Origin of the sequence: Halomonas pelophila, from assembly GCF_040196315.1 — a bacterium.
Taxonomy (GTDB): Bacteria; Pseudomonadota; Gammaproteobacteria; order Pseudomonadales; family Halomonadaceae; genus Halomonas; species Halomonas pelophila.
The window spans coordinates 1-111,666 of record NZ_JBEGCI010000005.1 but is presented as its reverse complement, the minus strand read 5'-3'; the positions used below and the strand labels follow the sequence as shown (position 1 = coordinate 111,666).

Sequence of the window (111,666 nt, the reverse complement as noted above, 5' to 3'; positions counted from 1 at the left end):
ACCACCGCGGGCATGCCCTGGGCCCGGAAGAAGGCGAGCCAGCGACGCTGGTTGTCCTGCAGCCGATCGCCCGGGCCCTTCACCTCGATCAGCCGATAGCGCGGCTCGCCCGCCGGGGCCTCGGGGCGAAACTGGATCAGGTCCGGCAGGCCGGCGCGGTTGGCCTTGAGGTCGCCGAGCAGGCGCTCGAAGCAGGCGCGCAGGTCGGCCGGCGGGAGGCAGGCCAGGGCCCGCTCGAGCAGCGCCTCGTCGAGCGCGCCCCAGTGCACGAAAGGCGAGGCCAGCCCCTGCTTCGCCCGCCAGGTGGCGAGGATCGCCTCGCGATGGCGGCCGTCGTCGAGCCGGGCCAGGCAAGCATCGAAGCGCGCCCGACGGCGGCTGACGAAGTCCTCGCGATAGAGATCCGCCGGCCCGCTATGGAAGGGGTGAAAGAAGGCGCCGGGCAGCGGCGCGAAGAGCGCCTCCCAGCAGAGCAGGCCGAAGAGCCCGGTGAGCAGGGCGTTCTCCACGTAGTGCACCGGAGCCGCCTCGTCGTGCAGGTGATCGCGCACCGCCGCCTCCACCGGGCCGGGCGGCAGGGTCAGCGACCAGCGCGCATGGGCGGGCTCGCGCCGTGGCGTCGGCGGGGCGAGCCCCAGCCGACGGCGTAGCCGCGGCACGAGCCGCGCCAGCGCCTGAGCCTCCTCCTCGCTGGCCGGGGCGGCGGCGAGCGGCTCGGCCAGGGCCAGGGCCGCGGCGTGCTCGCCGCGACGCTCCTGCAGGCGCAGGTGGCGGATACGCGCCTCGACGCTGCCGGCTTGTTCTTTCTCCGACCCTGTCTCCGGCGCCGCCTCAAGCCCCGTCTCCGGCCAGCCGGCCCGGTGGTAGAGCGCAAGCGCCGACGCCCCCTGCCCTTCGCGCTCCGCCTGGCGCCCCAGCGCCACGCAAAGGCGGCGATGCCGCGAGGCCAGCCAGGCGTTGTCGGAAAGCGGCTCGGGCAGCTCGGCATGCAGCGCCTCGACCGGCTCGCCGGCCGCCAGGCGCTCGCGCAGCCGGTGCAGCGCCAGGTAGGCGTCGAGTTCCTCGCGGCGCTGGAAGGCGCGAGAGTAGGCGGTGATCTCCACCCGCTCGTATTGACGCAGGCCGAGCTCGGCGAGCACGAAGGCCGACCAGTCCTGGCGCAGGTTGCCGAAGAACATCAGCCGCAGCCGGTCACAGGTCGCCATCACGGTGAGGCGCACGAGGCGATCCGGCGTCTCGGGCCACCATTCGACGAGCCGGCGGGGCTCTGTAGTAAGCCGCGGTGCCAGCGCCTCGCCAAGCGCGGCCTTGCCGGTGGTGGGAGGCAGCCCGGCCGCGGCGATCTCGGAGACCAGGGCGCGACGCAGCTCGGGCAGGCGCAGCTGCTGGAAGAGCGTCTCGAGGTCGAGGGCCGGGTCGTCCTCGACCAGTCCCGCCTCGACCAGCGGGGCGAGGGCCGCCTCGGCATCGCCGATCTCGGGATAGTCAAGGCGCGCGGTGCGAAAGTGCTCGCCCTTGCGCATCACCATGCGCACCAGCAGCGCCTGGGAGGCCTCGGGCAGGGCCAGGATGCGCGATACGACCTCGTGCTCGGCCGCGTCCAGCAGGTCGCCGTGACGCTCGACCACCCAGTCCAGCACGAAGCGGAAGTTCGCCAGGTAGTAGCGCGGGTCGTCCAGGGGGGCGGTGACCGCCGAGGCGGCAGGCAGGCTGTTCATGCATCCATGGTATCAGGGCCCATTGGGCGGCGTCAGCGCTCCACGCCCCGGGCCAGCTCACGCACCACCTCGGCCGCCGGCACCGCGCGGCAGCGGCTGGCGTTCTGCCCGGCCCACAGCGGCGAGGCGTCACCCAGCCCCCGCGCTTCGGCGGCGGCGCGCAGCGGGGCGATGGCCGCGCCGGCCAGCGGAAAGGCCGGCACCGCCTCGCTGATCGGCCCCAGCTCGCGCACCAGCCGGGTGACGATGCCCCGGGCCGGCCGGCCGCTGTAGAGGTTGGTCAGCGCCGTGTGGCGCGCCCCCTCGCTCATCAGCGCCTCGCGATGGAGGGTCGAGGCGCGGGATTCCGGGCAGCAGAGGAAGGCGGTGCCGACCTGGACCGCGTCGGCCCCCAGGGCCAGCGCCGCCGCCACGCCGCGGGCATCGGCGATGCCGCCGGCGGCGATCACCGGCAGGTTCACCGCCTGCCGGATCTGGGGCAGCAGCGCCAGGGTGCCCATCTGGCGTGTCAGGTCGTCGCTCAGGAAGTGGCCGCGGTGGCCGCCGGCCTCGAGCCCCTGGGCGATCACCGCATCCGCGCCGTGGGCCTCGAGCCAGCGCGCCTCCGCCACCGTGGTGGCGGACGAGAGCACCGTCGCCCCCCAGGCCTTGATCCGCGCCAGCAGGTCGGGCGCCGGCAGTCCGAAGTGGAAGCTGACCACCTCCGGGCGATAGGGCTTGATGGCATCGCAGGCCGCATGATCGAAGGGGCGCCGCCCGGCGCCCTCCGGCACCGTCTCGAGGTCGAGGCCGAACTCGGCGTACCAGGGCGCCAGCGCCGCCTGCCAGCGCGCCTGGCGCTCGGGGTCGGGCGCAGGCTCGCTATGGCAGAAGGCGTTGACGTTGATCGGCCCCGCCCCCGCCGCCCGGATGGCCTCGAGTTCCGCCGCCAGGCCCTCGGGGGAGAGCATCGCGCCGGGCAGCGCCCCGAGGCCGCCGGCCCGGGAGACCGCGATGGCCAGGGCGCTGTCCTGGGCGCCCGCCATCGGGGCCTGGAGGATCGGCCAGCGCAGGCCGAGGGTAGTCGTCCATGTCATGTTGTTCTCCTGATCTGGGCGTGATCGATGGCTCAGCCGCCGAGCGGGCCGTGATTGATCGCGGTCAGGCCCTCGTTGACCGCGAGGATCTGCGCCTGGATGCCTTCGACGCCCATGTCGGCGAGCCGCGCACTGTGCTTGTCGAGGTAGGCCTCGGCGCTCTCGGCATCGTCGAACAGGTAGACGCCGCCGGCCAGGTGGCGCTCCGGCGACTCGGTCCAGACCTTCCAGCGCAGGCCGGGCTCGTCGTTGATGCCCTGGGCCAGCGGCGTCAGGGCCTCGACCATCGCTTCGCCGAAGGGGCCCGGGAAGGGGAAGTGGATCTGCAGGATCACGGCCATGACACGGACTCCAGGCTCGGAAATGGGCTCCCAGCATAGCGTCTCGACGGCCGCCTGCCAGCCTCCGCGCCCATTCTCAGCGCGAGGCCGAGCGCAGCACCATCTGCTCGCCGCGGATCTCGATGTCGAAGCGCTCGAGGAAGCTCATGCCGAGTAGCGCCGCCTCGCCGCCGAGCCCGGAGCTGATCGAGCCGCGCACGTCGTGGGCCACATGGCCACCCAGGCTCACCGTCTCGAGGGACGTCAGGCCGCCGCGCACGCGCCCGTTGGCAGTGTTGAACCAGGCGCTGCCGGTGCGCTCGAGCCCCAGCCGCTCGGCCAGCGCCTCCGGCACCGCCACGTAAGTGGCGCCGGTATCGAGCAGGAACTCCACCGGCTCGCCGTTGATCCGCCCGGTGGCCACGAAGTGACCGGCACGATTGCGCTCCAGCACCACCGGCTCGCCCTCGCCCACCGAGACCTCGGCGAGGTGGGCGTTGGGGTTACGCTGGGCGTCGAGATAGCCCTGGAACCACCAGGCGCCCCCCGCCAGGAAGAGCACCCAGAACAGCAGCATCATGCCGAGCCCGGCCCGGCGTGTAGCTCGCTCATCGCTCATGCGCGCTCCTCTCTGGTGCGAGTCTCCCCTCGGCATGATGACACCGGGCGCCCGATGCTGCCCACCAGAAAACGCCGCCTGCCTCGCCCTGCGGTGATCGGGATGCCCTTCACGAAAGGGGGTGATCCCCGCCAGGGTGGATACGCCGATATTCAGGGCGTATCCATCCGTTGCAGGGCCCAGTAGCCGCCATCATCATCGGAGCCCTTGCGTCCCCAGCGGCCATGCAGGCGTCTCCCTTCGTCATCGGCCTCCATCACGCCAAGGCCCCGATCCAGTCCCAGCGTCCAGACATAGTGCAGGCGACCCTGCTGCACCTCGCCCTGAAGTTGCCCCAACCCGAGGCCATAGGTGAACACACCCCATACGCGATCCCCCTGGCGCTCGAGCACCACCCTCACCGGCAGTTCGCCGCTATGGTCGCCAAGCCGCCCCTCGAAGGTGCCGGCAAAGGAGGTCGTCCCGGTCGGCGACGCCCGGTCGATGACCAGCTCACCGCTGCGACGCGGCCGCAGGATGGCCGGATCCGCAGCGTGCCCCAGGCGCGCGATGCCCTCCTGGATCTCCTCATCCTCCATGAACTCGGCCAGCCTCTCGATCTCCCCCGCCACCTCGACGATGCCCTCCCGCGCCAGGAGCGCATCGGGCTCGGCCCGGGCGAAGGCGTCGCTGCGTCCGACCAGGGCCGAGGCCAGCCCACGCAACCGATCCGAGGTCAGCGGGTGGGTGGCCTCGGCCAGGTGCGCCCGGTAGGCCGCCTCGTCGGCAAAGTGCCAGCGATTGGGCTCCCAGTGGGCCAGCAGGGTGAAGTACAGGCTCATGCCAAGCGGCGGATAGGCCAGCCGGGCCATGACGTCCAGGGCGAAGGCATCGGCCTCACCCTCGTTGCCGCGAGCCGCCTGGCGGGACACGTCGGGCCCATAGCCCGGATGGCGATACAGGGCATGACCCAGTTCGTGGAGCAGCACGAAGACCATGGAGGAGGTGAAGATCTTGCCGTACAGCGCCATGACCTCCTCGCGGTCGCGCACATCCTCCGGCACTCCCAGCGCCGCCAGGGGCAGCGGGTAGCGTCCACCGGGGAAGGACGCGGCCGGGCGATGGCGCAGCATGGCGACATAGCGAGAGGGCGTCTCGATGGACAGTCCCTCGAGCTGGAGCCAGGCCGTGGCCAGGGCAAGATCACCGAACAGCCGCAGCGAGGCCACCGACATCACCACCTGGCGCCTACCATCGGCGAGTGTCTGCTGGTAGTAGCAGAAGGGCTCGGCGGCGGGCATCGGGCAGCGCAGCGGAAACACCAGCTCGACCCCCGCCAGTCGCGCTCGCTCCTCGACCTCCAGGGCCGGCAGCAGGTCCTCGGCATGCACGCGGCGGATATCCTGCGGCGTGATCCGCGACCAGTACGCCAGGGTCGCCTCGTCGTAGAGGGTCACCGTCCCCCACACCGGCATGGCCAGCAGGCACAGCCACAGTGCAATGAGACGCCGTAGCTCGCTCATGATGGCCGCTACCCTTGCGACCCGAGTTCAGGAGCGGCGGCTCCCTCGGGGGCCTGGCCCTGGTGATAGAGCAGCGCCGGCTCGGTCAGTCGCGGGTCCGGCGGCTCACCACGGGCGTCGGTACGGTTGGCCCAGTCGGTGAAGGTGGCATAGTCGCCCCAGGCCTCCTGCCAGGCCGGACGCAGCAGCAGCAGTTTCACCTGGCGCAGGTCACCGCGTTCTGCCACGGCCTGGCTGCCCTCGCTGGCCGAGGATTCAGCCAGCGCGTTGAGGGTGTAGAAGAGCCGACGCAGCCGGGCGAGGACTAGCGTCGGGTCGACGTCGGCCTGAGGAACGGCCCCGCTGTAGCCGATCACCCCGGGGGGCGACGGGGAGGACTGAGCCACCGGCCATGGCTGCGTGGTTGTCTGGGGTGCCTCGACCGGTGTCGAGGTGGCCTGGATGGCGCTATGCAACGAGAGGGCCAGGGCGACGCTGCCGAAGAGGGCGAAGAAGAGCCCGGGGGCGGCCCGGTTGAGCACCACCTGGGCCCCGCCGGGCAGGGTCAGCTTGCCGTCGCTGTCGCGGTGGGTGGGCACCGCCAGGAACAGCCGGTAGCCCAGATAGATCGCCATGCCGGCGAACAGCACGACCAGGATGCGCTCGACGGCGCGCAGCGTGATGGGATCCATGACGGCAACCTCCGGAAGCCGCGGGAATACCCTCAGTCTAGTGGCTTTACCGGCCGTTGCGGGCCTCCCAGTCGCGAGCCGCCTGCTGGCCGCGGGCCTGGTCGACGAACAGGCAGACCAGGATGGCGACGATGAACAGCGCCGCGCAGAGCAGGATCGAGGCCTTGAGCCCCACCAGCGACTGCAAGAGGCCGAGGCCGATGATGCCGATCACCCCGGCGAGCTTGTTGGCCAGGCCCCAGAAGCCGAAGAACTCGGCGGCCTTGCGCTGCGGCGAGAAGAGCCCCACCAGGGCGCGGCTGGCCGACTGGCTGGAGCCCAGGGAGAGGCCCGCCAGGCAGCCCACCACCAAAAAGAGGTGCTGCGCCTCCCAGGCGAGGCCGAAGTGGCCGTTCAGGAAGGCGGTGACCTCCGGCGTCGCCCAGATGGCCAGTATCGCCGCCACCCAGAGCGCCAGGGTGAAGAGGTAGGTGATGCGGGTGCCGATGCGGTCCTGGATGAACCCAAAGCCGAGCGCCCCTACCGCGGCGGTGATCTGCACGATGATGAACATCAGGTTGCGGATCGCCTCGTCCCAGCCGATCACCTGGGCGCCGTAGATGAAGGCGAAGGCGATGACGATGTAGACGCCGGCCATGGAGAAGAGCAGCGAGACCAGGAAGATGCCCAGGTCGCGGAAGCGCTTCAGCTCGTGCAGCGTGGTCGCGACCCGCGCCACGGCGATCTCGCGGTAGGTCTTGCCCGGCGGCTGGGGGGTGCCGCGCTCCCGCACCCACAGGAAGGTCGGCACCGCGGCGACCAGGAAGAAGCCCGCGGCGAAGGGCCCCACCCAGCGGACGCGCTCGAAGTTCTCCGCCGTGGCCTCGCCCAGCATGGCCAGCGAGAAGCCCGCGGCGAGCAGCCCCCCGACGTAGCCCAGCGCCCAGCCGAAGCCGGAGATCTTGCCCAGGTCCTCCGGCGGACCGAGGTCGGGCAGGAAGGCGGCGATGAACGACTCGCCCATGGAGAAGGCGTAGTTGGCGATCACGATCAGCACCACGCCCAGCAGCACCGCCCCCGGCACCACGAAGTAGAGCATCGCCGAGGCGGCCACGGTGGCCAGGTAGCTGACGAACAGGAAGCGCTTCTTCGACGCCTGATAGTCCATCACCGCCCCGCACAGCGGGCCGGTGAGCACCACCAGCAGGAAGCTCGTGGCCAGCGCCAGGCTCCACAGGAAGTTGGCCAGGCGATAGCCGTCGCCGCGGTCGCCGACGATCACCGTGGTGAAGAGCTCGCCGAACACTACGGTGATGATCAGCAGGGTATAGGCCTGGCCGGCGAAGTCGAACATCGCCCAGCCGAGGATTTCCTTGCGCGTGGCGCGCGGCGTCGCGGCCACGGCGGCGGGGGTGAGGCTCATCGGCGCGTCCCGGTATGAATCAGGCCGTCACGATAGCAGCCTCCCCCGCCCTAGACGAGGTCCCGGGGGATCGTCTCGTCCCAGGTCTTGGCGAAGATGCGGGTCTCGCCCTCCCAGGCGTCGAGGGTCGCGCGGATGCGAAAGTTGTCGGCATCAGAGGTCAACAGGGTGCGGGTCAGGGTACTGACCTCCCAGGCTCCGCGCCGGAAGCTGCGCTGCCACTCGGTCCAGCCGCTGGCGCTGTCGTAGCTGCCGAAGGCGTAGGCGTAGCGCTCGGTGACCCGGGCGGCGATCTCCAGGTCGATGTCGTCGATCCGGTAGCGCCCCTCATCGTGGACCACCTCCAGGGTGGTGCGGTCCTGTGCCAGGTCGCGGATCACCCGCCAGCTCTCCTGGCTGGGCTGGATCAGCGTCTTGGCCAGCGCCGGCGCGCCCTCGGGCTCGGCGAAGGCGGGCAGCGCCGCCTCCTCCGTGGGGCGCGGGTCGCGGCGCGGCAGCACCAGCCGACTGGCGCCGGGCCAGAGGGTGATCCGCACCGGCTCGGGCGACGGCCAGGCCAGCGGCCAGTAGCTGGTAGAAAGCGACAGTCGAATGGCGTGGCCCGCCGGGAACTGCTGGGCGATGTGCTTGAGCGGGATGCACACCCGATAGCGCTGACCCGGCTCCAGCGGCTCGGGATGCTCGTTGCTGTCGCGGTGGGTGAGGTTGAGCAGGCCGTAGGAGACTCGGGTGGCCTTGTCATCCTCGCCGATATCGGAGAGACGCAGCGCCACCATGGCCACCGGCTGGTCGGCGGCGAGCTCGAGCTCGACCTGCGGCGAGCCGCAGATCTCCAGCGCCGCCTCGAGGCGCGGCGTCTGGAAGATCAGGCAGCCGCCATCCTCCTCGCGCTGGTCGTGGGGCAGGTCCGGGGGCGCATTGTAGGAGCACCACTTGCCCGCATAGAGGCCCACCGAGAGCGGTGAGCGGACGTCCAGGGTCGCCTGTGGCGAGTCCTCTCGCGGCTCGTCCTCGGGCAGCAGATCGTGGCCCGGGGTGAGCCGGAAGGCCTGGGCGACGATGTTCGGCGACGGCCAGGCGGGCTCGGCGATCCAGCGCCCGGGGCGCTCGTCGTAGCGCGCCGAGGGCGGCATCGACTCCTGCATCCACACGCGCAGCATGGGCTCCTCCATGATCCCGGTATCGGTCCCCTTGAGCCACTGGTCCCACCAGCGCAGCGACTCCTGCAGGAAGCCGATGGCCGGTCCCGGCACGCCGAGGTGCGGGTACTTGTGGGCCCAGGGGCCGACCAGCCCCTTGCGCGGCACGTCGAGCCCCGCCAGCAGGCGGAAGACGGCGTTGCAGTAGCCGTCGGCCCAGCCACTGATGGCATAGACCGGGCACTGGATCGCCGTGTAGTCCTCGCACACCGAGCCGTGTTTCCAGTAGTCGTCGCGCCGCTGGTGCTCGAGCCACTGGGCGAGCCACAGGCCGCTGCCGTCCAGGCGCTCGAGCCACATCTCGCGCCAGCGCTCGCCGACGAGTTCGGGATCGGGCGGGCAGGCGTTGCCGTCGAACATCGTCGAGGCCCAGGAGAGGTTGTCGCCCAACAGGCAGCCGCCCATGTGGTGGATGTCGTCGGCGTAGCGGTCGTCGGTGAAGCAGATCGTGATCACCGCCTTGAGCTGGGGCGGACGCAGGGCGGCGATCTGCAGGCCGTTGAAGCCGCCCCAGGAGATGCCGATCATGCCGACGTCGCCGGTGCACCAGGGCTGGGCCTGGAGCCACTCGAGGATCACCAGGCCATCGTCCAGCTCGCTCGGCAGGTACTCGTCGGTGAGCACGCCGTCGGACTCGCCGGTGCCGCGGATATCGACCCGCACCCCGGCATAGCCGTGGCCCGCCCAGTAGGGATGGCTCTGCACGTCGCGCTCGGCGGTGAGGTCGCGCTTGCGGTAGGGCAGGTACTCCAGTATCGCCGGCACGGGGTGGATCTCGGCATCCACCGGCCGCCAGATGCGCGCCGCCAGGCGGCCGCCGTCAGGCAGCGGGATCCAGGTCTCCTCCTCCATCACCCGGCGCGGGAAGTCGTTGACGATGCGCATGGTCCTGCTCTCCTTGTCCCTTGAGGGCTTTCTCGGGCCGGGGCTCAGCCCTGGATCTGGTCGAACTCGAAGGCCAGACGCGCCGCCAGCTGGTCGTAGTTGGCCAGCAGTTGCTCTGCGGACTCGGCCCCCATCCAGACATGGGCCAGGGCGAAGCTGTAGCTGTCCTGTTCGGGCAGCGAGGAGAGCCACTGCCCTTCCTCCACCTGGATATCGATCATCGCTCCCGGGAAGTCGGCCTCGAGCTCGGCGACCTCCGCAGGCGTCGGCACCCGGGTCACCAGAGCATCGATGAAGAACACGCGGGTGAAGAACTTGGCCGCCATGGGAAAGTCGCCCTGCCGATGCGGCATGTCGGGTCGGCTGCCCAGCCCCAGGTCGATGGTGACCTGCTGGTTGCTGATGCCGTCGACCTTCTCGAAGAGATCGCAGTGGGACTGGGAGATGCGCGTGTTGATCTCGAGCAGCCAGATGCGGTCCTGCACCTCGTCCCAGAAGTACTCGACGTTGAAGGCGGCATTGTCGTAGCCGATATGGGTCATCACCGTATCGGTCAGCTCGCGCATCTTGGCCTGGATGGGCTCGGGCAGCCCCGAGGGATAGCGGTAGTGGAAGAAGCTCAGCACCTGGGGATAGCGCAGCGAATCGACGATCCCGTAGCTGACCACCTCCCCCGCGAAGACGTAGCCCTCCACCGTGCACTGCCAGCCGCCGATGATCTCCTCGGCCATGCAGAAGTGGCCGTCCACGGCGGCGATCTCGTCGGGCAGCCGTGCCTGCTCCAGCACCGTGTTGAAGGGGTCGGCAATCAGGCCGATCGCGTCGCGCAGCTGCTCGATGGCATGGTAGAAGTCCTCGGGGGTGTCGATGCGAAAGCCCAACCGGGAACCCGAGGACTTGATCGGCTTGACGAAGAAGGGGAAGTAGAGCCCCGCCTCGCCGATGTGGGTCAGGGCCTCGTCGTCGAAGGGGTCGAAGGCCGTGAAGCCCGGAATGAAGTCGGGAATGACCTCCTTCTGCACCCGGCGACTCCAGTACTTGTGCTCGCACTTGAGCAGGCTCGACAGCGACGTGGCAGTGGTGCCGAAGCGCTCGCAGAGGATCGGCAGCATGGTCGAGACGGGGAAGTCCATGTAACCGACGATGGCGTCGATGGAGCCCTCGAAGGCCTCGAGTTCGGCCGTCGCTTCGGCCAGCATGGCGGCGATGTCGAACTCTTCGGTGTCGTAGACCGCCTCGGGCGCGATGATGCCGTGGAAGTGCCAGTGCTCGGCGCCGCGCAGCGTCTCGAGCCGCTGGCGATTGAAGTCGTTGAGCCCCACCACGAAGATATTCTTTGCTTCCGCCATGCCACATTACTCCCCATTGCGCAGCCGACCGGGCCACTCCGAGCAGCATAGTCCAGTGCGCGGGCGATGCAGGGGCGAAAGCGAGGCCGACGGCGTGAGCGAGGGCGTGCTCAGGACGGAGGCGCCCCGCCAGCATCGGCGTCGCGGCCGCGGGCCAGGCGATCGATGGCCTCCCCGCCCTGGCCGGCCAGGGTCGCCAGCCGATCGATCTGGTCGTCCAGGCGCGGCAGGGCCTCGCGGCGATAGCGCGAGAGGTCGTCGATGGCCCCGAGCACCTCGCCGAAGGCCTCCTCCAGGGCCTGCATGTCGAGCATCGCCGACGAGGCGCGCTGCTGGATGTCCACGCCCTGCTGGCGAAGCGCCCGGGCGGTGCCGCCGATCATCTCGGAGGTGGTGGCGTTGAGCGACTCGACGCGGTCGAGCACCAGCCGCTGGTTGGCCAGCGCCAGGGCCACGGTCACCGCCACGGTCAGCGCCGAGACGGTGACGTTGATGGCGCGGTCGACGCCGCGCATCAGCTCGCGGTTGTTGCGGATGATCACCTCGAGGGCCAGCACGCCCTGCTGGCTGACCGCCAGCTGCTGCTGCAGGTCGACGATGCGCTGGCGCAGCGGGAAGAGCAGCTCCTCCTCGAGGAAACGCCGCTGCGGGTCCTCTGCGTCGCGACGCGAGATGGCGAGCTGCAGGCGGTCGTCAATGCGCCGCCCCAGGGCGATCTGGCGTGTGAGCTTGGCGAGGGTCTCGCGCAGGGCCTGCTGATCGTCGTCGAGGGTCAGGTTGTCGCGACGCAGCATGTCGCGCCCGCCTTCGAGGTCGGCGATGATCGCGTCCAGCGCCTGCTGGGCCGTCTCGAACTTGCGGAAATAGCGCTGCAGGCGGCTGCCGGCCCCCGGGATCAGCGCCAGCACCCGATCCAGCGGGCCCGAGGCGAGATTGTGCCGACCGGGGTCCAGCGACTGCATGCGCCCGCGCAGGTCGACCAGCGCCTTGGCCACCGGCCCGCCCTCGTCGCCGTGGTGGGCCAGCTGGCGCAGCGGGGTCTGCAGCATGGCGCTCTGGTGGGCGGCCTGCTGCTGCAGCTCCAGGCCCAGCTCGTCGATGGCGCGGCGCTGGCGCGCCTGGGCCTCGGCGTCGCCGCCGGCCAGCAGCTCATCGACGAAGGCATCGGCCTGGGACGCCAGGCTCGCGTCGCCATCGGCGCGGCCGGAGGCTTCCCCGCCCTCCAGGTCGCGGGCGATCTCCTCCACCGGGGGGAGCGCCAGGCGGGCGCCGTCTTGGGGTTGCTCGGTCATGGGCACCTCTCGAAAGGATCGGTCAAGGGTGGGATCAGGGATGGGATCAGGCGTCGGCGCGGGCATGGGGCCCGGAGGCCGTCACGAGCCGCTGCGCCCGTAGCGGTCGGCGCGGGAGACGAAGCGGCTCAGCTCCGACAGCGCCCTCTCGGCGGTGACCGAGGCCTGGGGACGGCTGGTCTCGATGCGCGCCAGGGAGACGGCGGTATCGTCGAGCACGGTCAGCGCCGCCTCGTTGCGGGCGGCCAGTTCGCCCAGCCGACGCTCGGTCTCCTCGAGCAGCTCCAGGCGCCGGCGCAGGGCCTCGCGCTCCTGGGTGCCGAGCCGGCGATCCTCGCGGCTCAGGCGCCGGCGCACGAAGTCGCCATCGACGTTGACCACCCCGCTGGCCTGGGAGGCCATGGAGTGCAGCGTATCCACCGCCCCGAGGCCGACCTGGGAGACCAGTTCCCGGGCGCGGGCGAAGGCCAGCTCGCCACGATCGAAGCGCCCCTCGAGCACGCCCAGCAGGTGGCGATAGCGGCTGTAGAGACGGTCGGCCTGGATGGCGAGGTCGGGGCGATGCACGTCGAGCAGCGCCTGCTTGGCGCTACATAGCGCCCGCACCAGGTCGTCGGCCTCGGCCGGCGGATGGGCGGGGTCGAGCACCATCAGTCCCGCCTCATGGGCATCGCGCTCCTCCTCGGCCCGCCGCCGAGTCGCCTCGGCGGCCAGCCGCTCGCGGAAGCGTCGCACCCGCCGCCGCTCGAGCCAACGGCGAACACGACGCTCCAGCGGCAGGGCCACGGGGATCGCCACCAGCCCCGCCAGCCAGCCGGCCAGCGTCGGGCCGAAGCCGCCCCACAGCGAGGTCAGCCACAGCAGCATGCTGATGAAGGGCACCATCAGGCAGTAGCGCAGGATGACCTGCAGCCGGCCCGGCGGCTCGATCGGCACGGCCAGGCGCGGATTGATCAGGCCCACCAGCAGCCAGGGCAGGCAGGTCAAGAACAGGCCGTAAGAAAAGCCCTGGAGAAATCCCAACATGGCGTCGACGTGACCTCCCTGCGTTCGATCACGATGATAGTGGCGATATGGTGACGATAGTGACTGGGGTCATGATGAGGCCAGCACGTCCATCCCGCTACCCCCGCCGGTGGCCCGCGCCTCGCGCAAGGGTGGGGCATGAGCCCCGTGCGTTGGCTGCGACGGCGTCAAGGCGCGCCCCTCGCCATGCTATGCTCGTCCGGCCGAGGACCCTAACACGCCGTCAGGAACGCCCCACCGTGATCGCCACCGACACCCTCGCCACGGCCGACAGCCAGGCCTGGCACCAGCGTCTTGCCCAGCTGATCCTCGCGGCCGGCGGTGTCGGCTTTCCCGCCATGCTGGAGAAGACCCTGCACGAACTGGTCGGCTTCGACACCATCCTGGTCAATACCTACCAGGCGCAGCATCGGCCGCTGCTGATCCACGACAACTACCCGCCGGGGCGTCGCGAGCAGGGCATCGAGCGCTACCTGAGCGAGGCCTACCTGCTCGACCCCTTCTTCAAGGCCGTTCACGACGGCCTGACGAGCGGCGTCCATCGCCTGCGCGAGCTGGCCCCGGACCGCTTCGAGGCAAGCGACTACTACCACCACTACTATCGCGCCCTGGGCCTGACCGACGAGGTCGGCCTGTTTGCCCGGGTCGATGCCGACGTGGTGATGGTGGTGTCGCTGGGCTTTCGCGAGGATGCGCCGCGGCTGACGCGACGCAGCCTGCAGGCGCTGCGCCATGTCGCCCCGGTCCTGGAGGTGCTGCTCGGGGAGTACTGGAAGTGGCAGGGCCAGCGCTTCCAGGAGCGCCTGGCCGAGCGCGAGCCGGTAGAGGCCGCCTTCGACAGCTTCGGCCAGGAGGCCCTCACCGCCCGGGAGCGCGATATCGTCAGGCTGCTGCTGGCGGGCCACTCCACCAAGTCGGCAGCCCGGGAGCTCGACATCAGCGACGGCACCGTCAAGGTCCACCGCAAGCACATCTACCAGCGCCTGGACGTCTCGAGCCAGTCGCAGCTGTTCCGGCTATTCCTCGACCACGTGGCCCTGGTCTCCCGCCGTCAGGCAGGCCAGTAGGCCGTCAACCGGCCCGCAGCGCCGTGACCGAATCGTGATGATTCCCGCCGGGCCGAGAACCTAGCCTGAGGGCATGGTTCACTGCTGAGGAGTCTCGCCATGCCCGCATTATCCCTGCCTCGCCGCCCCCTCGTCGGGCTGGGCGCCGCGCTGGCGCTTAGCGCCGCCTTTGCCTGGGCACCGTTCGCTCACGCCGCCAGCAGCGCCGTCACCCTGCCACCGCCCTCCACCACCGGCCCTATCCCCACAGGCCCCACAAGCGACGCGCTGCAGAGCGCGGTGCTCGCCGGCGGCTGCTTCTGGGGCATCGAGGCCGTGTACCAGCACCTCGACGGCGTGACCGAGGTGGTCTCCGGCTACAGCGGCGGCGAGGCCGCGACCGCCGACTACCGCCTCGTCAGTGCCGGCCGGACCGAGCACGCCGAAGCGGTGCGCATCACCTACGATCCCCGGCAGGTCTCCTATGCCCGGCTGCTGCAGGTGTTCTTCTCGGTGGCCCACGATCCGACCCAGCTCAACCGCCAAGGACCGGACCGGGGCAGGCAATATCGTTCGTCCATCTTCTATGCCGACGAGACGCAGCAGCGCGTCGCCGAGGCCTACATCGACCAGCTCGATGCCGCCGGCGTCTTCGACCGGCCGATTGTCACCCGTCTCGACCCGCTGAACGCCTTCTACCCTGCCGAGGACTACCACCAGGACTACGCCTACCACCACCCGAACCAGCCCTACATCGTGTTCAACGACCTGCCCAAGGTAGCGAACCTCAAACGCCGGTTCCCCGGGGACTATCGGGATACCCCGGTGCTCGACACGGCGCGCTGAGGACACAGAAAGGGCCGGCCGCGTCGCCGCGGCCGGCCAAGGGATGGGGATTTCCCATCAGTGCATGAACATCGTCAGGGCGAGAGCGACATCCACACGCTCTTCAGATCGGAATACTCCTCCAGCGAGTGGTGGGACTTGTCGCGGCCGTTGCCGGACTGCTTGACCCCGCCGAAGGGCATGGTCTGATCGCCGCCCGCCCAGTTGTTGACGAACACCTGGCCCGAGCGCAGCCGCCGGGTGACGCGCATGATGCGATCGATGTCCTGGCTCCACAGCCCGGCCGCGAGGCCATAGTCGCTGTCGTTGGCGAGCCGCACCGCCTCCTCCTCGCTGTCGAAGCCGAACACCGCGAGCACCGGGCCGAAGATCTCCTCACGGCCGATGGCCATGCGCTCGGTGACGCCGTCGAACACCGTCGGCGGGATGAAGAGCCCCGGGCCCTCCAGCGCCTCGCCGCCGGCGCGCAGGGTCGCGCCCTCCTCGACGCCGCAGCGGATGAAGTCGAGCACCCGCTCGTACTGGGCCCGGTCGACCATGGCGCCCATGAAGCTCGCCGGATCCAGCGGGTCGCCGGGCTGCATGGCCTCGGCGGCGGCCAGCACCTTGTCGACGAAGGCCTCGCGGATCGAGTTCTCGACCAGCAGCCGGGAGCCGGCGATGCACACCTCGCCCTGGTTGTGGAAGATCGCCGCGGCGGCGTGCTTGGCCACCCGATCCAGATCCTTGCAGTCGGCGAAGACGATATTCGGGCTCTTGCCGCCGCACTCCAGGTAGACCTTCTTGAGGTTGGACTGGCCGGCGTACTGCATCAGCTGCTTGCCGACCCCGGTGGAGCCGGTGAAGGCCAGGCAGTCGACCTCCATGGAGAGCGCCAGCGCCTTGCCCACGGTGTGGCCGAAGCCCGGCAGCACCTGGAAGACACCGCGGGGCAGCCCGGCCTCCCTGGCCAGGCTCGCCAGGCGCAGCGCCGAGAGCGGCGACTTCTCCGAGGGCTTCAGGATGACGCTGTTGCCGGCGGCCAGCGCCGGGGCGATCTTCCAGGCGGTCATCATCAGCGGGAAGTTCCAGGGCACGATGCAGGCCACCACGCCGAGCGGCTCGCGCAGCACCAGCGCCAGGGCCTCCTCGCCGGTGGGCGCGACCTCGCCGTAGAGCTTGTCGATGCACTCGGCCTGGTAGCGCAGGCAGCCGATGGCGCCGGCTAGGTCACCCAGCGCGCTCGAGATCGGCTTGCCCATGTCGAGGGTGTCGAGCAGCGCCAGCTCGTGCTTGTGGGCCGCCATCAGGTCGGCCAGCTTGAGCAACACGGCCTTGCGCCTGCCCGGGGCGAGGCGCGACCAGGCGCCGCCGTCGACGGCGGCCCGGGCGGCCGCCACGGCGACCTCGGCATCGGCGGCGTCGCAGCTCGCCACCTCGGCCAGTATCTCGCCGGTGGCCGGGTTGACGGTGGCCAGGGTCGCGCCGCGCTGGGCCTCGACGAAGGCGTCGTCGATATAGGCGCGGGTCTCGAGGCCGCGCTCGACGGTCAGCTCGGCGGCCAGCGCCTGCCAGTCGTCGCGGGTGCGGGGGAGTCGGTGGTGTTCGGTCATCGGGGGCTCCTGGGGTCAGGCCGGACGGTTCGCGCGGGCGAGCAGGGCGTCGCAGAGCACCTGGGCGCCCAGGGCGCAGTGCTCCGGCGTGGCGTACTCGGCCTCGTTGTGGCTGATGCCGTCGCGGCAGGGGACGAAGATCATCGCGGTGGGGGCGACGCGGGCGACGTAGACGGCGTCGTGGCCGGCGCCGCTCATCATGCGCCGATGGGGCACGCCCTGGGCCCGGGTCGCGCTCTCCACCGCCGCGATGCACTCGGCGTCGAAGGCCACCACCGGCGAGGCCCAGAGCCGCTCCGATGACACGGCCACGCCGAAGGCCTCGCCGGCGGCGGCGAGCTCGCGCTCGAAGCGCGCCTGGAGGGCGTCGAGCTCGGCCTCCGCCACGTGGCGCAGGTCGACGGTGAGGCGCACCTCGCCGGGAATGACGTTGCGCGAGGCCGCCGCGATCTCCAGGCAGCCGCAGGTCACCTTGGTATCGCCGCTCTCGTCGGCCAGGGCAAGGGCCTGCAGGCGGTCGATCAGGCGCGCCGCCGCGGCCAGGGCGTCGTGGCGCAGCCGCATCGGGGTGGGGCCGGCATGGGCCGAGCGGCCGGTGAAGGTGACGTCGAACCAGCGCATGCCCTGGACGCCGGTGACCACGCCGATGGCCTCTCGGGCGCCCTCGAGGACCGGCCCCTGCTCGATATGCAACTCCAGGTAGCCGTCGAGCCGCGGCTCGCCCACCGGCAGGTCGCCGGCGAAGCCGCAGGCCGTAAGGGCCTCGCCGAGGGTCACCCCGTCGGCGTCCCGGCGGCCCAGGGTCTCGTCGACGGTGAAGGCGCCGGCATAGGTGCCCGAGGCGACCATCGCCGGGGCGAAGCGGCTGCCCTCCTCGTTGGTCCAGACCACCAGCTCCAGGGGACGCTCGGTGACGATGCCCGCCTCGTGCAGGGTGCGGAACACCTCGAGCCCAGCCAGCACGCCGAGGATGCCGTCGAAGCGCCCGCCCCTGGGCTGGGTATCCAGGTGGCTGCCGGTGGCCACGGGCTCGAGGTCGTCGCGCTTGCCGGCACGGCGAATGAACAGGTTGCCGACTTGGTCGACGCGCCAGGTGCAGCCGAGCGTCTCGCACCAGTCGAGCAGCAGTCGCCGGCCGGCGGCGTCCTCGGGGGTCAGGGCCAGGCGGCAGCTGCCGCCGTTGGCGGTGGGGCCGATCTCGGCCATGGCCATCAGGGTGTTCCACAGCCGCTGGCCGTCGATGGGAGTCGTCATGGTGCGCCTCATTGATCGTTGTTCGGTCGGGGCCGATGACGTCGTCGATCGGGGCTGTGCCGTCGACAGGTCTACGAGGAGGCGCTGTGAACCCCTCCCTGGGCGCTACTTTTGCCATCCATGGCAAAAGACCTCCTCTACAACCTGTCCCCGGCGCCCCTCGATGCGTTGCCCGCCACGGGCCTCGGTCATTCGGGCGTTATCTGCCGTGAGATCACCTTACGAGGGCGGCGCGAGCCCCCGATATACCCCAATCAGGATATGTCGCCGGCCTAGCAGGCCTGGCTAGGCTGACCTCCACTCGACAGGAGGGAATGCCATGACCACAACGACAACCACCGCCCGCCCCACCGCCACGCCGCCCGTCCTCGATGCCCAGGCGCTGTGGCAGAAGGACAGGGATCACTTCATCCACCCCTTCACCGACTTCAGCGTCTTCCACGAGCAGGGCTGCGACCTGATCACCGACAGCGACGGCATCTACGTCCAGGACGCCAAGGGCAACCGCTTCATCGACGGCATCGCCGGCCTGTGGTGCGTCAACGTCGGCCACGGGCGCGCCGAGATCGGCCAGGCGATGGCCGACCAGGCCACCCGTATGGCCTACTTCTCGACCTTCAACAACCTCTCCAACGCGCCGGCCGCGGAGCTCGCCGCCAAGCTCGCCGAACTGGCGCCCGCGCACCTCAATCACGTCTTCTACAGCTGTGGCGGTTCAACGGCCAACGACGCCACCGTTCGCCTGGTGCACTACTACTTCAACCGCCTGGGCAAGCCGAACAAGAAGCGCATCCTCTCGCGCAACAATGCCTACCATGGCACCACCTACCTGGCCGCCAGCCTGACCGGCATCGCGAGCAACAACTGGGACTTCGACACCCTCGACCACCTGGTCACCCACCTCGACGAGGCCAACTGCTACCGGCGCCCCGAGGGCATGAGCGAGGCCGAGTACTGCGATCACCTGGTGGCCGAACTCGAGGACACCATCGCCGAGATCGGCGCCGATAACATCGCCGCCTTCATCGCCGAGCCGATCATGGGCGCCGGCGGCGTGTTGGTCGCGCCGGCGGGTTACCACAAGCGCATGCAGGCGGTGTGCCGCGCCCACGAGATCCTCTTCATCGCCGATGAGGTGGTCACCGGCTTCGGCCGCCTGGGGCATTTCTTCGCCTCCGAGGCGGTGTTCGAGACCCAACCGGACATCATCAACTGCGCCAAGGGGCTCTCCTCGGGCTATGTGCCGCTGGGCGCGACCCTGATCTCCGATGAGCTCTATGAGGTACTGGGCACTCCCCAGCGCAAGGGCGGGGTGCTGAGCACCGGCTTCACCTACTCCGGCCATCCGGTGAGCTGTGCGGCGGCGCTCAAGAACATCGAGATCCTCGAGCGCGAGCGCATCTGCGAGAACGTCCGCGAGGTGGGGCCCTATCTGGAGCAACAGCTCAAGACCCTGTCCCGCCATGAAACCGTCGGTGACGTGCGCGGCAGCCACTTCATGATGTGTCTGGAGAACGTGGCCGACAAGGCGACCAAGGAACTGCTGCCGGTGGAGGCGCGGGTCGGCGACCGGGTCGCCGCCGAGGCCCAGCGGCGCGGCCTGATCATCCGTCCGGTGGGGCACCTGAACATCGTCTCGCCACCGCTGATCTGGACCCGCGAGACCGTCGACCGGGTGGTCGCCATCCTCGATGAGGCCTTCACCGCCACCACGGCATCGCTACGCAAGGACGGTTACCTGTAAGCGGTTAACGCCAACCCGCCGGCAACCGCCGCCTGTATCACTCGGCATTTCCCGGCGGGTCGAGCCACGGCGCAATGATCAACCAGAACAATTCAACAACAAAGGTTAATGACCATGTCACACTCTCCTTCGGGCTCGAAGGCCCACCCCATAGGCGTCGGCAGCGCCACCAAGGGTGGCCTGATCGTTCTCGTTGTCGTGCTGATTGCCAGCCTCAGCAACGGCGCACTCATCGACGGCGACGACTATGGCCTCTACAGCCTGCTACCCACCGCCGTGGTACTGGGCATGGCCATCCTCACCCGACGCACCATCGAATCGCTGCTGGCCGGCACCCTGGTCGGCCTGCTGATGATCGACCCGACCTCGGTTGTCACCCAGGGCTCGGACATCTTGCTGGGCGTGCTCGGCAACGACACCGTCACCTGGATCATCCTGGTCTGCGGCCTGTTCGGTAGCCTGATCGCCCTCCTGGTCAAGACCGGCGGGGTGCTCAGCTTCGGCGACACCATGACCAAACGCATCCACACCAAGCAGCAGAGCCTGCTGACCACCTGGCTGCTGGGCCTGATCATCTTCGTCGACGACTACCTGAATGCCCTGACCATCAGCGCCTCGATGAAGAAGATCACCGACCGCTTCAACATCTCCCGGGAGAAGCTCGCCTACATCGTCGACTCCACCGCGGCACCGGTGTGCATCCTGGTGCCCTTCTCCACCTGGGCAGTGTTCTTCGGCGGCCTGCTGGAGGAGAACGACGTCACCGGCAACGGCATGAGCCTCTACATCGAGGCCATCCCCTACATGTTCTATGCCTGGGTGGCGGCGGCCATCGTGCCGCTGGTGGCGCTGGGCTGGATGCCCGACATCGGCCCGATGCGCACCGCCGAGGCCCGGGCCGCGGGCGGCCAGAGTATGCCCGCGGGGGTCGACGACGGCGCCCTGGAGGTGGACGAGGAGCAGCCGCGCCCCCACCTGCTGAACTTCCTGCTGCCCATCGCCACCCTGATCTTCTTCACCTGGTACTTCGAGATCGACATCCTGCGCGGCGTGATCGTGGCGCTGGCCGTGACCCTGGTGCTGATCGGCGCCCAGCGGCTGCTGAGCTTCCACGACACCTTCGACACGGCCCTGGACGGCTTCAAGGCCATGATCATGCCCCTCGGCACCCTGGTGGCCGGCTTCACCCTCAAGGAGGTCAACGACCTGCTGGGGCTGACCGACTTCGTCATCGCCACGGTGCAGCCGCTGATGACCGCGGGGATGCTGCCGGCGGTGGTCTTCGTGACCATGGCCTTCCTGGCCTTCGCCACCGCCTCGTTCTGGGGGCTGTTCGCCGTGGCCATGCCCATCGTGCTGCCGCTCGCCGTGAGCATCGACGCCAACATGCCGCTGGTGATAGGAGCGCTGATCTCCGCCAGCGCCTTCGGCAGTCACGCCTGCTTCTACGGCGACTCCACGGTGCTGTCGGCCCAGGGCAGTGGCTGCACGCCCATGGCCCATGCCCTGACCCAGCTGCCCTACGTGCTGATTGCCGCGGCCATCGCCACTGTTGTATTCCTGACCGTCGGCCACCTGTGAGAACTGCCATGACGACCCACCATCACCCCGGCGCCCCGACGGGCGCCTCCCCCGGGACCCCGGCCGCCCAGGGCTTCGCCATGCCGGCCGAGTTCGCCCCCCACGACGCCTGCTGGATGCTCTGGCCGCAGCGCCCCGACACCTGGCGCTACGGCGCCAAGCCCGCCCAGCAGGCCTTCGTCGAGGTGGCGACGGCCATCGCCGAGAGCGAGACGGTGTTCGTCGGCGTCAACGACGACCAGTACGAGAATGCCCGCGTCCAGCTGCCCGACCAGGTGCGGGTGGTGGAGCTCTCCAGCAACGACGCCTGGATGCGCGACGTGGGGCCCACCTTCCTGACGCACCCGGACGGCCGCCTGGCCATGGTGGACTGGGAGTTCAATGCCTGGGGGGGCCTCGACGGCGGCCTCTACTTTCCCTGGGACAAGGATCGGCGGATCCGCGCCAAGATCGCCGAGATGCTCGGCGTGACGCGCTTCACGGTGCCGGTCATGCTCGAAGGGGGCGCCATCCACGTGGACGGCGAGGGCACGCTGATCACCACCGAGGAGTGCCTGCTCAACCCCAACCGCAACCCCGACCTGACCCGGGCCGACATGGAGCGGGTCCTGCGCGACACCCTGGGGGTCACGACCGTCGTCTGGCTGCCGCGGGGCTGCTACCGGGACGAGACCGACGGCCACGTCGACAACCTCTGCTGCTTCGTGGCCCCCGGCGAGGTGGCCCTGAGCTGGTGCGACGACCCGACGGACCCCCAGCACGCCATCTCCCGGGAGGCGCTGGCGGTGCTGGAGGCGGCGGTGGACGCCCGGGGCCGGAGGCTCAAGGTGCACAAGCTGCTCCAGCCGGGGCCGCTCCATATCGCCGAGGACGAGGCCAACGGCATCGATCGCCTGCGCCATTCGCACCCGCGCCGGCCGGGCGATCGCATGGCCGCCTCCTACGTCAACTTCTACATCGGCAACGCCGTGGTGGTGATGCCGCTGCTCGACCCGGCCCGCGACGATGCGGCCCGGCAGACCCTGCAGGCCCTCTTCCCGACGCGGCGCGTGATCGGCGTGCCGGCCCGGGAGATCCTGCTCGGGGGCGGCAACATCCACTGCATCACCCAGCAGCAGCCCCGTCCCTGAACCGAGCCCCACGCCTCGCTTGCGACGCGGCTTGGGGCTCTAGCGCGAGTCATGGCGCCCCGGACGGGTGAGGGTCCCCGACACTCGAGGGCGAGAGCGCCCTCCAGTGCGAGGAAGTCGACGGCGAGCGACGAGGACGACATCAGCGTCGCGCGCTGGACGCGCTCAGCGGCAGACCCGGTGGCCGCGCATGCCGAGATGGAAGTGATCGGCGTGGGCGGCGTTGTAGTCCGGGCCCAGCACGGTGCCGAAGAGATCACAGGCTCCCTGCCGGGCCCGTTTCAGAAATTCGCCCTCGTCATCGTCGTCGCCCCAGTCGCCAGACAGCGAGATGCGCTGGCCGCTGGCGAGCCGATAGGCGGCCACATCCAGCGCCTCCGCCGTGGCATGCTGGCTGCGGCGGGCGTCCTTGCGGCCGTAGACGTTGCGGCAGGCGAAGCTGCCGTAGTGTTCCACCAATGCGACGGGCTCGCTGAACAGCGCGCGGGCGGCGGGCTGCAGGCGATGGCGCTCGTAGCGTAGCCAGGCCACCGTCCAGGGACAGGTGGCCACGAAGCTCGAGCTGAACGTCACGCCCGCACGCTCGAGCCGCACCACGTTCTCGAGCGGGCAGCCCGCCACCGGCTCATGATCGGCCAGCGGCGTGAAGGCCAGCGCCGGTTCGGCGCTGCGCTCCAGCACCTCCCGGCACGCCTCGGGATCGTCCTTGAGACGGCCGAGCTTCCAGCGGGTCACCGGCGTCGGCGGGTCCGACACCGACAGCGGCCCCAAAGGGTTCCAGCCGGGTGGAAGCGTCAACGCGCCCTTGTCGAAGGCGATGCCGACGCTCACCAAGACCATCCCCAGCAGCAGGATCAGGGTCCGTCCGCGCATGCCGCCCTCTCTCGTCGTGCCCCCGCCATGGCCGGGGCTAGGCTCAGAGTATCAGGCTGAGGATCAGCGCCAAGCCCCCCACCACCAGGGCGGTGAGCACGGCCAGGATGACCAGACGATCCAGCCAGCGATCGAAGACCGCCCAGTCGATGCGGCGCGACCGGCGATGCGGAGTGGCTCCGCGCCGGCGTGACGGGGAGCCCGAGGTCCTGGGCGACATGAGCAAGCTTCCTTGTGCATCCTGTCCTCTGAGCTTAAGGGGAGCCAAGAAGCGAAGCCAGCGGCGGCTGCCATTGTGACGCGCGGCGACCGCCCCCATATAACGTTGAGCAAGCTAACGACTGGAGTCCCTATGCCCCGCCTCAACGAGATTCCGCTCTCCGTGCTCGACCTGGCCCCGATCCGCGAGGGCGGCGCCATCGCCGACACCTTCCGCGAGAGCGTGGCGCTGGCCCAGTGCACCGAGGCGCTCGGCTACACCCGCTACTGGCTCGCCGAGCACCACGGCATCGAGGGCATCGCCAGCGCGGCCACCGCGGTACTGATCGGCCATGTCGCCGGCGCGACCGAGCGCATCCGGGTGGGCAGCGGCGGCATCATGCTGCCCAACCATCCACCGCTGGTCATCGCCGAACAGTTCGGCACCCTCGAGACCCTCTATCCCGGCCGCATCGACCTGGGGCTCGGCCGCGCGCCGGGCTCGGACGGCCCCACCATGGCCGCGCTGCGTCGCGATCCCCACGCGGGGGTCGACGACTTCCCCCAGCGGCTGGCCGAGCTCGAGGGCTTCCTCGACGAGGCGCGGCCGGGCCAGCGCGTGCGCGCCGTGCCCGGCCAGGGAACTCACGTGCCGCGCTGGCTGCTCGGCTCCAGCGACTTCAGCGCCCGGCTGGCGGCCCGCGAGGGGCTGCCCTTCGCCTTCGCCGCCCAGTTCGCCCCGGCCCGGCTGCTCGAGGCGCTCCGGGTCTATCGCGACAACTTCCGGCCCTCGTCGGTGCTGGAGGCGCCCCATGCCATGGTCGGCCTGCCGGTGATCGCCGCCGACAGCGACCTGCAGGCCGACTATCTGGCCAGCACGGCGCGCCGCAAGTTCCTGGGGTTGATTCGCGGCGCGCCCGGCCGGGCCCTGCCGCCGACGGAGACGCTGGACTGGTCGCCCAGGGAGCAGGCTCAGGTGGAGCAGTTCCTGGGGGCCGCGGTGATCGGCGGTCCCGAGACGGTCCGCGAGGGCCTGGAGCACATTCTGGAGCTGACCGGCGCCGACGAGCTGATGCTCCATACCGACGTCTACGCCGCCGAGGATCGCCTGCGCAGCTACGAGCTGGTCGCCGAGGCGTGGCGCGCATGAGCCGCACCGAATACCCGACCGCGCCCTTTCTCACGCACCCCGGTGCACGGCGGGGAGAGCGGGAACAATTGCCCCGCCCCGGCCTCCAAGGGGCAGCCATTTCCCACGTGCCGGTGCCGCCGACACGTCGCACCGATTGCGGAGCCCTGCATGCCCGATTCTCGTGACCCCCGAAACAATGCCGCCTGGCGCGCCGCCCAGCAGTGGCAACAGCGTGCCCGTCAAACGCGTGCGGGCAGCCCCCTGGGCGGCCTGAAACTACTGCTCATCTGGCTGCTGTTCGGCACCATGATGATCATCGCCATGGTGCTGGGGCTGTTCTTCCTGCTTGTGGGCTGGGCGATGATGCCCTTCCTGCGTCACCGCATGAGAAAGCGCATGGAGCAGATGCGCGCCGATCAGGCCGAGGACGTGGGCGGCGGCGTTCACTACAGCGAGACGGTCTATCGTGAAACAGGCTATCGCGAAACGCGCTCTCGCCAGAGCCGCCGCGGCGATAGCCGCACCCACGAGCAGCAGGTGCTCGAGGGCGACTACGAGGTCAGGGACGACGAGCGCTCGGACCGCTCCTGACGACCCTCTCCACCGGGCAGGCGCGTAGCGGAGTGGATGCACCATCTCGAGATGCTCCACTCGCCTGACCGACGCCCTGCAGAACGGAAGGGGCCGGTATCCGATGGATGCCGGCCCCTCTTGGATTCTTCTCTCAGTCGCCGGCCATGTGGCCAGTCAGACCATCTTCAGGCCGAGGATCTCACGAGCCTGCTGCCAGGAGGCCACCGATCGCTCGTACTTCTCGCACAGCGCCACGGTGCGCTCGACCAGGGCGGCATTCGACGGCGCCAGGGTGTCGCGGTCGATGCGCACGTTGTCCTCGAGCCCCGTGCGGGTATGGCCGCCCGCAGCAATGGACCACTCGTTGAGCAGGGCCTGGTTGGGGCCGATGCCGGCGCCGCACCACTGGGCGTCCGGCGCGAGCCGGTTCAGGGTTTCGATGTAGAAGTCGAAGGTCGGCTTGTCCACCGGCATGGCATTCTTGACGCCCATCACGAACTGCACGTAGAGCGGAGCCTTGAGCTTCCCCTGCTTGGACAGGCTGACCGCCTGGTGGATGTGCGACAGGTCGAACGCCTCGATCTCGGGCTTGATGTCGTACTTGAGCATCTCATCGGCGAGCCACTCCACCAGCTGGGGCGGATTCTCGTAGACCCGATTGGGGAAGTTGTTGGAGCCCACCGAGAGGCTCGCCATGTCCGGCTTGAGCGGCAGCATGCCGCCACGCGCCTCTCCCGCCCCGGAGCGACCGCCGGTGGAGAGCTGGATGATCATGCCCGGGCAGTGCGTCCTCAGGCCTTCCATCAGCCTGGCGAACTTGTCCGGATCGGAGGTCGGCGTCTGGTCATCGTTGCGCACATGGCAATGGGCGATGGTGGCCCCGGCCTCGAAGGCCGCCTGGGTGCTCTCGATCTGCTCCTCGATGGTGACAGGAATGGCGGGGTTGTTTTCCTTGCGCCCCACGCTACCGGTGATGGCGACACAGATGATGCAGGGTTGGGTCATGTGACCTCCTTGACTCCCTCAGCATGCGATCGATGCGGGGAGATGCCAGGCTGGGTTAGCGACATACGGCCCACGGGCCGACACCGATGGGTGCACGGCCACCCGGGTCTCGGTGGACCGTGCCGTGATGAGTGGCCAGAGGCTCGAAGCCGAGCAGGCGATTGGCCACGTTGCGGCCCTGGTGTTCTTGAATGCCATGGGCACCTCCTCGTCAAGCCCGCTCGATTAGCGTAGCGATTCCCTGCCCCACGCCCACGCACATGGTGCACAGGGCGTAGCGCTTGCCGCTCTTGTTGAGCTCATGGGCGGCGGTCAGCAGCAGGCGTGCGCCGGACATGCCCAGCGGGTGGCCGAGCGCGATGGCACCGCCGTTGGGGTTGACCCGCGGATCGTCGTCTTCGAGCCCCAGGTCACGCAGGCAGGCCAGCGCCTGGGCGGCAAAGGCCTCGTTGAGTTCGATGATGTCGCTCTCGTCAAGCGACACACCGGTGCGCTCGAGCAGCTTGTTCACCGCGGGCACCGGGCCGACCCCCATGATGCGTGGCTCGACGCCGGCGGTGGCCATGGCGAGGACCTTCGCCATGGGCTTAAGGTCGTGCTTCTCCACCGCCCCGGCACTCGCCACCAGCATGGCGGCGGCGCCGTCGTTGACGCCCGAGGCGTTGCCGGCGGTGACGCTGCCACCCTCGCGAAAGGGGGTGGGCAGGCCGGCGAGCTTCTCGAGCGTCGTCTCGCGCAGGTGCTCGTCCTGGTCGAAGATCCGCGGCGTCTGCTGGCGACACGGGATCTCGATGGCAGTGATCTCCTCGGTGAAGCGTCCCGCCCGTTGTGCGGCCGCGGCCTTCTGCTGGGAGCGCAGGGCGAAGGCGTCCTGGTCCTCGCGGGCGATGGCGAACTGCTCGGCCACGTTCTCGGCGGTCTCGGGCATGGAATCGACGCCGTAGACCTGCTTCATCAGCGGGTTGATGAAGCGCCAGCCGAGGGTGGTGTCCTCAATCTCCTGGCCGCGGGAGAAGGCACGGTCGGCCTTGCCCATCACGTAGGGCGCACGGGACATGGACTCCACGCCGCCGGCCAGGGCCAGCTCCATCTCGCCGGCCTTGATGGCGCGGAAGGCAGTGCCCACCGCGTCCATGCCGGAGCCGCACAGGCGGTTCAGGGTGGTGCCGGGAATGGAAACCGGCAGTCCCGCCAGCAGCACCGACATCCGCGCCACGCTGCGGTTATCCTCACCGGCCTGGTTGGCACAGCCCATGAAGACATCGTCGATGGCCGCCGGATCGAGCCCCGGGGCCTCGGCCAATACCGCCTGAAAGATGCTGGCCGCCAGGTCGTCGGGGCGCACGCCGGACAGGGAGCCGCCAAAGCGCCCCACGGCGCTGCGCCGCGGATGACAGAGGAATACGTCGCGCATGGAGGGCCTCCTGTGGGTCGCCGGCGTGCCGGCGTTCGGTGCACGCCTTCAGCTGGCGCAGGATCTCCCCGCCGGTGGCGGTGTCCTCGGCCGCCGGAGCGGCAAGACAAGACTAGGCGGGGAATTTGTTCGCTATGTGCACATAGATTTGTTATGCGAACAAAGTAGCTCCGCAATCAAGGATTCGTCAAACCCGCGGGACACCGGTTCAGCCCTGATGCGGATAAGAGCTCAGGGTAACCTCCGGACAGCACGGCCTTTTTGGTCGGGGACCGGCCGGATGACACAAGACCATGGTCTAAAGGAAGGGAGCATCACCGACGCACGTATGCCGAGCCAAGGTATTGTTCGACTGGCGAACAAACGTGCTAAATTTGATCGATAGCCGGTGCCGGCAGACATCACCATCAGGCGGAGGGGAAAGAATGCAAGGAGAGGTATTGAGCCCGACAGACCGGGACTTCGTGACGGCGCTGGCCAGCGGACTGGAGGTGATCCTGGCCTTCGATGACGCGACTCCTCGCATGACCCTGAGCGAGGTGGCCGCCAAGACGGGCATGAACCGGGCCCGAGCCAGGCGCTTCCTGCTGACCCTCCATGCTCTGGGCTATGTCCGCAAGCAGCAGCGATACTTCGAACTGGCCCCCAAGGTGCTGAACCTCGGCTATGCCTTCCTCTCCGCCAACCACTATCGCAGCGTGATCCAGCAGATTCTCGAGGACATCACCAGCGAGTGCGGCGAGTCCTCGTCTCTGGGGGTGCTGGACGGCGACGACGTCACCTATGTGGGACGCTCCTCTTCACGCCACCGGCTGATGGCCATCACTCTCTCGGTGGGCACGCGCCTACCGGCGGCCCACACCTCCATGGGGCGGGTCCTGCTGGCCCAGCTGCCGGAGGTCGAACTCGATGCCTTCCTCGAGAGAGTGGTCCTCGAGCCGCATACCAACAAGACCATCACCGACAAGGCGGAGCTGAAGCGCTGCATCCTCGAGGTGCACCAGCAGGGCTTCGCCATCGCCGACCAGGAGCTCGACTCCGGGTTGCGCTCGATCGCCGTGCCGGCCTTCGATGCCGGTGGTCGGCTGCTGGGCGCGATCAATATCAGCACCAACGCCGCCCGCATCGACTACGACACCCTGATCCGCCAGTACCTGCCGCTGTTGCAGGAGAAGGCCCGGCAGCTCCGCGCCTGCGACAGCTGAGCGCGATGCCGCGCCGAATGGCGCGGCCGTCCTGGTGGCCGCCACCGGGCGGCGGCCCCTTCCCCGACGCCACCTTCCCTTTCAGCTCGGCATGATGTGTCTGGCTGACGCCCACCGTCGCGCGCCCCCTTACCGCCGTCCATTTCCTCCCGCTGGCCATTCGGCAGTGGCGCTCTGACCCGCGGGTCGGCGACACATCCGCTGATGCCCTCCGAAAAATCCAATCTGGTCAGATTGGCCACGACGACAACTGTCATTGTGGGTCTCGCCTGCAGACAATACGGATCAGCAAGGAAACACCACGCATCGCAAACGCCAAAGCTCGCGTTAGAGGACTCCTTGCCGACACTGGCCCCATTCGCCGGGAAGAAGGGCAAACAGGTCAGCAATGGTAACGAAAGACCCACAACAAGATTTCCGAGGTGACACCATGGACAAGACTCGACTTGAAGGAAAGAACTGCCTGATCACGGGTGCTGCACGTGGCATGGGGGCCGCCGTTGCCGAACACTATGCGGAACTGGGTGCCAATGTCTGCGTGGCCGACCTCAACCTCGAGGGGTGTGAGGAGGTGGTGGCACGCATCAAGGAAAAGGGTGGAAAGGCGATCGCCGTCAAGCTCAACGTGACCGAGCGAGAGCAGATGAAGGCGGCCGTCGATGCCACCGTCGAGGCCTTCGGCAGCCTCAATGTCATGGTCAACAATGCCGGCATCAACAAGCCGCTGATGTTCATGGACATCACCGAGGAGAACTGGCACCAGATAATGGACGTCAATGCCCTGGGTTGCCTGATCGGCATGCAGGAGGCCGCGAGACAGATGATCTCGCAGGGCAAGGAAAACGGCCCCTACAAGATCATCAATGTCGGCTCCATTCTCTCGCGCCAGGCCTTCGACGATGTCGTGCCCTACTCCTGCAGCAAGCATGCTGTCCTGGCGATGATCAACGGCGGCGCCAAGGCACTGGTCGATCACAACATCACCGTCAACGGCTACGGTCCTGGCGTCGTTCGCACCGAGCTGTGGGAGCAGCTGGACAAGGACCTGGTCAGCATCGGCAAGTTTGATAAGCAGGGCCAGTCCATGGATGAGCTTGCCGAGAAAATGATCCTGATGAAACGCTACTCCTACCCGGAAGATGTCGTCGGTACGGCCAGGTTCCTGGCCAGCCCGGAGTCGGACTATATGACCGGTCAGTTACTGATGATCGATGGCGGCATGATCATGCAGTGAGGCCACCGGCTAAGGGGTAAACGGCTTCAATAGCAGCCCTTATCGCGCATCAATCGATCGGCCCGGTCCTGTGCCAAGGACAGGGCCTTCTTGATGGAGCGCCGTCCGTCCAACACCTCGAACATCTCGCGCCCGGCAATGCTGATCAGATCCGTGATCCCCGGCACCGGCGGGCGCGGCCAGGCCTGAAGAATGTCCTTCCTGGCCATCTCATCCACGACACCGATAAGCGGTGACAACGACGCCACCTCGGGATCGCGACTCACACTGTAGCGCGGGGTGACCAGGCTGCCGTTCATGATATACAGCTTCGACAGACTGGCAGAGGTCAATGCTTTTATGGCGCTCCACGCCGGCTCCATGCGCTCTTCGGCAAGGTTGGAAGGTATGGCCAGCGCATAGCCACCGATCGGCGTAATGGGACTTCCATGATTACCCACCGGATGGGGAAGATACCCGGTGTTCCCCCAGGCGGGTGACTTCTGGTTGAGCTCGAAAAGGGGCGCCAATAGCGTGTAGTTGTACGCCATGCATGACTCGCCCGACGCATAGGATTTGGCACGCTCATACCAGGCCATGCTGAGGATATTCGGTGGCGAGTACTTCAGGATATCCAACATGTACTCGCAGGCGCGAAAGGCCGCATCAGACTGGAACATTGGCCGACATTCTTCGCCCGACACATGCTGGAAGTCATAACCGTTACGGGTGCGTCTAAGGTTGATGATCGGCTGTCCGAACTTCGCCATCAGGAAGGCGAAGGTATGGCCAAGCGGTGTCCCCCTGGCGGCGTTCCAGGCGATGCCATACCGTCCATTCCGGGGATCATGCAAGCGCCTGGCCACCTTGACCAGCGCCTCTGTCGTCGCTGGAGGTTCCAGGTGCTCTCGCTCGAAGATATCCTTTCGATAACAGAGAAGCTCGGGCGTCGTCTGGACCGGAATACCGTACTGCTTGCCGGCATAACGGGAACTCTGGATGGCGCCGGCGTGGAAATCGGACAGGTCATAGGCATCACGCTCGATCAGCGAGTCGAGCGGCGTCAGCATGTCCTGTGATGCCAGCTCCCCCGCCCAGGGGAGGTCGAAGGCAATGATATCGTACCGTGACTTCGCCATGCTCGCGTTGGAGAGGATCTCATCTCGCAGCCCATCGATCGACTTCGCCTTGTTCTTGATATCCACCCCGAAGACCGCCTCCAGCTGCCGCTTCAGGTTGTGCATCGCCATGAAGGTCGGGTCGGCATGAAGCAGGACACGCAGCCCGCCCTGCAGTTCGAGGCGCTGCGAGAGCACGGCAGGCGGCGGTACGACGTTGGAGGGCTCATCGCGCTGTCCCAGGAAGATGCGGCTGCCCTGGCCCGAACTGGGGTCCACATCGAAGGTTTCGGCCAGCAGGGACTTGACCCGGACGGCGTAGGCCTCCCATTCATCGATCAGCGCCTCGGAGGGATGAAGGGATACCGTCTTGCCCGACTTCGTCCGGGGACGCGACAGGAGCAACTCCCTTTTGAGGAGACTCTCGATGCCCCGCTTGGCCGTGCCATAGGAGAGCCCGGAGGCATCGGCCAGAGAGGTGGGCGTCGTGAGCCTTCCCGCCAGATGGTTACGCATGATGTGGATCATCATGCGTACCTCTCGATAGCCGTGGGTCATGAAGAGCGCATGCTCTGTCTCGTCCTCGAGCCTTTCAATGAAATCGATGAACCGTGAAAGCTCGGTGCTGGACAGCTTCGGCATGGGGGTCTGGGGCAGCGTATCGTAGGGTCCCTCCGGATGCCGCGTGCCCGAATCATCGATCATTATCGCCTCAAGGATCGCCATGGACTGGCCTTTGACAGTACTCCTCGCGCTCGTTGACGGGCAACCGTCATCCGGCACCATCGACGATCAGCCGAATGCCCAGCAGGATCAACAGGGTAAGAATGATCCGGAAGAACAGCTCCCCACTCAGGCGCTTCTGAATGACGAGCCCCAGGCGTACCCCTACCCAGGCGACGGGAATCATCAACAGGGCCACCGTGAGATTCTGGACGCTAAGCAGGCCGAGCAGGCCGTAGGGCACCAGCTTGACCAGGTTGGTGGCGGCCAGGAAGACCACGGCGGTTCCCAGGAACTGTTCCTTGGAAAGCCGGCTTTGCAGCAGGTAGAAATTGAGCGGCGGGCCACCGGCATGGGCGATGAAGCTGGTGAAACCGGCGATTCCCCCACAGAGCCCACCGATCCAGGTAGGCATCACGCGACCGCGGAAGGGCTTGAGCAGCCCCCACAGCCCGAACAGGATCGAGAAGATACCCAGCAGCACCTTGAGCAGGTCATCATCGAATAGCCCGTAGGTCAGATAACCGACGGCGACACCCAGCACCGCCGGAGGGAACATCAACCACAGCAGCGAGCCGACGCGATGTCGCCACCAGGCCCGGAGGCTGAAGACATCCATGACGATCAGCAGCGGCAGCATGACGGCCACGGCAAAGGTCGGACTCGCCTTCAGCGAGATCAGGGGGACCGCCACCACCCCGACGCCTCCGGCGAACCCCGACTTCGAGATGCCGGTGATCAGCACCGCCACGATCATCAGGACAATGAACTGCCAGTCATACTGCATACGACGCCTCACGCGTTTCGGAGGGGAATAAAAAAGGGCCGTGAAGACACGGCCCAAATAAAAGGGGCTTGCGCTGCCCGGCGACCACGGGGGCTCACCGAGGCGGCACCCCGTCAGCCCTGTCAGAGGACCTGGCAGACCTCATCGAACTCGAACCGATCCTGGCGCGGGAAGAGTGCCGATTCATCGCCGTAGCCCAGATTGCACAGGAAGTTGCTCTTCACCTGGCCATCGGGGAAGAACTCCTCGTCGACGGCCGCGTTGTTGAAGCCAGACATCGGCCCGGCACTCAGCCCCAACGCGCGAGCGGCCAGGATGAAGTACCCGCCCTGGATGGAGCTGTTGCGAAAGGCCGTGGTGTTGATGAAGTCGGTCTTGCCCTCGAACAGCGACTTGGCGTCCTTGTTGTGGGAGAACATGCGCGGCAGGTGCTCGTAGAACTTCGTGTCGTAACCGAGCAGAGCCACCACCGGCGCCTTCATGGTCTTCTCCTGGTTGCCGGGCAGCAGGGCGGGCTTCAGCCGCTCCTTGGCTTCCTGGCTCTTAAGGAACAGCACGCGCAGCGGCTGGCAGTTCATGGAGGTCGGGCCGAAGTGCATCACCTGATAGAGCTCGCGAAGCTTCTCCTCGCTCACGTCCTTGTCCAGCCAGACGTTATGCGTCCGGGCAGCGGTGAACAGGGTCTCGATGGCATTCTTATCGATGGCGGTCATACGGGATACCTCTTTTGTGACAATGGGTTAGTGCATCGTGACTCTCAGCTTGCCTTCAAGCCGAAGTCGTACTTCAGATAGCGATAGGGCGATGACATGGAGCGGCCATCCGGTGCCTCTCCCGGTGGCATCAGACGATAGTCCCTGACCAGGGAATCCTTGACGCCAAAGACAGCATCGGAATCCAGATAGGGATCCTCCTCGGCAAACACCTGGGTCACGAGGGTTTCACAGCCGTCGGCCATCAGCATGAAATGCACGTGGGCCGGGCGATACGGGTGGCGTCCGGTCACCTCGAGCATCTTGCCGACGGGGCCATCGGTGGGGATCGGATAGGGCGCCGGTGTCACGGTCCAGAAGGCATAGCGGCCCTGGTCGTCGGTGGTGAACCGGGCCCGCAACGAGGCGCTGTCGAGCTCCTTCTGGACGTCGTAGAAGCCTTCGCTATCCGACTGCCAGACGTCGACGACAACGTTGGCCAGCGACTCACCGCGCTCATCGTGGACTCGCCCCTCCACGTACAGCGGCTCGCCCTCGACGTTCCAGTCGATCGACGCGCCCTGGTCCGCCTGCGGCGGGTCGGCCACGTAGAAGGGACCCAGCACCGTGCTTTCCGACACCATCGGGTCCGAGGTCTGGTGGTTGATGGCATCGACCAGCATGGTCACGCCCAGGGTATCGGAGAGCAGGATGAATTCCTGGCGCTGGTCGTCGCACATCTGCCCGGTCCGCGTCAGGAAGTCGATGGCCTTTGTCCACTCCTGCTCGGTGGGCTCCACCTCGCGCAGGAAGCCGTGCAGGTGGGTCACCAGGCTGTTCAGGATCGTCTTCAGTCGCTCATCCTGACAGCCGGAGAACTCCTCGATCACGGCGTCGGTGATGTTGTCGGCATTCAGGTTGCGCATGGCATTATCCCCTTCTTGTGTCAGCGGTGGGCTCGATGGCCGACAGCCCTGCGAGGCGCTCGGTGTGATGGACCGTGGCGATGTAGTCGTCCTCACCGTGCCCCGTGCCGATCAGGGAGGTGTAGGCCTCGCGCATCTGGGCGGCGAGGGGCACCGGTACGCCGGCGCCATGAGCACAGCCGAGAATCAGGTCGAGATCCTTGGCCATCTGGGCGGCAGAGAACGTCGAGGTGAAGTCCCGCTCGCGCAGGGGCGGCACCTTGTACTGGACCATCGGCGAGCCCACCGCACTGTCGGCGACCAGCTCGAGCATGTCGTCCCAGCCGATATTGCCCTTGCGGGCCAGGGTCAGCGACTCGCCCAGCATCCCGGCGCTGACCGCGATCATCAGGTTGATCGCCAGCTTGGCATAGCGACCCTGCTCCTCGTCGCCCAGCCAGTACTGGGCCTTGGTAAAGCTCTGCATGACCGGAACGGCATCATCCAGCGCCTCGCGAGGACCAGAGACCATGGCCGAGAGGGTGCCGGCCTCGGCCGCCACCGGGTTGCCCGACACCGGACTGCGCAGATAGGCGATGCCCCGCGCCTCGGCGGCACGGGCCACCCGTGCGGATGCCTCGATGCTCACGGTACTGGTCTCGATCAGCGTGGTCCCGGGCGCCATGTGCCCGATCAGATCCCCGGCCTCCAGGCAGAGTCCCAGCAGAGCCCGGTCATCGGGGATCGAGACCAGCACCAGGGAACAGCCGTCGACCGCGCTGGTGAGGTCCTGATGAGCGACGATGCCGGCCTCCTCCGCCAGGGCCAGGCGCTCTGCGCTGAGGTCGAAGCCCTGCACGTCATGTCCCGCCGCGGCGATGCGGGCCGCCATCGGCAGGCCCAGCTTGCCAAGGCCCACCCAGGCCACCTTGCGTGTGGTTGTCATTGGGCTGTCTCCTCGTGTTGTTGCCGTGTCTGCAGCTCGGCGTAGATGCGATGACCGGACGCCTCGAGCTCACGCAGACCATCGGAGACATCGGCCAGCAGCCGGCCGTGTCGCTTGTGAAACTCCCCCGCCACCATGACGCTGTCGACATTGGCGAGACTCGCCTGCATGACGACGCTCGAGACCGGGTCGCTGACCGGCTGCATGTTGAGCAGGTTGCTGTCCAGCAACACGATGTCGGCCTGCTTGCCGGGGGTGAGGCTGCCGATGCGGTCCTCGAGCCCGAGGGCGCGTGCACCGTGGAGAGTGATCCACTCCAGCGCCTCGCGGGTGCGGATGGTCGAAGTGGCGGGGATCGTGCCCTGCTCACGGCGCGAGGCGTCGTTGTCCAGCGAGCGCTGCATGCCCAGGGCGGCGCGCGCCACGGCGAACATGTCGCCCGAGATCACCGACTCGAGGTCCACGCCCAGCGACACGACGCCGCCATGACGGCGAACGTGGCCGGTGATCGGGAAGCCGTGCCCCTGGGTCATCTCGTTCTCGGGGGCGATGGAGAAGGTCACGCCCTGCTCACAGAAGCGGGACAGCTGGCCGTCATCCAGGCTCTGGCCGTGCACGATGTTGATGTCCGGCCCCAGCAGTCCCTTCTCCTCGATGACGTCCCACCCGCCGGGGCTCACGGCCTTGCCGCCGCCCTGGTGCATGGAGGCCACCAGGCCGAACTCCTTGGCGAGCTCGAAGTCGTGCAGCGAGACCTCAAGGGTCGAGTAGTGCGGGCCCAGGATGGCGAGCCCGAGGGTCACGCGGCCGTCGGGATCCTTCAGCGGACCGGCCAGCAGTCGCTCCACCTCGCCGCGGGGATGGGGAACCTCGCTGAAGTGGGGCTGGCCGGGCTTGGGATCCGGCTTGGGGGAGCCGTGGAAGAAGACGGCGCGAATGCCCGATTCCTTGAGCCCCTTCACGGCGGCATCGGTATGCGCCGGCGTGGGATTGTTATGACACCAGTCACCCAGGGTGGTGGCACCGCAGTTGAGCTGATTCAGCGCGCCCAGCCGCGTCGCGATATGGATGTCCTCGGGGGTGAACAGCGTCGCCAGGCCGCGATGCACGTGGCCGAAGTATTCGAGCAGCGTCCAGTTGGCGGCGACTCCGCGCAGGGCCGTCTGCCAGGTATGCATGTGGGCATTGACCAGCCCCGGAATCAGGATGCCGCCGCGACAGTCGATGACTTCGGCGTCCTCGGCGGACAGGTCATGCCCCACGGCCAGGATGCGGTCGTCTTCCACCAGGACCTGACCCGAGGTCAGATCGCCGATGTCCGGATCAAGGGTCAGCACGGTGGCATTGGTCAGCAAGGTCTTCATCTGTCGGTGGCCTCCAGGGTCTCGGGGCGCCGGCCGGCATGGGCATCGCTGAGCAACCGATGAATGCCCTGGGCCTCGATCTCGCGGGGGTTCCAGTAGGGATTACCGGTGGCGATCTCCGTGGCCCGATCGATGTCGCCTTCATTGAGGCCGATATCGCGCAGGGCGAGGGGCGCCCCCACGGCTTTCGCCAGATCGTAGAGCCCGCCGGCGGCATCATCCGCGCCCAGCGCCCGGGCAATGCGCGCCATCGCCTCCGGCGCCGCCTCGGCGTTGTAGGCCACGGCATGGGGCAGGACGATGGTGTGAGTCTCGGCATGGGGCAGGTCGAAGGACCCTCCCAGGGTGTGGCAGAGCTTGTGGTGCAGCGACATCCCCACCGAGCCGAGACAGGCGCCGCACAGCCAGGCGCCATAGAGCGCGTCGGAGCGGGCGGTGGCGTCGGCGGGAGCACCGGCGATGATCGGCAGGCTGCGCGCCAGGGCCGCGATGCCCTCCTCCGCCATCATCGAGACGATCGGGTTGCGATCCTTGGCGTAGAGGGCCTCCACGGCATGCGCGATGGCATTGATGCCGCTGGTGCCCGACATGGCGACGGGCAGGCCGAGCGTCAGGTCAACGTCGTAGATGACCGTCTCGGGCAGCACCTTGAGGGTCCGCTGGGTGGTCTTGAGGCCGTTCTTCGTCTCCCCGAGGATCGGCGTCATCTCGGAACCGGCATAGGTGGTGGGGATGACGACCTGGGGCAGGTCGGCACGCAGGGCGATCGCCTTGCCGAGCCCGATGGTGGAGCCGCCGCCGATGGCCACGACGCCATCGGCGCCCAGCGACGAGAGTACCCGCATCGCCTCCTCAGTGGTCTCCACCGGGGTATGCATCCTGGCCCCGGCGAAGACGTCGGCGCCCAGCTCACCGAGCTGGTCGAGCACCTGGCGTGCCTGGCCCTCCTGCTGCGGCGTGGAAAGCACCAGCACCCGCTGGCAGCCCAGCGCCTGGACCTCCTCGGCCACCCGGGCCAGGGTACCCTGGCCGAAGATGACCCGCGACGGCAGGCCATTGTAAGTGAATGGCATCATGGTGTTGTCCTTGTTGGTTGGGTGAGACCCTCGGTGGGCATCAGGCGACGGGGCGCTCGGCTGGCGCACCGTCACCTGTCACGTACTGCCCGGTGATGGCCTGCACCAGCGCATCCTCGGACACCGCATCGCCGTCGAATTCGGCGGTGACCTTGCCGTCGTACATGGCAATGATGCGATTGCTGACGCCCAGGACCTCGGGCATCTCCGAGGAGATCACCAGGACCGCATAGCCGGTATTGGCCAGCTCCTTGATCAGGGCATGGATCTCCGCCTTGGAGCCGACATCGATGCCGCGTGTTGGCTCATCGAGGATCAGCAGCTTGGGATGGGTGTGCAGCCACTTGCCGATGACGATCTTCTGCTGGTTGCCGCCGCTGAGGTTGCCGACCTTCTGTCGCCAGCTGGGCGTCTTGATCTTCATCGCCTGCTGATACTTGTCGTAGACGCGCTTCTCGGCCCTGCTCTTCATGAACCCCTTCGAGGAGACGGTCTCCAGGCCGGCGAGGGTCATGTTGTCGCGACAGTTCATGCCGAGGATCAGGCCCTGGTCCTTGCGATCCTCCGGGACCAGCGCGATCCCCTGGGCGACCGCATCGTGGGAGGAGTGCAACCGGGCGACCTGGCCATCGAGCAGGATCTCGCCCGCCGAAGGCTTGCGCAGGCCGAAGATGGTCTCTGCCACCTCCGAGCGCCCGGCCCCGACCAGGCCGTACATGCCGACGATCTCGCCCTTGCGGACGTTGAAGCTGACGTCACTGAACACCCCGTCGACGGTGAGGCCGCGCAGCTCGAGCATGTTCTCGCCGAAATCCTTCGGCTTGCTGGCATGGTCGAGCTCGAGGCTGCGGCCGATCATCAGCTTGGTGACCTCGTCCTCGTTGGTATCGGCGGTGTTCACCGTGCCGTTGTACTCGCCGTCGCGCAGCACCGAGATCCGCTGGGAGAGATGGAAGATCTCGTCCATGCGGTGGGAGATATAGACGATGCCCACTCCCTGCTCCCGCAGGGTGTTGATGATGTCGTAGAGCACCGGCTTCTCGTGATCGGTGAGCGATGCCGTCGGCTCGTCGAAGACCACGATCTTGGGGGTGAAGACGAGCGCCCGGGCGATCTCGACCATCTGCTTCTTGGCGATGGAGAGATCGCTCACCATGTCCTTCGAACTGAAGGAGCACTTCAGGCGGTCGAGGATCTCCGTGCTGTCCCGGTGCAGGGTCTTCCAGTCGACCCGGTTGCCCCACTTCTTGGGCAGGCTGCCCAGGAAGATGTTCTCGGCCACCGACATCTCCGGCACCAGCGACTGCTCCTGGTGGATCAGCACGATGCCGCTCTTCTTGGCCCGCTTGGGCGTATCGAAGACCTTCTCTTCGCCCTCGAGCAGGATCTGGCCACCGTTGGGCTTGTGCTTGCCGGCAAGCACCTTCATCAGCGTGGACTTGCCGGCCCCGTTCTCGCCCAACAGGGCATGGACTTCGCCGGCTCGAACATCGAAGCTCACCTTATTGAGCGCGATCACGCCGGGGAACTTCTTGGTGATGTTCACCAGGGAGAGGATGGGGCTTTCCCCCCGTCCGGATGCGCCTGAGGCCTGTGTCACTGCTTCAGCATTCATACGGTCACCCCCTTGGCAGACTTGACGTTGATCTTCTGGTCGATGATCAGCACGGAGATCAGGATCACCCCGAGGATGACCAGCACGTAGAAGGCCGGCACCTGCATCATGTTCATGCCATTGCGCAGGATCCCGATGGCCAGCACGCCCCCGAGGGTGCCGGTGATGCTGCCGAAGCCGCCGGTGAGCTTGGTGCCGCCGAGCACGACAGCCGTGATGGTCCAGAGCTCGTAGTCCCGGCCGAGGTTGGGCGTTGAGGCGCCCATCTGGGTGGCCAGCAGGACGCCGGCCAGGGCCGCGAAGAAGCCGACGATCATGAAGTTGATCATCATGTTGCGACCGATGCGGATACCGGCATCCAGTGCCGCCTCGGGATTGCCCCCCACGGCGAAGGTGTTGCGACCATGCCCGGTCTTCTTGAGCACCAGGTGCATCACCAGGGTGCAGAGCAGGAAGATGATGGCCAGCACCGGGATGGGGCCGATAGTGCTGGCACCGAAGTCGGAGAAGGCGAAGTTGCTGGCGTAGAAGGACTGCTCGCCGGTGTAGACGAAGATCAGCCCGCGCACCCCGATCATCGCCCCGAGAGTGACGATGAAGGCGTTGACCCCGGTCTTCCAGACGAGCAGGCCATTGAGGGCACCCAGCGCCACGCCCGTGGCGATGGCGACCAGCACGGCCAGGGTCAGGCTGTACTCCTGCAGGCCCACCGCGAGGGACGCCGCCAGCCCCAGGGTAGCCCCCACGGAGAGGTCAATATTGCCGTTGATCATCACGTAGGTCATGCCTAGCGCGATCAGCCCGATAGTGGACGTCTGGACGAGGATGTTCGACAGGTTGCCCACCGACAGGAAGTAGTCAGACATGACGCTGAAGAAGATGGTGATGGCGATGACGAAGACCCAGATCGGCTGGATTGCCGCGCCGCCGCTCATGAAACGCTTCATATCGATCATGGTGTTCACCCCTCAGGAGTGGCGGGTCAGCAGACGCTTGCGCTTGTTGGCAAGGTCCAGCCATACCGCGAGGATGATGATGACCCAGGTCACGAGCCACTGGGTGTAGTAGGGGTAGCCCAGCAGCAGCAGGCCGTTCTGGATGAAGCCGAGGATCAGCACCCCGATGACCGTCTTCCAGATACTGCCGGCGCCGCCCAGCAGGCTGGTGCCGCCGAGGATGATCCCGGCCAGCACGAGCAGCTCGTAGCCCTGTCCCACGTTGTTCTGGGAGCCCATGACCCGCGAGCCGAGCACCAGGGCGGCACAGGCCACGCAGAAGGCCGAGATCAGGTAGGTGCTGAACACGCACCAGTTCTTGCGAATGCCGGAATAGACGGCCGCCACGGGATTGCCCCCGATGGCGAAAATGCGTCGGCCATAGCCGGTGAAGGACATGACGACCTGTACGATGATCGCCAGCACGGCGAAGATGATGACCGGGACGGCGATGCCCATCAGGTAGCCCTGCCCGAACACGCTGAACCACGTCTCGCTCTGGTTGGCGATATCGACGTTCTGGCCACCGCTGTAGATCAGCACCAGGCCCTGGATCGCCGAGAGCATCGCCAGAGTGACGATCAACGAATTGAGTCGCATGAACCCGACCAGGAAGCCGTTCACGGCGCCCAGCATCAGGGTCAGTGCGAACATCACGAGGATGGCGCCGACCGGACCGATCTTGTCATGGAGATCCACCACCAGAACGGTGGAAAACGACAGCATCGACCCCACCGAAAGGTCGAGGTTCCCGCCGATGATCACCACGGTCACGCCGACCGCAATGATGCCGATGATCGAGGCCTGTCGGACCACCGTCATGATGTTCGACTGGGAAAGAAACTGTTCGGAGAACAGCGAGAATGCAAACATGCAGATCAGGAAGAACACCAGGATTCCCTGGGCCGACAGGAAGTTCAAGAGACCGGCCTTGTGTGTCTTGCTGAGCATGAAGCCTTGTTTGGTGTGTTCTGCAGAAGCCATGTCATTCACCTGTAGGGGCGCGACCTTGTTAGAAAGATCACAGATCAGTCCGTCCAGCGAGCTGCATTGACCGGCACTGCACCGATACCGAAAAGGCAGACACTGTCGACCCGTGAAGCTTGGCCAACGGACAGTCTTTGGCGAAGGAATAAGGCGCATAAGGTCAAGTGACCTCATGCGCCTCGGCGCGAGGATTTAGAACACCGGCTTGTCGAACTCGGCCAGATTATCGGCCGTGATCTTGGGCGTCTCGAAGAAATTCATCTTCGGTACTTCCTTACCCTCCAGCACATCGAGTGCCGTCTGGAGAGCCGCTTCGGCGTCATCGACCGGGGACTGGTAGATGGAACCATAGTACTCGCCACGCTCAATGGCCTCGTAACCCACGGCGAAGTTGGTGGCACCGATGAAGGCGATATCCCCTGCCCTGCCGGCACTCTTGGCCGCATTCAGGGCACCGACGCCCATGTTGTCGTCACCGGAATAGACACCGTCGATGTCGTCGTACTTGGTCAGGAAGTTCTCCATGACCCGCTGGGCCTTCTCACGATTCCAGTCGGCGGGCTGGGTCTCGAGAATCTCGACGTCGGGGCAGGCCTCGGCCAGCCGGACCTCGAACCCGTTCGAACGCTCCATGGCCGTGGTGTAGCCGGGCTGTCCGGCGATCTGGACGATCTGTCCCTCGCCATCCAGTGCATCGCACATCATCTCGGCGGAAGAGGCGCCCTGCTGGACATTGTCGGGGCCCGAAAAGGCGGCAATGTATTCCATGCCCGCCTCGGCGATCTTGGAATTGGTCACCACGACCGGGATGCCGGCCTTGTGAGCCTGTCGAATGGCGGGAATTACCGCCTGTCCGTTGGTCGGCCAGATGATGATGGCATCGACCTGCTGCTGAATCAGGTTGCGTACCTGACCGATCTGGCGCGCCACATCGCCGCCGGCATCGAGCACCACCACCTCCACGTCATCACGCGCCGAGGCGGCACTTTCGAAGGCACTTTCGTAGGTGGTCTGATAGCTGTCTACTCCCACGTTATTCTGAGTGATACCGATCCGATAGGCCTCCTCTGCATGGGCGAGACCTGAAGACACGATCATGACACTGGTGGCTAGCGCTGTTTTGTAAAACATGTTGGCACCTGTTTTGTTGTAGTTGCTCTCACCGGCTCGCCGAGGAGGCTGTCGGGGTAAGAGGAGCTTATGGCTGTGCACTTCTTTGGCGCAATGCGACCACGAGAGAGAAATGACCAATCTGGTTATTTTGTTCCGTAGGCGCTCGCCACGACTCGACGGACGCTTGGCGCTGCGCAGCAAGGCACACTCAAGCGGATAAAGTATCGTCCCTCTGGCGAGAACCGCCCTGCCGGAAGGTGCGCGGCAGGAAACTCCCGCGCCCCGCCGGTTGTGCCCCGGGGGACACGTACCGTCGGGAGCGGCGGGCGGGCTGGCCGGTGTATGCGGCTACCTGGGTAGAGGTGGGACAGGCGAGGAATACTGCGAGCAGCAGTTGCAGGAGGGCGAGTACGAGGTCAGGGACGACGACAGAACAGACCACCCCGCGAAAAAGGTCGTGAAGCGCGGCGAGAAAGAGGCGAGGACTAGCCGGTGCAGTGTGCCTTCGAGGCCGCGCGGAAGGCCGCCATGGCGTCATCCATGCGACGCTCAAGAGCCTCGATGCGGGAACCGTGAGCCGGGTGCGTGGAGAGGAACTCCGGCGGCTGGCCGCCGCCCGCCTTGGCCATGTTGCGCCATAGCGCCACGCTCTGGCGCGGGTCGAAGCCGGCCGTGGCCATGATGGCGAGCCCCATCTGGTCGGCCTCCTCCTCATGGGCGCGACTGAACGGCAGGGCGATGCCGAGGCGCGCCCCGATGCCCAGCGCCTGCCGGAGCCCCTCGCCGGCCAGCTCCCCCTCGCTGAAAAGCCCCACCACCAGCAGCACGGCCTTGATGCCGAGCTGCTGGGTGACGCGCTCGTTGCCGTGATCGGCCAGCACGTGAGCGACCTCGTGACCGATCACCGCGGCCAGCTGGTCGGGGGTCTCGGCAACCCGCAAGAGGCCGGCGTGCACCCCGATGCGCCCGCCCGGCAGGGCGAAGGCGTTCGGGCTGGGATCGTCGAATACCACCACCTCCCAGGCCTCGGGCATGCCCGCCTGGGGATAGCGCGCCTCGGCGGCCGCGACCACCTCCCGCGCCACGCATTGCACCAGCCGGTTGGCCACGGGGTCACGCGCGAGGGGGCGCTGGCGGCGCATCTCGGCGAAGGCGTCGCCGCCCATCTCGGCCATCAGCCCCTCGGGCACCAGCGCCAGCTGGGAGCGGCCGGTGGGCGTCTCGCCGCAGCCGGCCAGCGTCAGCATCGCCAGCAGGGCGACGAGGCCGCGGCTCTTCCTCGTGCGCCACATCGCCCTAGTCCGCCATCACCGCGTCCAGGGCGGCCCGGTAGCCCTGGCTGCCGAGCCCCGCGATCACCCCGTCGGCGCGCAGCGAGACGTAGGAGTGGTGGCGGAAGGCCTCGCGCTTGTGGACGTTGGAGAGATGCACCTCGATCACCCGGCCGTCGAAGGCGTTCAGGGCGTCGAGGATCGCCACCGAGGTGTGGGTGTAGGCGGCCGGGTTGATGATGATCGCCGCGGTACCGTCCAGGCGTGCCGCCTGGATCAGATCGATCAGCTCGCCCTCGTGGTTGCTCTGCCGGCAGGTGATCTCCCAGCCGCCCAGGGCTGCCTGCTCATAGAGGCCGTTATCGATGTCCTCCAGGGTCTCGCGGCCGTAGACCTCGGGCTGCCGGGTGCCGAGCAGGTTGAGGTTGGGGCCGTGCAGGACCAGTACCTTGTGCATGTCGTCGCCTTCCTTGAGGGTGATGTCGGTTTGAGAGCGATCCGATCAGGACGCCGGCTCGAGCAGGCGCTGCCAGAGCGCGATGACGGCGTCGCGATGCGCCTGGAAATCGGCGTTGCGCCCGCGCGCCGGCTCGCCGGTCAGGGCCGCGCGATGGGCGGCGGTGCGGCAGGCCAGGTAGGCCTCGCGCAGCCGCCGGCACTCCTCGGCGGGCAGCCGCCCGGTCGCCTCGAGGGTCTCGAGGATGCGCATGTTGTCGCTGTAGGTCAGCAGGTCGGGAGTCTCGTGGCCCATGGAGAGCACCGCGAACTGGCAGAGGAACTCGATATCCACCATCCCGCCGGCATCGTGCTTGAGGTCGAAGTCGTCGCCCTGGCCGCGGCTCCCCAGGTGGTCTCGCATCTTGTGGCGCATCTTCACCACCTCCTCACGCAGCGCCGCGAGGTCGCGCTCGCGGCCGAGGATCTCGCCGCGCAGCGCGTCGAAGCGCTCGGCCAGCGAGCGGTCGCCGGCCACCACCCGGGCCCGCACCAGCGCCTGGTGCTCCCAGGTCCAGGCCTGCTCGCGCTGGTAGTCGGCGAAGGCGTCGAGTGTCGAGACCAGGAGCCCCGAGTTGCCCGAGGGCCTCAGCCGCATGTCCACCTCGTAGAGGCTTCCCGCCGGGGTCACGGCGGTGAGCAGGTGGATGATGCGCTGGCCGAGGCGGGTGAAGAAGACCGCGTTGTCGATGGGCCGCGCCCCGTCGGTACTGCCCTGGGTGGCGCCATCGTGGAGGAACACCAGATCCAGGTCGGAGCCGTAACCGAGTTCGATGCCGCCGAGCTTGCCGTAGCCGACGACCAGGAACTCGGCCTCGCTGCCGCAGCGCCCCTCCCCTCGACGCTCCGGGAAGCCGTGCTTGCGGGTCAGGTGCTGCCAAGCCATGGCCAGCACCGCCTCCAGCACCACCTCGGCGATGTAGGTGAGGTAGTCGCTGACCTTCATCAGGTGGCGGGTGCCAGCGATGTCGGAGGCCGCCACGTGCAGCACCTGGGCGTGCTTGAAGACGCGCAGCGCCTCGAGCTGGGCCTCCTCGTCGTCCTCGGGGAGCCGCCCCAGGGCCTGGCGCAGCTCGTCGGCCAGGCGCGCCTTGTCGGCAGGGGTGTAGAGGGTCTCCGGGGTCAGCAGCTCGTCGAGCAGGATGGGGTGGCGGGCGAGCTGGGTGGCGATCCAGGGGCTGGCGCTGCACAGTTTCATCAGGTGCCCCAGGGCCTCCGGGTTCTCGCGCAGCAGCGCCAGGTAGGCGGTGCGGCGCAGCACCGCCTCGATCAGCGGCAGCACCCGCTCCAGGGCGAGGTCCGGCGTCTCGCTGGCGGCCACGGCGTCGAGCAGCAGCGGCATCAGGGCATCGAGCCGCTCGAAGCCGATGCGCTGCATGGCCTTCACCGGGCGGGCGTGGCGCAGCGTGCGCAGCCGGCGCACGGCGACCTCGGGCTCGGCGAGGCCAGCCTCCTCGAGCAGCGCCTGGGCCTCGTCGTCCTCCAGCTCGCCGCGCCACAGCGCGCGCCACTCCTCGAGGCTGGCGACATCCGAGGTCTCGGGTGCGTCGGCCTCATCGACCTCCTCCTCGGGCTCGGCGATGACGGCGTCGAAGTGCCGCCGCACCCGCTCGCGCACCTCGTCGAGCCGCGCCATCAACGCCGGCCAGTCCTCCATGTCCAGCGCCAGGGCCACCCGCTCACGGTCGATGTCGCCGTCGGGCAGGGTCTGGGTCTGGCGATCTTCCAGCGCCTGGAGCGCGTGCTCCAGGTCGCGCAGGAAGACGTAGTCGGGGGTCAGCTCGTCGACCACCTCGCGGGGCAGCAGGCCGAGCTCGGGCAGGCGCTCCAGGGCGGTCTTCAGCGAGGTGACCTGTAGCTCGGTATCGCGACCGCCGCGGATCAGCTGGAAGGCCTGGACCACGAACTCCACCTCGCGGATGCCGCCGGGGCCGAGCTTGATGTTGCCCTGCATGCTGCGGCGGCGCACCTCGCGGTTGATCATCGCCTTGAGCTCGCGCAGCGACTCGATGGCGCCGAAGTCGAGGTACTTGCGATAGACGAAGGGGCGCAGGCTCGCCAGCAGCTCGGCGCCGGCCTCCAGGTCGCCGGCCACCGGGCGCGCCTTGAGCATGGCGTAGCGCTCCCACTCGCGGCCCTGATCCTGGTAGTAGCCGGCAAGCGAGGCGAAGCCGCCCACCAGCGGACCGCCGTCGCCCAGCGGGCGCAGGCGCATGTCGACGCGGAAGGCGAAGCCGTCAGCGGTCACGGCGTCCAGCGCGCCGATCAGCTTCTGGCCGAGCTTGGTGAAGTACTCCTGGTGCTCCAGGGACTTGCGCCCGCCCTCGGTCTCGCCCTTCTCGGGGAAGGCGAAGATCAGGTCGATGTCCGAGGAGAGGTTGAGCTCGCCGGCGCCGAGCTTGCCCATGCCCAGCACCACCAGGCGCTGCTCGCTGCCGTCGCGACGCGGGGCGGGACGCCCCCAGCGCGGCGCGAAGTGCGCTTCCAGCCAGCCGAGCGCCCCCTCCAGGCAGGTCTCGGCGAGCCGCGACACGGTCGCCGCGGTCCCCCACATGTCGAGGCCCGGCGGGCGGGTCAGGTCGCGCCAGACGATGCCCAGCATGCGCGCGCGGCGAAAACGACGGATGGCGGCGTGCAGGGCCGCCTCGTCCTCGGCGGCCTCGAGCCGCTCGTCGAGCCACTGGCGCAGCGCCTCCGCCGAGGGGGGCTCCTCGAGCTCGCCGCTGGCGTCCAGATGCAGCAGCCACTCGGGGTTGCGCACCAGGGTCTCGGCGACGAAGGAGGAGATGGCGAGCACCCGGGCCAGCTGCCGGCGACGCGCGTCCGACAGCGACAGCCAGTCCTCCAGCGGGGAATCGTTGCCGGTCATCTCGGCCAGGTTCTCGGCCTCGCAGAGCGAGCTCGCCAGCCGGTCGCGGGTGTGAGCCAGGGAAGCTTTCAGCGGCTCGGGAATGTCATCCAGCGGCAGGAAGTCGTCGGGCAGGGCCATGGGCGTCTCGCATCCGGTTCTCGAATGCCTTCAGCATAAGCGAAGCCGGCCCCGCCCCATAACCCGGCCGGGCGCCTCAGGCGAGGAATTTCTGCCAGGCCAGCAGGCCCCAGGTCAGCCCGGCGAGGGTGAGCGCCAGCATCACCGCCGCCGAGCCGATGTCCTTGGCCCGGCCGGCGAGCTCGTGACGCTCGGGGCCGATGCGATCCACCGCGCACTCGATGGCGCTGTTGAGCAGCTCGACGATCAGCACCAGCAGGCAGCTGCCAGCCAGCAGGATCCACTCCACCGGGCCCTCGCCGATCCAGAGCGCCAGCGGCAGCAGCAGCAGGCAGGCCACGACCTCCTGGCGAAACGCCGCCTCGTGGCGAAAGGCCGCGGAGAGCCCCATCAGCGAGTAGCGCGTCGAGTGGATCAGGTGGCGCCAGCCGGTGTAGCCAGGCTTCATGTCGGTCGCTCCGGTGGACTCAGTGGGCATCGATCATCTCCTCCAGGTCGGCGGCCAGCGGGTCGAGCACCTGTCGCCAGTTGAGCCAGGGCGTGGTGGCGGTGCCGTTGACCAGCGCGCTGAACACCCCCCACTGCCCGGAACGGGTGCGGAAGTAGCCGCCCACGGCGCGCACCGCCACCGGCTGGTTGAGGGTGCCGGTCTTGAGCATGACGTGGTGCTGGAAGGTCGCCGAGCCGCGCCGCATGAAGCGCATCACGCCGTTGCCCGGCGACTGCAGGGCGGCGACGAAGCTTGGGAACAGCGCCGGGCGATGATACATGCGCTCCAGCAGGGCATTCACCCCGACGGCCGAGGTGCGGTTCTCGGGGGTCAGGCCGCTGCCGCTGCGCAGGGTGACGGGGCCGTGGCCGGGGGTCTCGGCCGCGAAGGCCTCCAGCGCCGCCCCGCCCTGCTCCAGGCTGGCCCGCGGCGCCTCGACCAGGTTCAGGGCCAGCACGTCGGCCATGAAGTTGTTGGAGTAGTTGAGGGTGCGCAGCAGCAGCTCCTGCAGCGGCTCGCCCTCCACGGCGGCGAGCTCCCGGGCCGACTCGGGCGGTTCGGTGACCGCCACCGTGGCCCCCTCGCGCACCGTGATGCCTGCCTGCTCGAGCATCGCCAGCAGGGTGTCGGCACTCTGCCGCGCCGGGTCGGAACTCGCCCGGTAAACCCGTCTCGGCCGGGCGTTGGTGGAGATCTGACCGCGCAGCACCATGACGTCACCGCTGTCGCGCAGCACCCGCTCGGCATTGAGCTCGGTGCCGCTGTCATCCGGTTTCGTCTCGACACGGTTGTCGATGCCGACGATCGGCGCCTGGCTGTCGCAGCTGTTGATGCGCGCCGGCTCACCGGCGGACGCGGCGGGCGCCACGGCAACGCACCAGCTGCCGAAGTTGACCCCCGCCGAGGAGAGCAGCGCGCTGTAGGCGTTGGCCACCCGGGAGTGCGCCTGACAGCGATCGGTGGTCAGGCACTCGACCGGCCCGTAGCGCCACTGGCTGATCACCAGCCGACCGTCGACGCGTCGCACCCCGGCCTGATGCAGGCGCTGCACCAGGCGCCACAGGTCCTCACTGGTCAGGGCGGGATCGCCGCCACCATCGAAGACCAGGTCGCCCGACAGCACGCCCTCGGCGTCGGGCTCGACCGTGCTCACCAGGCGGCTGGTGAAGCGGTGCTGGGGGCCCCAGCGATCCAGCGCCGCCGCCGCCACATAGACCTTGGAGACCGAGGCCGGCGAGAGCTGACGCTCGGGGTCGATGCTCCCCAGGCGCTCGCCGCTGCCGAGCAGCCGCGCCTCGGCGCCGACCTGAAAGCCCTTATCGGTGAGCTCGGCGAGGCGGGAGAAACCGCTCGCCTCGGCTAAAAGGGGCAGCAGCGCCAGCAGCGCGCAGTAGAGCGGTCGACGGAACATGGGGCCTCCAGGCATCACCGAAGGCCCAAGCTTAATGGGACGCGACGGAAGAGAACACCTGAATCACCACCACGCCGCCAACGATCATCGCCAGGCCCAGCAGCGCCGGCAGGTCCGGCTTCTCGCCGTAGACCAGGATGCCCACCAGGGTCACCAGCACGATGCCGAGCCCCGCCCAGAAGGCGTAGGTGATGCCCACCGGCAGGGTCTTCAGCACCAGGGCGAGCAGGTAGAAGGCCAGCCCATAGCCGGCCACCACCACCACACTGGGCCACAGCCGAGTGAAGCCGGCCGAGGACTTCAGCGCGCTGGTGGCAACCACCTCGGCGATGATGGCGAGCGCCAGAAAGAGATAGGTCATACGGCCTCCTGCCGCGCCAGCCGGCGGCGCATCACGCGATCGAACGCCGTGTTGAAGAACAGCGCGTAGACCAGGAAGAACAGCATGAAGCCGAGATCCAGCCAGAAGGCCTCGACCAGGCCGATCTCGAGCCACCAGGCCACCACCGGCAGGGTGGCGATCAGCAGGCCCAGCTCGAAGCCCAGCGCCTGGGCAATGCGCTGGGCCAGGCTGCGCCGCCGGGTCGGCACCCAGATATCGAACAGCCGGTTCCAGACCAGGTTCCAGAGCATCGCGGCGCTGGCGAGCCCCACCGCCAGCACGCTGATGGCCCCGGCGTCGTGGCCGCTGAGCACGCTGCTCAACGGAATCACGATGGCCAGGCCAATCGCCTCGAACAGCACCATGTGGGTCACGCGCTCTTTCCAGGAACGCATCATGCACCTCCTCACCCGTGAACGGCCGAGGCCGGAGCCTCGACGATGGCCCTCATTCTCGCCATCATGGCGATGGATGCGAGTTGGAAACCATCAGAAAAATAGATAGGTCACGCCCATGCGCTGGAGCCTCGATCAGCTGGAGATCCTCATCGTCTGCGCCGAGCGAGGCTCCTTCTCCTCGGCCGCACGCCACCTGGGTCGCGCCCAGTCGGCGGTCAGCACCGCCATCGCCCACCTGGAGGCCGACCTCGACTGCCCGCTGTTCGACCGCAGCGCCCGGCTCCCGCGCCTGACCCAGGCCGGCGAGGCCCTGCTCCACGAGGCCCGGGCGGTGATCCGCCAGTGCCAGCGGCTGGATGCCCGGGCCCGGGCCATCGCCCAGGGCGAGGAGGCCCGGCTGGTGCTGGCCATCGACGAGGCCCTGGTGGAGATGCCGCCGGTGGACGAGACCCTGGAGGCGCTGGCGCGCCACTACCCCGCCCTGCAGCTGACCCTGCTCTACGGCGCCCAGGGCGACATCGCCGGCTGGGTGGAGGATCGCACCGCCGATCTCGGCATCCTGCTGCGCCAGCAGGGCCAGGGCCCGGTGCTGGAGGGCATCCGCATTGCCCACCTGCAGCAGGCGCTGGTGGTCGCCCGCCACCATCCGCTGGCCGCGCTCTCCTCGCCGACCGTCGGCGACCTCGCCGCCCATCGCCAGCTGCTGATCGCATCAAGGGGCGAGGACGACCGCCGGGCGCCGCTCGCGGCGCAGTTCTGGCGGCTCAACAGCTTCTACTCCATGGCCGAGCTCGCCACCCGGGGGCTCGGCTGGGCGCTGGTGCCGCGCCATATCGCCCGCTACCCGCCCTTTCGCGACGACCTGGTGGAGCTCACCGGCGAGGGGCTCGGCATGGCGCCGGTCATCGAGGTGGAGACGGTCTCGCGGCGCGACGCCGACCGGGGCCCCATCGCCCGCTGGCTGCGTCATACCCTCGGCGAGCGCTTCCGCGACCGCCGGGGGCGCTGACGCCGTCAGCCGACGGGCACCAGCCCGGGGGCATGGGGCAGCTCGACCACCAGTCGCCACAGCGCCTGGCCGCTGGCGTGGTACTTCTGCTCGAAGGGCGTCAGGTAGTCGGGCCCCGGCGCGAAGGGCTCGGTCGCGGCCGCCACCCCGGTGGCCTGGGTCACCGCCAGGGCGAACTCCTCGACATAGATCCGCCAGTTGGAGCGCAGCTCCAGCCGCCCGCCCAGCGCCAGGATCGCCGGCAGCACCGGGTGGCCCTGCCAGCGCATCTTGAGGTGCGCGGCCTTGGGATAGGGATTGGGGTAGAGCAGGTAGTGGCGCTGCGGGCGCCAGTCGGCGTCCAGCGCCAGGCGCCAGAAGTCCACCAGGTCGGCGCGCACCAGCAGGGCGTTGTCCGGCAGCCGGCCGTGGTCCCGGGAGAGGCGATCGGCGCTGCGATCCACGCCGAGCACCGAGCAGTCGGGGAAGCGCTCGGCCAGCCGGCGGGTCGAGAGCCCCACCCCGCAGCCCGCGTCGAGGATCAGCGGCGCCGTGCCGCGCCGCTCGCGCCAGTCGCTGGCCTCGGCGAAGGCCTCGCGAGTATGCGCGGCGAACGGCTTGCGCAGGGGGTGCGTCAGGGCACGGGCCACGCGGCGCGGCAGGTCCTCATGGGGGCCGGTCTGGCGGCTGGTAATGGAGCGCGAACGGGCAGTCATGGCAGCGGGCTCGGGGGCGAAAAGGGCGGAGTATTCTACCAGCCGCGTGCGACAGATCCAGGCGCGATCGCCCCGGGTGCAGGGGCGCCAGCATGACGCCACCGCGGGCCGGGTGCTATCATCGACGGTCTGACATTGCAGCCACGACATCAACCGCACAACGAGGAACCCGGCTTGCCACACTTACCGGTGATCGTCGGCATGGGCGGCGTGAATCCCGCCGGCCGAACCTCGGGCCACCAGGCATTTCGCCGTACCGTGCTCGATGCCCTGCCCGACGACGTTCAGGCCCGTACCCTGCTCGGCCTCGCGGCCATGATGCGCCTGGCCGACGGCCAGGCCGATGGCGCCTGGCATGATGCCGAGGGCCGCTCCCTGGATGCCGCCGGGATCGTCGAGCAGACCCGTCAGCAGGTGCTCGACCATACCCTGATCCGGCGCATCGAGGATGCCCGCTTCAACGAAGAGGGCCTGCCGGCCAACCGCAAGGCGAGCCTCGCCCTCGACGCGCCGCTGACCTTCCGCATCCGCCGCCGACAGCTGCCCGACGCCCTGCCGGCCACCTGGCAGGTGCGCGAGCTCGACCGCCAGAACCTGGAAGTCACCGTGCCCGCCGGCAGCATGGACGTGATGCTGCCCGAGACGCGCCAGGCCCAGGTGCGCGCCGCCGGCCAGCTGCCGACCGGCTTCGAGCCCAGCCGCCTCTATCGCAGCGTGCACCATCCCCGCGGCCTGGCGATGACGATCTTCGCCGCCAGCGACTGCCTGGGCGACAGCGGTCTGGAGTGGGACGACCTGCGCGACCGCCTGGACCCCGACCAGATCGCCGTCTATGCCGGCAACTCCATCGGCCAGCTCGACGATGAGGGCTGGGGCGGCCTGCTCAAGAGCTTCAGCTCCGGCAAGCGCGCCACCTCCAAGCAGATGCCGCTGGGCTATGGCCAGATGCCCGCCGATTTCCTCAATGCCTATGTGCTGGGCAGCGTGGGCGGCACCGGCGCGGCGCTGGGCGCCTGCGCCAGCTTCCTCTACAACCTGCGCCTGGGCGTGGACGACATCCGTGCCGGCCGGCGGCGGGTGGTGATGGTCGGCACCGCCGACGCCCCGATCACCCCCGAGGTCATCGAGGGCTTTCGCAGCATGGGGGCGCTGGCCGACGACGACGGCCTCAAGGCCCTGGATGCCCTCGAGCTGCTCACCGATGCGGACTACCAGCGCGCCTGCCGCCCCTTCGCCCGCAACTGCGGCTTCACCATGGGCGAGTCCAGCCAGTTCGTGATGCTGATGGACGATGACCTGGCCCTGGAGACCGGCGCCAACATCCTCGGCAGCGTGCCGGCGGTGTTCGTCAACGCCGACGGCTGGAAGCGCTCGATCTCGGCGCCGGGCATCGGCAACTACATCTCGCTGGCCAAGTCGGCCGCGCTGGTGCGCGACATGCTCGGCGAGACCGCCCTGCGCGAGCGCACCTTCCTCCACGCCCACGGCACCAGCACCCCCAAGAACCGCACCACCGAGTCCCACGTCTTCGACCGGGTGGCCCGCGCCCACGGCATCAACGACTGGCCGGTGGTGGCGGTGAAGGCCTTCGTCGGTCACTCCCAGGGCAGCGCCGCCGGCGACCAGCTGACCAGCGCGCTGGGCAGCTTCGCCCATGACCTGCTGCCCGGCATCTTCACCCTGGACGCCGTGGCCGACGACGTGCATGCCGAGCACCTGCGGCTGTTCCGCGACCCGCTGCCCTTCACCGCGGACGCCGCCTTCATCAACGCCAAGGGCTTCGGCGGCAACAATGCCACCGGCGTGGTGCTCTCCCCCGCAGTCACCGAGCGGCTGCTGACAAAACGCCACGGCGAGGCCGCGATGAGCGACTGGCGGGCGCGCCGCGAGGCCACCCGCGAGGTCGCCGCGGCCTATCATCAGGCCGCCGACCGAGGCCACTTCCAGGCCCGCTATCGCTTCGGCGAGGGCGTCCTGGAGGGCCCGGAGCTCGAGGTCGGAAGGGACCGGATCCACATCCCCGGCTATGCCCAACCGGTCTCGCTGGCCGTCGACAACCCTTTCGGACGCCTGGAGGACGAGGGCGACTCATGAACACCGCCATCTACCCGGGGACCTTCGACCCCATCACCAACGGCCATCTCGACCTGATCGAGCGCGCCTCGCGGCTCTTCGACAAGGTGGTGGTGGCCATCGCCACCAGCCCCGGCAAGGGGCCGGCGCTGGATATCGACACCCGCATCGGCCTGGCCCGGGAGGTCGTCGCCGGGCTCGACAACGTCGAGGTGGTGGGTTTCTCGGGACTGATGACCGAGTTCATGAAGCAGCAGCAGGCCCGCGTGCTGCTGCGCGGCCTGCGCGCGGTCTCCGACTTCGAGTACGAGCTGCAGCTGGCCAACATGAACCGCGCCCAGATGCCGGAGCTCGAGACGGTGTTCCTGACGCCGGAGGTCGAGAACTCCTACATCTCCTCCACGCTGGTGCGCGAGATCGCCCGCCTCGGCGGCGACGTCTCCAAGCACGTGCACCCCAGGGTCGCCGAGACGCTAAACAGCCATTACAATACCTGACTCTGACGCTCGGGATTATCCCCGAGCTCGCTTGCCGGCCAGCGACTTCCGTGAGGTACCCCATGGCCCTGATGATCACCGACGAGTGCATCAACTGCGACGTCTGCGAACCCGAATGCCCCAACGGCGCCATCTCGCCGGGGGAAGAGATCTACATCATCGACCCGAACCTGTGCACCGAATGCGTCGGCCACTACGACGAGCCGCAGTGCCAGCAGGTCTGCCCGGTGGACTGCATCCCGCTCGATCCGGAGCGCGCGGAGAGCCGCGACGAGCTGATGGAGAAGTACCACCGCATCACCGCCGCCTGACGCAGCCGGCGGGGCTGCCCGAGTCGGTGCACCCCGCCGGCCCTCCCTGCACCAGCAAGCGCCCTCGCCCGGCCTCTCGCCATCGACCCCACGTCGATGGGCGTTGCGTGACAATCCCCGCCTCTCATGCCTGTGCACCCTCGTGGACACCTGCGCCCCTCGCGCCCGTCACTGGAATCTCCGTTGGCATTCATCTCCTCTAAAACAATAAACTCTTCATCAATAAAGACTGCATCACCGACGATCTCCCGACATGCGCGATTCACCGTCAACTTTCTTATTCATTATTATCCACTTAGCGACTTAACCCTTTAACTTCTTGCGCTAACGCGTCGTGACTTTAATGGCAACTCGATATTCTCAATATCCGGGAACGCCAAGATAATAACTTCACCAACCACCCCGCCAGGCCAAGTTTTCGCTGATCGCCTACTTTAGTGCGTTCACTCCCGGCGCTATAACGTTCGCCCGCTCATGTCCATGCGCCACGTCATGACGAAGACTGAGTCCACCACCCCGCGCCACGCCCTTTAGCAGCCCTCCACCGGCCCACAGGGCGCGCCTCAGGCCGCTTTCCGGGGATCGCCGCGAGGCCGTCTCGCAGGGCGACAAGAGCGCCTCCCCGGCATCCGCCGAGTTTTATTGACACATATCAAACGACAAATCAAAACCACTGAGCGAACAACTTCCTTCCTGTCCAACAAGATTTCCCGAGTGCTACGCTTAAACCCGTTAACCGCACTCGACCGGCATCGTAGCGAAGGATTCTTCACGGCTCGCGCACGACACCCCTGACATTCCCGTGCACTCCTGAAGATCACGCTTAATAAATAAGCACAGCCAGTATTAGCCGGAATCCATTAATCACGGTCTTGACGTCGCGGTTACCAATCACGTCCACCCGGCAACGCAGACGACGCGCAGGGCATGCCCGTCGTACACACACCGACGCCGATCGGGTCGATCGACAGGCGGCGGCTGTTGATGAGGAGAGAACCATGGGAATGTGGAAGCTGAGGCGTCGCGATTTCCTGAAGGGGCTGGGGCTGACGAGCACCGGCGCCCTGCTCAGCGGCAATGTCTGGGCACTGAATCGCCTGGAACCGATCGGTGACACCCTGGCCAGCGAGTACCCCTACCGCAGCTGGGAAGACCTGTATCGCAACGAATGGGCCTGGGACAGCGTGGGCCACGCCGCCCACTGCATCAACTGCATGGGCAACTGCGCCTGGGACGTCTACGTGAAGGACGGCATTGTCATTCGCGAAGAGCAGATCGCCAAGTACCCGCAGGTCAATTCCAAGGTGCCCGACGCCAACCCGCGGGGCTGTCAGAAGGGCGCCATCCACTCCACCGCCATGTACGAGGCCGATCGCCTGCGCTACCCGCTCAAGCGCGCCGGCGAGCGCGGCGAGGGCAAGTGGCAGCGCATCTCCTGGGATCAGGCCACCGAGGAAGTCGCCGACAAGATCATCGACATCTTCGAGAAGTACGGTCCCGGCAAGCTCAAGACCCACCAGGGCTCGGGCAACCAGACCATGGTGCGCCAGTCGGCGCCCAACCGCTTCGCCTCGCTGGTCGGCGGCATCCAGCTCGACGGCTTCACCGTGGTGGGCGATCTCAACACCGGCGCCCATCTGGCCTATGGCAATCCGCTGGAGAGCTTCACCTCCGACGCCTGGTTCGACGCCGACTACATCATGCTCGGCATGATCAACCCCAACGCCACCCGGATCCCCGATGCCCACTACATCTGGGAGGCCAAGTACAACGGCGCGCGCATCACCAGCACCGCGCCGGACTATAACCCCAGCTCCATCCATACCGACCTGTGGATGCCCATCAAGCAGGGCTCCGATCCGTTCCTGGCGATGTCGTTCGTCAACGTGATCATCGAGGAGCGGCTCTTCAAGCCCGCCTTCATGAAGGAGCAGACCGACCTGCCAATGCTGGTCCGCCAGGACAACGGCAAGCTGCTGCGCGAGGCGGACCTGGTAGAGGGCGGCTCCGACGAGGTCTTCTACCACTGGGACCTGACCCGCGGCGAGGCGGTGAAGGCCAAGGGCTCGATGGGCGACGACGACAAGACCCTCAAGCTCGGCGACGTCGACCCGGCGCTGGAGGGCGAGTTCGAGGTCGAGGGCATCGCCGTCACCACGGTGTTCGAGCAGGTCAAGCAGGAGGCGGCCAAGTACCCCCCCGAGAGCACCTTCGAATACACCAACATCCATCCGGACGTCGTGCGTCAGGAGGCGCGCTACCTGGCCGCCGCCCGCAAGGCGATCGTGATGCTCGGCTACATCACCTCGAGCTACTCCAACTGCCTCTACATCGGCTGGGGCTACGCCCTGGCGCTGGCGCTGACCGGCCACGGCGGCCGCACCGGCGGGCTGGACACCTCCTGGGTGGTGTGGAACCACCCGAAGTGGACCGAGCTTGCCACCTTCGACGGCAAGAAGTCGGCCCGCTACGAGCCGGGCGGCCTGGGTGAGGTGCTGCGCGGCGGCATGATGGACGGCATCCGCCGGCACTTCGACAACGAGAAGCTCAAGGCGCGCACCGGCTTCGACGTCGACGAGATGGAAGCCATGATGCAGGAGTCCATCGACGAGGGCTGGATGCCCTACTATGGCGAGATCAAGGGCATGATCTCGATCGCCGACAACACCTTCCGGCGCAACAAGATCGCCGAGACCTATCGCGAGGAGCACCTGCGCCAGGCCAGCGAGCTCTACGTCAACATCAACGTGCGCATGGACTCCACCGCCGAGTGGGCCGACTACGTGCTGCCGGCGGCCAGCCACTACGAGGCCTGGGACCTGCGCACCCAGGGCTACCACCGCTTCTGCAACGTCTTCACCCAGTCGGTACCGCCGGTGGGCGAGTGCAAGCCCGACTGGGACATCATGACGCTGCTGACCCAGAAGATTCAGGAGCGCGCCATCGCCCGGGGCATCGGCCCGATCCAGGATGGCGAAGTGACCCGCGACCTGCACACCATTCACGATGACTTCACCCGCAACGGCGAGCTCAACACCGATTACGACGTCTTCCGCTACATCGTCGAGAACTCGCCGGAGTTCGACGGCGTGAGCGTGGAGGAGGCGTCCGAGCGCGGCTTCATCGTGATGAACGAGCAGGCCGGCCTGAACCAGCCGCTGGAGAAGGATCAGCCCTACAACCCCTTCACCGCCCAGACCGACGGCAAGCAGCCCTACGAGACCCTCACCGGGCGCATCACCTTCTACTGCGACCATCCGCGGTTCGTGAAGCTGAAGTCCACGGTTCCCACGGCGCGGCTCTATGCCGGCCCCGAGGCGTCGAACTACCCGCTGCACTTCTACTCTCCCCACGCCCGCTGGGGGATTCACTCCAACTGGCGCAGCAACAAGTACCTGCTGCGGCTGCAGCGCGGCGAGCCCAACATCTACATCAATCCAAAGCTGGCGGCAGAGCGCGGCATCAAGGACGGCGACCGGGTCAAGCTGTTCAACGCCAACGGCGAGTTCTTCGCCCAGGCCAAGTTCTACCCGAGCATTCCGGCCGACTCGATCATGATGGAGCACGGCTGGGAGCCGCATCAGTACATCCATCGCAAGCCGATGAACAACTCCCACGCCACCCTGCTGCAGCCGCTGGAGCTGGTCGGCGGCTGGGGCCACCTCCAGTTCATCTACGCCAAGTGGAACGCCAACCAGGTCATCCACGAGAGCAGCTACGACATCGCGCTGGCCACCGCCGACGAAATCGCTGACCCGCGGGCCGTTTAAGAGGAGATTGCCATGGCTGTCAAACGCCAACTCAGCATGGTGCTGGATCTGAACAAGTGCATCGGCTGCCAGACCTGCACCGCGGCCTGCAAGCTGATGTGGACCAACCGCAACGGGCGCGAGTTCATGTACTGGAACAACGTGGAGACCCAGCCGGGGCTCGGGTATCCGCGCGATTACGAGAACATGGGCGGCGGCTTCGACGCCGACGGCGCGCTGCGCCTGGGCCGCCAGCCGAGCCAGGAGGACTACGGCATCCCGTGGGAGTACAACTACGAGGAGGCGCTGATGACCGGCACCGACCCGTGGCTGCGCCCCCACGTGAAGCCCACCTGGGGCGCTAACTGGGACGAGGACCAGGGCGAGGGCGACTACCCCAACAGCTACTACTTCTACCTGCCGCGGCTGTGCAACCACTGCGCCAACCCCGGCTGCCTGGCGGCCTGCACGCGCAACGCCATCTACAAGCGCCAGGAAGACGGCATCGTGCTGGTCGACCAGGAGCGCTGCCGAGGCTACCGCTACTGCGTCAACGCCTGCCCCTACAAGAAGGTCTACTTCAACGAGCAGATCTCCAAGTCGGAGAAGTGCATCTTCTGCTACCCGCGCATCGAGAAGGGGCTGGCCACCGCCTGCGCCCAGCAGTGCGTCGGCCGCATCCGCTGGATCGGCTATCGCGACGACGAGGAAGGCCCGATCCACCAGCTGGTGGAGAAGTACCAGGTGGCGCTGCCGCTGCACCCCGAGTGGGGCACTCAGCCCAACGTCTTCTACGTGCCGCCGCTGTCGCCCTCCAGGTACGCCTCCGACGGTCGGGAGCTGGACGAGCCGCGCATCCCGCTGGCCTACCTCGAGAGCCTGTTCGGGCCGCGCGTGGGCGAGGTGCTCGACACCCTGCAGGCCGAGCGCCAGGCCAAGGCCGAGGGCCGCGAGAGTGAGCTGATGGACCTGCTGATCGGCTACAACCACGCCGAGATGTTCAAGCTCAGCTGAGCCGGGAGAGACGATCATGACCGCAGCACACGCCCCCCCGATGCCCGCCGTCGCCCGCGCCGAGGCGCGGGGCGCCGTCTACCGCCTGGCCGCCGCGGCACTGGGCTACCCCTTGGCCGAGACCCAGCAGGCCTTCGCCGACGGCCGCTTCCATCAAAGCCTCGACGATGCCTGGCAGCTGCTTTCCGGCGAGCCCTGGCCGCGGCTGACGCCGAGCGCCAGCCTCACCGACCTGGAGGTGGGCTACATGGCCACCTTCGTCCACGGCGACAAGGGCAAGCCCCGGGTGCCACTGGTGGCCAACGCCTACCCCGACCTGCTCGCCGGGCTCTCGCCCGGCAGCTACCTGCTCAACGTCCAGGCCTTCTATCGCCACTTCGGCCTGACCGCGGCGCTGGGCGACGAGGGACTTGCCGACGAGCCGGACCACCTGGTGGCGATGCTCGAGTTCTGCGCCCTGCTCTGCCACCTTGAGCGCCGGGCCCTGGCGGGCGACGCCGACGTCGCCCCCTATCGCCGGGCCCAGCGGGACTTCCTGACCCGCTGCCTCGGCCCGCTGCTGCATGCCGTGCGTGACAGCTACGCCCGGCAGCGCGACCTGGGGCTGGACGCCACCCTGGAGCACCTGATCAAGACCCTGCCGGACTGGGCCGACCGGCAGTGCCGCGCGCTGGAGGCCGAGGTCGGGCCCTGCCCGGACCCGGCCAGCAGCAAGGCGACCCCCGACACCGCAAGCCAGCCCCTCTGGGACTGAACGTGATCCGACCAACGAGGAACCACGTCATGACACTGCGTCACCTGCTCTACGGCACCGCCGCCCTGGCGATGGCACTCACCACCGCCAGCGGCGCCTTTGCCGCTCATCCCGAGCTCAACCCCAACGTCACCGAGATTCAGCCCGGAGACACCGTCAAGGCGTCCCGGCTGCCCGCGGACATCTACCTGCGCATCCAGAACGATCCCGACGACCTGATCTGGGATCGCCTGCCGATGTACCGCACCACCCTGCTGGCCGCCCCGCCGGTGCATGAGTCGGTCCAGCTGCGCTTCGACGACGGCGCCACCCGCGCCAAGCACCTCTACTTCCAGGTCGCCCGCTCCAGCGAGCGCTTCTACATCCGCCTGCACTGGAAGGACGACAGCGAGAATCGCGCCACCACGGTGGACGACTTCCGCGACGGCGTGGCCGTGCAGTACGCCCTGGGCGACGTCGATACCTCCTACATGATGGGCTCCGGGCCGGACGCGCCCGTCAACATCTGGTACTGGCGCGCCGATCACGAGCAGACCATCGAGAACCTCGCCGCCGGCGGCTACGGCAGCACCACCCGGCTGCCCGAGCAGAGCGTCGCCGGCGCCAGCGACTACATCCAGGAGGCAATCCCCCAGAACAGCGAGTGGCACGTGGTGATGTCGCGCCCGCTGGCGGCCGAGGGCGAGCATCAGGTGAGCTTCGAGCGCGACCAGGTGCCGATGGCCTTCGCCCTGTGGGAGGGCAGCGACAACGAGCGCGACGGCGACAAGCGCGTCACCCACACCTGGATCCTGCTGGACCCCGGTGCCAACGACACCTAACGCCGAGGAGGCATCACGATGTCGGTATCCCACTTTCCCCCCCGCGACCCCGGCCCCGCCCGCGACCCGCTGGCGCTGGCCCCCGAGGACTGCGGTCGCGGCCACGCCTGCCAGTTCTGCCCCCAGGAGGAGACCTGTCGCCTCGAGAAGGGCCATCACGAGAAGCGGCTGATAGAGTCGCGCCTGGCCCAGATCGGCCAGATCATCATGGTGATGGCCAACAAGGGCGGCGTCGGCAAGAGCACCGTCTCGGCCAACCTGGCCGCGGGGCTCGCCGCGCGGGGTTATCGCGTGGGGGTGGCCGATGCCGACATCCACGGTCCCAACCAGAGCCGCTTCTTCGGCTTCGTCGGCCAGCGCGTGCGCCTCGGCGGAAACGGCCTGACGCCCTGCGCCTTCGAGGACGATGGCATCGCGCATCCGCTACGGATCGGCTCGCTGGCCTTCATGATGGAGCGCGACGACACCCCCATCGTGTGGCGCGACGCCTACAAGCACGACTTCATGCACCACCTGATCGGCTCCTTCGACTGGGGGCCGCTGGATTTCCTGGTGATCGACATGCCGCCGGGCACCGGCAACGAGCTGATCACCCTGGCCGACCTGCTCGAGGGTCACGACGTGGCCGCGCTGCTCGCCACCACGCCCCAGGAAGTGGCGCTGATGGACAGCCTCAAGGCGGTGCGCTTCTGCCAGGAGCGCCAGCTGCCGCTGCTCGGGGTGGTGGAGAACATGGCCGGCGTCACCTGCCCCCACTGCGGCGGCGAGTTCCACCTCTTCCCGCGGGCCCACCTGGCCGAGGCGCTGGCCGAGGTCGAGGTCGACTCCCTGGCGCAGATCCCGCTCTCGCCGGCGCTGGCCAGCGGTTCCGACCGCGGCCAGCCGATCGTGCTGGCCGCCCCCGAGGGCCCCGAGGCGCGCGCCTTCGCCCCGGTGGTGGAGGCCTGCGTGGCCCACGCCCGCCAGGGCTTCGCCGAGGCCGCGGCGCACTCGCTGCAGGCGCTGGCCAGCGAGGCCAGCGATGGGCTGGAGGCCGCCCTAGCAAGCGTCCCGCCGGAGCAGCGCGACGCCCTGCGCGACGAGTTGCAGGATCAGCTCGCCGGCCTGCTCGGCGACGCGCCCCGGCCTCCCGCTCCCGACGACACCATCCGCTAGGAGCCTGTCGGACTTGACCAATCGTCGCGAGAGGGACGGATTTCGAGACAAGTTTATCGATCTGATGAGGCGAATAGCCCGCTATTTAACGAATCAGATCGAGTGAAGTTGGCCGAAAGACCGGTTCTCGCAGTAGATCAGCGTTAACTCCGACAGGCTCCTAGTCCACCGCCTTCGCTTGCCGCTTTTTCAGGACGCCACGCCATGACCCAGACTCGCCCTGCCGTCACCCCCCAGGCCGATCGCCGCCGCTTCTTCCGCCAGCTGCTCGACGGGGGCAAGCCCAACACGCCTCAGCGCGCCTCCTGGCGCCGCGTCCCCGAGGTGGGCGCCGGCGACGGCGACGTGCTGTGGTCGGGCCTGGCCGTCGACGGCGAGGTGTTCGTGGTCGGCGACGAGGGCATGGTGCTGCACTTCGACGGCCATACCGAGGGCCAGGCGTGGACGCACATGACCTCGCCCACGCGGCTGCCCCTGCACGGCCTCTGGGGCCCCTCGCGGGACAACCTCATCGCCGTGGGTTGGATGGGCACCGTGCTGCACTTCGACGGCAGCGCCTGGCAGTCGGTGCGCGGCGGCGTGGTCGACGAGGCCAGCGGCCGCTTCGCGCCCTGCCTCGAGAACACCCCGCTGTTCGCCATCGACGGCAACGCCCGCGGCGAGGCCTGGGCGGTGGGCGACGACGGGGTGATCCTGCACTTCGACGGCGCATGCTGGCAGGCGGAAGAGAGCCCCACCCAGGTCAACCTGCGCGCCGTCGCCTGCGCGCCGAACGGCCAGGTCTATGCCGCCGGCGGCGAGGGCACGGTACTGCGCCGCGACGGCGACGGCCGCTGGACGCGGCTTCCCTGCCAGCTGGGCTCGGGCTTCCACGCCCTGCTGGCGGTCGGCGACGACGAGCTGCTGCTCGGCGGCGGTCGCTACTTCGTCGATCAGGGCGGCTTTCGCGGCGAGCTGGTCCGCTACCGCGACGGCGATTTCCAGGCGCTGACCTTCAGCACGCCGCTGCCGCGCCTGCGGGCGCTGAAGGCCTACAAGGACGGGACGCTGATCGTCGGCGACCAGGGGCATCTCTACTACCTGCAGGACCTGCGCCTCGACCGCCTGGAGAGCAACAGCCTCCACGACCTGATGGACATCGTGCCCCTGCCCACCGGCGAGGCCCTGGCGGTGGGCGATTTCGGCACCATCATGACCGCCGCCCCCGACTTCACCGAGGCCCTGGCGCCGCCGCCCGCGGCGGTGCGCCCCACGGCGTGGGAGGCCATGGCCTCGCCCACCGACCGTCAGCTGTGGGGCCTGTGGGAGGCACCCGACGGCAGCTGCTACGCTTGCGGCGAGGCCGGCACCGTGCTGCGCCTGACGAACGAGACCTGGGAGATCCTGCCGGCGCCCAGTGAACTGGCCGTGCACTGCGTCTGGGACGCCGGCCACGGCGGGCTGTTCGCCGCCGGCCAGCTGGGCCGCATCTACCGCTTCGACGGCGAACGCTGGCAGCTGCATTTCGACCTGCACCTGGACCTGACGATCCTCGCGATGTGGGGCACCGGCCCCGACTCGATCTATGCGGTGGGCGACGAGGGCCTGGTACTGCACTTCGACGGCCTGGGCTGGCGGCGCATGCCGAGCGGCACCTCTTCGGCCCTCTACGGGCTCTGGGGCCTGGACGACCAGCACCTGCTGGCCGTGGGAGACTTCGGCCTGGTGCTGCGCTACAACGGCCGCGAGTGGGCCGAGTTCAAGGTCGGCACCGAGAGCTTCCTCTACGGCGTATGGGGTCAGGCCCTGGACGACATCTACGCCGTGGGGCTCTCCGGCGCCCTGGCCCACTTCAACGGCCAGCGCTGGCAGATCGAGCCGACGCGGCTGCGCGACGACCTGCTGAGCATCGCTGGCTCGCCGGCCGCCGGGATCAGCGCCGTAGGCACCCGCGGGCGCGCCCTGCGCCTGACGGAGGGCCAGTGGCTGAGCGAGGAGACCGGCACCGAGGCCGGACTGCGTGCGGTGTGCGCCACCCGCGGCGGCGCCACCTACGCGGTGGGGGATCGCGGCACCATCATGCTCCGCCGGCCGGAGGCCTGAGCCTCGCCGGCGGATGACGCGGGCCCCGGGCGCTTGTTCTAGCGCTCGTTGGCGCGCCGGCTCACGCTGCAGCCCAGGCAGCGCCGAAAGGTCGCCTCGGCCGGGGTACGAATCAGCGTCGTCGCCGCCTCATCCACGTTTCCCCCCAAGGCCGTGAAGGGCAGCGAAACAAGGAACACGCCCGTCCCGGCCACCGTTGCCACCGCCAGCAGCGGACGGGCGATGAGCGCATCGGCCACCATGGCCCCGCCGCTGGGGCCAGCCCTGTCCTCGTAGTCGTCCAGAGCCACGGCCGACAGGCTGGCCGCCATCAACACCAGTGCCAGCGCCATATGCCCCAGCATCTTGCCCGCTCGTTTCATCGCTATGCTCCCTGCCTCTGGATTGCCATGCGGCCTTTCGGTGCTGAGCGCGCCGCATGGACTTAATTCTAGTTAATATATAGAATCACCAAGGTTACACTTTTCCACATAACCTTACACAAGGGTAGTCGCCTTTCGCGCACCGCCCATCATCTGCAGGGAGCGCATGATGAAACGTCTTATCACCACCGCCATCCTCACCGGCCTGGTCGCCTCGCCCGTCTTTGCCCAGAGCTACCAGCACACCCCGAATGAGGGACCTTATCTGGGCGTCGGGCTGGGACACGCCTCACTCGACAACGATACGTTGGATTTTCTGGACGATGTCGGGTTCAGCACTGACGATAGCGACACCGGCTACAAGCTGTTCGGCGGCTACCAGTTCAACCCCAACTTTGCTGTTGAAGCGGGTTATGTCGACTTCGGCGAGTACACTGCCAGTGGCGCAGAAGCCGGTGACAGCGCCAAACTGAAACTGGGCGTTGACGGTTTCACTGCCGCACTGGTCGGCAAGCTACCGATTGAGAACGGTTTCAGCGTACACGGCAAGCTGGGCATGATCGCTTGGGACGGCGACCTGAATTTCAATGCAAATATTGGCGGGCAGTCCTATCGAGCAACAGGTGGCGAAGACGGCACCGACCCCTTCTATGGCATCGGCGCTGAATACGTCGTCGACCAGGTGATGCTGCGCGCCGAGGTTGAGCGCTATGACATTAGCGACAGCGGCGAGGATTTCGAGATCGATCTGATTTCCGCCAGCATCGGCTACCGCTTCTGATCGCGACCCGAGCATCGTGACGGCCCCGCCACTCGGCGGGGCCGTTGCGTTATGGGGCGGGAAACGACACCCTCCCTCGTTTCACCATCAGAGGACCCGCCGTGACGTCGACCAAGACCGCTGGGACGCCGACGCGCATCTGGGCGCTGGCCTGGCCGATCATCCTCTCCAACATCACCGTGCCGCTGCTCGGGCTCGTCGATACCGCCGTGGTCGGCCACCTGCCCGACTCGCGCTATCTCGCCGGGGTTACCCTCGGCGCCACGCTGTTCAGCTTCCTCTACTGGGGCTTCGGCTTCCTGCGCATGGGCACCACCGGCCTCACCTCCCAGGCGGTGGGACGCGAGGCCGATGGTGAGGTGCGCAACCTGCTCGGCCAGTCGCTGCTGCTCGCGCTGGTGATCGGCCTGGGGCTGATACTCGCCGGCGGCCCCCTGGTGACGCTGGGGCTGTGGCTGCTCGACGGCAGCGAGGTGGCCACCGAGCTCGCCGCGGAGTACGCCCGCATCCGGCTGCTCTCGGCGCCGGCGGTGCTGGCCAACTACGCCATCCTCGGCTGGTTCCTCGGCCAGCAGAACTCGCGGGTCACGCTGGCCATCCTGGTGCTGACCAACAGCGTCAACATCGCTCTGGACCTGCTGTTCGTGGTGGGGCTGGGCATGACCAGCGACGGCGTGGCCTGGGCCACGGTGATCGCCGACTACACGGCGCTGGCCTTCGGCCTATGGCTGGTCTCGCGCCAGCTCAGGTGGCTCTCGGGGCGCTTCCTGCGCAGCCGGATCCTGCGCCTGGCCGCCTATGGCGAGCTCTTCCGGGTCAACGCCAATCTCTTCGTGCGCACCCTGGGCCTGCTGTTCGCCATGGCCTTCTTCACCTCCCGCGGCGCCGCCCAGGGCGATACCGTGCTGGCGGCCAACGCCGTGCTGCTGCAGTTCATCATGCTGACCAGCTACGCCCTGGACGGCTTCGCCCATGCCGCCGAGGCGCTGGCCGGCCGCGCCGTCGGCCGCCGGCGCTTCGACGAGTTCGGCAAGGTGGTCGGCAGCGCCGCGCGCTTCTCGCTGGTCACCGCGGGCATCGCCGCACTAGCCTTCGCGCTGGGCGGCGAGGTGCTGATCGCGCTGCTCACCGGCCTGCCGGAAGTGCGCGAGACGGCGGGCGCCTACCTGCCCTGGATGGTCGTCATGCCGCTGGTGGCGGTGTGGAGCTACCTGCTGGACGGCGTCTTCATCGGGGCGACGGCGATCCGCGAAATGCGCAACAGCATCTATGCCGGCCTCGCCGTCTACCTGCCACTCTGGTGGCTCACCCAGGGACTGGGCAACCACGGCCTGTGGCTCTCCTTCCTGGCCTTCGCCCTGGTACGCTCGGGGGTGCTCGCGGCCTACTACCGGCACCATCGCCGCACCCGCTGGCGCCATCACGAGGGGGCCGCCTGCGTTGACGACGCGCCCCGCCCCGGGTAGCACAAGCCTCTGAGATTGCGCTACTTTCTGTCGGGTACGCCATACAGACAACAGAACAAGGGAACCCCCATGCTCAAGGCTCTATCGCGGCCGGCCGTCAAGCTGGTCGAAAGGTACCTGCCCGATCCCTACATCTTCGTGCTGCTGCTGACGGTCATCGCCGCCGCCGCGGCCATCGCCGTGGAGCGCCAGACCCCGCTGGCGGTGCTGCGCTTCTGGGGCGACGGCTTCTGGAACCTGCTGACCTTCTCGATGCAGATGCTGCTGGTGCTGGTCACCGGCTTCATGCTGGCAAGCTCGCCCCCCGTCAGCCGCCTGCTGCAGAGGCTGGCCGGCCTGGCCAACAACGCCGGCGCCGCCATCCTGCTGGTGACCCTGGTCTCGCTGGCCGCCAGCTGGATCAACTGGGGCTTCGGCCTGGTGGTCGGCGCGCTGTTCGCCAAGGAGCTGGCCCGCCAGATCAAGGTCGACTACCGCCTGCTGGTGGCCAGCGCCTACTCCGGCTTCGTCGTCTGGCACGGCGGGCTGGCCGGCTCCGTGCCGCTGGTGATCGCCACCGAGGGGCACTTCGCCGTCGAGCAGATCGGCGTGATCGGCACCGGCGAGACCATCTTTTCGCTGTTCAACATCGCCATCGTGCTCTGCCTGTTCGTGGCGGTGCCGCTGGTCAACCGGATGATGCTCCCGGACGAGAAGGACAGCGTCTACATCGACCCCGCGCTGCTGGGTGAGACCGAGACGAAGCGGCCGCGCATCACCCGCCCGGCGGAGCGACTCGAGAACAGCACCACCCTCGCCTGGCTGGTCGGCATCCCCGGCCTGCTGTTCCTGGTCGATCACTTCGTGCTGCGCGGCGGCGGCCTCAACCTGAACGTGGTGAACCTGCTGTTCCTGTTCCTGGCCATCGTGCTCCACCGCACGCCCCAGAGCCTGCTCAACAGCCTGCAGGAGGCGATCAAGGGCGGCGCCGGCATCGTCATCCAGTTCCCCTTCTACGCCGGCATCATGGCGATCATGGTGCAGTCGGGGCTCGCCGAGAGCCTGTCCGGCGCGCTGATCTCCTTCGCCACCGAGGCGACCCTGCCCTTCTGGTCCTTCATCAGCGCCGGCATCGTCAACATCTTCGTGCCCTCCGGCGGCGGCCAGTGGGCCGTGCAGGCCCCGGTGATGCTGCCGGCCGCCCAGGCCCTGGGCGTGGATATCCCGCGGGTGGCCATGGCCGTGGCCTGGGGCGACGCCTGGACCAACCTGCTGCAGCCCTTCTGGGCGCTGCCGGTGCTCGGCATCGCCGGACTCAAGGCCAAGGACATCATGGGCTTCTGCCTGATCCAGCTGCTGATCACCGGCATCATCATCGCCATCGGCCTGACCTGGTTCTGAACCGAGGTCACGCCTGGCGTGATCCGACGACGCCTCGCTCCCTCTTCCGGGGGCGAGGCGTTATGCTTGAGCAAACCGCATAAAACCACCTGACGAGATCCCTTCGATGGACGACCAGACCCTCCCCGGCCAGCACGAGCTCTCGATGACCGTGCTGATGACGCCGGACATGGCCAACTTCAGCGGCAAGGTGCACGGCGGCGCCATCCTCAAGAAACTCGACGAGGTGGCCTATGCCTGCGCCAGTCGCTACGCCGGCCACTACGTGGTGACGCTCTCCGTCGATCAGGTGCTGTTCAAGCAGCCGATCCACGTCGGCGAGCTGGTCACCTTCCTGGCCTGCGTCAACCACGTGGGCAGCTCCTCCATGGAGATCGGCATCAAGGTGGTGGCCGAGGATATCCGCCACAAGATGATCCGCCACACCAACAGCTGCTACCTGACCATGGTCGCCGTGGACGACCACGGCAAGCCGGCACGGGTGCCACCGCTACGGCTGGACACCCGCCTACAGAAACTGCGCTTCGAGAAGGCGGCCCTCCGCAAGAAGCTGCGCAAGCAGGCCGAGGAGGAGGAGCGACGCACCCAGGAAGAGCACGGCGAGCTCTAAAGCAGAGGGGCGTCGCTTAGCCGCAGTCGATGGCGGTGATGAGGTCGCGTTCGTCCAGGCGCACGTTGAGGCGGTCCTGGCGATAGTCGAGGGTGGCGGCCGTGCCGGGGTGCAGCACCCGCAAGGTGGTTGCGCCGCCCTCGGCCTGAAGTGTCTCGCCGAGCGTGGCGGTGAAGCGCTGCCCGACGCGGTCCTGCAGCGATGCGGCGTCGCACGTACCACCGGCGGCCACGCTGGGCGGAGGCGGAGCGGGCGCCGGGGCAGGTGTGTTCGACGAGCCGGCACAGCCGGCCAGCAGCAGGCCGACGAGAAACGGCGCTAGCGCCTTGAGGGGCATGGTCTTCTCCTCTTCCATGATGAAGGGCGTCCATGATGAAGGGCCCGGAACGGTCAATCCCGTTCCGGCAGGCGGCGGCGTACGCTGAATCAGGAGCTGGAGCGCTGGATGGCCTCGCCACCCTCCTCGATATCCTGACCGGCGCCGCGGATGGTATTGCAGCCACCGAGCAACGACACGGTGAACAGCGCGACCAGTACCAGTGCGAGTGTCCGTTTCATGCTTGCCTCCTCGAGTCTTTCCAATGTGCCATAGGGGTTTGACACTCCCTCAATCTAGCACGCGACTGTCGGCGCCGCCGACTGCCTATCCCAGCAGCAGCCGCAGGATGATCGCCGCGATGACCGCGAGAGTCAGCCACTTGACGACAAGGGCCCCGCGCGCGCTCATGTTGACCTTCACCGCCAGCCAGGCGCCCAGCATGCTGCCCGCCGCCAGCACCAGGCCGTAGCCCCAGCGCACTTGATCGTTGACCAGGAAGATCGCCAGGGCCGGCAGTGTATAGACCAGCACGATCAGCACCTTGAAGACGTTCACCTGGGCCAGGTCGATCTTCAGCATGCGGTAGAGCACCACGATGAAGAGTATCCCCACCCCGATCTGGATGAAGCCCCCATAGAGGCCGATGGCAAACATCGCCAGATAGACGGCGGGCGTGAGGCGCTCGGCGGTGAGCGGCCTGGTCTCCACCCGCGGCTGGGGCAGCAGCATCAGCACCGCCGAGCCCGCCATCACCGCGATCAGGATCGCCTCGAACAGGGCATCATCGGTCTGCAGGGCCAGCCAGGCGCCGGCCAGCGAGCCGATGACCGCCGGCACCGACAGCCGCAGGGAAAGCCCTAGGTGCGAGGCCCCCGCGCGCAGGAAGCTGGCCACCGCCGAGACGCTCTGCAGGGCCACGGAGACCCGGTTGGTGCCGTTGGCCGCCTGGGGTGGCAGTCCCAGGAACATCAGCAGCGGCAGCGTGAGCATCGAGCCCCCGGCGGCGAGCACATTGATGAAACCAGCCAGGGTGCCGATGGTCAGCAGAGCGAGGGCCTCGAGCAGCGTCATGATGGCGTCCGTGCGTAGCGAGTCGAAGGCCGCCCAGCATACCGGCCCCGCCCGGCCGGGGGAATCTGCTCGCCCTCGCCCCGCTGTGCCATCATGGGCGCGATACGGACAGCCCTGCGACAGGAGACGAACGATGCCGGATTTCGAGCCCGATGCCCGCCTGGTGGCGGATACCTACCCGATCACCGAGCTGCCGCTCTGCCAGCTGCGGCTGATGGACGATGCGCGTTTCCCCTGGCTGGTGCTGGTGCCGCGCCGCCACGAGGTCAGCGAGGTCTTCGAACTCGACGAGCGGGCCCAGCGGCAGCTGTGGCGGGAGGCCACGCAGGTCGGTCGGGCCCTGCTCGAGGCCCTCGAGGGCGACAAGCTCAATATCGCCAGCCTCGGCAATGTGGTCGCCCAGCTGCATGTGCATGCCGTGGTGCGTCGCCGCGAGGACGCCGCCTGGCCAGCGCCGGTATGGGGCCACGGCCGGGCCGAGCCCTACGACCCGGACGCCCTGGCCGCCATGCGCGCCCGCATCCTGGCCGAACTGGAACGACTCGACCTGGGCTCAGGGGATCAGGGCTCTGGCAATCAGGGCACTGGCGATCAGGACTGAGGGGCGTCGAACTCAGGCCGATCTCAGGGGAGTAGCCCCAGCCGCGCCTGCAGGTCGGTGAGAAAGGGATCCAGCAGGCCGGGCGGTAGCGCCCGGCCGCCCCGGGTGGCGATGGCCTCGACGCGGCTGCTGCCCTCGGCGCCCGGCGAGACGCGCAGCGAGACGCCATAGCCCGGCATGCGCGCCAGGGCGGCGTCCAGCCGCCCCAGCTCATCGTCGGCATGGCGAATCACATAGCCGCGCGCCATCAGCAGCTGCATGGCCTCGCGCAGGGTGGCCTCGGGGGCTGCCGCCAGGCGCAGCTCGCGCGGTGCGCTGGGCGGCGGCGAGGCACAACCGGCGAGCCAGGCGGCCAGCAGCAGGATGAGCAGCGCGCGCGTCATGTCACCTCCCCGGCCGGGGCGGCCTGGATGGCGCGACGCAGGTCGCGGCAGAAGTCGGCGTCGCTGGCGCTGCGCGACTCGCGCAGATCGCCCCGCCAGTCGATCAGGCGAATATCGCGGGTCACCCGCAGCGCTTGCTCATCGACCACCACCGAGACCCGCTCGGCGCGGGTGGCCTCGTCGATGCCCGGCCCGGCGCCGCCGCCGAAGCCGAGCACCACGCCCGTGCCCACGTGGCCGCCGCTGCCGCCGCGCACGAAGCCGCCGATGCGCGGCAGGCGCTCGACGCCGTTGTCGTGGTAGATGGTGGTGCGGGCCCGGTCGGCGCTGACCAGCCCAAGCGAAGCATCGGTGTGGCGCACCACGAAGCCCTCCGCCTCCAGGGCCGTGATCACTCGAGCCAGGTCATCGCCGGGCCCCGCGGGCCAACGGCACTCGGCGGAGGGCGCGGGCTCGGCCACCGGCAGGGTCGTCGGCGTCATCTGGCACCCGGCCAGCACGCCCGGCAGCAGCCACAGCAGCCATGCACGCATGGGATCGTCTCCAGAAATGGATATGTTCAGTCTAGTCCGGATGGCGCTGGCGACGAAACGCACGGGGGCCTGTTGGCCGCGTGCGGCGCGAGACCTTGAATCACGCCCCCGACGCCCGCAGGTCATCGGCATCGGCTATGGTGGCCATGGAGAGAATTGGCTTACCCGCGACCAGCGGGCCACCGTACCCTGTCCACAAAGCGATCAAGGAGGCATTGCATGAGCGACACCAACACCATCGGCCTGCACGAGGCCAGCGCCAGCCAGCTCGCCGAGAAGCTCAACGAGCTGCTGGCCAACTACCAGATCTTCTACATGAACGTGCGCGGCTATCACTGGAACGTGAAGGGTCGGCAGTTCTTCCAGCTCCACGAGAAGTTCGAGGAGTTCTACACCGACCTGCTGGTCAAGGTCGACGAGGTCGCCGAGCGCATCCTGACCCTGGGCCACACCCCGGTGCACGCCTACAGCGACTACGTGAAGATCGCCCGGATCGAGGAGGACAAGGACGTCCACGACGGCGAGGCCTGCGTGCGCGGCGTGCTCCAGGGCTACCAGACCCTGATCGAACTACAGCGCGAGCTGCTCTCGCTGGCTTCCGACGCCGACGACGAGGGCACCGCCGCCCAGGCCGGCGACTACATCCGCGAGCAGGAAAAGACCGTGTGGATGCTGGGCGCCTATCTCGGCTGATCGCCCCATCCCGCGCATGAATGCAGAACGCCGCCCTCGGGCGGCGTTCTGGCGTCTGGCGGTCGCGTGCCGGGCTCAGGCACGATTCGACGCCGGCGACTCGTCCCCGCCCAGCTCGCCCTCCCCGTCAGACGGTTCTTCTTCCCCTTCCTCGCCGTGGTCACCGGCGGCGGCGCGCACCAGCTCGGCGGGCAGCGGCTTTCGCATGCGAACGCCCAGACGCTCCAGCTCGGTGGCCTGGGCCACCAGGCTGCCCTGGCCGCTGGAGAGTCGCCCCATGGCCCGGCGCTGGCTGTCGCTCGCCCGCTCCAGGTGGCGCCCCACCTCCTCCAGGCTCTCGACGAAGCCGGAGAACTTGGCCAGCAGCTTCTCGGCCCGCTCGCCGATCAGCCGCGCGTTCTCGTTCTGGCGCTCCAGGCTCCACAGGCCCGCCACGGTGCGCAGGCTCGCCAGCAGGGTGGTCGGGGTGACCACCACCACCTGACGGTCGAAAGCCTCCTGGAAGAGCGAGGGGTCACGCTCGAAGGCGGCGGCGAAGGCCGGCTCCACCGGCACGAAGAGGAACACGAAGTCCGGCGAGTTAAGCCCCGGCAGGGCCGGGTAATCCTTGTCGGAGAGGCCCGCCACGTGGCTGCGCAGCGACTGCAGGTGGGCCTTCATGGCCGCCTCCCGCTCGTCCTGTGCCTCGGCGTTGACCACCCGGGTCCAGGCGACCAGCGATACCTTGGCATCGACGATCAGGTGGCGGTCGTCGGGCAGGTAGATCACCGCGTCGGGGCGCTGGCGCCCCTGCTCGCCCTGCAGCGAGACCTCGCGGCGGTACTCGATATCGCGGCGCAGGCCACTGCGCTCGAGCACGGTCTCGAGCATCAGCTCGCCCCAGTTTCCCTGAGCCTTCTGGTCGCCCTTGAGCGCCCGGGCGAGCCCCGCGGCCTCCTCGCCGAGGCGGGCGTTGAGCCCGGCGAGCTGCTCGAGCTGCGCCTTGAGCGAGCCGCTGTCGCGGCTCTGCTGGCCGTGGAGTTCCTCGACCCGGCGGCGGAACTGATCGACCTGCTCGCGGAAGGGCTTGAGCGTCGCCTCGAGGCCGTCGCGGCTCTGGGCCGAGAAGGCCTGCTGGCGCTCCTCGAAGATGCGCCCGGCCAGCTGGCGAAACTCCTCCTTGAGCCGCTCTCGCGCCTCCTCCAGCAGGGCCAGCTGCTCGCGATGGCGCAGCGCCATCTGATCGCGCTCGGTCTCCAGCCGGGTGGCCCGCTCGCGCTGCTCGGCGAGTCGGTCGCGGGTGGCGACGAGCTCGGCCTCGAGGGCCGCCAGGCGCTCGCGGCTGGCATCCAGCTGGGCGTCACTCTGGGCCAGCTCCTGCTCGAGGCGCCGCACACCGGCCTCGAGATCCGAGCGCGCCTGCTCACCGGCGGCGAGCCGCGTCTCCGCGTCCGCCAGGCGGCGGCGCCAGCCCAGCGCCAGGGCGGCGGTCAGCGCCAGCAGCCCCGCCAGCGCCATTGCGACCCAGTCGGCCGGACCGGCCGCTTGCAGCCATTCGTTCATCACGAGCTCGGCGCGCCGCAGGATCGGTCGGCGTCTTCCGCGCCCAGGGTAGCCAGGTCCTCCTCTTTCACCGTGGCCAGGTCCTCCACCAGGACGCGCAGCAGCGTCCAGAACTCCTCCACCGAGGACAGCTCGACCCGCTCGTCCGGCGAGTGGGCGCCGCGGATCAGCGGTCCGAAGGAGATCATGTCAAGCTGAGGGTACTTGCCGCCGAGGATGCCGCACTCCAGGCCCGCATGGATCACCTTCACCTCGGGGTCCTGGCCCAGCCGCTCGGCGTGCAGGCGGCGAAAGCGCGCCAGCAGCGGGCTTGCCGGGTTCGGCGTCCAGCCGGGATAGGCGTTCTCGACCCGGGTGCGGGCGCCGATCAGCTCGAAGAGCGCGCGGAAGCGATCGGCGATGTCCGCCGTGGCGCTGTCGCGCAGCGAGCGCACCAGGGCGCAGAGGTGGAAGCGTCCGGCGGAGAGGCTGACCACCCCGAGGTTGTTGGAGGTCTCCACCACCCCGGGCAGCGCGACGCTCATCCGCTCGACGCCGCAGGGCGCCACGTGCAGGGCACGCACCAGGAGGTGGCTGGCATGCGCCGTCAGGGGCTCTGCCGACGGAGCAGACGGGGCCTCGCAGGGCCTCAGGTCCAGCGAGAGCCCCTCGTCGACGCCGGCCAGCTCGGCGCGCAGCTCGGCCTCGAGGGCCGCCACCCGCGCCTCGGCGTGGGAGCGCGCGTCCTCCGGCAGGGCCAGGGTAGCGAAGGCCTCCCGCGGCAGGGCGTTGCGCAGGGTGCCACCGTGGTAGTCGACGAGCCGCGCCCCGTGGGGCTCCAGGGCGCGCAGCACCCGCACCAGCAGGCGGTTGGCGTTACCGCGCCCCTTGTGGATATCGATGCCGGAGTGGCCGCCCGAGAGTCCGGTGAGCGAGAGCGAGAGCGCCACCTCACCGGCCTCCAGCGGCGCGGTGGGCAGCTGGGCATCCACGATGACGTCGGCGCCACCGGCACAGCCGATGTAGACCTGGCCGCGATCCTCGGAGTCCAGGTTGAGCAGCACGCGGCCCTCGAGCCAGCCCTCGGCCAGATTCAGGGCGCCGCCCATGGAGGACTCCTCCTCCAGGGTGAAGAGCGCCTCCAGCGGACCGTGGATCAGGGCGCCATCCTCGAGGATCGCCAGCGCCGCGGCCACGCCGAGGCCGTTGTCGGCGCCGAGGGTGGTGTGGCGGGCATGCAGCCAGCCGTCGACCACCCGGGTGTCGATGGGGTCGCGGGTGAAGTCGTGAGGATGGTCGGCATTGGCCTGGGCGACCATGTCCAGGTGCCCCTGCAGGATCACCCCGGGCGCCTGCTCGTACCCGGGCGCGGCGGGCTTGCGGATGCGCAGGTTGCCGAAGGCATCGCGGTCGTGGGCCAGGCCCAGGCCATCGGCCCAGCGCTCGAGGGTCGCCACCAGGGCGGCCTCATGGCCGGAGGGGCGCGGCGTATTGCACAGGGTGCGGAAATGGCGCCACAGGGGCCGGGGCGAGAGCTGCTCGAGATGTGCGTTCATGGGGCCTCTGTCCGACGGGGAATTCGGGCACTCTACCGCCCGGCCTGATCGGGGGAAAGTCCGCCGTCGCGATCATGAAGGCGCGCCACGGCCTCGCGCAGCCAGGCCTGGACGCCCTTCTTGCCTGACACGCCCAGCCGCGGTGCCAGCCAGCTCGCGCCGCGCCCCTGGAAGGCCCAGGCCGCCAGCAGCGCCGGCGCCTCGTCATGTCCTTCGTCGCGTTCATCGTCACGCGCTGGGGACTCGTCCCTGGCGCAGCGCCGCACCAGCGCCTGGATCGCCGGGCGCGCCAGGGCCGGCTCGCGGTGGCCGAAGGCCACGTCCTCAATATCACGCCGGTCCGCGGCGTCGAGGGCTGCCGCCGGGCCCTCGGCGAGCAGGGCCAGTGCCACCGCGGGCTCGAGCTCGGCCAGCTCGAAGGCCAGCAGGCCCGGCAGCTGGCGCTGAAAGCGCGCCTGGAGGCGCTCGGCCAGCGACTCGCCGATCACACTGGTGGGGCGAACCACCATCAGCGCGTGCTCGCCGGTGGCGGTCTCACGGGTCAGCCCCAGGCGCACCGCGCGAAAGCCCGCTGCGCGCCAGAAGGCCAGCAGCCCCGGCTCGGCGCCGAAGCTCGCCCCCAGCAGGTCGATGCCCTCGTCGTGGGCCCGCTCGAGCTCGGCGGCAAGCAGGCGCTGCCCCCACCCATGGCGGCGCCGACCGGCAGGCACGGCGATGCGCAGCACCCGGCGCAGGCGCGCGGTCAGCGCCTCGCGCTCTCCGGCATGGGCGGCCAGCGACTGGGCCAGCAGGTGGCCGCGCGGGCGCCGCTCGCCCCGCGCCACCCGCTCGGCGAGATCGGCCGCAAAGCCACCCTCGTCGCCACACACCGCCACGCCCTGCAGGACCGAGCCCGCCTCGAGGGTGGTGATGGCCACGCCCGGGCCGTCCAGCAGCCGGCGCAGGTCGGCGGGCGTGGTGCGGTAGTGGGCCTGCACCAGCAGGCCGAACAGCGCCCGCAGACGCGGCTCGTCGCCGGCCAGGGCGTCGCGATCCAGGCGGCGACACGCGGCCGCTTCGTCGGCGGATTCTGCCATATCCGGCTCGGCGTCCAGCAGCAGCAGGCGGGAGGTGAGCGCCTCCAGGGGATCGCCCGGCGCCCAGCGAATCGGCTCGGCCAGGTGGCACTCGCGAAAGTCGGGCGTCAGGCGCTCGAGCCGCTCACGAAAGCGCAGCGCGAAACCGCGCCCCGAGCCCTCGTAGCCGTGCACGGTGGTGGCGAAGGCGAGCCGCGGGAAGGCCTCGAGCCAGCGCCCCAGCAGGGGGGCGGGAATCGCCGCCGCCTCATCCACCAGCAACAGCCGACCGGGACCGCCGACCTCGCCCTGCTCGGCCAGGCGGGCCAGCTCGTCGGGGGCCAGGAAGCGCACCCGCCCCCCGACCGCCTCGAAGACATGGCCGTGCCGCTGCCCCTCGGGGCAGAGCGCCGCCAGGCGCTCGAAGAGCCCGGCCACTGCCGCCGGACGCGGCGCGGTGACCAGGATCTCGGTTTCGCCTGCTCCTGACCCAGCCCCTGTGCCTTCCGCCAGCAGCCGCGCGCAGGCGATGCCCAGCGCCGCCGTCTTGCCGCGGCCGCGATCGGCGGTCAGCACCAGCGGCCGGCGGCGACGCAGCCGAGTCAGCCGGGCGACCGCCTCGGCCTGGTCGCGGGTCAGGCAGGCGGCATCACCGGGCGAGGCCGGATGGTGAGGAGCCGGCCATGACAGGGCCTCGGGCAGGCGCGGTGCCTCCCCCGCCGTCCAGCGGATCACCCGCGCATCCTCGGCCAGCAGGCGGGCGAGGCGCGCCAGATAGCGGGCGGTGAGCTGCTCCGCCCGCCAGGGGTGCTCGGCGAGGCGGGCGTAGTCGGCGTCGGGGCGCTGCCCCCAGTCGGGCGGCGTCATCAGCACCAGCAGGCCGCTGGCCGTGAGCGTGCCGGCCAGCGCCCCGACCGCCTCGGGATCGAAGCCGCACCCGGCGGAGACGGCATCGATCACCACCAGGTCCTGCTCGCCGCCCAGGCGCGTGCGGGCCTTCGCCGCCGGCAGCCAGGCCGACGCCGCCACGCCCTCGGGGGGCGCGGCGGCGACCCACAGGGGCGCCCGCCACTGCCCTTGCTGCCCCTGTCCCTGATGCCATAGCCCCAGCGCCTCGCGCCGACAGGCCTCGGCCTCGCCGGTCAGCCACACCAGGCCGCGCCAGCGGCACCGCGCGAGGCGTCTCGCCTGCGCCAGCAGGGCACCGGTCGCGCCCGCCTCCCGGTCGTTGTTGCCCCTCTCGCTGTCTACTCTGCCGCTCATGGCGTTGCCTCCTGTCGCCGCCGCCCTGCCTGAGGCGCCTTTCTCGGCGCCCTCACCTACCACTTTGGTCCTATGTCAGCGCCGCGTTCAACGCTGCATGCTCTCCATGAGCGTCCGTTTACGTTAACGTAAACATCAAGCAACCCCTTGATTATCATGCCATAGCTCACCGCCCAGGCGGGCCGGCACCCCGCGGATCGGGCCCCCTGTCGCCGGCAGCGCGCTCCGTCATCTTCACATCAGCGCGATCGAATCCTGCAGGGACGACGTGCTAGCTTGAGGCGAGCGCCGCGACGCCGTCGGAGCGACGGGGTCGCGGCGGGTGGACCGGCTTGGCCAACGCGGTGCTTATCGGCATCGCCGCTCGAACCAACAAAAGGGACAAAAAATGACAGCACTGCGCACCTTCACCCTCACCGGCATCGCCGCCGGCGTCGCCCTCGCCGCCCTGAGCACCACCGCCCAGGCCCAGGAAACCTGGACCATGACCACCACCTGGCCGGACAACCTGGACCTGATCCAGATCGACCGCCACTGGGCCGAGCTGGTCAACACCCTGGCCGGTGACGAGCTGACCATCAACTTCCGCGCCGGCGGCACCCTGATGCCCGGCACCGAGGTGTTCGACGCCACCCAGACCGGCGCCATCCAGGCGGCCGGCGACTGGCCCGGCTACTGGGCCGGCCTGAGCCCGGCCTTCTCGCCGCTGGCCACCACCACCAGCCTGTTCAACGGCGTGGACTACCTGAACTGGATCAACCAGTGGGGCGGCTTCGAGCTCTACCAGGAGGTCTACGGCGACTACAACATGGTCTACCTGCCCTACGGCATCACCAACAACGAGTCCGGCTTCCGCGGTGGCACGCCCATCGAGAGCATCGCCGACCTGGAGGGCAAGCGCCTGCGCCTCTCCGGTCGCGACCAGGGCCGGGTGCTCGAGCAGCTCGGCGGCTCCCAGGTGACCCTGGCCGGCGGCGAGATCTACCAGGCCATCGAGCGCGGCGTGGTCGACGGCGCCGAGTTCTCCACCCCGGGCGTGGACTACAAGGCCGGCTTCTCCGAGGTCGCCGACTACTGGTCCGTGCCGGGCTGGCACCAGTCCGCCAGCGTGTTCGGCGTGATGATCAACCAGGACGCCTGGGACGCCCTCTCCGAGGAGACCCAGGAGAAGCTGAAGATCGCCGCCCAGGCGACCATGGCCTGGTCACTGGCCTGGTCCGAGCGCGAGTCCACCGAGGGCACGGTGAAGTTCATCGAGGACGGCACCGAGATCAACCAGCTCTCCGAGGAGGACCTCGCCGAGATCCAGCGCATCACCAACGAGGTGATCGTCCAGGGCGCCTGCGAGGACCCGATGCACGCCAAGGTCTATCACTCCATGATCAGCTACCTGCAGCACTACGCCAACTGGCGTGACATCTCGGTGCCCTACAACATGAGCCGCGTCACCGACGACCTGCCGTCCCTGGAGGAGATCGAGGCCTGCATGAACCAGTAAGCGGCCCGGGCCGGCCCCGTCGGGGCCGGCCTACATGCCCCGGGTTCCACCGCTCCCTCCCGAACGCTTCGCCCGATGCCGAGAGCTCCCACCATGAACGCCATTGCCAAGGCCATCGACGCCCTCAACGAGGGCTTCGGACGCCTGATCGCGCCGCTGCTCGCCGTGATCACGCTGATCGTGATCTATGACATCGCCATGCGCTTCTTCATCGGACGCCCCAGCGACTGGGCCTTCGACGTGACGAAGATGCTGTTCGGCGCCCATTTCATGCTGATGGCCGCCTTCGGGCTGCGCCATCATGCCCACGTCGAGGTCGACGTGCTCAAGCGCCTGCTCTCACGCCGCAAGCAGGCGGCCCTCGAACTCCTCGGCTACCTGATCTTCTTCGTGCCCTTCATCTGGATGCTGCTGACCCTCGGCTGGGCGTTCTTCGAACGCTCCTTCAGCCGCGGCGAGACCACCTACGGCATGATGGCCATCCCCGTCTATCCGGTGAAGGGCGTGATCGTGGTCGCCGCCGCCCTGCTCCTGCTGCAGGCCATCGCCATCGTCATCCGCGCCGTGCAGGCGCTGGGCAAGGAGACCCCCGCATGAGCGCTGAGATGCTCACCCTGTTCATGTTCGGCGGCCTGCTGGTCGGCCTCTTCATGGGCCACCCGCTGGCCTTCGTGCTCGGCGGCGTCGCCGTGCTCGGCGCCTGGTTCGGGCCCGGCGCCAATACGCTGGGCATCCTGATCAACAACATCTACGGCAACGCCATGGACAACTACGTCCTGGTGGCCATCCCGCTGTTCATCCTGATGGCGCGCTTCCTCAACGACTCCGGCGTCACCGAGAAGATGTTCGAGTCGATGCGCCTGCTGCTGGCCAACCTGCGCGGCGGCCTGGCCCTCACGGTCGTCGTGGTCTCGGTGCTGCTGGCCGCCACCACCGGCATCGTCGGCGCCTCCATCGCGGTGATGGGCATGATCGCCCTGGTGCCGATGCTGAACTACGGCTACAACAAGCAGCTCAGCACCGGCGTGATCATGGCCAGCGGCTGCCTTGGCATCCTGATCCCGCCGAGCATCATGCTGATCCTGATGGCCAGCTACTCGCCGGTCTCGGTGGGCGCGCTGTTCGCCGGCGCCCTGGTGCCTGGCCTGCTGCTCGGCGCGATGTACGCCCTCTACGTGCTGGTGATCTGCCACCTCAAGCCGGAGTACGGCCCCCTGGTGCCGGCCGAGGAGCGCGCCGAGGTCTCCACCGGCGAGCTTCTGAAGATGCTGGGCAAGTACGTGCTGCCGCCGATGGCGCTGATCCTCGGCGTGCTCGGCTCGCTGTTCACCGGCATCGCCACCGCCACCGAGGCCTCGGCCATCGGCGTCTTCATCGCCTTCCTGCTGTTCCTGATCTTCGGTGATCGCAAGGCTTCCACCTGCTACCGCACCCTGATCGAGGCCGGCAAGACCACCACCATGGTGATGCTGGTGCTGGTCGGCGCCACCGCCTTCACCGGGGTGTTCTCCATCGGTGGCGGCATGGAGGTGATCCACGAGGTGGTGATGGCGATGCCCGGCGGCACCACCGGAGCGCTGATCCTGATGCTCTTCCTGGTCTTCATCCTGGGCATGTTCCTGGACTGGACCGGCATCGTGCTGCTGAGCTTCCCGATCATGCTGCCGATCGTCGAGAGCATGGGCATCGACGTGCTGTGGTTCGTGGTGATGGTGGCCGTGGTTCTGCAGACCTCGTTCCTCACGCCGCCCTTCGGCTACGCGCTCTTCTACCTCAAGGGCGTGGCCCCCAAGGGGGTCGAGACCCTCGACCTCTACAAGGCGGTGATCCCCTTCGTGGCGCTGATCGTGCTGGCCTGCCTGCTGATGGCCGTCTTCCCGAGCCTGGTGACCGGCCTGCCGTCGCTGCTGATCGGCTACTGAGCCGTCCCATTTCCACCCCAGGCTCGGCCCTCGACGCCCGCCGCTTCCCGAGCGGCGGGCGTCCTGCTTGACCGGCGTCATGCCGAGCGTGGCTGCAGTCGTGCCGGCCGGCTGATACAATTCTCAGCCGCAAGTTTCTCGCATCCCTGTAGCCCTCCCGGCACGGAAGGAGACTCCGTTGACCAGTCCGGCCAGTTCCCGCGCCCGCACGCCTTCCCGCCTGTCGCTGCCCCTCAACGCCTGGAATGCCCTGACCATCGGCATCGCCCTGATCGTGGCGCTGCCGATTATCGTGGTCCTGGCGCACCTGTTCATGCCCACCGACGGCATCTGGCAGCATCTGGGCAGCACCGTGCTGCCCCGCTATCTGGGCAACACGCTCTTCCTGGTGGTGACCGTGGGGCTCGGCACCTTCGTCATCGGCACCGGCACCGCCTGGCTGGTGGTGATGTGCCGCTTCCCGGGGCGTCGGCTCTTCGAGTGGGGACTGCTGCTGCCGCTGGCGGTGCCGACCTACGTCATCGCCTACGCCTATACCGACTTCCTGCAGTACGCCGGCCCCATCCAGACCTGGCTGCGCGAGACCTTCGGCTGGTCGGCCGGGGACTACTTCTTCCCGGACATCCGCTCGCTGTGGGGCGCCGCGACACTGATCACCCTGGTGCTCTACCCCTACGTCTACATGCTGGCGCGAGCGGCCTTCCTGGAGCAGTCGGTGTGCGTGCTGGACGTGGGGCGCACCCTGGGTCGCGGGCCCTGGCGGCTGTTCACCAGCGTCGCCCTGCCGCTGGCGCGCCCGGCGATCGTCGGCGGGGTATCGCTGGCGCTGATGGAGACCCTCAACGAGTTCGGCGCGGTGCAGTACTTCGGCGTCGATACCTTCACCACCGGCATCTATCGCACCTGGTTCGGCATGGGCGAGCAGGTGGCCGCGGCCCAGCTCGCCGCCTGCCTGCTGGCCTTCGTCATCGCCCTGGTGCTGCTCGAGCGCGCCTCGCGGGGCAAGCGGCGCTACTTCCACACCACCGGCCGCTACCAGCAGATGCCCGAGTTCGCGCTGCACGGCGGGCGCGCCTGGGCCGCGACCCTGGCCTGCCTCACCCCGGTGCTGCTCGGCTTCTTGATTCCCAGCGGCCTGCTGGGCTATCTCTCGTTCCAGGGCGGCGACGCGCTGTTCGGCGCCGCCTTCCTGGAGTTCGCCGGCAACAGCCTGCTGCTGGCGGCGCTCGCCTCAGTAGTGGCCGTGAGCCTGGCGCTGCTGCTCAGCTACGGGGCGCGGCTCAACCCCGGGCGCATCACCCGGGTGGCCACGCGGGTGGCGGCCATGGGCTATGCGGTGCCGGGCTCGGTGGTGGCGGTGGGCATCCTGATCCCCTTCGTGTGGCTGGATCACCAGATCAACGACTTCATGAAGGGGCAGTTCGGCATGGTGGTGGGGCTGCTGCTCAGCGGCTCGGCGTTCATCCTGATCTACGCCTACCTGGTGCGCTTCCTGGCGGTCTCCTTCAACGCCATCGAGGCGAGCCTCGGCAAGGTGACGCCGAGCATGGACGCGGCCTCGCGGACCCTAGGTCAGACGGCGGGCGGCACCCTGCGCAAGGTGCACACGCCGATCATGCGCGGCAGCCTGATCGCCGCCGGCATCCTGGTCTTCGTCGACGTGATGAAGGAGCTGCCGGCCACGGTGATCCTGCGCCCCTTCAACTTCGACACCCTGGCCATCCGCGCCCACAGCCTGGCCGCCGACGAGCGCCTGGCCGAGGCCTCGACCTCGTCACTGGCCATCGTGGCAGTAGGCATCATCCCGGTGATCCTGCTCAGCGTCGCCATGCGCCGCTCCCGCCCCGGCAGCTGAGGCCTCCTCGAGGGGGAAGACGAACACCTGGGAGTCGTCCAGGCCGATCATGATCGGCTGGCCCTCCCGGGGCAGGAAGACCCCCGGGGCCCGGGCGTGCAGGTGTGCCTCCTCGCCGTCCGGGGTATGGGCGCAGATGTGCAGTAGGCTGGTGCGGCCCAGCAGCTTGGCCATGATGATGTGGCTGTGGTGATGCTCGGGCGGCTCGTTGAGCGGCACGACCCGAAGCGCCTCGGGACGGATCATCACCTTCACCAGGCTGCCGTCGGGCAGCCCGCCCGCGGAGACGTCGCCCACCGGGGTCGCCACCTGGCCATCCTGCACCCGCCCATCGAGCTCGTTGACCTCGCCGAAGAAGGTGACCACGAAGGGGTCGGCCGGGGTGCAGTAGAGCTCCAGCGGGGTGCCGGCCTGGACCACCCGCCCCTCGCGCATCAGCACGATGCGATCGGCCATGAACATGGCCTCCTCAGGGTCGTGGGTGACCAGCAGCACGCCGGTGCCCACCTTCTTCAGCACGTGCAGGGTGTCGTCGCGGATGCGGTCGCGCAGGCGGGCATCGAGGCTCGAGAAGGGCTCGTCGAGCAGCATCAGCTGCGGCGAGGGCGCCAGGGCGCGGGCCAGGGCGATGCGCTGCTGCTGGCCGCCCGAGAGCATGTGCGGGAAGACCCGCGCGTAGCGCTCCATGCCGAGCAGCTCGAGCAGCTCGTAGGCCCGGCGCCGGCGCTGCTGGGCCGGCAGCGACTCGAGGCCGAAGGCCACGTTGTCGAGCACCGAGAGGTGCGGGAAGAGCGCCGAGTCCTGGAAGGCCAGGCCGACGTTGCGCTTCTCCGGCGGCACGTGGCTGCGCCCCTCGCCCATCGACTCGCCGCCCAGCGCCACGCGCCCCTGCTGCACCCGTTCGAGCCCTGCGGCGATGCGCAGCAGGGTGGACTTGCCGCAGCCCGAGGGGCCCAGCAGGCAGACGATCTCGCCGGGCTTGACGTCGAGGGAGACGTCCTCGACGGCCGGGTGCTGCTGGTAGGCGTGGCGGATCTGGTGCATGGCGAGAACCGGCGCGGAGGTCGCCGGCGCATCTGGCGTGTGGGTCGGTTGGCTGGTCATGGGGTCTCGACTGCCGGTTGAGAGTGTCTGAACAACATGGTAACGCGAAAGCCTCCCGAATGCGTTGTACTATCGCTCGCATTCCAGCGGTGCTCCCCGAGGCGCGCCGCCAGCTGATCTGGATCAGATCCTGCACGCATCGGACTTGACGGCGGTTCCGCGAGGGGCTTCAATAGCGAAAGTTTAATGTTAAGCATTATCATTTCCTATCAGCACCCACGAGGTACCTCCATGCCGCAGCATCGTCGCTTCGCCCTGCCCCTCGCCGCCCTGGTGGCCGGCTCCGCCATGGCCGCTCCGGCCTTCGCCGCCGAGGAGGTCAACATCTACTCGGCCCGCCACTACGACTCCGACGCGGCGCTCTACGCGGCCTTCACCGAGGAGACCGGCATCGAGGTCAACGTGCTGGAGGGCGACTCCGACCAGCTGATCCAGCGTCTCAAGCTCGAGGGCGAGGCGGGCCCCGCCGACGTGCTGATCACCGTCGACGCCGGCCGCCTGTGGCGCGGCGAGCACGAGGACGTCTTCGCCAGCGTCGAGTCCGAGGTGCTCAACGAGCGCCTGCCGGCCCACATGCGCCACCCCGAGGGCAAGTGGTTCGGCTTCAGCCAGCGCGTGCGTGCGCTGTTCATCGACCCCACCGCGGTGGATGCCGATGATGTCAGCCGCTACGAGGACCTGGCCGACCCGGCGCTCGAGGGCGAGGTGTGCATCCGCTCCTCGAATAACATCTACAACCAGTCGCTGCTGGCCTCGATGATCGCCCATCACGGCGAGGAAGAGGCCGAGGCGTGGGCCGAGGGCGTGGTCGCCAACTTTGCGCGCGACCCCGAGGGCGGCGACACCGACCAGATCCGCGGCGTCGCCAGCGGCGAGTGCAGCGTCGCCGTGGCCAACCACTACTACTACGTGCGCCTGCTCAACTCCGACAACGAGGCCGACCGCGAGGTCGCCGAGAAGGTCGAGATCGTCTTCCCCAACCAGGACGATCGCGGCGCGCACATCAACGTGGGCGGTGCCGGCGTGGTGAAAGGCGCGCCCAACGAGGAGAACGCCGTGCGCTTCCTCGAGTTCCTCGCCTCCGACGAGGCCCAGGCGCTGTTCGCCACCGGCAACTACGAGTTCCCGGCGGTCGAGAGCGCCGAGCTCGACGGCGTCCTCGCCTCCTGGGGCGACTTCAAGAAGGACGACCTGAACGTCAGCGTGCTGGGCGAGAACAACCCGGAAGCGGTGCGCATCTTCGACCGGGCCGGCTGGCGCTAAGCCTCCCCCGTCACGGCGCGCCGGCAAGGATGCCAGCGCCGAAAACGACAAAGGCCCGCGGCACTGCCGCGGGCCTTTGTCGTTGCGCCGGGAAAAACCGGGCTCAGGGGTCGTCGGGGCGCGGCGCGGCGTCCGCGGCGTTCTGGTAGACGCCGAGGGTGCCCATGCGCCGCCCGCGATCGTTGAGGAAGGTCTCCAGGATCACCACCGCGTCCTGCCCCTCGCGGGTGAACTCGAGGCGATCGGCCGTGGTGCGCCGCGACTGCCAGCCCTCGCCGAGGCACTGGGCCACCGCCTCGCCGCCCTTGACCAGGGCGCCGCGGGGATCGTCGCTCTCCAGCGGGCCGAAGCAGAGGTAGTGGTCGGGCCGCCGGGCCGAGGTGATCACGCAGGCGTCATGGAAGGCCTGGGTATCGGTCTGCCAGGTGCGGGTCAGGCGGGTGGTCTCCAGGCGCCCCTTGATGTCGGCGAAGCCGGTGTCGGCGCTCGCCACCGCGCGGTTCAGGGCCCCGCAGTCGAACAGCTCCGCCGCGGGTGGCGTCGCCTGGCTCGCACACCCGGCGAGCAGCAGCACCCCCGCGCCCGCCAGCCAACTCCTCATCGTCCTTCGCATCCTCGTCTCCTTGATGGATACGGGTCGCACCGACCCGATACAGGCACCATAGCACTCCGCGGCCGCGCCCTCTCGCCGGCGCGGGGTGCTTCGATGCCGTCGCCCGAGGCGCCGTCAGTGCGCCTCGTCCCAGTTGATGCCGCTCTCGGCCTCGACGATCAGCGCCACGTCGAGCTCGGCGGCCGCCTGCATGCGCGCCTTCACCTCGTCGATGAAGGCCTCGACCTGCGCCTCGGCCACCTCGAAGACCAGCTCGTCGTGGACCTGCATCACCATCACGGCGTCGAAGGCCTCGCCGGCGAGCCAGGCGTCCACGTCGATCATGGCGCGCTTGATGATATCCGCCGCAGTGCCCTGCATGGGCGCGTTGATGGCGGTGCGCTCGGCGCCCTGGCGGCGCGCGCGGTTCTGGGAGTGGATCTCCGGCAGGTAGAGGCGCCGGCCGAACACCGTCTCGACGAAGCCGTCCTCGGCGGCCTGGGCGCGGATACGCTCCATGTAGCGGGCGACGCCCGGGTAGCGGTCAAAGTAGCGGTCGATGTAGGTCCTGGCCTGGCTCTGCTCGATGTTGAGCTGGCGGCCGAGTCCCCAGGCGCTCATGCCGTAGATCAGCCCGAAGTTGATCGCCTTGGCGCTGCGACGCTGATCGCCGGTGACCTTCTCCAGCGCCACGCCGAACACCTCGGCGGCGGTGGCGGCGTGGATGTCGCGGCCCTCGGCGAAAGCCTCGAGCAGCCCCTTGTCGCCGGAGAGGTGCGCCATGATGCGCAGCTCGATCTGGGAGTAGTCGGCGGCGACGATGCGATAGCCCGGCCGGGCCACGAAGGCCTGGCGGATGCGCCGCCCCTCCTCGGTGCGGATGGGGATGTTCTGCAGGTTGGGATCCGACGAGGAGAGCCGGCCGGTGGCGGTGACCGCCTGGTGGTAGCTGGTGTGCAGGCGCCCGGTGGCCTTGTTGACCAGCCGCGGCAGCTTGTCGGTGTAGGTGGACTTCAGCTTGGCGAGCCCGCGGTGCTCGATGATCACCTTGGGCAGCGGGTAGTCCAGCGCCAGCTCCTCGAGCACCGCCTCGGCGGTGGAGGGCGCCCCCTTGGGCGTCTTCTTGATCACCGGGATCTTCTGCTCCTCGAAGAGGATCTGGCCGAGCTGCTTGGGCGAGCCGAGGTTGAACTCGCGACCGGCGAGCTCGTGGGCGCGGCGCTCCAGCTCGCCGATGCGGGTCTCGAGCTCCTTGCTCTGGGCGTGCAGCCGCTCGGGATCGAGCGCCACGCCGGTGCGCTCCATGCGCGAGAGCACCGGGATCAGCGGCCGCTCGAGGGTGTCGAGGACCTCGGCCAGGCGGCCCTCGGCCTCGAGGCGCGGCCGCAGCAGCCGGTGCAGGCGCAGGGTGATGTCGACGTCCTCGCAGGCGTAGGGCGCGGCCTGCTCCAGGGCGACCTGGTTGAAGGTGAGCTGCTTGGCCCCCTTGCCGGCGATCTCCTCGAAGGAGATCGTCTTCTCGCCCAGGTACTTCAGCGCCAGCGAGTCCATGTCGTGGCGGGTCGCCGTGGAGTCGAGCACGTAGGAGGCCAGCATGGTGTCCTCCAGCGGCCCGGCCACCGTGATGCCGACATTGGCCAGCACCGAGATGTCGTACTTGAGGTTCTGGCCGATCTTGGTGCGCCGCTCGTCTTCCCAGAGGGGGCGCAGGGCCTCGAGCACGGCGTCGCGGTCGAGCTGCGCCGGGGCGTCGAGGTAGTCGTGGGCGAGCGGGATGTAGGCCGCCTCGCCCGGCTCGAGGGCGAGCCCCACGCCGACCACCTGGGCCTCCATGTAGTTGAGGCTGGTGGTCTCCAGGTCGAAGCAGAAGGCCTCGCTGGCCTCGAGCCGCTCGAGCCAGGCGTCCAGGTCGGCCTGCTCGAAGATGACGTGATCCTCGCGCTGGGCGCTGCCGCTCTCCGTACTGCCACTCCCGTCGGCCTCGGCCGGCGCCGGCGTGCCGCCGGCGACATCGTCGACGCCCTCGTGCTTGCCCTCCAGCAGCTCCGAGAGCCAGGCCTGGAACTCCAGCCGGCGATAGAGCTCGACCAGCGCCTCGCGGTCGGGATGGGCGATGTCCAGGTCGTCGAGGCCCACCGGCAGCTCGCAGTCGGTCTTGATGGTCGCCAGCTGATAGGAGAGAAAGGCCTGGTCGCGATGCTCCTCGAGCTTCTTGGGCAGCGTCTTGGCGCCGCGAAAGCCCAGCGTCTTGATCTTCTCGGGGTCCGCATAGAGGGTCTCGAGCCCGCCCTGCATGCCCTGCAGGAGGCCCAGCGCGGTCTTCTCGCCGACGCCCGGCACGCCGGGGATGTTGTCGACCTTGTCACCCATCAGCGCCAGGAAGTCGATGATCCGCTCCGGGGGCAGGCCGAACTTGTCCTTCACGCCTTCGACGTCCAGGGTCTCGTCCTTCATGGTGTTGACCAGGGTGATATGGGCATTGACCAGCTGGGCCATGTCCTTGTCGCCGGTGGAGATCACCGCGTCGCGGCCGGCCTCGGTGGCGCGCCTTGCCAGGGTGCCGATGACGTCGTCGGCCTCCACCCCCTCGATGCACAGCAGCGGCAGCCCGAGCGCGCGCACGCAGTCGTGCAGCGGCTTCACCTGGGAGCGCAGGTCATCGGGCATCGGCGGGCGATGGGCCTTGTACTCCTCAAACAGCTCGTCGCGGAAGGTCTTGCCGGGGGCATCGAAGACCACCGCCATGGGGCTGTCGGGGTAGTCCTTGATCAGCCGCTTGAGCATGTTGAGCACCCCCTTGATCGCCCCGGTGGGCTGCCCCTCGGAGGTGGTCAGCGGCGGCAGGGCGTGGAAGGCGCGGTAGAGATAGGAAGAACCGTCGACGAGAACGATGGGCGTGTCGGCCATGTATCGGCATCCATTGAGGCGTGGCGTGATGGGTTGCTGGCCATCCATGATACGCATTGCCGCCGCGTTTTGCCGCGCATGGTAGGCCGGGCGGCCATGAGCCCTTACACTGGAGTGACCACCGGGGCGCCCGAGGTGGAGTGATCGTGGAGGCGACCCCGATTCCTTCGGCACTGGAGGCCATCATGATGAAGATCCTGCGCAGCGACGCGCCCGTCCCGAGACTCGCCCTTGCCCTGGCCACCGTCCTGGCCCTCTCCGTCAGCGCCGGTGCGCTCGCCCAGTCATCCGGCGACCTCGAGCCAGACATCACCATCCGCGAGGAGGAGGATCGCACCATCCGCGAGTACCGGGTCAACGGTGAGCTCTACGCCATCGAGATCCGCCCCTTCGCCGGCCCCTCCTACTATCTCGTCGACCACGACGGCGACGGCGACTTCGAGCGCCGCGAGGGGGATCGCATCGCCGTCCCCCAGTGGGTGCTGAAGACCTTCTGACCCCTCGGCCGCCCCGCCGCCGTTTCATGGCCTCGCCATCTCCCTCGCCGCGGCCGGGGCGCGTGCATCGAAGGGCCAAGTCGCTACAATAGGCGGCTTGGCATTTCCCGGGCGAGAGACACATGGCCGTATTCACACCGCTTACCGACCCTCAGGTCGCCGAGTTCCTCAGCCGCTTCGACGCCGGCTCGCTGGTCTCCGTCGAGGGCGTGCCCGCCGGCACCGAGAACAGCACCTTCTTCGTCACCACCGACCGGCGCGAGCTGGTGCTGACCCTGTTCGAGCAGGGCGAGCACGAGGAGCTGCCGTTCTTCGTCGACCTGCTCGACTACCTGGACGAGCATCGCCTGCCGGTCCCGGGCCCCCTCCACGATCGCGACGGCGTGGCCCTGCACACCCTGGCCGGCAAGCCGGCGCTGCTGTTCCCCCGGCTGCCCGGCAAGCACCCCAAGGCGCCGAACCTCGCCCAGTGCCGCGAACTGGGCGACGCCCTGGGACGCATGCACGCGGTCTCCCGGCATTTCCCCGGCCACCGGCCCAACCCCCGGGACCTGCACTGGCTGCTGCCCATGCACCACAAGGTGCTGGTCTATCTGTCGCCGGAGGACCAGGCGCTGATGAAGGACGAGGTCGAGACCTACCAGGGCTTCTTCGGCGACACGCCGGACCTGCCCCAGGGTGCCCTGCACGGCGACCTGTTCCGCGACAACACCCTGTTCGACGGGGATCGCCTGGGCGGGCTGATCGACTTCTACAACGGCTGCACAGGTGACCTGCTGTTCGACCTGGCCATCGTCGTCAACGACTGGGCCACCGAGCCCGACGGCCGCCTGGACCCGGCTCGCCACGACGCCCTGCTCAGGGCTTACCAGGCGCGCCGACCGCTCACCGCCGCCGAGCGCGAGGCCTGGCCGATGATGCTGCGCCTGACCGCGCTGCGCTACTGGCTCTCCCGGCTGCTGGTGGTCTACGTCGATCCGCCGGCCCACGACCTCACGCCCCACGACCCCGAGCAGTTCCGCACCGTCCTCAAGGCGCGCCTGGAGCACGGGGCGCTGCCGCTACCGGAAGGAGACGCATGAGTCAGCCCAAGAGCAAGGCCGGACCGGCCCAGCAGGCGCGCCGCACCTGGAACATCGATCAGTGGGGCAGCGGCTACTTCGACGTCAACGACGAGGGCCAGGCCCTGGTGCGCCCGCTGGGCAGCGACGACGACGGCCCCGCCCTGCCCCTGCAGCCGCTGGTTCACAAGCTACGCGAGGCCGGCCTGCGCCTGCCGGTGCTGGTGCGCTTCACCGACATCCTGCACGACCGGGTCGAGCAGCTCTGCGCCGCCTTCGACACCGCCATGCAGGAAGAGGCCTTCGCGGGCGGCTACACCGCCGTCTACCCGATCAAGGTCAACCAGCAGCGCCGGGTGGTCGAGTCGATCCTCGGCACTTACGAACGCGGCCGCGGCCGCGTGGGCCTCGAGGCCGGCAGCAAGCCGGAGCTGCTGGCGGTGCTCGCGCTCTCCGCCGACGGCTCCTCGCTGATCGTCTGCAACGGCTACAAGGATCGCGAGTACATCCGCCTGGCGCTGATGGGCGAGAAGATCGGCCACCGCGTCTACCTGGTGGTGGAGAAGCTCTCGGAACTGCCGCTGATCCTCGAGGAGGCGCGCCGCCTCGGCGTCACCCCGCGCATCGGCCTGCGCGCCCGGCTCTCCTCGGTGGGCCGCGGCCGCTGGCAGGACACCGGCGGCGAGAAGTCCAAGTTCGGCCTCACCGCCAGCCAGATCCTCTCCGTGGTGAAACAGCTGCGCGAGGCCGAGGCCCTGGAGAGCCTGCAGCTGGTGCACTTCCACCTCGGCTCGCAGATCGCCAACATCCGCGACATCCAGCGCGGCCTGCGCGAGTGCGCCCGCTTCTACCAGAGCCTGGTGGAGCTAGGCGCCCCGGTGGACACCGTAGACGTCGGCGGGGGCCTGGGCATCGACTACGAGGGCACCCGCTCGCGCAGCTTCTGCTCGGCCAACTACTCGATGCTCGAGTACGCCCGCAACGTGGTGGCGGCCTTCGCCCAGGCCTGCGCCGAGCAGGAGCTGCCCCAGCCGCACATCATCAGCGAGTCCGGCCGCGCCCTGACCGCCCACCACGCGGTGCTGATCTCCAACGTGATCGGTGAGGAGCGGGTCAGCCACCTCTCCCCCGAGCGCCGGGTGCAGGACGAGCCCCAGGTCGACGAGCTGTGGCGGGTCCACGACCTGCTCCACGAGCGCGCCGAGCCCCGCGGCCTGGTGGAGGCCTGGCACGACCTGGTGCACGCCATGGGCGAGCTCCAGGAGCGCTTCGTGATGGGCATGACCGACATCGACGCCCGCGCCGAGGGCGAGAGCGTCTACTTCGCCGCCTGCGCGCGGCTGCGCGGCCTGCTCGACAACCGCAACCGCGCCCACCGCGAGATCAGCGACGAGCTGGCCGAGAAGCTCGCCGACAAGCTGTTCGTCAACTTCTCGCTGTTCCAGTCGGTGCCCGACGTCTGGGGCATCCAGCAGATCTTCCCGGTGCTGCCGCTGGAGGGCCTGCACCGCGGCCCCGAGCGGCGCGGCGTGATCCAGGACATCACCTGCGACTCCGACGGGCGCATCGACGGCTACGTCGACGGCCAGGGGGTCGAGACCACCCTGCCGCTGCCCGAGTGGCGCGAGGGCGAGGAGAAGCTGCTGGGCTTCTTCCTGGTGGGCGCCTACCAGGAGATCCTCGGCGACCTGCACAACCTGTTCGGCGACACCGACTCCGCGGACGCCGCCCTGACCGCCGACGGCGACTGGTCGATCAGCCAGGTCCAGCAGGGCGACCGGGTGGCCGACGTGCTGGGCTACGTCAACTTCGACGTCTCGGCCCTGCGCGAGCACCTCGCCGAGCAGCTCGCCCGCAGCGGCCTCGACCAGGCCCAGCAGCAGGCCTTCCTCGACGACCTCTCCGACGGGCTCGAGGGCTACACCTACCTCGAGTAGGGAGGCACCGGCCAGGCGCCGACCGCCCCGACACGACAACGCCCCGCGGCCTTTGCCGCGGGGCGTTGTCGTTGGTGCCGAAGTCGAACGCTCACGCCACCACGCGGGTCGTGACCTCCAGGCCGCCGGCGAGGGAGAAGGCGAGTGTGGCGCCGCGGGGCAGCGGGCCGACGCCGGCCGGGGTGCCGGTGAGCACCACGTCGCCGGGCTGCAGGGTGAAGTGGCGGCTCATCTCCGCCAGCAGCGCCGGCACCGGGAAGAGCATGTCTGAGCCGCGGCCTTGCTGGCGGACCTCGCCGTCCACCTCGAGGGTGAAGGAGAGCGTCGCCCAGTCCGGCACATCGGTCAGCGGCAGGAAGGCCGAGAGGGGGCAGGCGCCGTCGAAGGCCTTGGCGACCTCCCAGGGATGCCCCTTCTCCTTCAGGCGCGCCTGCACGTCGCGCAGGGTCAGGTCCAGCGCCAGCCCGAGGCCGAGGACGGCCCGTTCGGCCTGCTCCGGCGTGGCGTTCGAGAGCTCCTCACCGATCAGCAGCGCCAGCTCCGTCTCGTAGTGCACCTCGCCCCGGGCGAAGGGCGCCTCGATCGGCGCCTCCAGCGACACGGCGGCGGTCGCCGGCTTGATGAACAGCAGCGGCTCGCTCGGCACCGGGTTGTCCAGCTCCCGGGCGTGCTCGGCGTAATTGCGGCCGACGCAAACGATCTTGCCGAGCGGCTCGGCGAACGGCCGGCCATCGGTGAAACGGGGCACGAAGCGCATGGGGACTCCTCTCCTTCTCGTAGGTGCCGGGGCGGTCGGGCGACCGGCATTTCAGTCTACCGAAGCCGGCCTCGGGGTCCAGCGCCAGCCAGGCCGAGCAAGCCCGAGCGTCGCGAGCGAGACGCCGGACACCCGCCTACACTAGGCGAACAACAAGAGGAGAACCCCCATGCTCAAGCTCGGCTCGCTCATCATCCTGCTCAGTCTGCTGACGGCCTGCGCCTCTTCCTCGAATGACGAGGTGGGCATCACCGACGACTGTCAGGCGGACATCCGCACCCTGGAAATGGAGATCTACCAGAACCGTGACCAGTACACCCTCGAGGCGCGGACCAAGGCCAATGCCGAGCTGCTCCAGGCCAAGACCAACCGCTTCAACCCGGTGAAGTGTCGCGTGAACATCCAGGATGCGCGCAGCGAGCTGCGCAAGGGCAGGCTGTAAGGCAACCCGTGAGTGGAGACTTTTACGCCATAGGACGGCGCGAGACGGAGAGGGTGTCGTGACGAGGCACCCTTCCCGCTGATTCATGCAGGGTGCAGCATCCGGCCGTCGACACGATGTGGATAACCGCGCCCCCTTTCGTGGGCTTGTGCTACATTCAATTACATTAATGGAATTTAATCGGTGATCAAGGATGATCAAACCTGCCCTTCTGCTGCTCATCGCGAGCATGCTGCCGCCCCTCGCCAATGCACAGGTCTATAAGTGCGAGGTTGGTAATAATACCCGTTACCAGGATCATCCCTGTGCAGGGCCGTCGGCATCAGAGTCCGGCCAGATGCCCAACCTCAATAACCTTTCGACTATGGGTAGTGAAAGGAGGCGTCCACCGACGGATCTCTCAGCCATCGTCATGGAGCAGCTAGCCAATCCGCTCAGGCCTCATCTTGAGGCGAGGGCATCTGCTGGTGGCTACCTGCTAGAAGGCATGTCCAGGCACAAGGCCATTGCGATACTTGGCGAGCCAAATACACGCCGGGTTAATCTCAATTCAGATGGCCAAAGCTGTGAAATGCTTTACTGGCAGCACGAAAACGGAAAGCGAGAATCCCACCAGGCGCTTATTTGTGAAGACCGCGTCGTTAGTTATAGGAAATCACCATAATAGCTAAGATCCAGCTTTCTCCACCAGCCTGACTTCTCGTCTTTGGTGATCCACAACCATTCTTTCGAGCCTCAGCCCTGCCTCTTTACACACCCGGTTAATGATGCGATCGCGCTTCATGCGGTCTGGCCGTTTATGACTAGGGTCGTCTAACTCTAGCGCACAAAATATGCGAAAATCTCCGCGGCAGCATAGCACATAATCGAAGTGCCATTGTGATATCTGCCTAAACAAAGAAAGATACTCTCGACTCTTGGGCCGGTACTTATTCACATTAGGATTAACCAGATCGACAACGCGCACCTGAGAGAAAATGTGATATTTATCCCCATAGGCCTTTTCCAGCACCTTATAAACATCCCGTTCGGTGGGGCTCATCAGGTGTGAGCGTGCGACATAGGCCCCGCCCCGATCCATCAGGTCTTCAGAGTAGTTCCTATCTGCCTGATACGGCTTTATCTCAAGTGCTGCGATGGAGTCTTGCGGTGGGATGGGTGATCCAGGTTGCCTAACCAAGGGGCTATTGGCGCCGCCCAACCCGGAATATCCGGTGCTGGAGCTTTTCATCCATGACGACTCTGTTATTTTTCTACCCCCAGGCATCTTGTTCTTGATGCTTGCAGACGAGGCGGTGAAAGCACCACTTTCGGATTTTTCACCTTTCCGCCTCTTATAACCCCAGCTTCTTTTTCGTCTCCGTGGTTGTTTCCTGGTGACTTTGAGCAGTGCCGCCTTGATGATGGCAACTACTAACATTAACACCCCCCCAAAAAGGGCGGCTTTCATGATGGTCCCCACGAGTCCTTGAATCGCCTGTTCCACCGCTCCGCCCTCCCTGGCCTACCCTCTTCCTTCTGTTATGTCTTGCTCAAGGCGACCTCCTACCCCTGGAGCCTTCCGCCCTGGAACCACCTAGCCGCTGCCTTCCTGGCTAGTCGGTATCCGTCCCTGTCTGCTGAGCGTCTTCCGCGCCCTCCACTGCCCTTTACCTTTCAGCCTGAAGTGATGCTGGTGCGAAGCAGCAACCGTTGCTGGATGATCAGCACACAATCAAATAATAATTAAGCCTTTACTGGGAAGGTATCACAGCACATCGCAGCCAGCCTGTACGACCTTTTCACTACACAGCCACCAGCACCTCCCCCGACTCCGAGCGGTATCGGTCATCGAGCGCTTTATCGAGGCGGCTCAGCTCAGCGCAGCGCAGGCGCTCACAGGAGGATGCGACAAAGGCTTCCCCAAGAAAGCGCCCAGGCCGCTTGTGAGGGGCCACACAGGCCCTGGTTCAGGAGAGGAATGCCTCTGCGTCAATCCTCCGCCGGAGCTGGGCCTAGGGCGCGAGAGGCGGGTTGTGGAACGCGGTCGCTTGGCTCCCCCGCCGTCACACGGCTGAAAGAATTCGAGGCTACGGTAGGCACATCACGAATCGAGTCGTGAGCCCTGGATCTGGAAGACCAACAGCATGTTTAGCTCGCCTGATGGCGGGCTTTTTTTGGCTGGAGAAAGGCAGGAAGGGAGTAGTGCGAATACAAAGTGGACACGCACAAAAAAACCGCCTTCATAGGCGGTTTCTTGTATGCTGCGACTCATTTTCCCGATGCTTCGATGGTGCCGGCACCAGGAGTCGAACCCGGGACCTACTGATTACAAGTCAGTTGCTCTACCAACTGAGCTATGCCGGCGCGGGAACCGACTCGAGTCACAGAATCGGAAACAGGGTTGACGTGGCTGGGGTAGCAGGATTCGAACCTGCGCATGCCGATACCAAAAACCGGTGCCTTACCGCTTGGCTATACCCCAGCATTGTGGTGGCCAGAGACGGAATCGAACCGCCGACACGGGGATTTTCAATCCCCTGCTCTACCAACTGAGCTATCTGGCCCCTCGCCAACGGTGCGTATTAAACCCCAGCCGGCCGTTGGCGTCAACCCTTTCCGTTTCAAAAAGATGGCGAGGGTTTACCGGCGCACGAAACGGCTAGTCGCCCTGGGGCACATAGCCCTCGGCCTGGTCAGTTTCCTGGTTGTCGAGGAAGCGCTCCATCTGCTCCATCAGGTACTCCCGCGAGGCGGCGTCGAGCATGTTCAGGTGCTTCTCGTTGATCAGGCGGGTCTGCAGCGCCTGCCACTCCTCCCAGGCCTGCCTGGAGACGCTGGCCTGGATCTCCTGACCCTTCTTGCCCGGCAGCGGCGGGAACGGCAGGGCGTCCATCTCCTTCTGGTACTTGCGGCAGAACACGGTCTGGCTCATCGGGGTCTCTCCTCGTGCGGGCTCATGGCCCGGCGGTGGTGGTCAGTGCAAAGGGCGCCAGCGAGGCCAGCAGCGCCTTTACCGGCGCCGCCAGGCCGACGCTGGCGGGATCCCGGGGATCGTACCAGCGGCGCGCCTCGCCCACCGAATCCAGCCGGGCGATACGCGCCGGCTGCGGGGTGATCTCGAGACGAAAGTGGCTGAAGACGTGGGTGAAGGGCGTCCAGGCCGTCTCGAGCTCGCTGCCCGGCGCGTGAACGGCCAGCCAGGCCGTCAGCGCCTCGCGATCATCGAACTGCGGCAGGCTCCAAAGCCCACCCCACAGGCCGCTGGCGGGGCGCTGCTCGAGCAGCACGCGCCCCTCGCGATCCTGTAAGAGCAGCATGGTGGTGGTGCGGGTCGGCACGGCCTTCTTCGGCTTCGACTCGGGGAAGCGCTTCTCCTCGCCGCGGGCATGGGCGAGGCACTCCGCCTCGAAGGGGCAGCGCGCGCAGTCCGGCTGCCCGCGCCGGCACAGCGTCGCCCCCAGGTCCATCATCGCCTGGGTGAAGTCGACCACCCGCGCCTCGGGGGTGTAGTGCTCGGCCAGGGCCCAGAGGCGGCGCTCCACCGCCGGCCGCCCCGGCCAGCCCTCCACGGCGTGCAGGCGAGTCAGCACCCGCTTGACGTTGCCGTCGAGGATCACCGCCCGCCGCCCGGTGCTCTGGGCGATGATCGCCCCGGCCGTGGAGCGGCCGATGCCGGGCAGGGCCGCCATCGCCTCGAGGCTCTCCACGGGAAACGCCCCGCCGTGCTCCTCGACGACGACGCGCGCGGCCTTGTGCAGGTTGCGGCCCCGGGCGTAGTAGCCAAGCCCGGTCCACAGGTGCAGCACCTCGTCCTGCTCGGCCGCCGCCAGCGAGGCCACATCGGGAAAGCGCGCCATGAAGCGCTCGAAGTAGGGGATCACCGTGGTGACCTGGGTCTGCTGCAGCATGATCTCCGAGACCCACACCCGGTAGGGGCTGCGATCCTGCTGCCAGGGCAGGTCGTGGCGACCGTGCTCGTCGAACCACTCGAGCAGGCGCTGCTGGAAGCGTTCGGGGGGCAGGATGGCGGGCGGCATCTCGCTCATGGGCTCTCTCGACACGACACTCTCACGGCACGAAAAAAAGCGCCGACTGGGGAAGTCGGCGCAGGGACTGGTCATACATGTTGCTCAATTGAAGAGACCTTCCAGGGCGTCGCGAAGTTCCTGGCCGGCCTGCTCGCCGAGGCGTTCGTCGAGCTTCTCGACGGCGCCCTCGAGGCGCTCCTCGACCTTTTCACCGGCTCGCTGGGTGGCCTCGTCGCGCAGCAGCCCGGCGAGGGTGCCTTGGAAGGCCTCGCGATCGAAGCGGCACCATTCCGAGCTCTCGCCTCCGAGAGTGCCATCACAGCGCACCGGCAGCGGCACGCGTGCCAGCCTCGGATTGACCTCGCAGGGCGCATTATCGGCCTCCACCAGGCGCACCGCGGCGCGCAGGTCGAACTGTTCGCTGACGAGATCAATGCGGCCCTCGCCGTCCACCCGCATACCGGGCAGCGTGACCAGCAGGTCGTCGCTCTGCACCTCGCCCTCGTCCAGGGTCAGGCCGGCCCGGATGCGCTCGAAGCGCGTCTCCTCGGCCCACTCGCGGTCGAGCCGCTTGCCCTGCAGGGTGGCGGCCGTGGTGCACAGCTCCTCGGCGACATTGAGCTCCTTGAAGGCGCCCTCGTCGATGCGCGCATCGAGGCGGCCGCTCAGGTGGCGCCTGAGCTCCAGCGGGGAGTTGCCGCGACTGGTCAGCTCGCCCTCGCCGCTGAAGCGCCCGCTGAGGGGAGCCGGCTCCTCAGAGCGGGCCTCGAGCAGCGACTCGAGGCGCACCCGCTCGGCACGGGGCGAGAGCTGCCAGCGAACCGGGCTCTCGCGCAGGTCGAGAACGCCGTCGGCGGCCAGGCTCCCCTCGTAGAAGCGGGAGGTGAAGTCGATCAGGCGATGGCGGCCATCGCGCCCTTCGAGGGTCAGGTCGACGTCCTGGAAGTTCAGCCCCGCGAGGCGCAGCTGCCCCAGGGCGAGGTGGGCATCGAGCTCGAGGGTGGAGAGCCACTCCGTGGGCACCAGCCCGCCGGCGTCCTCGGCGTGGGCCCGGCGGATGCCCGGCAGCTGCTTGGATGATGCGGTATCGGCGCCGGCGCCGGCCGGCAGCAGGTAGCCGTCCAGATCCAGGCGATCCCCCTGCAGGTCGGCGGCGAGCAGGCCACCGTCGAAGCGACCCGCCAGGCGACCGGTGAAGGTGCCGTCGTCCAGCACCAGGGTCAGGCCGGCGAGCTCGAAGCGCTCAAGGTCACCGCTGACCGGACTGGTCAGCGCCACGTCGGTGAGCGCCTGGCCACTAGCCATGGCGGGCATCGCATCAAAGCGCGTCAGCCAGGGGCGCAGCGACAGCGGCGTCAGGCGCAGCTGGCCGGTATAGGCCGGCGCCTCGCCGAGGTCGCTGAGGTTGAGGTTGCCGTTAAGCTTCAGGGCGTCGGGGCCGGTCAGCTCCAGCTCGCGCAGGCGGGCACTCTGCTCGTCGAGGTCGGCATCCACCGAGAAGGCGAGCGTGAGGGGCAGGACCTTCTCGCCCAGGCGCGGGTGGTTGAGGCTGGCGTCGAGGGTGCCCGCCTCCAGTTGCAGGCTGCCCTCGCCGACATTCACTACCAGCCGCTCACCCTTCAGGTTGAGCTTCTGCTCGTTCTCCAGCCCGGCCAGCCGGTTGACCGTCGTCAGGCTCAGCCCCTCCAGCACGTGCCGCCCTTCGGAGAGCCCCAGGTCCACCCGGGTGTCGAGAGCGACATCGCTTAGCAGTCGCGGCTCGCTCGGCTGCTCCCTCCAGTCGAGGCTCTCATGAAGCCGCAGGCGGAAGGACGAGGTGAGCGGAAAGGCGCTGCCGGGATTGACGTTGCTGCCGCTGATCTCGAGCCCCTCGAGGCGCAGCTCGCGGTCCGCGAGGGCATCGCGAAAGTGCACCTCGCCACGACGCACCTGCACGCTGGCGATGTTGAGGGCCACCGAGAGGCCGTTGCTCGCGCCCGGGGCGGGGCCGGCACTGGCCGGTGCCAGGGCAGCCTCGGCCTGTTCGCCGCGCTCGCCCAGCCGCTCGCTCAACACCTCCCAGTTGCCCTTGCCCTGCGCGTCGCGCTCGAGGTCGAGGTAGAGGTCGTCGAGGGTCAGGCCGTCGATGGCGATCTCACCGCGCAGCAGCGGCGTGAAGGCCAGGCTGACCTCGGCGTGGGAGAGCGCGGCGAAGGGCGCCGAGTCATCGGTCTGATCGGGCAGGCGGGCCTCGGCCTGCTGCACGCCGACCCCCAGCCGAGGATAGAAGGACCAGGAGAGCGGGCCGTCGAGGGTCAGCTCGAGCCCGCTGTGCTCGCGCACGACCTCGACCAGGCGCGGCTTGAGATCGTTGGGGTCGAAGAAGGTCGTCACGTACACCACGGCGCCGACCATCACCAGGCCGAGGACGCCGATCGCGGCGAGCAGGGTGCGCAGCAACCGCTTCATTGATGACCTCCCTGTGACGAGAGATTGAGCTCGAAGTAGTCGCCGTCCTTGGTGAGACGATAGCCGAGCCTCGAGAGCAGCAGCTGGTCGGCCACGGGCAGCTGGGAGGAGGCGGCATAGAGGCGGCGCCCCTCGGCATGGGCGGCTTCGCTGACCAGCCCCAGCAGGCGCGAGCCGACCCCGCGGCGGCGCGTGGTCTTGCGCACGCAGAGGTTCGACAGCCACCAGGCGTTCTGATCGAGTTTCACCGCCACGGCGCCCAGCAGGCGGTCGTTGAAGCGGGCACAGCTGAACAGGTGGCCGTTCGCCAGATGTTCACGGATGAAGTCGTCCACGGGCAGGGGCAGGCGCTCGGGGGGCGCGTCCGTGAAGATGCGTACGAGGTCGAGGCGTATCTGGGCATCCGCTTCCCAGGTGTCCTGGTCGACCTGCTGAAGGGTCACCGGCATGCGTGGATCTCCTTGAAGCCGGGGCGGCAGGCGTGCCACCACTGTCATGGGCCGCATTGTAGCGGATGGGGTGAGCGATTCACTATAATGGCAGGCTCGCGGCGTCAGGCACAGCACCCGACGCCCCTTCGTATTGCCGGCCGGTGAGCATCACTGGCCCTCCTCGACACGCGCCCAGGCGCTGGAGATCCGACATGTCCGAGCGTATCGCCACGGTCACCCGGAACACCCGGGAAACCCAGATCACGGTGACCATCAACCTCGACGGCGAGGGGCGCCTGGCCTGCGAGACCGGCGTGCCCTTCCTCGATCACATGCTCGATCAGGTGGCGCGCCACGGCCTGATCGACCTCGATATCGAGGCGGTGGGCGACCTGCACATCGACGATCACCACACCGTCGAGGACCTGGGCATCACCCTGGGCCAGGCCTTCCACCAGGCGATCGGCGACAAGCGCGGCATCTACCGCTACGGCCATGCCTACGTGCCCCTGGACGAGGCGCTGTCCCGCGTGGTGGTAGACTTCTCCGGCCGCCCGGGGCTCAGCATGGACGTGGAGTTCACCCGCGCCAGCATCGGTCGCCTGGATACCCAGCTGTTCTGGGAGTTCTTCCAGGGCTTCGTCAATCACGCCCGGGTGACCCTGCACATCGACAACCTGAAGGGCTTCAACGCCCACCATCAGGCGGAAACCATCTTCAAGGCCTTCGGCCGCGCGCTGCGCATGGCCGTGGCGCCCGACCCGCGCATGGCGGGTCAGATGCCGTCCACCAAGGGCAGCCTCTGAGGCCGCCGCACGATCACACGAGGAGCGCCCCATGACCATTGCCGTCATCGACTACGGAATGGGTAACCTGCATTCCGTCGCCAAGGCACTGGAGCACGTCACTCACGAGAACGTGGTCGTGACGCGGGATGCCCGTCGCATCCGCGGCGCCACCCGCCTGGTGCTGCCCGGCCAGGGCGCCATCCGCGACTGCATGGGCGAGCTCGAGAAGACCGAGCTGCGCGGCCTGGTCGAGGAGCTGCTCGCCTCCCAAGACAAGCCGCTGCTGGGCATCTGTGTCGGCCAGCAGATGCTGCTCGACCACAGCGAGGAGAACGGCGGCATCGGCTGCCTGGGCTTCCTGCCCGGCGAGGTGCGAAAGTTTCCGGCCGACATGCGCGACGACCGGGACAACCGCCTGAAGGTCCCGCACATGGGCTGGAACCTGGTCAATCAGCACCATGACCACCCGCTGTGGGCGGGCATCGACCAGGACGAGCACTTCTATTTCGTGCACAGCTACTACGTCGAGGCCGCCGACGACGCCACGGTGTTCGGCACCACCGAGTACGGGCGGGTGAATGCCCATGTGGCCATCGGCCGCGACGCCACCTTCGCGGTGCAGTTCCACCCGGAGAAGAGCTCACGGGCCGGCCTCAAGCTGCTGGAAAACTTCGTGCAGTGGACGCCCTGAACGGCGCCGTCGCGATGTCCCGGGGTGCCGACGACGCGCCCCTGTCCGCCGCACTCATGACAGCCGCATTTATGATAACAAGGGCGCCCGAGAGCGCGCCGAATGGAGACCCGACATGCTGGTAATTCCCGCCATCGACCTCAAGGACGGCCAGTGCGTGCGCCTCAAGCAGGGCCGCATGGACGACGCCACCACCTACGGCGATGACCCGGTGGCCATGGCCGCCCGCTGGGTCGAGGCCGGCGCCCGTCGCCTGCATCTGGTCGACCTCAACGGCGCCTTCGAGGGCGAACCGGTCAACGGCGAGGCGGTCACCGCCATCGCCCGCGCCTACCCGAATCTGCCGATCCAGATCGGCGGAGGCATCCGCAGCGCCGAAACCATCGAGCACTATCTCGCGGCCGGGGTCTCCTACGTGATCATCGGCACCAAGGCGGTCAAGGAGCCGGCCTTCGTCGGCGAGATGTGCCGCGCCTTCCCGGGCCACGTGATCGTCGGCCTGGACGCCCGGGACGGCTTCGTCGCCACCGACGGCTGGGCCGAGGTCTCCACGGTCAAGGCCACCGAGCTCGCCAAGCGCTTCGCCGACGACGGCGTCTCATCGATCGTCTACACCGACATCGCCCGCGACGGCATGATGCAGGGCGTCAACGTCGAGGCCACCGCCGAGCTCGCCCGCGAGGGCGGCCTGCCGGTGATCGCTTCGGGAGGGGTCACCGACCTCGAGGACCTGCGCGCCCTGGCAAAAGTCGCCGACGACGGCATCCTCGGCGCCATCACCGGCCGGGCCATCTACGAGGGCAGCCTCGACGTGGCCGAGGCCCAGCGGCTGTGCGACGCGCTCAGCCACAAGGGGAGCTGATCATGGGACTCGCCAAGCGCATCATCCCGTGCCTGGACGTCGACGCCGGCCGTGTGGTCAAGGGCGTCAACTTCATCGGCATCCGTGACGCCGGTGATCCGGTGGAGATCGCCCAGCGCTACAACCAGCAGGGCGCCGACGAGATCACCTTCCTCGACATCACGGCCAGCCACGAGGACCGCGACACCACGGTGGAGATGGTCGAGCGCATCGCCGGCGAGGTGTTCATCCCGCTGACGGTGGGCGGCGGCATCCGCAGCTGCGACGACATCCGCACCATGCTCAACGCCGGCGCCGACAAGGTGTCGATCAACACCGCCGCGGTGACCAACCCCGACTTCGTGCACGAGGCCGCCGAGCGCTTCGGCAGCCAGTGCATCGTGGTGGCCATCGACGCCAAGAAGGTCTCCGCCGAGGGCGAGCCCGAGCGCTGGGAGATCTTCACCCACGGCGGACGCCGCCCCACCGGCCTGGATGCCGTGGAGTGGGCCAAGAAGATGGTGGCCTATGGGGCCGGCGAGTTGCTGCTGACCAGCATGGACCGCGACGGCACCAAGGTCGGCTTCGATCTGGGCGTCACGCGCGCCATCGCCGATGCCGTGAGCGTGCCGGTGATCGCCTCCGGCGGTGTGGGCAACCTCGACCACCTGGTGGATGGGGTCATCGAGGGCGGTGCCGACGCGGTGCTGGCGGCGAGCATCTTCCACTTCGGCGAGTACACCATCCCCGAGGCCAAGCGTTACATGGCCAAGCACGGGATCGAGATGCGGCTCTAGGAAAAGGGGATTTATTGCTGCGCTCGATATCCTGATCGCTCGCGACATAAATCTTCACTTTTCCTTTCTAGTAAGAAGAGGAAGGGCCCGCCACTTGGCGGGCCCTTCGTCGTTCTGGCCGACGTGCGGGCGGCTACTCCTCGACCGAGAGCCCCAGGTTGCTGACGCCGTCGTTGCGCCCCAGCCGGCGCAGCGCCTTGAGCGCCTCGCGATCCAGCGGCCCGGCCTCCAGGGCCTCGAGCACCGCGTCCTGGAAGTCGTTCTCGTCCGCCATCAGCGGATGGTCGCGCAGCAGGGCGGCGAGACGCTCGGCGTCCTCCTCGCCCTCGGTGAGCTCGATGTAGGCCCGCACCCCGCTGCGCGAGGCGCGGCTGACCTCCAGCACCGCCTCAGAGGCCTCGCCGCGCAGGGTGTCGAGGATCGCCGAGAGCGCGACCACCGCCTCCAGCGCCCGCCGGGCGCCGAAGCTGTCGTCCTCGACGGGGGGCTCCAGCTCGGCGAGCTTCTCGGCCTGGCGGTCGAAGTCGATGCGCGCCTCCTTGACCGCCAGCTGTTCCCAGACGAGATCCAGGATCACTCGCAGGCCGTGGGGATCCCCCTCACCGCTGTTCGCGGCGTAGAGGCCATAGTTGGGCAGCAGCCGTTCGCACAGCGCCGCCATGAAGGCCTGCTGACGACGCGGGTCGAGCTGCTGAAGGCGCTGGAAGAAGCCGCTCATGGAGTCTCCTTGGAGGTTAGGTTGTCTCAGGGCCAGAGGCGCTCGACCGACACCCGCCCGCGGGGATCGAACAGCACGCCCTCGGCCACCAGGCGCCGGCGCTGCTCGTCGGCGCCGCCGTGATCGGCGAGCTTGCGCGAGGCGGTGATCACCCGAAACCAGGGCAGGCCGTGGCCGGCGGGCAGATCGCGCAGGGCGCGGGCCACCAGCCGTGGCGTGGCACCCTCGGTCATCGCGGCGATGCGCCCATAGGTCGTCACCCGGCCCGCGGGAATCTCGGCCAGGATGGTCAGAATCTGTTCTCTCAGCTCGGGCTTCATGTACTCTGGCGCTCCGTCAGTCACCCGCGCATTGCTAATATGGCGAGGCTCGCATGCACGTTCATCTCCTCCAGCACAGCCCCCACCAGGGACCGGCCCGGATCGCCGACTGGCTCGCCAGCATGGGCCATAGCCACACCGTCTTCCATCTCGACGCGGGCGAGCTGCCGCCGCGGCTGGCCGACGGCGATGCCCTGATCCTGCTCGACGGCCCCGAGGGCCGCGATGACGATGCGCGCCCCTGGCTCAGGGCCGAGCGCAAGCTCGTCGCCCAGGCGCTGGACGGCCGCAAGCCGCTGCTGGGGATCGGCTACGGTGCCCGGCTGATTGCCGAGGCGCTGGGGGCGATCGTGGCTCGCGGCACCGTGGCCGAGACCGGCTGGCACCGGGTAAGCCTCGCCCCGATGACCCCCGTCGACCTCCCCGAGGACTTCGAGGCCTTCATGTGGCACCGCGAGGTGTTCGCCCTGCCCGACTATGCCCTGGCGCTGGGCCGCAGCACCGCGAGCCCGCTGCAAGGCTTCACCTGGGACGACGGCCGGGTGCTGGCCCTGCTCTGCCACCTGGAGGCGACTGCGACCAGCGTCGCCGCCCTGCTCGATCACCTGCCCCCGCCCGAGGGCAGCGAGGCGAGCCCGCACGCCCAGGACCGCGCCACGATGCTCGACGACCCGAGGCGCTTCGACCGGCTGGCCCCCTTGCTCGATCGGCTGCTGTCGCAATGGCTGCGCCACGCCGCGCGCTGAGACTCAGGCCGGCTGATGCACCGGCCGGCCGGCCTTTCGGGCCTCGGCCGACCACTCCCTTGCGACCGCCAGGCAGCTCTCCCAGTCGCCCACGTGGAGGAAGTGGCGCTCCGGGTGCTTCTCCAGCTGGTGACGATAGAGCGGGTCGTAGTATTCGGTGAGCAGCGGTGCCAGCCAGGCCTCGTGGGCGCTGGTGTTGCCGCGCTCGTGCTCGCGGAAGGCCAGCGCCTGAAGGCGCTGCAGCCGCGCCAGGCGCGCCTGCCCCAGGCGCTTTCTCAACCGCCCGAGGGCCGTGGCGAGCTGCTTGCGCATCAGCGCCCAGCCCAGCCAGTCGCCGAACTGCCGGCGATGGACCTCCCAGAGATCGTCGATGTAGTCCTTGCGGATCTGCTCCAGGCGCCAGTCCAGCGGCATCTCGATGCGGATGCGCGGCGCCTGGACCATGCCCTCCCAGAAGGTTAGCGGGATGTTGGCGGTGCCGATGCGCCGCGACTCGTCCTCCAGCACCAGCGGCCCGGGCAGGTCCAGCAGGCGCAGCCCCATGGCGTGTTCGAAGTCGATCTGGCTGGGCGCCGGCAGCGGATGGCGGCCGAAGGCCGAGCCCTTGTGGCGGGCGCACCCCTCGAGGTCGAGGCCCTCCTCCAGCGCCAGGATCAGCGACGTCTTGGCGCAGCCGGTCAGCCCGCCCACCACCAGCTGCGGCTGCTCGGCGGCGTCGTCGATGCGTGCGCAGAGCGCCTGGCGCATCGCCTTCCAGCCCCCGCGGATGCGTGGGCGCGTGATGCCGGCATCGGCCAGCCACTGCTGGGCGGTGCGCGAGCGCAGCCCGCCGCGGAAGCAGTAGATGATGGCGTCGGGGTGGGCCTCGACGAGCCGCCCCCAGGCGGCGACCCGCGACGCCTTGAGGCCGCCGCGCACCAGCCGCTCGCCCAGGGCGATGGCCGCGTCCTGGCCGCGCTCCTTGTACTCGATGCCGACGAGGTGGCGCTCCTCGTCGTCCATCAGCGGCAGGTTGACGGCGCCGGGCAGCGCGCCCTGGGCGAACTCCACGGGTGCACGCACGTCGATCAGCACGCGCCCTTCCCTCAAGAGTTCGAGCTTCGGCTCGACCAGCGGCAGGCTCATCCGCGCACCTCGATCAGCGCCGGCCCGCTGGCCTTGACCACCTCGCCGAAGGGCGTGAGCTCGATGCCGTGGTCGCGGCCGATGCGCTGCACGTCGTCCTCCCAGGAGGGGTGCACCGAGAGCAGCAGGCCGCCGGAGGTCTGCGGGTCGCAGAGCCACTGCCAGTGCGCCTCGTCCATGCCGGGCAGGCTCGCGCCCAGCGCCTCGCGGTTGCGTCGGGTGCCGCCGGGCACCGCGCCCTTGCGGCGGTAGGCCTCGGCCTCGGCGAGCCGCGGAAGGCGCCGGAAGTCGACCCGGGCGGCGACGCCGCTGGCGGTGCAGATCTCGGCGAGATGACCGGCCAGGCCGAAGCCGGTGACGTCGGTCATGGCGTGCACGCCCTTGACCTTGGCCAGCGCCGTGCCGATGGCGTTGGACTTGAGCATGGTCGAGCGCGCCAGCTCCTGGTGGCCGGCCTCCAGCAGCCCCTGCTTCTCGGCGGTGGTGAGCAGGCCCACCCCCAGCGGCTTGGTCAAGAACAGCAGGTCGCCGGGCTGGGCGCCCTTGTTGAGCTTGAGATGCTCGAGATCGACCAAGCCGTTGACCGACAGGCCGAAGATCGGCTCGGGAGACTCGATGGAGTGCCCGCCGGCGAGCGCCAGCCCCAGCTCGCGACACACCGCCTGGGCCCCGGCCACCACGTCGCCGGCGACGTCCGCGCCGAGCTTGTCCAGCGGCCAGCCGAGGATGCCCAGCGCCAGAACCGGCTTGCCGCCCATGGCGTAGACGTCGCTGATGGCATTGGTGGCGGCGATGCGGCCGAAGTCGAAGGGGTCGTCGACGATGGGCATGAAGAAGTCGGTGGTGGCGATCATGCCGCGCCCGTCGCCCAGGTCATAGACGGCGGCGTCCTCGCGGCCCTGGTTGCCGACGATCAGCCGCGAATGGCTGGCGCCGGGACCGGCCTTGGCGAGGATCCCATCGAGCACGTCGGGGGCGATCTTGCATCCGCAGCCGGCGCCGTGGCTGTACTGGGTCAGGCGGATGGCGCTCATCTCGTTCTCCTTGGCATTCGTTAACCGCATTCTACATCAAGTGTGTCGGGCCTAGAGGGCGTCGAGGGCCTCGGCGAGCTTGTCCACGGCGACCACGTCCATGCCTTCGGGGCTGCGCTTGGGGGCGTTGGCCCGGGGCACGATGGCGCGGGTGAAGCCGTGCTTGGACGCCTCGACGATGCGCTCCTGGCCACTGGGCACCGGGCGGATCTCGCCGGACAGGCCCACCTCGCCGAACACCACCAGCTCCCGGGGCAGCGGCCGGTTCTGCAGGCTGGAGACCACCGCCAGCAGCACGGCCAGGTCGGCGCTGGTCTCCAGCACCTTGACCCCGCCGACCACGTTGAGGAAGACGTCCTGGTCGCCGGTGAAGAGCCCGCCGTGGCGGTGCAGCACCGCCAGCAGCATGGCCAGGCGATTCTGGTCCAGGCCCACGGCGACCCGTCGCGGGTTGCCCAGCGCCGACTCGTCGAGCAACGCCTGCACCTCGACGAGGATCGGCCGGGTGCCCTCCCAGACCACCATCACCAGGCTACCCGATGCCTGCTCCTCGCTGCGCGAGAGGAAGATGGCGCTGGGGTTCTTCACCTCCTTCATGCCGTGCTCGAGCATGGCGAAGACGCCCAGCTCGTTGACCGCGCCGAAGCGGTTCTTCTGCCCGCGCAGGGTACGGAAGCGCGAGTCGGCGCCACCCTCGAGCAGCAGCGAGGCGTCGATCATGTGCTCGAGCACCTTGGGACCGGCCAGGCTGCCGTCCTTGGTGACGTGGCCGACCAGCAGCAACACGGTATTGGACTGCTTGGCGAAGCGAGTCAGCACCGCGGCGGACTCGCGCACCTGGGCCACGCCCCCCGGCGCCGAGGCGATGTCCTCCAGGTGCATGGTCTGGATGGAGTCGATGATCAGCACCTCAGGGCGCTCGCGCTCTGCCACCGCGAGGATGGTCTCGACGCTGGTCTCGGCGAGCATCTTCAGCCCCTGGGTAGGCAGCTGCAGGCGATGGGCGCGCATCGCCACCTGGGAGAGCGACTCCTCGCCGGTGACGTAGAGCGAGGCGCGCTCCTGGGCGAGCTTGCAGGCGGTCTGCAACAGCAGGGTCGACTTGCCGGCGCCGGGGTGGCCGCCGAGCAGCACCGCGGAGCCGGGCACCAGGCCGCCGCCCAGCACCCGATCGAACTCCTCGAAGGTCGAGGAGAGCCTGGGCACCTCGCTCAGATCGACGCTGCCCAGGTCGGTCACCTCGCGGGACAGGCTGCCGGCATAGCCGCCGCGTCCGGTACCGCTGCTCGCCCCGCTGGCCGCCCCGGCACCGGGACGCGCGGGGGCCAGGCGCACCTCGCTCAGGGTGTTCCACTCCTGACAGCTGGTGCACTGCCCCTGCCACTTGCGGTATTCGGCACCGCACTCGGTGCAGACGAAGGCGCTCTTCACTTTGGCCATGGGGCACTCTCTCGCTCGATGACGGGGCCTGTCGATGACGGCCCGGATATCAATCGGGCCATTCTAGCAGCCAGGGGCCGCCGGCTGCGGAGCCCCGCGCGATGAACGGGCCCGCAACGACACGGGGCGGCCCTGAGGCCGCCCCGGTGCTGCTCGTTCACAGGGTCAGAGACGCTTGAGCTGCAGCATCTCGCTGTTCTGGAAGCGACGCAGGTTGGGATCGATCAGCTCCAGTGTCTGGGGGTCGACACGCAGGAAGTAGTAGGTCTGCCCCTCGCCGTTGGGCACCAGCTCGTAGACGGTGGCGGAGGGATCCTGCTCCGTTCCCTGAAGCGTCTCCCAGTTGCCGGTGTAGTTCTCGTCCGGCGGGTTCTGCGGGTGAGCCCGATAGGAGGCGTCCAGGTCGAAGGTCCGCTCCGCGGCCATGGCCTGCTCATCACCCATCAGGGTCACGTTGAGGTCGATGCCCTCGCAGTTGCGGCACGGCAGGGTGCCCTGGTAGGTCACCGTGGTCGCTTCCATCTCGGTGGCACCCTGATCGGTGGGGCCGGCGGCACAGCCGGCCAACAGCGCGGCCAGGGCAGAGCCGACCAGCAAGGTCCTGATTTGCATTTATGTCCTCCTAACCAATGGGCATGACGCCGTGAGGCACGGCAGCCTGAACCACAGCATAACCTCTCGTGTGCTCAGCGGACAGCCTCGCCCGGGACCGCGTTCCTCACCCCGGCGGATAGACATTGGTGAAGACCAGGATCAGCACCAGTGGCATGACCACCAGGCTGCCCAGGTTGCCGATCAGCACCAGGGAGGCCACCTTATGGGGTTCCTGACGATACTGCTCGGCCACGAGGTAGTTCAACACGGCTGGCGGCAGGGCCGCGAACACCCACAGGGCCGCCGCCTGCAGCCCCGATAGTTCGAGCCAGATGATCAGCGGCACGGCGAGCACCAGCCCCGAGAGCGGGCAAAGCACCGCGCCGAGCAGGCCCGTCCGCCAGTCGCCGAAGTCGATGTCCAGCATGCGCACCCCCAGGGCGAAGAGCATCAGCGGGATGGAGACGCCCCCCAGCATGTGCATCGCCTCCAGCCCCCAGCCGGGCAGCGGCACTCCACCCAGGTTGACCACCAGGCCGGCCAGGCTCGCCAGCACGATGGGCATGCGCAGCAGCCGCCACAGCGGGGTGTGCGGGCTGAGCATGTAGAGCCCTACCGAGAAGTGCAGCAGCATCTCGACGATGAACAGCACCACCGCCGCCGGCAGGGCCTGCTCGCCGAAGGCCAGCACCAGCAGCGGGATGCCCATGTTGCCGGAGTTGTTGAACATCATCGGCGGCAGGAAGGTCTTCACCTCGAGCTTCAGCCACTTTGCCACCGGCCAGAGCACCAGCCCCGAGCCCAGCACCACCACGGCCGCCGCCAGGGCCAGCTTGGCATAGTCCGCCAGCGGTGCCTGGCGGTCGGCCAGCACGGCGAACACCAGCATGGGCACGAAGAGCTCCATGTTGAGGGTGTTCAGCCCGCGGATGTCCGGCGTGCGAAAGCGACCGTAGAGGGTACCGCAGCCCGCGATCAGGAAGACGGGCAGCAGGGTGGCGATGATCTGGGCGGTCATTGCAGGGATCCGTAGGCAGCGAATGATAGAAGGCGAGTCCCGAGACTAGCATGGGCACGGCTTGCGCGGTCAGGTCGCTCGGGTCACCATGAGCTCAGTTCCCACCCCTCGAGCGAGTGATCATGAGCAAGTTCTGGAGCCCTGAGGTCCGCGAGCTGACTCCCTATGTGCCGGGAGAGCAGCCCCGCGAACGGCTGATCAAGCTGAACACCAACGAGAACCCCTATCCGCCGGCGCCCGCCGTCGAAGCGGCCCTGCGCGATTTCTCCGCCGACCACCTGCGGCGCTATCCGGATCCGACCTCCTTCGCCCTGCGCGAGGCCCTGGCCGAGGAGCTCGGGGTGGACACCGCCGAGGTCTTCGTCGGCAACGGCTCCGACGAGGTGCTGGCCCTGGCCTTCCAGGCCTTCTTCCGCCAGCCGCGGCCGCTGTCAATGCCGACCATCTCCTACAGCTTTTATCCGGTCTACTGCCGGCTCTATGGCGTCGAGCGCCGCACCCACCCGCTGGACGATCAGTGGCGCGTCGACCTCGACGCCTTCCCCACGGATGCCGGCGGCGTGATCTTCGCCAACCCCAACGCCCCCACCGGCCATGGCCACGGGCGAGAGGCCGTGGCGGAGCTGCTGGAGCGGATCACCGACTCGGTGGTGCTGGTCGACGAGGCCTACGTGGATTTTGGCGGCGAGAGCGCGGCGCCGCTGGTCGAGCGCTTTCCCAACCTGCTGGTCACCGGCACCTTCTCCAAGTCGCGCAGCCTCGCCGGCCTGCGTCTGGGCTATGCCGTGGGCTCACGGGAGCTGATCGAGGGCCTGGAGCGGGTCAAGGATTCCTTCAACTCCTATCCCGTCGACAGCCTGGCCAGTGCCCTGGGCATCGCCTCGCTCGGCGATCACGAGCATTTTGATGCTTGCCGCGAGGCAGTGATCACCACGCGCGAGCGGACCCGGGTGCGGCTCGAGACCCTGGGCTTCCAGGTGCTGCCCTCGCAGACCAACTTCCTGCTGGTCAGCCACCCCGAGCACGACGCCGCCCAGCTCTTCGTGGGCCTGCGCGAGCGCGGCGTACTCGTGCGCCACTTCAACACCGACGCGCTGCGCAACCAGCTGCGCATCTCCATCGGCACCGATGACGAGATGGACAGCCTCATCGAGGCCCTGGAGAGCCTGTGCCGCTAACGCCTGGCTGACGGTTTCTCCCGCCCATAAAAAACGCCCCCGTCTCGACAGAGACGGGGGCGTTCTTGTATCGGGAGGCGCCGGCAACCGGCGCTCGGGCGTGCGCCTTTCCGCGCGACAAAACCCGCGCGCATGAAAAAACCCCGAGCTCATTGAGCTCGGGGTTTTCTCGGAATAGGTGCCTGACGATGACCTACTCTCGCATGGGGAGACCCCACACTACCATCGGCGCTGATCGGTTTCACTGCTGAGTTCGGCAAGGGATCAGGTGGTTCC

The 111,666-nt window shown here is 68.4% G+C and carries 102 protein-coding genes, 3 tRNA genes and 1 rRNA gene (1 of these 106 only partly in view); 41 read left to right on the top strand and 65 right to left on the bottom strand.

Annotated elements, in window-relative coordinates; genetic code table 11:
* From ABE957_RS07050 to ABE957_RS07000, 11 genes are all read right to left on the bottom strand, one after another.
* On the bottom strand, positions 1-1,718 hold the 5' portion of the coding sequence (locus tag ABE957_RS07050; RefSeq protein ID WP_349757963.1) for a VRR-NUC domain-containing protein. It extends 49 nt beyond the left edge of the window; the window shows 1,718 of its 1,767 coding nt (coding positions 1-1,718); its start codon is at positions 1,716-1,718; its stop codon lies beyond the left edge, outside the window.
* Between the two features lie 32 nt (positions 1,719-1,750).
* Complete coding sequence (locus tag ABE957_RS07045; protein WP_349757962.1) at positions 1,751-2,794, bottom strand: NAD(P)H-dependent flavin oxidoreductase; 1,044 nt, start codon at positions 2,792-2,794, stop codon at positions 1,751-1,753.
* Positions 2,795-2,826: 32 nt separating this feature from the next.
* On the bottom strand, positions 2,827-3,135 hold the full coding sequence (locus ABE957_RS07040) for a monooxygenase (protein WP_349757961.1): 309 nt from the start codon (positions 3,133-3,135) through the stop codon (positions 2,827-2,829).
* Positions 3,136-3,211: 76 nt separating this feature from the next.
* Positions 3,212-3,733 carry a retropepsin-like aspartic protease family protein gene (locus ABE957_RS07035; RefSeq protein WP_349757960.1) on the bottom strand — a complete coding sequence of 174 codons (522 nt, stop codon included), beginning with the start codon at positions 3,731-3,733 and terminating at the stop codon, positions 3,212-3,214.
* A 152-nt stretch (positions 3,734-3,885) separates the two neighbouring features.
* Complete coding sequence (locus ABE957_RS07030; RefSeq protein WP_349757959.1) at positions 3,886-5,235, bottom strand: phage exclusion protein Lit family protein; 1,350 nt, start codon at positions 5,233-5,235, stop codon at positions 3,886-3,888.
* A gap of 8 nt (positions 5,236-5,243) precedes the next feature.
* Positions 5,244-5,906, bottom strand: coding sequence for a hypothetical protein (locus ABE957_RS07025; RefSeq protein WP_349757958.1), 663 nt, complete (start codon positions 5,904-5,906; stop codon positions 5,244-5,246).
* A 46-nt stretch (positions 5,907-5,952) separates the two neighbouring features.
* On the bottom strand, positions 5,953-7,308 hold the full coding sequence (locus ABE957_RS07020) for an MFS transporter (protein ID WP_349757957.1): 1,356 nt from the start codon (positions 7,306-7,308) through the stop codon (positions 5,953-5,955).
* Between the two features lie 50 nt (positions 7,309-7,358).
* On the bottom strand, positions 7,359-9,392 hold the full coding sequence (locus tag ABE957_RS07015; RefSeq protein WP_349757956.1) for a CocE/NonD family hydrolase: 2,034 nt from the start codon (positions 9,390-9,392) through the stop codon (positions 7,359-7,361).
* Positions 9,393-9,436: 44 nt separating this feature from the next.
* Positions 9,437-10,741, bottom strand: a complete 1,305-nt coding sequence (locus ABE957_RS07010; protein ID WP_349757955.1) for an ATP-grasp domain-containing protein — start codon at positions 10,739-10,741, stop codon at positions 9,437-9,439.
* Between the two features lie 110 nt (positions 10,742-10,851).
* Positions 10,852-12,033, bottom strand: a complete 1,182-nt coding sequence (locus tag ABE957_RS07005; protein ID WP_349757954.1) for a toxic anion resistance protein — start codon at positions 12,031-12,033, stop codon at positions 10,852-10,854.
* A gap of 81 nt (positions 12,034-12,114) precedes the next feature.
* On the bottom strand, positions 12,115-13,059 hold the full coding sequence (locus ABE957_RS07000; RefSeq protein ID WP_349757953.1) for a cobyrinic acid a,c-diamide synthase: 945 nt from the start codon (positions 13,057-13,059) through the stop codon (positions 12,115-12,117).
* Positions 13,060-13,298: 239 nt separating this feature from the next.
* Between ABE957_RS07000 and ABE957_RS06995 the strand changes: the two genes are divergently transcribed.
* Positions 13,299-14,126: a LuxR C-terminal-related transcriptional regulator gene (locus ABE957_RS06995; protein ID WP_349757952.1), complete on the top strand. Its 828-nt coding sequence runs from the start codon at positions 13,299-13,301 to the stop codon at positions 14,124-14,126.
* Positions 14,127-14,225: 99 nt separating this feature from the next.
* Complete coding sequence (msrA, locus tag ABE957_RS06990; RefSeq protein ID WP_349757951.1) at positions 14,226-14,951, top strand: peptide-methionine (S)-S-oxide reductase MsrA; 726 nt, start codon at positions 14,226-14,228, stop codon at positions 14,949-14,951.
* 74 nt (positions 14,952-15,025) lie between these two features.
* On the opposite strand, the gene ABE957_RS06985 is transcribed toward msrA, so the two are convergent.
* Together ABE957_RS06985 and ABE957_RS06980 are read right to left on the bottom strand one after the other, a co-directional pair.
* Positions 15,026-16,543: an aldehyde dehydrogenase gene (locus ABE957_RS06985; RefSeq protein ID WP_349757950.1), complete on the bottom strand. Its 1,518-nt coding sequence runs from the start codon at positions 16,541-16,543 to the stop codon at positions 15,026-15,028.
* A gap of 15 nt (positions 16,544-16,558) precedes the next feature.
* Positions 16,559-17,797, bottom strand: a complete 1,239-nt coding sequence (locus ABE957_RS06980; protein ID WP_349757949.1) for a M20 family metallo-hydrolase — start codon at positions 17,795-17,797, stop codon at positions 16,559-16,561.
* Between the two features lie 319 nt (positions 17,798-18,116).
* On the opposite strand from ABE957_RS06980, the gene ABE957_RS06975 reads away from it, so the two are divergent.
* From ABE957_RS06975 to aguA, 3 genes are all read left to right on the top strand, one after another.
* Complete coding sequence (locus ABE957_RS06975; RefSeq protein WP_349757948.1) at positions 18,117-19,541, top strand: aminotransferase; 1,425 nt, start codon at positions 18,117-18,119, stop codon at positions 19,539-19,541.
* Between the two features lie 114 nt (positions 19,542-19,655).
* Entirely contained in the window at positions 19,656-21,122 is a 1,467-nt protein-coding gene (locus ABE957_RS06970; protein ID WP_349757947.1) for a Na+/H+ antiporter NhaC family protein, read from the top strand.
* Between the two features lie 8 nt (positions 21,123-21,130).
* Positions 21,131-22,252, top strand: coding sequence for an agmatine deiminase (gene aguA / locus ABE957_RS06965; RefSeq protein ID WP_349757946.1), 1,122 nt, complete (start codon positions 21,131-21,133; stop codon positions 22,250-22,252).
* Positions 22,253-22,417: 165 nt separating this feature from the next.
* On the opposite strand, the gene ABE957_RS06960 is transcribed toward aguA, so the two are convergent.
* Both ABE957_RS06960 and ABE957_RS06955 read right to left on the bottom strand, forming a co-directional pair.
* The gene (locus ABE957_RS06960; RefSeq protein ID WP_349757945.1) at positions 22,418-23,125 is read right to left on the bottom strand and encodes an extensin-like domain-containing protein; all 708 of its coding nucleotides are present in this window, start codon (positions 23,123-23,125) and stop codon (positions 22,418-22,420) included.
* Between the two features lie 43 nt (positions 23,126-23,168).
* Positions 23,169-23,345, bottom strand: coding sequence for a hypothetical protein (locus ABE957_RS06955; protein ID WP_349757944.1), 177 nt, complete (start codon positions 23,343-23,345; stop codon positions 23,169-23,171).
* A 132-nt stretch (positions 23,346-23,477) separates the two neighbouring features.
* Here ABE957_RS06955 and ABE957_RS06950 point away from each other — a divergent pair, with 132 nt between their 5' ends.
* Together ABE957_RS06950 and ABE957_RS06945 are read left to right on the top strand one after the other, a co-directional pair.
* Entirely contained in the window at positions 23,478-24,473 is a 996-nt protein-coding gene (locus ABE957_RS06950; RefSeq protein ID WP_349757943.1) for an LLM class flavin-dependent oxidoreductase, read from the top strand.
* A gap of 150 nt (positions 24,474-24,623) precedes the next feature.
* Positions 24,624-25,046, top strand: coding sequence for a hypothetical protein (locus ABE957_RS06945; protein ID WP_349757942.1), 423 nt, complete (start codon positions 24,624-24,626; stop codon positions 25,044-25,046).
* A gap of 156 nt (positions 25,047-25,202) precedes the next feature.
* Here the strand turns inward: ABE957_RS06945 and ABE957_RS06940 are convergent, their stop codons facing one another.
* Both ABE957_RS06940 and pcaF read right to left on the bottom strand, forming a co-directional pair.
* The gene (locus ABE957_RS06940) at positions 25,203-26,033 is read right to left on the bottom strand and encodes a 3-oxoadipate:acetyl-CoA acetyltransferase (protein ID WP_349757941.1); all 831 of its coding nucleotides are present in this window, start codon (positions 26,031-26,033) and stop codon (positions 25,203-25,205) included.
* 211 nt (positions 26,034-26,244) lie between these two features.
* A complete protein-coding gene (gene pcaF / locus ABE957_RS06935; protein WP_349757940.1) occupies positions 26,245-27,447 on the bottom strand; it encodes a 3-oxoadipyl-CoA thiolase in 1,203 nt (400 codons plus the stop codon).
* Positions 27,448-27,872: 425 nt separating this feature from the next.
* Here pcaF and ABE957_RS06930 point away from each other — a divergent pair, with 425 nt between their 5' ends.
* Together ABE957_RS06930 and ABE957_RS06925 are read left to right on the top strand one after the other, a co-directional pair.
* Positions 27,873-28,652 (top strand): IclR family transcriptional regulator domain-containing protein, encoded by a 780-nt coding sequence (locus ABE957_RS06930; protein WP_349757939.1) that lies wholly within the window; start codon positions 27,873-27,875, stop codon positions 28,650-28,652.
* A gap of 430 nt (positions 28,653-29,082) precedes the next feature.
* Entirely contained in the window at positions 29,083-29,886 is an 804-nt protein-coding gene (locus ABE957_RS06925) for an SDR family NAD(P)-dependent oxidoreductase (protein WP_349757938.1), read from the top strand.
* Between the two features lie 26 nt (positions 29,887-29,912).
* Here ABE957_RS06925 and ABE957_RS06920 read toward each other — a convergent pair whose 3' ends face one another.
* The 18 genes from ABE957_RS06920 to ABE957_RS06835 all read right to left on the bottom strand — a co-directional run bounded on the left by ABE957_RS06920 (position 29,913) and on the right by ABE957_RS06835 (position 49,619).
* On the bottom strand, positions 29,913-31,709 hold the full coding sequence (locus tag ABE957_RS06920; protein ID WP_349757937.1) for an ABC transporter substrate-binding protein: 1,797 nt from the start codon (positions 31,707-31,709) through the stop codon (positions 29,913-29,915).
* Between the two features lie 46 nt (positions 31,710-31,755).
* Complete coding sequence (locus tag ABE957_RS06915) at positions 31,756-32,493, bottom strand: sulfite exporter TauE/SafE family protein (protein WP_349757936.1); 738 nt, start codon at positions 32,491-32,493, stop codon at positions 31,756-31,758.
* A 122-nt stretch (positions 32,494-32,615) separates the two neighbouring features.
* The gene (locus ABE957_RS06910) at positions 32,616-33,206 is read right to left on the bottom strand and encodes a malonic semialdehyde reductase (protein ID WP_349757935.1); all 591 of its coding nucleotides are present in this window, start codon (positions 33,204-33,206) and stop codon (positions 32,616-32,618) included.
* Positions 33,207-33,250: 44 nt separating this feature from the next.
* Entirely contained in the window at positions 33,251-34,111 is an 861-nt protein-coding gene (locus ABE957_RS06905; RefSeq protein ID WP_349757934.1) for an intradiol ring-cleavage dioxygenase, read from the bottom strand.
* Between the two features lie 4 nt (positions 34,112-34,115).
* A complete protein-coding gene (locus ABE957_RS06900; protein WP_349757933.1) occupies positions 34,116-35,036 on the bottom strand; it encodes an NAD(P)-dependent oxidoreductase in 921 nt (306 codons plus the stop codon).
* Positions 35,033-36,400: an amidohydrolase family protein gene (locus ABE957_RS06895; RefSeq protein WP_349757932.1), complete on the bottom strand. Its 1,368-nt coding sequence runs from the start codon at positions 36,398-36,400 to the stop codon at positions 35,033-35,035. Before ABE957_RS06895 ends, ABE957_RS06900 begins: the two co-directional genes overlap by 4 nt.
* A complete protein-coding gene (locus tag ABE957_RS06890; RefSeq protein WP_432765406.1) occupies positions 36,397-37,476 on the bottom strand; it encodes a maleylacetate reductase in 1,080 nt (359 codons plus the stop codon). Before ABE957_RS06890 ends, ABE957_RS06895 begins: the two co-directional genes overlap by 4 nt.
* A gap of 40 nt (positions 37,477-37,516) precedes the next feature.
* Entirely contained in the window at positions 37,517-39,091 is a 1,575-nt protein-coding gene (locus ABE957_RS06885) for a sugar ABC transporter ATP-binding protein (RefSeq protein ID WP_349757931.1), read from the bottom strand.
* Positions 39,088-40,047 carry an ABC transporter permease gene (locus ABE957_RS06880; RefSeq protein ID WP_349757930.1) on the bottom strand — a complete coding sequence of 320 codons (960 nt, stop codon included), beginning with the start codon at positions 40,045-40,047 and terminating at the stop codon, positions 39,088-39,090. The genes ABE957_RS06885 and ABE957_RS06880 overlap by 4 nt, the downstream gene beginning before the upstream one ends.
* 12 nt (positions 40,048-40,059) lie before the next feature.
* Positions 40,060-41,070, bottom strand: a complete 1,011-nt coding sequence (locus ABE957_RS06875; protein WP_349757929.1) for an ABC transporter permease — start codon at positions 41,068-41,070, stop codon at positions 40,060-40,062.
* 195 nt (positions 41,071-41,265) lie between these two features.
* Positions 41,266-42,204: a sugar ABC transporter substrate-binding protein gene (locus ABE957_RS06870; RefSeq protein WP_349757928.1), complete on the bottom strand. Its 939-nt coding sequence runs from the start codon at positions 42,202-42,204 to the stop codon at positions 41,266-41,268.
* A gap of 467 nt (positions 42,205-42,671) precedes the next feature.
* On the bottom strand, positions 42,672-43,478 hold the full coding sequence (locus tag ABE957_RS06865; protein WP_349757927.1) for a M48 family metallopeptidase: 807 nt from the start codon (positions 43,476-43,478) through the stop codon (positions 42,672-42,674).
* 4 nt (positions 43,479-43,482) lie between these two features.
* Positions 43,483-43,914, bottom strand: coding sequence for a type II 3-dehydroquinate dehydratase (aroQ, locus tag ABE957_RS06860; RefSeq protein WP_349757926.1), 432 nt, complete (start codon positions 43,912-43,914; stop codon positions 43,483-43,485).
* Positions 43,915-43,959: 45 nt separating this feature from the next.
* On the bottom strand, positions 43,960-46,941 hold the full coding sequence (gene glnE / locus ABE957_RS06855; RefSeq protein ID WP_349757925.1) for a bifunctional [glutamate--ammonia ligase]-adenylyl-L-tyrosine phosphorylase/[glutamate--ammonia-ligase] adenylyltransferase: 2,982 nt from the start codon (positions 46,939-46,941) through the stop codon (positions 43,960-43,962).
* 76 nt (positions 46,942-47,017) lie between these two features.
* Positions 47,018-47,389 (bottom strand): diacylglycerol kinase, encoded by a 372-nt coding sequence (locus ABE957_RS06850; RefSeq protein ID WP_349758136.1) that lies wholly within the window; start codon positions 47,387-47,389, stop codon positions 47,018-47,020.
* 19 nt (positions 47,390-47,408) lie between these two features.
* On the bottom strand, positions 47,409-48,842 hold the full coding sequence (gene dacB, locus ABE957_RS06845; RefSeq protein ID WP_349757924.1) for a D-alanyl-D-alanine carboxypeptidase/D-alanyl-D-alanine endopeptidase: 1,434 nt from the start codon (positions 48,840-48,842) through the stop codon (positions 47,409-47,411).
* Between the two features lie 31 nt (positions 48,843-48,873).
* On the bottom strand, positions 48,874-49,203 hold the full coding sequence (locus ABE957_RS06840; protein WP_349757923.1) for a DMT family transporter: 330 nt from the start codon (positions 49,201-49,203) through the stop codon (positions 48,874-48,876).
* Positions 49,200-49,619, bottom strand: a complete 420-nt coding sequence (locus tag ABE957_RS06835) for a PACE efflux transporter (protein ID WP_349757922.1) — start codon at positions 49,617-49,619, stop codon at positions 49,200-49,202. Before ABE957_RS06835 ends, ABE957_RS06840 begins: the two co-directional genes overlap by 4 nt.
* Before the next feature lie 118 nt (positions 49,620-49,737).
* Between ABE957_RS06835 and ABE957_RS06830 the strand changes: the two genes are divergently transcribed.
* Complete coding sequence (locus ABE957_RS06830; RefSeq protein ID WP_349757921.1) at positions 49,738-50,631, top strand: LysR family transcriptional regulator; 894 nt, start codon at positions 49,738-49,740, stop codon at positions 50,629-50,631.
* 5 nt (positions 50,632-50,636) lie between these two features.
* Here the strand turns inward: ABE957_RS06830 and trmB are convergent, their stop codons facing one another.
* Entirely contained in the window at positions 50,637-51,326 is a 690-nt protein-coding gene (trmB, locus tag ABE957_RS06825) for a tRNA (guanine(46)-N(7))-methyltransferase TrmB (RefSeq protein WP_349757920.1), read from the bottom strand.
* Positions 51,327-51,527: 201 nt separating this feature from the next.
* Here trmB and ABE957_RS06820 point away from each other — a divergent pair, with 201 nt between their 5' ends.
* The 9 genes from ABE957_RS06820 (at position 51,528) to ABE957_RS06780 (ending at position 63,782) form a co-directional block, all read left to right on the top strand.
* On the top strand, positions 51,528-53,420 hold the full coding sequence (locus ABE957_RS06820) for a beta-ketoacyl synthase (protein ID WP_349758135.1): 1,893 nt from the start codon (positions 51,528-51,530) through the stop codon (positions 53,418-53,420).
* Positions 53,417-53,896, top strand: coding sequence for a pantetheine-phosphate adenylyltransferase (gene coaD / locus ABE957_RS06815; RefSeq protein WP_349757919.1), 480 nt, complete (start codon positions 53,417-53,419; stop codon positions 53,894-53,896). Before ABE957_RS06820 ends, coaD begins: the two co-directional genes overlap by 4 nt.
* A 62-nt stretch (positions 53,897-53,958) precedes the next feature.
* Positions 53,959-54,207, top strand: coding sequence for a YfhL family 4Fe-4S dicluster ferredoxin (locus ABE957_RS06810; RefSeq protein ID WP_138182366.1), 249 nt, complete (start codon positions 53,959-53,961; stop codon positions 54,205-54,207).
* A gap of 998 nt (positions 54,208-55,205) precedes the next feature.
* On the top strand, positions 55,206-57,977 hold the full coding sequence (gene clrA / locus ABE957_RS06805) for a chlorate reductase subunit alpha (protein WP_349757918.1): 2,772 nt from the start codon (positions 55,206-55,208) through the stop codon (positions 57,975-57,977).
* A gap of 12 nt (positions 57,978-57,989) precedes the next feature.
* Positions 57,990-58,970: a chlorate reductase subunit beta gene (gene clrB / locus ABE957_RS06800; RefSeq protein ID WP_349757917.1), complete on the top strand. Its 981-nt coding sequence runs from the start codon at positions 57,990-57,992 to the stop codon at positions 58,968-58,970.
* 16 nt (positions 58,971-58,986) lie between these two features.
* Positions 58,987-59,724, top strand: a complete 738-nt coding sequence (locus ABE957_RS06795; protein WP_349757916.1) for a molecular chaperone TorD family protein — start codon at positions 58,987-58,989, stop codon at positions 59,722-59,724.
* Between the two features lie 29 nt (positions 59,725-59,753).
* Entirely contained in the window at positions 59,754-60,545 is a 792-nt protein-coding gene (locus tag ABE957_RS06790; RefSeq protein WP_349757915.1) for a DOMON domain-containing protein, read from the top strand.
* Between the two features lie 18 nt (positions 60,546-60,563).
* The gene (locus ABE957_RS06785; RefSeq protein WP_349757914.1) at positions 60,564-61,700 is read left to right on the top strand and encodes an Mrp/NBP35 family ATP-binding protein; all 1,137 of its coding nucleotides are present in this window, start codon (positions 60,564-60,566) and stop codon (positions 61,698-61,700) included.
* Positions 61,701-61,904: 204 nt separating this feature from the next.
* Positions 61,905-63,782: a hypothetical protein gene (locus tag ABE957_RS06780; RefSeq protein ID WP_349757913.1), complete on the top strand. Its 1,878-nt coding sequence runs from the start codon at positions 61,905-61,907 to the stop codon at positions 63,780-63,782.
* A gap of 38 nt (positions 63,783-63,820) precedes the next feature.
* Here the strand turns inward: ABE957_RS06780 and ABE957_RS06775 are convergent, their stop codons facing one another.
* Positions 63,821-64,144 (bottom strand): hypothetical protein, encoded by a 324-nt coding sequence (locus tag ABE957_RS06775; RefSeq protein ID WP_349757912.1) that lies wholly within the window; start codon positions 64,142-64,144, stop codon positions 63,821-63,823.
* 169 nt (positions 64,145-64,313) lie between these two features.
* On the opposite strand from ABE957_RS06775, the gene ABE957_RS06770 reads away from it, so the two are divergent.
* The 4 genes from ABE957_RS06770 to ABE957_RS06755 all read left to right on the top strand — a co-directional run bounded on the left by ABE957_RS06770 (position 64,314) and on the right by ABE957_RS06755 (position 68,381).
* A complete protein-coding gene (locus tag ABE957_RS06770; protein ID WP_349757911.1) occupies positions 64,314-64,925 on the top strand; it encodes an outer membrane beta-barrel protein in 612 nt (203 codons plus the stop codon).
* Between the two features lie 101 nt (positions 64,926-65,026).
* Positions 65,027-66,391 (top strand): MATE family efflux transporter, encoded by a 1,365-nt coding sequence (locus ABE957_RS06765; protein WP_349757910.1) that lies wholly within the window; start codon positions 65,027-65,029, stop codon positions 66,389-66,391.
* Positions 66,392-66,460: 69 nt separating this feature from the next.
* Positions 66,461-67,771 carry a short-chain fatty acid transporter gene (locus ABE957_RS06760; RefSeq protein ID WP_349757909.1) on the top strand — a complete coding sequence of 437 codons (1,311 nt, stop codon included), beginning with the start codon at positions 66,461-66,463 and terminating at the stop codon, positions 67,769-67,771.
* A 106-nt stretch (positions 67,772-67,877) separates the two neighbouring features.
* Positions 67,878-68,381: an acyl-CoA thioesterase gene (locus tag ABE957_RS06755; protein ID WP_349757908.1), complete on the top strand. Its 504-nt coding sequence runs from the start codon at positions 67,878-67,880 to the stop codon at positions 68,379-68,381.
* A 16-nt stretch (positions 68,382-68,397) separates the two neighbouring features.
* Here ABE957_RS06755 and ABE957_RS06750 read toward each other — a convergent pair whose 3' ends face one another.
* From ABE957_RS06750 to ABE957_RS06740, 3 genes are all read right to left on the bottom strand, one after another.
* Complete coding sequence (locus ABE957_RS06750; RefSeq protein WP_349757907.1) at positions 68,398-68,736, bottom strand: I78 family peptidase inhibitor; 339 nt, start codon at positions 68,734-68,736, stop codon at positions 68,398-68,400.
* Between the two features lie 71 nt (positions 68,737-68,807).
* Positions 68,808-68,939 (bottom strand): entericidin A/B family lipoprotein, encoded by a 132-nt coding sequence (locus tag ABE957_RS06745; RefSeq protein ID WP_349757906.1) that lies wholly within the window; start codon positions 68,937-68,939, stop codon positions 68,808-68,810.
* 85 nt (positions 68,940-69,024) lie between these two features.
* Complete coding sequence (locus ABE957_RS06740) at positions 69,025-69,771, bottom strand: sulfite exporter TauE/SafE family protein (protein WP_349757905.1); 747 nt, start codon at positions 69,769-69,771, stop codon at positions 69,025-69,027.
* A 133-nt stretch (positions 69,772-69,904) separates the two neighbouring features.
* On the opposite strand from ABE957_RS06740, the gene ABE957_RS06735 reads away from it, so the two are divergent.
* Positions 69,905-70,372: an HIT domain-containing protein gene (locus tag ABE957_RS06735; RefSeq protein ID WP_349757904.1), complete on the top strand. Its 468-nt coding sequence runs from the start codon at positions 69,905-69,907 to the stop codon at positions 70,370-70,372.
* A gap of 23 nt (positions 70,373-70,395) precedes the next feature.
* Here the strand turns inward: ABE957_RS06735 and ABE957_RS06730 are convergent, their stop codons facing one another.
* Positions 70,396-70,755: a hypothetical protein gene (locus tag ABE957_RS06730; RefSeq protein WP_349757903.1), complete on the bottom strand. Its 360-nt coding sequence runs from the start codon at positions 70,753-70,755 to the stop codon at positions 70,396-70,398.
* Positions 70,752-71,288: a hypothetical protein gene (locus ABE957_RS06725; RefSeq protein WP_349757902.1), complete on the bottom strand. Its 537-nt coding sequence runs from the start codon at positions 71,286-71,288 to the stop codon at positions 70,752-70,754. Before ABE957_RS06725 ends, ABE957_RS06730 begins: the two co-directional genes overlap by 4 nt.
* Positions 71,289-71,507: 219 nt before the next feature.
* Here ABE957_RS06725 and ABE957_RS06720 point away from each other — a divergent pair, with 219 nt between their 5' ends.
* Entirely contained in the window at positions 71,508-71,981 is a 474-nt protein-coding gene (locus tag ABE957_RS06720; RefSeq protein WP_349757901.1) for a Dps family protein, read from the top strand.
* Between the two features lie 75 nt (positions 71,982-72,056).
* Here ABE957_RS06720 and ABE957_RS06715 read toward each other — a convergent pair whose 3' ends face one another.
* Genes ABE957_RS06715 through ABE957_RS06705 form a run of 3 tightly spaced genes read right to left on the bottom strand, consistent with a single transcriptional unit; the run spans position 72,057 to position 77,376 of the window.
* On the bottom strand, positions 72,057-73,523 hold the full coding sequence (locus tag ABE957_RS06715; protein ID WP_349757900.1) for a DNA recombination protein RmuC: 1,467 nt from the start codon (positions 73,521-73,523) through the stop codon (positions 72,057-72,059).
* Positions 73,523-75,058 (bottom strand): aminoacyl-histidine dipeptidase, encoded by a 1,536-nt coding sequence (locus tag ABE957_RS06710; RefSeq protein WP_349757899.1) that lies wholly within the window; start codon positions 75,056-75,058, stop codon positions 73,523-73,525. The genes ABE957_RS06715 and ABE957_RS06710 overlap by 1 nt, the downstream gene beginning before the upstream one ends.
* Before the next feature lie 32 nt (positions 75,059-75,090).
* Complete coding sequence (locus ABE957_RS06705) at positions 75,091-77,376, bottom strand: tRNA(Met) cytidine acetyltransferase TmcA (protein WP_349757898.1); 2,286 nt, start codon at positions 77,374-77,376, stop codon at positions 75,091-75,093.
* A 388-nt stretch (positions 77,377-77,764) separates the two neighbouring features.
* On the opposite strand from ABE957_RS06705, the gene dctP reads away from it, so the two are divergent.
* The 4 genes from dctP to ABE957_RS06685 all read left to right on the top strand — a co-directional run bounded on the left by dctP (position 77,765) and on the right by ABE957_RS06685 (position 82,651).
* On the top strand, positions 77,765-78,874 hold the full coding sequence (gene dctP / locus ABE957_RS06700; protein WP_108447458.1) for a TRAP transporter substrate-binding protein DctP: 1,110 nt from the start codon (positions 77,765-77,767) through the stop codon (positions 78,872-78,874).
* Between the two features lie 93 nt (positions 78,875-78,967).
* The gene (locus ABE957_RS06695) at positions 78,968-79,471 is read left to right on the top strand and encodes a TRAP transporter small permease subunit (protein ID WP_349757897.1); all 504 of its coding nucleotides are present in this window, start codon (positions 78,968-78,970) and stop codon (positions 79,469-79,471) included.
* Positions 79,468-80,796, top strand: a complete 1,329-nt coding sequence (locus ABE957_RS06690; protein ID WP_349757896.1) for a TRAP transporter large permease — start codon at positions 79,468-79,470, stop codon at positions 80,794-80,796. The genes ABE957_RS06695 and ABE957_RS06690 overlap by 4 nt, the downstream gene beginning before the upstream one ends.
* 178 nt (positions 80,797-80,974) lie before the next feature.
* The gene (locus ABE957_RS06685; protein WP_432765405.1) at positions 80,975-82,651 is read left to right on the top strand and encodes an ABC transporter permease; all 1,677 of its coding nucleotides are present in this window, start codon (positions 80,975-80,977) and stop codon (positions 82,649-82,651) included.
* Here ABE957_RS06685 and ABE957_RS06680 read toward each other — a convergent pair.
* Positions 82,571-83,755, bottom strand: a complete 1,185-nt coding sequence (locus ABE957_RS06680) for an ABC transporter ATP-binding protein (protein ID WP_349757895.1) — start codon at positions 83,753-83,755, stop codon at positions 82,571-82,573. The two genes, ABE957_RS06685 and ABE957_RS06680, sit on opposite strands and share 81 nt — an antisense overlap.
* Positions 83,756-83,986: 231 nt before the next feature.
* On the opposite strand from ABE957_RS06680, the gene ABE957_RS06675 reads away from it, so the two are divergent.
* Positions 83,987-85,018 (top strand): Fe(3+) ABC transporter substrate-binding protein, encoded by a 1,032-nt coding sequence (locus tag ABE957_RS06675; RefSeq protein ID WP_349757894.1) that lies wholly within the window; start codon positions 83,987-83,989, stop codon positions 85,016-85,018.
* 103 nt (positions 85,019-85,121) lie between these two features.
* Here ABE957_RS06675 and ABE957_RS06670 read toward each other — a convergent pair whose 3' ends face one another.
* Positions 85,122-85,631, bottom strand: a complete 510-nt coding sequence (locus tag ABE957_RS06670; protein ID WP_349757893.1) for a hypothetical protein — start codon at positions 85,629-85,631, stop codon at positions 85,122-85,124.
* 114 nt (positions 85,632-85,745) lie between these two features.
* A complete protein-coding gene (polA, locus tag ABE957_RS06665; RefSeq protein WP_349757892.1) occupies positions 85,746-88,517 on the bottom strand; it encodes a DNA polymerase I in 2,772 nt (923 codons plus the stop codon).
* Between the two features lie 185 nt (positions 88,518-88,702).
* On the opposite strand from polA, the gene ABE957_RS06660 reads away from it, so the two are divergent.
* The 3 genes from ABE957_RS06660 to speA all read left to right on the top strand — a co-directional run bounded on the left by ABE957_RS06660 (position 88,703) and on the right by speA (position 92,012).
* On the top strand, positions 88,703-89,014 hold the full coding sequence (locus ABE957_RS06660) for a DUF2782 domain-containing protein (protein WP_349757891.1): 312 nt from the start codon (positions 88,703-88,705) through the stop codon (positions 89,012-89,014).
* A 122-nt stretch (positions 89,015-89,136) separates the two neighbouring features.
* On the top strand, positions 89,137-90,096 hold the full coding sequence (locus ABE957_RS06655; RefSeq protein WP_349757890.1) for a homoserine kinase: 960 nt from the start codon (positions 89,137-89,139) through the stop codon (positions 90,094-90,096).
* Positions 90,093-92,012, top strand: coding sequence for a biosynthetic arginine decarboxylase (gene speA, locus ABE957_RS06650; protein ID WP_349757889.1), 1,920 nt, complete (start codon positions 90,093-90,095; stop codon positions 92,010-92,012). The genes ABE957_RS06655 and speA overlap by 4 nt, the downstream gene beginning before the upstream one ends.
* Before the next feature lie 91 nt (positions 92,013-92,103).
* Here the strand turns inward: speA and ABE957_RS06645 are convergent, their stop codons facing one another.
* Positions 92,104-92,769 carry a fumarylacetoacetate hydrolase family protein gene (locus ABE957_RS06645; protein WP_349757888.1) on the bottom strand — a complete coding sequence of 222 codons (666 nt, stop codon included), beginning with the start codon at positions 92,767-92,769 and terminating at the stop codon, positions 92,104-92,106.
* 169 nt (positions 92,770-92,938) lie between these two features.
* Here ABE957_RS06645 and ABE957_RS06640 point away from each other — a divergent pair, with 169 nt between their 5' ends.
* On the top strand, positions 92,939-93,211 hold the full coding sequence (locus tag ABE957_RS06640; RefSeq protein ID WP_108447470.1) for a hypothetical protein: 273 nt from the start codon (positions 92,939-92,941) through the stop codon (positions 93,209-93,211).
* A gap of 193 nt (positions 93,212-93,404) precedes the next feature.
* Positions 93,405-93,875, top strand: coding sequence for a hypothetical protein (locus ABE957_RS06635; protein WP_349757887.1), 471 nt, complete (start codon positions 93,405-93,407; stop codon positions 93,873-93,875).
* A 3-nt stretch (positions 93,876-93,878) separates the two neighbouring features.
* Here ABE957_RS06635 and ABE957_RS06630 read toward each other — a convergent pair whose 3' ends face one another.
* The 8 genes from ABE957_RS06630 to ABE957_RS06595 all read right to left on the bottom strand — a co-directional run bounded on the left by ABE957_RS06630 (position 93,879) and on the right by ABE957_RS06595 (position 100,118).
* Positions 93,879-94,697: a DUF2726 domain-containing protein gene (locus tag ABE957_RS06630; RefSeq protein WP_349757886.1), complete on the bottom strand. Its 819-nt coding sequence runs from the start codon at positions 94,695-94,697 to the stop codon at positions 93,879-93,881.
* 784 nt (positions 94,698-95,481) lie between these two features.
* A tRNA-Thr gene (locus ABE957_RS06625) sits at positions 95,482-95,557 on the bottom strand.
* Between the two features lie 43 nt (positions 95,558-95,600).
* Positions 95,601-95,675: transfer RNA gene (locus ABE957_RS06620), tRNA-Gln, on the bottom strand.
* 6 nt (positions 95,676-95,681) lie between these two features.
* Positions 95,682-95,757 (bottom strand) — tRNA-Phe (locus ABE957_RS06615).
* A gap of 95 nt (positions 95,758-95,852) precedes the next feature.
* The gene (locus ABE957_RS06610) at positions 95,853-96,125 is read right to left on the bottom strand and encodes an oxidative damage protection protein (RefSeq protein WP_349757885.1); all 273 of its coding nucleotides are present in this window, start codon (positions 96,123-96,125) and stop codon (positions 95,853-95,855) included.
* 22 nt (positions 96,126-96,147) lie between these two features.
* Entirely contained in the window at positions 96,148-97,239 is a 1,092-nt protein-coding gene (mutY, locus tag ABE957_RS06605; protein WP_349757884.1) for an A/G-specific adenine glycosylase, read from the bottom strand.
* Between the two features lie 84 nt (positions 97,240-97,323).
* Entirely contained in the window at positions 97,324-99,669 is a 2,346-nt protein-coding gene (locus ABE957_RS06600) for an AsmA family protein (RefSeq protein ID WP_349757883.1), read from the bottom strand.
* Positions 99,666-100,118, bottom strand: coding sequence for an acetyl-CoA sensor PanZ family protein (locus tag ABE957_RS06595; protein ID WP_349757882.1), 453 nt, complete (start codon positions 100,116-100,118; stop codon positions 99,666-99,668). Before ABE957_RS06595 ends, ABE957_RS06600 begins: the two co-directional genes overlap by 4 nt.
* A 194-nt stretch (positions 100,119-100,312) precedes the next feature.
* Between ABE957_RS06595 and hisB the strand changes: the two genes are divergently transcribed.
* From hisB to hisF, 4 genes are all read left to right on the top strand, one after another.
* Entirely contained in the window at positions 100,313-100,906 is a 594-nt protein-coding gene (hisB, locus tag ABE957_RS06590) for an imidazoleglycerol-phosphate dehydratase HisB (protein ID WP_349757881.1), read from the top strand.
* Positions 100,907-100,937: 31 nt separating this feature from the next.
* Positions 100,938-101,579, top strand: coding sequence for an imidazole glycerol phosphate synthase subunit HisH (gene hisH, locus ABE957_RS06585; RefSeq protein ID WP_349757880.1), 642 nt, complete (start codon positions 100,938-100,940; stop codon positions 101,577-101,579).
* Positions 101,580-101,694: 115 nt separating this feature from the next.
* The gene (gene hisA, locus ABE957_RS06580) at positions 101,695-102,441 is read left to right on the top strand and encodes a 1-(5-phosphoribosyl)-5-[(5-phosphoribosylamino)methylideneamino]imidazole-4-carboxamide isomerase (RefSeq protein WP_349757879.1); all 747 of its coding nucleotides are present in this window, start codon (positions 101,695-101,697) and stop codon (positions 102,439-102,441) included.
* A 2-nt stretch (positions 102,442-102,443) separates the two neighbouring features.
* Positions 102,444-103,217: an imidazole glycerol phosphate synthase subunit HisF gene (gene hisF / locus ABE957_RS06575; RefSeq protein WP_349757878.1), complete on the top strand. Its 774-nt coding sequence runs from the start codon at positions 102,444-102,446 to the stop codon at positions 103,215-103,217.
* 133 nt (positions 103,218-103,350) lie between these two features.
* On the opposite strand, the gene ABE957_RS06570 is transcribed toward hisF, so the two are convergent.
* Positions 103,351-103,935, bottom strand: a complete 585-nt coding sequence (locus ABE957_RS06570) for a YjaG family protein (protein WP_349757877.1) — start codon at positions 103,933-103,935, stop codon at positions 103,351-103,353.
* 26 nt (positions 103,936-103,961) lie between these two features.
* Entirely contained in the window at positions 103,962-104,255 is a 294-nt protein-coding gene (locus tag ABE957_RS06565; RefSeq protein ID WP_089850663.1) for an MGMT family protein, read from the bottom strand.
* A 53-nt stretch (positions 104,256-104,308) separates the two neighbouring features.
* On the opposite strand from ABE957_RS06565, the gene ABE957_RS06560 reads away from it, so the two are divergent.
* Entirely contained in the window at positions 104,309-105,001 is a 693-nt protein-coding gene (locus ABE957_RS06560; protein ID WP_349757876.1) for a type 1 glutamine amidotransferase, read from the top strand.
* Between the two features lie 3 nt (positions 105,002-105,004).
* Here the strand turns inward: ABE957_RS06560 and mnmH are convergent, their stop codons facing one another.
* The 5 genes from mnmH to ABE957_RS06535 form a co-directional block, all read right to left on the bottom strand.
* Positions 105,005-106,126 (bottom strand): tRNA 2-selenouridine(34) synthase MnmH, encoded by a 1,122-nt coding sequence (gene mnmH, locus ABE957_RS06555; RefSeq protein WP_349757875.1) that lies wholly within the window; start codon positions 106,124-106,126, stop codon positions 105,005-105,007.
* Positions 106,123-107,160, bottom strand: coding sequence for a selenide, water dikinase SelD (gene selD, locus ABE957_RS06550; RefSeq protein WP_349757874.1), 1,038 nt, complete (start codon positions 107,158-107,160; stop codon positions 106,123-106,125). Before selD ends, mnmH begins: the two co-directional genes overlap by 4 nt.
* 51 nt (positions 107,161-107,211) lie before the next feature.
* Positions 107,212-108,600 (bottom strand): DNA repair protein RadA, encoded by a 1,389-nt coding sequence (gene radA / locus ABE957_RS06545; RefSeq protein ID WP_349757873.1) that lies wholly within the window; start codon positions 108,598-108,600, stop codon positions 107,212-107,214.
* 165 nt (positions 108,601-108,765) lie between these two features.
* On the bottom strand, positions 108,766-109,212 hold the full coding sequence (locus tag ABE957_RS06540; protein ID WP_349757872.1) for a copper resistance protein NlpE N-terminal domain-containing protein: 447 nt from the start codon (positions 109,210-109,212) through the stop codon (positions 108,766-108,768).
* Between the two features lie 106 nt (positions 109,213-109,318).
* On the bottom strand, positions 109,319-110,212 hold the full coding sequence (locus tag ABE957_RS06535; protein WP_349757871.1) for an AEC family transporter: 894 nt from the start codon (positions 110,210-110,212) through the stop codon (positions 109,319-109,321).
* Between the two features lie 122 nt (positions 110,213-110,334).
* On the opposite strand from ABE957_RS06535, the gene hisC reads away from it, so the two are divergent.
* The gene (hisC, locus tag ABE957_RS06530) at positions 110,335-111,390 is read left to right on the top strand and encodes a histidinol-phosphate transaminase (RefSeq protein ID WP_349757870.1); all 1,056 of its coding nucleotides are present in this window, start codon (positions 110,335-110,337) and stop codon (positions 111,388-111,390) included.
* Positions 111,391-111,570: 180 nt separating this feature from the next.
* On the opposite strand, the gene rrf is transcribed toward hisC, so the two are convergent.
* A 5S ribosomal RNA gene (rrf, locus tag ABE957_RS06525) occupies positions 111,571-111,666 on the bottom strand; the annotation flags it as partial.

Coding starts and splice junctions, on each gene's coding strand:
- ABE957_RS07045 (WP_349757962.1), bottom strand. CDS start 2,794: ATGACATGGACGACTACCCTCGGCCTGCGCTGGCCGATCCTCCAGGCC.
- ABE957_RS07040 (WP_349757961.1), bottom strand. CDS start 3,135: ATGGCCGTGATCCTGCAGATCCACTTCCCCTTCCCGGGCCCCTTCGGC.
- ABE957_RS07035 (WP_349757960.1), bottom strand. CDS start 3,733: ATGAGCGATGAGCGAGCTACACGCCGGGCCGGGCTCGGCATGATGCTG.
- ABE957_RS07030 (WP_349757959.1), bottom strand. CDS start 5,235: ATGAGCGAGCTACGGCGTCTCATTGCACTGTGGCTGTGCCTGCTGGCC.
- ABE957_RS07025 (WP_349757958.1), bottom strand. CDS start 5,906: ATGGATCCCATCACGCTGCGCGCCGTCGAGCGCATCCTGGTCGTGCTG.
- ABE957_RS07020 (WP_349757957.1), bottom strand. CDS start 7,308: ATGAGCCTCACCCCCGCCGCCGTGGCCGCGACGCCGCGCGCCACGCGC.
- ABE957_RS07015 (WP_349757956.1), bottom strand. CDS start 9,392: ATGCGCATCGTCAACGACTTCCCGCGCCGGGTGATGGAGGAGGAGACC.
- ABE957_RS07010 (WP_349757955.1), bottom strand. CDS start 10,741: ATGGCGGAAGCAAAGAATATCTTCGTGGTGGGGCTCAACGACTTCAAT.
- ABE957_RS07005 (WP_349757954.1), bottom strand. CDS start 12,033: ATGACCGAGCAACCCCAAGACGGCGCCCGCCTGGCGCTCCCCCCGGTG.
- ABE957_RS07000 (WP_349757953.1), bottom strand. CDS start 13,059: ATGTTGGGATTTCTCCAGGGCTTTTCTTACGGCCTGTTCTTGACCTGC.
- msrA (WP_349757951.1), top strand. CDS start 14,226: ATGCCCGCATTATCCCTGCCTCGCCGCCCCCTCGTCGGGCTGGGCGCC.
- ABE957_RS06985 (WP_349757950.1), bottom strand. CDS start 16,543: ATGACCGAACACCACCGACTCCCCCGCACCCGCGACGACTGGCAGGCG.
- ABE957_RS06980 (WP_349757949.1), bottom strand. CDS start 17,797: ATGACGACTCCCATCGACGGCCAGCGGCTGTGGAACACCCTGATGGCC.
- ABE957_RS06975 (WP_349757948.1), top strand. CDS start 18,117: ATGACCACAACGACAACCACCGCCCGCCCCACCGCCACGCCGCCCGTC.
- ABE957_RS06970 (WP_349757947.1), top strand. CDS start 19,656: ATGTCACACTCTCCTTCGGGCTCGAAGGCCCACCCCATAGGCGTCGGC.
- aguA (WP_349757946.1), top strand. CDS start 21,131: ATGACGACCCACCATCACCCCGGCGCCCCGACGGGCGCCTCCCCCGGG.
- ABE957_RS06960 (WP_349757945.1), bottom strand. CDS start 23,125: ATGCGCGGACGGACCCTGATCCTGCTGCTGGGGATGGTCTTGGTGAGC.
- ABE957_RS06955 (WP_349757944.1), bottom strand. CDS start 23,345: ATGTCGCCCAGGACCTCGGGCTCCCCGTCACGCCGGCGCGGAGCCACT.
- ABE957_RS06950 (WP_349757943.1), top strand. CDS start 23,478: ATGCCCCGCCTCAACGAGATTCCGCTCTCCGTGCTCGACCTGGCCCCG.
- ABE957_RS06945 (WP_349757942.1), top strand. CDS start 24,624: ATGCCCGATTCTCGTGACCCCCGAAACAATGCCGCCTGGCGCGCCGCC.
- ABE957_RS06940 (WP_349757941.1), bottom strand. CDS start 26,033: ATGACCCAACCCTGCATCATCTGTGTCGCCATCACCGGTAGCGTGGGG.
- pcaF (WP_349757940.1), bottom strand. CDS start 27,447: ATGCGCGACGTATTCCTCTGTCATCCGCGGCGCAGCGCCGTGGGGCGC.
- ABE957_RS06930 (WP_349757939.1), top strand. CDS start 27,873: ATGCAAGGAGAGGTATTGAGCCCGACAGACCGGGACTTCGTGACGGCG.
- ABE957_RS06925 (WP_349757938.1), top strand. CDS start 29,083: ATGGACAAGACTCGACTTGAAGGAAAGAACTGCCTGATCACGGGTGCT.
- ABE957_RS06920 (WP_349757937.1), bottom strand. CDS start 31,709: ATGGCGATCCTTGAGGCGATAATGATCGATGATTCGGGCACGCGGCAT.
- ABE957_RS06915 (WP_349757936.1), bottom strand. CDS start 32,493: ATGCAGTATGACTGGCAGTTCATTGTCCTGATGATCGTGGCGGTGCTG.
- ABE957_RS06910 (WP_349757935.1), bottom strand. CDS start 33,206: ATGACCGCCATCGATAAGAATGCCATCGAGACCCTGTTCACCGCTGCC.
- ABE957_RS06905 (WP_349757934.1), bottom strand. CDS start 34,111: ATGCGCAACCTGAATGCCGACAACATCACCGACGCCGTGATCGAGGAG.
- ABE957_RS06900 (WP_349757933.1), bottom strand. CDS start 35,036: ATGACAACCACACGCAAGGTGGCCTGGGTGGGCCTTGGCAAGCTGGGC.
- ABE957_RS06895 (WP_349757932.1), bottom strand. CDS start 36,400: ATGAAGACCTTGCTGACCAATGCCACCGTGCTGACCCTTGATCCGGAC.
- ABE957_RS06890 (WP_432765406.1), bottom strand. CDS start 37,476: ATGATGCCATTCACTTACAATGGCCTGCCGTCGCGGGTCATCTTCGGC.
- ABE957_RS06885 (WP_349757931.1), bottom strand. CDS start 39,091: ATGAATGCTGAAGCAGTGACACAGGCCTCAGGCGCATCCGGACGGGGG.
- ABE957_RS06880 (WP_349757930.1), bottom strand. CDS start 40,047: ATGATCGATATGAAGCGTTTCATGAGCGGCGGCGCGGCAATCCAGCCG.
- ABE957_RS06875 (WP_349757929.1), bottom strand. CDS start 41,070: ATGGCTTCTGCAGAACACACCAAACAAGGCTTCATGCTCAGCAAGACA.
- ABE957_RS06870 (WP_349757928.1), bottom strand. CDS start 42,204: ATGTTTTACAAAACAGCGCTAGCCACCAGTGTCATGATCGTGTCTTCA.
- ABE957_RS06865 (WP_349757927.1), bottom strand. CDS start 43,478: ATGTGGCGCACGAGGAAGAGCCGCGGCCTCGTCGCCCTGCTGGCGATG.
- aroQ (WP_349757926.1), bottom strand. CDS start 43,914: ATGCACAAGGTACTGGTCCTGCACGGCCCCAACCTCAACCTGCTCGGC.
- glnE (WP_349757925.1), bottom strand. CDS start 46,941: ATGGCCCTGCCCGACGACTTCCTGCCGCTGGATGACATTCCCGAGCCG.
- ABE957_RS06850 (WP_349758136.1), bottom strand. CDS start 47,389: ATGAAGCCTGGCTACACCGGCTGGCGCCACCTGATCCACTCGACGCGC.
- dacB (WP_349757924.1), bottom strand. CDS start 48,842: ATGTTCCGTCGACCGCTCTACTGCGCGCTGCTGGCGCTGCTGCCCCTT.
- ABE957_RS06840 (WP_349757923.1), bottom strand. CDS start 49,203: ATGACCTATCTCTTTCTGGCGCTCGCCATCATCGCCGAGGTGGTTGCC.
- ABE957_RS06835 (WP_349757922.1), bottom strand. CDS start 49,619: ATGCGTTCCTGGAAAGAGCGCGTGACCCACATGGTGCTGTTCGAGGCG.
- ABE957_RS06830 (WP_349757921.1), top strand. CDS start 49,738: ATGCGCTGGAGCCTCGATCAGCTGGAGATCCTCATCGTCTGCGCCGAG.
- trmB (WP_349757920.1), bottom strand. CDS start 51,326: ATGACTGCCCGTTCGCGCTCCATTACCAGCCGCCAGACCGGCCCCCAT.
- ABE957_RS06820 (WP_349758135.1), top strand. CDS start 51,528: ATGGGCGGCGTGAATCCCGCCGGCCGAACCTCGGGCCACCAGGCATTT.
- coaD (WP_349757919.1), top strand. CDS start 53,417: ATGAACACCGCCATCTACCCGGGGACCTTCGACCCCATCACCAACGGC.
- ABE957_RS06810 (WP_138182366.1), top strand. CDS start 53,959: ATGGCCCTGATGATCACCGACGAGTGCATCAACTGCGACGTCTGCGAA.
- clrA (WP_349757918.1), top strand. CDS start 55,206: ATGGGAATGTGGAAGCTGAGGCGTCGCGATTTCCTGAAGGGGCTGGGG.
- clrB (WP_349757917.1), top strand. CDS start 57,990: ATGGCTGTCAAACGCCAACTCAGCATGGTGCTGGATCTGAACAAGTGC.
- ABE957_RS06795 (WP_349757916.1), top strand. CDS start 58,987: ATGACCGCAGCACACGCCCCCCCGATGCCCGCCGTCGCCCGCGCCGAG.
- ABE957_RS06790 (WP_349757915.1), top strand. CDS start 59,754: ATGACACTGCGTCACCTGCTCTACGGCACCGCCGCCCTGGCGATGGCA.
- ABE957_RS06785 (WP_349757914.1), top strand. CDS start 60,564: ATGTCGGTATCCCACTTTCCCCCCCGCGACCCCGGCCCCGCCCGCGAC.
- ABE957_RS06780 (WP_349757913.1), top strand. CDS start 61,905: ATGACCCAGACTCGCCCTGCCGTCACCCCCCAGGCCGATCGCCGCCGC.
- ABE957_RS06775 (WP_349757912.1), bottom strand. CDS start 64,144: ATGAAACGAGCGGGCAAGATGCTGGGGCATATGGCGCTGGCACTGGTG.
- ABE957_RS06770 (WP_349757911.1), top strand. CDS start 64,314: ATGAAACGTCTTATCACCACCGCCATCCTCACCGGCCTGGTCGCCTCG.
- ABE957_RS06760 (WP_349757909.1), top strand. CDS start 66,461: ATGCTCAAGGCTCTATCGCGGCCGGCCGTCAAGCTGGTCGAAAGGTAC.
- ABE957_RS06755 (WP_349757908.1), top strand. CDS start 67,878: ATGGACGACCAGACCCTCCCCGGCCAGCACGAGCTCTCGATGACCGTG.
- ABE957_RS06750 (WP_349757907.1), bottom strand. CDS start 68,736: ATGGAAGAGGAGAAGACCATGCCCCTCAAGGCGCTAGCGCCGTTTCTC.
- ABE957_RS06745 (WP_349757906.1), bottom strand. CDS start 68,939: ATGAAACGGACACTCGCACTGGTACTGGTCGCGCTGTTCACCGTGTCG.
- ABE957_RS06740 (WP_349757905.1), bottom strand. CDS start 69,771: ATGACGCTGCTCGAGGCCCTCGCTCTGCTGACCATCGGCACCCTGGCT.
- ABE957_RS06735 (WP_349757904.1), top strand. CDS start 69,905: ATGCCGGATTTCGAGCCCGATGCCCGCCTGGTGGCGGATACCTACCCG.
- ABE957_RS06730 (WP_349757903.1), bottom strand. CDS start 70,755: ATGACGCGCGCGCTGCTCATCCTGCTGCTGGCCGCCTGGCTCGCCGGT.
- ABE957_RS06725 (WP_349757902.1), bottom strand. CDS start 71,288: ATGCGTGCATGGCTGCTGTGGCTGCTGCCGGGCGTGCTGGCCGGGTGC.
- ABE957_RS06720 (WP_349757901.1), top strand. CDS start 71,508: ATGAGCGACACCAACACCATCGGCCTGCACGAGGCCAGCGCCAGCCAG.
- ABE957_RS06715 (WP_349757900.1), bottom strand. CDS start 73,523: ATGAACGAATGGCTGCAAGCGGCCGGTCCGGCCGACTGGGTCGCAATG.
- ABE957_RS06710 (WP_349757899.1), bottom strand. CDS start 75,058: ATGAACGCACATCTCGAGCAGCTCTCGCCCCGGCCCCTGTGGCGCCAT.
- ABE957_RS06705 (WP_349757898.1), bottom strand. CDS start 77,376: ATGAGCGGCAGAGTAGACAGCGAGAGGGGCAACAACGACCGGGAGGCG.
- dctP (WP_108447458.1), top strand. CDS start 77,765: ATGACAGCACTGCGCACCTTCACCCTCACCGGCATCGCCGCCGGCGTC.
- ABE957_RS06695 (WP_349757897.1), top strand. CDS start 78,968: ATGAACGCCATTGCCAAGGCCATCGACGCCCTCAACGAGGGCTTCGGA.
- ABE957_RS06690 (WP_349757896.1), top strand. CDS start 79,468: ATGAGCGCTGAGATGCTCACCCTGTTCATGTTCGGCGGCCTGCTGGTC.
- ABE957_RS06680 (WP_349757895.1), bottom strand. CDS start 83,755: ATGACCAGCCAACCGACCCACACGCCAGATGCGCCGGCGACCTCCGCG.
- ABE957_RS06675 (WP_349757894.1), top strand. CDS start 83,987: ATGCCGCAGCATCGTCGCTTCGCCCTGCCCCTCGCCGCCCTGGTGGCC.
- ABE957_RS06670 (WP_349757893.1), bottom strand. CDS start 85,631: ATGCGAAGGACGATGAGGAGTTGGCTGGCGGGCGCGGGGGTGCTGCTG.
- polA (WP_349757892.1), bottom strand. CDS start 88,517: ATGGCCGACACGCCCATCGTTCTCGTCGACGGTTCTTCCTATCTCTAC.
- ABE957_RS06660 (WP_349757891.1), top strand. CDS start 88,703: ATGATGAAGATCCTGCGCAGCGACGCGCCCGTCCCGAGACTCGCCCTT.
- ABE957_RS06655 (WP_349757890.1), top strand. CDS start 89,137: ATGGCCGTATTCACACCGCTTACCGACCCTCAGGTCGCCGAGTTCCTC.
- speA (WP_349757889.1), top strand. CDS start 90,093: ATGAGTCAGCCCAAGAGCAAGGCCGGACCGGCCCAGCAGGCGCGCCGC.
- ABE957_RS06645 (WP_349757888.1), bottom strand. CDS start 92,769: ATGCGCTTCGTGCCCCGTTTCACCGATGGCCGGCCGTTCGCCGAGCCG.
- ABE957_RS06640 (WP_108447470.1), top strand. CDS start 92,939: ATGCTCAAGCTCGGCTCGCTCATCATCCTGCTCAGTCTGCTGACGGCC.
- ABE957_RS06635 (WP_349757887.1), top strand. CDS start 93,405: ATGATCAAACCTGCCCTTCTGCTGCTCATCGCGAGCATGCTGCCGCCC.
- ABE957_RS06610 (WP_349757885.1), bottom strand. CDS start 96,125: ATGAGCCAGACCGTGTTCTGCCGCAAGTACCAGAAGGAGATGGACGCC.
- mutY (WP_349757884.1), bottom strand. CDS start 97,239: ATGAGCGAGATGCCGCCCGCCATCCTGCCCCCCGAACGCTTCCAGCAG.
- ABE957_RS06600 (WP_349757883.1), bottom strand. CDS start 99,669: ATGAAGCGGTTGCTGCGCACCCTGCTCGCCGCGATCGGCGTCCTCGGC.
- ABE957_RS06595 (WP_349757882.1), bottom strand. CDS start 100,118: ATGCCGGTGACCCTTCAGCAGGTCGACCAGGACACCTGGGAAGCGGAT.
- hisB (WP_349757881.1), top strand. CDS start 100,313: ATGTCCGAGCGTATCGCCACGGTCACCCGGAACACCCGGGAAACCCAG.
- hisH (WP_349757880.1), top strand. CDS start 100,938: ATGACCATTGCCGTCATCGACTACGGAATGGGTAACCTGCATTCCGTC.
- hisA (WP_349757879.1), top strand. CDS start 101,695: ATGCTGGTAATTCCCGCCATCGACCTCAAGGACGGCCAGTGCGTGCGC.
- hisF (WP_349757878.1), top strand. CDS start 102,444: ATGGGACTCGCCAAGCGCATCATCCCGTGCCTGGACGTCGACGCCGGC.
- ABE957_RS06570 (WP_349757877.1), bottom strand. CDS start 103,935: ATGAGCGGCTTCTTCCAGCGCCTTCAGCAGCTCGACCCGCGTCGTCAG.
- ABE957_RS06565 (WP_089850663.1), bottom strand. CDS start 104,255: ATGAAGCCCGAGCTGAGAGAACAGATTCTGACCATCCTGGCCGAGATT.
- ABE957_RS06560 (WP_349757876.1), top strand. CDS start 104,309: ATGCACGTTCATCTCCTCCAGCACAGCCCCCACCAGGGACCGGCCCGG.
- mnmH (WP_349757875.1), bottom strand. CDS start 106,126: ATGAGCCTGCCGCTGGTCGAGCCGAAGCTCGAACTCTTGAGGGAAGGG.
- selD (WP_349757874.1), bottom strand. CDS start 107,160: ATGAGCGCCATCCGCCTGACCCAGTACAGCCACGGCGCCGGCTGCGGA.
- radA (WP_349757873.1), bottom strand. CDS start 108,600: ATGGCCAAAGTGAAGAGCGCCTTCGTCTGCACCGAGTGCGGTGCCGAA.
- ABE957_RS06540 (WP_349757872.1), bottom strand. CDS start 109,212: ATGCAAATCAGGACCTTGCTGGTCGGCTCTGCCCTGGCCGCGCTGTTG.
- ABE957_RS06535 (WP_349757871.1), bottom strand. CDS start 110,212: ATGACCGCCCAGATCATCGCCACCCTGCTGCCCGTCTTCCTGATCGCG.
- hisC (WP_349757870.1), top strand. CDS start 110,335: ATGAGCAAGTTCTGGAGCCCTGAGGTCCGCGAGCTGACTCCCTATGTG.